Origin of the sequence: Armatimonas rosea, from assembly GCF_014202505.1 — a bacterium.
GTDB classification, from domain to species: domain Bacteria; phylum Armatimonadota; class Armatimonadia; order Armatimonadales; family Armatimonadaceae; genus Armatimonas; species Armatimonas rosea.
The window spans coordinates 1-109,572 of record NZ_JACHGW010000002.1; the positions used below are offsets into that span (position 1 = coordinate 1).

109 protein-coding genes, 1 tRNA gene and 1 rRNA gene (1 of these 111 only partly in view) are annotated in these 109,572 nt (G+C 62.7%); 34 read left to right on the forward strand and 77 right to left on the reverse strand.

All coding sequences use genetic code 11. The annotated features are described in order from the left end of the window. The first annotated feature begins 194 nt into the window (after positions 1-194). A 5S ribosomal RNA gene (gene rrf, locus HNQ39_RS07845) occupies positions 195-311 on the forward strand. A 64-nt stretch (positions 312-375) separates the two neighbouring features. Here rrf and HNQ39_RS07850 read toward each other — a convergent pair. The 5 genes from HNQ39_RS07850 to HNQ39_RS07870 all read right to left on the reverse strand — a co-directional run bounded on the left by HNQ39_RS07850 (position 376) and on the right by HNQ39_RS07870 (position 3,533). After that, on the reverse strand, positions 376-1,260 hold the full coding sequence (locus HNQ39_RS07850; protein ID WP_184193554.1) for an ADP-ribosylglycohydrolase family protein: 885 nt from the start codon (positions 1,258-1,260) through the stop codon (positions 376-378). A 37-nt stretch (positions 1,261-1,297) separates the two neighbouring features. Continuing rightward, complete coding sequence (gene ybiA, locus HNQ39_RS07855) at positions 1,298-1,738, reverse strand: riboflavin biosynthesis intermediates N-glycosidase (RefSeq protein WP_184193557.1); 441 nt, start codon at positions 1,736-1,738, stop codon at positions 1,298-1,300. Beyond that, on the reverse strand, positions 1,728-2,174 hold the full coding sequence (gene ybiA / locus HNQ39_RS07860) for a riboflavin biosynthesis intermediates N-glycosidase (protein ID WP_184193560.1): 447 nt from the start codon (positions 2,172-2,174) through the stop codon (positions 1,728-1,730). The genes ybiA (HNQ39_RS07855) and ybiA (HNQ39_RS07860) overlap by 11 nt, the downstream gene beginning before the upstream one ends. 78 nt (positions 2,175-2,252) lie before the next feature. Then, the gene (locus HNQ39_RS07865; RefSeq protein ID WP_184193563.1) at positions 2,253-2,951 is read right to left on the reverse strand and encodes an NUDIX hydrolase; all 699 of its coding nucleotides are present in this window, start codon (positions 2,949-2,951) and stop codon (positions 2,253-2,255) included. A 135-nt stretch (positions 2,952-3,086) separates the two neighbouring features. After that, positions 3,087-3,533 carry a hypothetical protein gene (locus HNQ39_RS07870; RefSeq protein WP_184193566.1) on the reverse strand — a complete coding sequence of 149 codons (447 nt, stop codon included), beginning with the start codon at positions 3,531-3,533 and terminating at the stop codon, positions 3,087-3,089. A gap of 114 nt (positions 3,534-3,647) precedes the next feature. Between HNQ39_RS07870 and tatA the strand changes: the two genes are divergently transcribed. Next, a complete protein-coding gene (gene tatA / locus HNQ39_RS07875; RefSeq protein ID WP_184193569.1) occupies positions 3,648-3,815 on the forward strand; it encodes a twin-arginine translocase TatA/TatE family subunit in 168 nt (55 codons plus the stop codon). Between the two features lie 15 nt (positions 3,816-3,830). Then, positions 3,831-5,036: a S1C family serine protease gene (locus HNQ39_RS07880; protein ID WP_184193572.1), complete on the forward strand. Its 1,206-nt coding sequence runs from the start codon at positions 3,831-3,833 to the stop codon at positions 5,034-5,036. On the opposite strand, the gene HNQ39_RS07885 is transcribed toward HNQ39_RS07880, so the two are convergent. The 5 genes from HNQ39_RS07885 to HNQ39_RS07905 all read right to left on the reverse strand — a co-directional run bounded on the left by HNQ39_RS07885 (position 5,017) and on the right by HNQ39_RS07905 (position 12,238). Continuing rightward, positions 5,017-6,291 (reverse strand): MFS transporter, encoded by a 1,275-nt coding sequence (locus HNQ39_RS07885; RefSeq protein WP_184193575.1) that lies wholly within the window; start codon positions 6,289-6,291, stop codon positions 5,017-5,019. The two genes, HNQ39_RS07880 and HNQ39_RS07885, sit on opposite strands and share 20 nt — an antisense overlap. A gap of 209 nt (positions 6,292-6,500) precedes the next feature. Then, positions 6,501-7,988 carry a sugar ABC transporter ATP-binding protein gene (locus HNQ39_RS07890; protein WP_221289917.1) on the reverse strand — a complete coding sequence of 496 codons (1,488 nt, stop codon included), beginning with the start codon at positions 7,986-7,988 and terminating at the stop codon, positions 6,501-6,503. Between the two features lie 195 nt (positions 7,989-8,183). Beyond that, positions 8,184-9,167, reverse strand: coding sequence for an ABC transporter permease (locus HNQ39_RS07895; RefSeq protein ID WP_184193577.1), 984 nt, complete (start codon positions 9,165-9,167; stop codon positions 8,184-8,186). A 149-nt stretch (positions 9,168-9,316) separates the two neighbouring features. After that, positions 9,317-10,438 carry a substrate-binding domain-containing protein gene (locus HNQ39_RS07900; protein WP_184193580.1) on the reverse strand — a complete coding sequence of 374 codons (1,122 nt, stop codon included), beginning with the start codon at positions 10,436-10,438 and terminating at the stop codon, positions 9,317-9,319. Positions 10,439-10,480: 42 nt separating this feature from the next. Then, on the reverse strand, positions 10,481-12,238 hold the full coding sequence (locus tag HNQ39_RS07905; protein WP_184193583.1) for a glycosyltransferase family 117 protein: 1,758 nt from the start codon (positions 12,236-12,238) through the stop codon (positions 10,481-10,483). A gap of 241 nt (positions 12,239-12,479) precedes the next feature. Between HNQ39_RS07905 and HNQ39_RS07910 the strand changes: the two genes are divergently transcribed. The 6 genes from HNQ39_RS07910 to HNQ39_RS07935 all read left to right on the forward strand — a co-directional run bounded on the left by HNQ39_RS07910 (position 12,480) and on the right by HNQ39_RS07935 (position 18,974). After that, positions 12,480-13,448, forward strand: a complete 969-nt coding sequence (locus HNQ39_RS07910; RefSeq protein ID WP_184193586.1) for a glycoside hydrolase family 43 protein — start codon at positions 12,480-12,482, stop codon at positions 13,446-13,448. Positions 13,449-13,959: 511 nt separating this feature from the next. Then, a complete protein-coding gene (locus tag HNQ39_RS07915; protein ID WP_184193589.1) occupies positions 13,960-15,111 on the forward strand; it encodes an acyltransferase family protein in 1,152 nt (383 codons plus the stop codon). 346 nt (positions 15,112-15,457) lie between these two features. Beyond that, positions 15,458-16,240 carry a sulfite exporter TauE/SafE family protein gene (locus HNQ39_RS07920; RefSeq protein WP_184193592.1) on the forward strand — a complete coding sequence of 261 codons (783 nt, stop codon included), beginning with the start codon at positions 15,458-15,460 and terminating at the stop codon, positions 16,238-16,240. A 70-nt stretch (positions 16,241-16,310) separates the two neighbouring features. Then, positions 16,311-16,859 (forward strand): rhodanese-like domain-containing protein, encoded by a 549-nt coding sequence (locus HNQ39_RS07925; RefSeq protein WP_184193595.1) that lies wholly within the window; start codon positions 16,311-16,313, stop codon positions 16,857-16,859. Between the two features lie 12 nt (positions 16,860-16,871). After that, positions 16,872-18,233, forward strand: coding sequence for an MBL fold metallo-hydrolase (locus tag HNQ39_RS07930; protein ID WP_184193598.1), 1,362 nt, complete (start codon positions 16,872-16,874; stop codon positions 18,231-18,233). Between the two features lie 231 nt (positions 18,234-18,464). Further along, complete coding sequence (locus HNQ39_RS07935; protein ID WP_184193602.1) at positions 18,465-18,974, forward strand: RNA polymerase sigma factor; 510 nt, start codon at positions 18,465-18,467, stop codon at positions 18,972-18,974. On the opposite strand, the gene HNQ39_RS07940 is transcribed toward HNQ39_RS07935, so the two are convergent. Further along, positions 18,971-19,129, reverse strand: coding sequence for a lmo0937 family membrane protein (locus HNQ39_RS07940; protein ID WP_184193605.1), 159 nt, complete (start codon positions 19,127-19,129; stop codon positions 18,971-18,973). The two genes, HNQ39_RS07935 and HNQ39_RS07940, sit on opposite strands and share 4 nt — an antisense overlap. Before the next feature lie 228 nt (positions 19,130-19,357). On the opposite strand from HNQ39_RS07940, the gene HNQ39_RS07945 reads away from it, so the two are divergent. Continuing rightward, positions 19,358-19,600, forward strand: coding sequence for a hypothetical protein (locus HNQ39_RS07945; protein WP_184193608.1), 243 nt, complete (start codon positions 19,358-19,360; stop codon positions 19,598-19,600). Here the strand turns inward: HNQ39_RS07945 and HNQ39_RS07950 are convergent. Next, complete coding sequence (locus tag HNQ39_RS07950) at positions 19,579-21,060, reverse strand: SDR family NAD(P)-dependent oxidoreductase (RefSeq protein ID WP_184193611.1); 1,482 nt, start codon at positions 21,058-21,060, stop codon at positions 19,579-19,581. The genes HNQ39_RS07945 and HNQ39_RS07950 overlap by 22 nt on opposite strands. A gap of 51 nt (positions 21,061-21,111) precedes the next feature. Between HNQ39_RS07950 and HNQ39_RS07955 the strand changes: the two genes are divergently transcribed. Further along, positions 21,112-21,735, forward strand: coding sequence for a hypothetical protein (locus HNQ39_RS07955; RefSeq protein ID WP_184193614.1), 624 nt, complete (start codon positions 21,112-21,114; stop codon positions 21,733-21,735). A gap of 395 nt (positions 21,736-22,130) precedes the next feature. On the opposite strand, the gene HNQ39_RS07960 is transcribed toward HNQ39_RS07955, so the two are convergent. Continuing rightward, entirely contained in the window at positions 22,131-22,550 is a 420-nt protein-coding gene (locus tag HNQ39_RS07960; RefSeq protein ID WP_184193617.1) for a nucleotide triphosphate diphosphatase NUDT15, read from the reverse strand. 329 nt (positions 22,551-22,879) lie between these two features. On the opposite strand from HNQ39_RS07960, the gene HNQ39_RS07965 reads away from it, so the two are divergent. The 4 genes from HNQ39_RS07965 to HNQ39_RS07980 all read left to right on the forward strand — a co-directional run bounded on the left by HNQ39_RS07965 (position 22,880) and on the right by HNQ39_RS07980 (position 25,503). Beyond that, positions 22,880-23,518, forward strand: coding sequence for a trimeric intracellular cation channel family protein (locus HNQ39_RS07965; protein WP_184193620.1), 639 nt, complete (start codon positions 22,880-22,882; stop codon positions 23,516-23,518). Positions 23,519-23,566: 48 nt separating this feature from the next. Then, entirely contained in the window at positions 23,567-23,836 is a 270-nt protein-coding gene (locus HNQ39_RS07970; protein ID WP_184193623.1) for a YiaA/YiaB family inner membrane protein, read from the forward strand. 377 nt (positions 23,837-24,213) lie between these two features. Then, a complete protein-coding gene (locus tag HNQ39_RS07975) occupies positions 24,214-24,597 on the forward strand; it encodes a VOC family protein (RefSeq protein ID WP_184193626.1) in 384 nt (127 codons plus the stop codon). A gap of 6 nt (positions 24,598-24,603) precedes the next feature. After that, the gene (locus HNQ39_RS07980) at positions 24,604-25,503 is read left to right on the forward strand and encodes an ATP-grasp domain-containing protein (RefSeq protein WP_184193629.1); all 900 of its coding nucleotides are present in this window, start codon (positions 24,604-24,606) and stop codon (positions 25,501-25,503) included. 152 nt (positions 25,504-25,655) lie between these two features. On the opposite strand, the gene HNQ39_RS07985 is transcribed toward HNQ39_RS07980, so the two are convergent. The 25 genes from HNQ39_RS07985 to dgoD form a co-directional block, all read right to left on the reverse strand. Beyond that, positions 25,656-28,181: a DUF1553 domain-containing protein gene (locus tag HNQ39_RS07985; protein ID WP_221289920.1), complete on the reverse strand. Its 2,526-nt coding sequence runs from the start codon at positions 28,179-28,181 to the stop codon at positions 25,656-25,658. Between the two features lie 174 nt (positions 28,182-28,355). Further along, on the reverse strand, positions 28,356-28,889 hold the full coding sequence (locus HNQ39_RS07990; RefSeq protein WP_184193635.1) for a hypothetical protein: 534 nt from the start codon (positions 28,887-28,889) through the stop codon (positions 28,356-28,358). A gap of 24 nt (positions 28,890-28,913) precedes the next feature. Further along, positions 28,914-30,674 (reverse strand): YncE family protein, encoded by a 1,761-nt coding sequence (locus HNQ39_RS07995; RefSeq protein WP_184193638.1) that lies wholly within the window; start codon positions 30,672-30,674, stop codon positions 28,914-28,916. Positions 30,675-30,935: 261 nt separating this feature from the next. Continuing rightward, a complete protein-coding gene (locus HNQ39_RS08000; RefSeq protein ID WP_184193641.1) occupies positions 30,936-32,327 on the reverse strand; it encodes a cytochrome ubiquinol oxidase subunit I in 1,392 nt (463 codons plus the stop codon). Beyond that, positions 32,324-33,412 carry a cytochrome b gene (locus HNQ39_RS08005; RefSeq protein WP_184193644.1) on the reverse strand — a complete coding sequence of 363 codons (1,089 nt, stop codon included), beginning with the start codon at positions 33,410-33,412 and terminating at the stop codon, positions 32,324-32,326. The genes HNQ39_RS08000 and HNQ39_RS08005 overlap by 4 nt, the downstream gene beginning before the upstream one ends. 100 nt (positions 33,413-33,512) lie before the next feature. Further along, positions 33,513-34,007, reverse strand: coding sequence for a QcrA and Rieske domain-containing protein (locus HNQ39_RS08010; protein ID WP_184193647.1), 495 nt, complete (start codon positions 34,005-34,007; stop codon positions 33,513-33,515). Then, the gene (locus HNQ39_RS08015; protein WP_184193650.1) at positions 34,004-35,104 is read right to left on the reverse strand and encodes a hypothetical protein; all 1,101 of its coding nucleotides are present in this window, start codon (positions 35,102-35,104) and stop codon (positions 34,004-34,006) included. The genes HNQ39_RS08010 and HNQ39_RS08015 overlap by 4 nt, the downstream gene beginning before the upstream one ends. 123 nt (positions 35,105-35,227) lie before the next feature. Continuing rightward, positions 35,228-36,562 carry a DUF1501 domain-containing protein gene (locus HNQ39_RS08020; RefSeq protein WP_221289922.1) on the reverse strand — a complete coding sequence of 445 codons (1,335 nt, stop codon included), beginning with the start codon at positions 36,560-36,562 and terminating at the stop codon, positions 35,228-35,230. A 116-nt stretch (positions 36,563-36,678) separates the two neighbouring features. Further along, positions 36,679-38,151, reverse strand: coding sequence for an FAD-dependent oxidoreductase (locus HNQ39_RS08025; protein WP_184193656.1), 1,473 nt, complete (start codon positions 38,149-38,151; stop codon positions 36,679-36,681). Beyond that, positions 38,151-38,822, reverse strand: coding sequence for a hypothetical protein (locus HNQ39_RS08030; protein ID WP_184193658.1), 672 nt, complete (start codon positions 38,820-38,822; stop codon positions 38,151-38,153). Before HNQ39_RS08030 ends, HNQ39_RS08025 begins: the two co-directional genes overlap by 1 nt. Positions 38,823-38,892: 70 nt before the next feature. Beyond that, on the reverse strand, positions 38,893-39,813 hold the full coding sequence (locus HNQ39_RS08035; protein ID WP_184193662.1) for a prepilin-type N-terminal cleavage/methylation domain-containing protein: 921 nt from the start codon (positions 39,811-39,813) through the stop codon (positions 38,893-38,895). Positions 39,814-40,017: 204 nt separating this feature from the next. After that, positions 40,018-41,544, reverse strand: a complete 1,527-nt coding sequence (locus HNQ39_RS08040; RefSeq protein WP_184193665.1) for a glycine--tRNA ligase — start codon at positions 41,542-41,544, stop codon at positions 40,018-40,020. Positions 41,545-41,558: 14 nt separating this feature from the next. Next, the gene (locus HNQ39_RS08045; RefSeq protein WP_184193668.1) at positions 41,559-41,876 is read right to left on the reverse strand and encodes a hypothetical protein; all 318 of its coding nucleotides are present in this window, start codon (positions 41,874-41,876) and stop codon (positions 41,559-41,561) included. Next, positions 41,866-42,375 (reverse strand): DinB family protein, encoded by a 510-nt coding sequence (locus HNQ39_RS08050; protein ID WP_184193671.1) that lies wholly within the window; start codon positions 42,373-42,375, stop codon positions 41,866-41,868. Before HNQ39_RS08050 ends, HNQ39_RS08045 begins: the two co-directional genes overlap by 11 nt. Before the next feature lie 188 nt (positions 42,376-42,563). Continuing rightward, a complete protein-coding gene (locus tag HNQ39_RS08055) occupies positions 42,564-43,067 on the reverse strand; it encodes a DinB family protein (RefSeq protein ID WP_184193674.1) in 504 nt (167 codons plus the stop codon). 105 nt (positions 43,068-43,172) lie between these two features. After that, on the reverse strand, positions 43,173-44,177 hold the full coding sequence (gene galE / locus HNQ39_RS08060) for a UDP-glucose 4-epimerase GalE (protein WP_221289924.1): 1,005 nt from the start codon (positions 44,175-44,177) through the stop codon (positions 43,173-43,175). Positions 44,178-44,216: 39 nt separating this feature from the next. Next, a complete protein-coding gene (locus HNQ39_RS08065) occupies positions 44,217-45,437 on the reverse strand; it encodes a GGDEF domain-containing protein (RefSeq protein WP_184193676.1) in 1,221 nt (406 codons plus the stop codon). A gap of 46 nt (positions 45,438-45,483) precedes the next feature. Beyond that, positions 45,484-47,277 carry a hypothetical protein gene (locus HNQ39_RS08070; protein ID WP_184193679.1) on the reverse strand — a complete coding sequence of 598 codons (1,794 nt, stop codon included), beginning with the start codon at positions 47,275-47,277 and terminating at the stop codon, positions 45,484-45,486. A gap of 68 nt (positions 47,278-47,345) precedes the next feature. After that, complete coding sequence (locus tag HNQ39_RS08075; protein ID WP_184193682.1) at positions 47,346-48,689, reverse strand: C1 family peptidase; 1,344 nt, start codon at positions 48,687-48,689, stop codon at positions 47,346-47,348. A gap of 13 nt (positions 48,690-48,702) precedes the next feature. After that, positions 48,703-49,158, reverse strand: coding sequence for a Jag family protein (locus tag HNQ39_RS08080; RefSeq protein WP_184193685.1), 456 nt, complete (start codon positions 49,156-49,158; stop codon positions 48,703-48,705). A gap of 9 nt (positions 49,159-49,167) precedes the next feature. Continuing rightward, a complete protein-coding gene (locus HNQ39_RS30515; RefSeq protein ID WP_184193688.1) occupies positions 49,168-50,406 on the reverse strand; it encodes a YidC/Oxa1 family membrane protein insertase in 1,239 nt (412 codons plus the stop codon). 7 nt (positions 50,407-50,413) lie between these two features. After that, the gene (gene yidD, locus HNQ39_RS08090; RefSeq protein ID WP_343075966.1) at positions 50,414-50,671 is read right to left on the reverse strand and encodes a membrane protein insertion efficiency factor YidD; all 258 of its coding nucleotides are present in this window, start codon (positions 50,669-50,671) and stop codon (positions 50,414-50,416) included. Between the two features lie 62 nt (positions 50,672-50,733). Beyond that, positions 50,734-51,105 carry a ribonuclease P protein component gene (gene rnpA / locus HNQ39_RS08095; protein ID WP_184193694.1) on the reverse strand — a complete coding sequence of 124 codons (372 nt, stop codon included), beginning with the start codon at positions 51,103-51,105 and terminating at the stop codon, positions 50,734-50,736. A 32-nt stretch (positions 51,106-51,137) separates the two neighbouring features. Continuing rightward, positions 51,138-51,287 carry a 50S ribosomal protein L34 gene (gene rpmH / locus HNQ39_RS08100; RefSeq protein WP_184193697.1) on the reverse strand — a complete coding sequence of 50 codons (150 nt, stop codon included), beginning with the start codon at positions 51,285-51,287 and terminating at the stop codon, positions 51,138-51,140. A 107-nt stretch (positions 51,288-51,394) separates the two neighbouring features. Next, a complete protein-coding gene (gene dgoD, locus HNQ39_RS08105) occupies positions 51,395-52,516 on the reverse strand; it encodes a galactonate dehydratase (RefSeq protein ID WP_184193700.1) in 1,122 nt (373 codons plus the stop codon). Between the two features lie 81 nt (positions 52,517-52,597). Here dgoD and HNQ39_RS08110 point away from each other — a divergent pair, with 81 nt between their 5' ends. The 5 genes from HNQ39_RS08110 to acpS are packed head-to-tail and all read left to right on the forward strand — an operon-like array spanning position 52,598 to position 56,216. After that, complete coding sequence (locus HNQ39_RS08110; protein ID WP_184193703.1) at positions 52,598-53,149, forward strand: tetratricopeptide repeat protein; 552 nt, start codon at positions 52,598-52,600, stop codon at positions 53,147-53,149. An 11-nt stretch (positions 53,150-53,160) separates the two neighbouring features. After that, the gene (locus tag HNQ39_RS30520) at positions 53,161-54,498 is read left to right on the forward strand and encodes a CPBP family glutamic-type intramembrane protease (RefSeq protein WP_184193706.1); all 1,338 of its coding nucleotides are present in this window, start codon (positions 53,161-53,163) and stop codon (positions 54,496-54,498) included. Positions 54,499-54,507: 9 nt separating this feature from the next. Beyond that, the gene (locus tag HNQ39_RS08120) at positions 54,508-54,783 is read left to right on the forward strand and encodes a DUF167 domain-containing protein (RefSeq protein WP_184193709.1); all 276 of its coding nucleotides are present in this window, start codon (positions 54,508-54,510) and stop codon (positions 54,781-54,783) included. Next, positions 54,780-55,724: a thioredoxin-disulfide reductase gene (gene trxB, locus HNQ39_RS08125; protein ID WP_184193712.1), complete on the forward strand. Its 945-nt coding sequence runs from the start codon at positions 54,780-54,782 to the stop codon at positions 55,722-55,724. The genes HNQ39_RS08120 and trxB overlap by 4 nt, the downstream gene beginning before the upstream one ends. Further along, entirely contained in the window at positions 55,725-56,216 is a 492-nt protein-coding gene (gene acpS, locus HNQ39_RS08130) for a holo-ACP synthase (protein ID WP_184193715.1), read from the forward strand. Here the strand turns inward: acpS and HNQ39_RS30785 are convergent. From HNQ39_RS30785 to HNQ39_RS08180, 11 genes are all read right to left on the reverse strand, one after another. Further along, a complete protein-coding gene (locus HNQ39_RS30785) occupies positions 56,190-56,768 on the reverse strand; it encodes a DUF6707 family protein (RefSeq protein WP_425503547.1) in 579 nt (192 codons plus the stop codon). The two genes, acpS and HNQ39_RS30785, sit on opposite strands and share 27 nt — an antisense overlap. A 5-nt stretch (positions 56,769-56,773) precedes the next feature. Then, a complete protein-coding gene (locus HNQ39_RS08135) occupies positions 56,774-57,166 on the reverse strand; it encodes a VOC family protein (RefSeq protein ID WP_184193718.1) in 393 nt (130 codons plus the stop codon). A 12-nt stretch (positions 57,167-57,178) separates the two neighbouring features. Further along, on the reverse strand, positions 57,179-57,631 hold the full coding sequence (locus HNQ39_RS08140) for a HEAT repeat domain-containing protein (RefSeq protein WP_184193722.1): 453 nt from the start codon (positions 57,629-57,631) through the stop codon (positions 57,179-57,181). Continuing rightward, a complete protein-coding gene (locus tag HNQ39_RS08145) occupies positions 57,613-58,002 on the reverse strand; it encodes a hypothetical protein (protein WP_184193725.1) in 390 nt (129 codons plus the stop codon). The genes HNQ39_RS08140 and HNQ39_RS08145 overlap by 19 nt, the downstream gene beginning before the upstream one ends. A gap of 64 nt (positions 58,003-58,066) precedes the next feature. Next, positions 58,067-58,585 (reverse strand): SMI1/KNR4 family protein, encoded by a 519-nt coding sequence (locus tag HNQ39_RS08150; protein ID WP_184193728.1) that lies wholly within the window; start codon positions 58,583-58,585, stop codon positions 58,067-58,069. Positions 58,586-58,588: 3 nt separating this feature from the next. Next, a complete protein-coding gene (locus HNQ39_RS08155) occupies positions 58,589-59,611 on the reverse strand; it encodes a hypothetical protein (RefSeq protein ID WP_184193731.1) in 1,023 nt (340 codons plus the stop codon). Then, complete coding sequence (locus HNQ39_RS08160; RefSeq protein WP_184193734.1) at positions 59,608-60,018, reverse strand: ester cyclase; 411 nt, start codon at positions 60,016-60,018, stop codon at positions 59,608-59,610. Before HNQ39_RS08160 ends, HNQ39_RS08155 begins: the two co-directional genes overlap by 4 nt. 64 nt (positions 60,019-60,082) lie before the next feature. Then, complete coding sequence (locus tag HNQ39_RS08165; protein WP_184193737.1) at positions 60,083-61,150, reverse strand: phage tail sheath family protein; 1,068 nt, start codon at positions 61,148-61,150, stop codon at positions 60,083-60,085. A 209-nt stretch (positions 61,151-61,359) separates the two neighbouring features. After that, on the reverse strand, positions 61,360-62,028 hold the full coding sequence (locus tag HNQ39_RS08170) for a YoaK family protein (RefSeq protein WP_184193741.1): 669 nt from the start codon (positions 62,026-62,028) through the stop codon (positions 61,360-61,362). Between the two features lie 48 nt (positions 62,029-62,076). Next, positions 62,077-62,658, reverse strand: coding sequence for a hypothetical protein (locus tag HNQ39_RS08175; protein ID WP_184193744.1), 582 nt, complete (start codon positions 62,656-62,658; stop codon positions 62,077-62,079). 15 nt (positions 62,659-62,673) lie between these two features. Continuing rightward, complete coding sequence (locus tag HNQ39_RS08180) at positions 62,674-64,578, reverse strand: DUF6785 family protein (protein WP_184193747.1); 1,905 nt, start codon at positions 64,576-64,578, stop codon at positions 62,674-62,676. Positions 64,579-64,726: 148 nt separating this feature from the next. Between HNQ39_RS08180 and HNQ39_RS08185 the strand changes: the two genes are divergently transcribed. Further along, on the forward strand, positions 64,727-65,770 hold the full coding sequence (locus tag HNQ39_RS08185; RefSeq protein ID WP_184193750.1) for a HemK family protein methyltransferase: 1,044 nt from the start codon (positions 64,727-64,729) through the stop codon (positions 65,768-65,770). A gap of 3 nt (positions 65,771-65,773) precedes the next feature. Here the strand turns inward: HNQ39_RS08185 and HNQ39_RS08190 are convergent, their stop codons facing one another. The 10 genes from HNQ39_RS08190 to HNQ39_RS08235 form a co-directional block, all read right to left on the reverse strand. Further along, a complete protein-coding gene (locus tag HNQ39_RS08190; protein WP_184193752.1) occupies positions 65,774-66,454 on the reverse strand; it encodes a TOBE domain-containing protein in 681 nt (226 codons plus the stop codon). A gap of 52 nt (positions 66,455-66,506) precedes the next feature. Next, positions 66,507-67,031 (reverse strand): DNA-3-methyladenine glycosylase I, encoded by a 525-nt coding sequence (locus HNQ39_RS08195; RefSeq protein WP_184193755.1) that lies wholly within the window; start codon positions 67,029-67,031, stop codon positions 66,507-66,509. 16 nt (positions 67,032-67,047) lie between these two features. After that, positions 67,048-68,562 (reverse strand): hypothetical protein, encoded by a 1,515-nt coding sequence (locus HNQ39_RS08200; protein ID WP_184193758.1) that lies wholly within the window; start codon positions 68,560-68,562, stop codon positions 67,048-67,050. A 53-nt stretch (positions 68,563-68,615) separates the two neighbouring features. After that, positions 68,616-68,939: a DUF2500 family protein gene (locus HNQ39_RS08205; RefSeq protein WP_184193761.1), complete on the reverse strand. Its 324-nt coding sequence runs from the start codon at positions 68,937-68,939 to the stop codon at positions 68,616-68,618. A 58-nt stretch (positions 68,940-68,997) separates the two neighbouring features. Further along, entirely contained in the window at positions 68,998-70,128 is a 1,131-nt protein-coding gene (locus HNQ39_RS08210; RefSeq protein ID WP_184193764.1) for a four-carbon acid sugar kinase family protein, read from the reverse strand. 66 nt (positions 70,129-70,194) lie between these two features. Continuing rightward, complete coding sequence (locus HNQ39_RS08215; RefSeq protein WP_184193767.1) at positions 70,195-70,428, reverse strand: hypothetical protein; 234 nt, start codon at positions 70,426-70,428, stop codon at positions 70,195-70,197. A 1-nt stretch (position 70,429) separates the two neighbouring features. Further along, the gene (locus HNQ39_RS29600; protein WP_221290021.1) at positions 70,430-71,350 is read right to left on the reverse strand and encodes a prepilin-type N-terminal cleavage/methylation domain-containing protein; all 921 of its coding nucleotides are present in this window, start codon (positions 71,348-71,350) and stop codon (positions 70,430-70,432) included. Between the two features lie 228 nt (positions 71,351-71,578). Then, positions 71,579-72,250 carry a hypothetical protein gene (locus tag HNQ39_RS08225; protein WP_184193770.1) on the reverse strand — a complete coding sequence of 224 codons (672 nt, stop codon included), beginning with the start codon at positions 72,248-72,250 and terminating at the stop codon, positions 71,579-71,581. Positions 72,251-72,420: 170 nt separating this feature from the next. After that, entirely contained in the window at positions 72,421-75,084 is a 2,664-nt protein-coding gene (locus HNQ39_RS08230) for a glycoside hydrolase family 2 protein (RefSeq protein ID WP_184193773.1), read from the reverse strand. A gap of 42 nt (positions 75,085-75,126) precedes the next feature. After that, positions 75,127-76,704 (reverse strand): right-handed parallel beta-helix repeat-containing protein, encoded by a 1,578-nt coding sequence (locus HNQ39_RS08235; protein WP_184193776.1) that lies wholly within the window; start codon positions 76,702-76,704, stop codon positions 75,127-75,129. A gap of 176 nt (positions 76,705-76,880) precedes the next feature. Here HNQ39_RS08235 and HNQ39_RS08240 point away from each other — a divergent pair, with 176 nt between their 5' ends. From HNQ39_RS08240 to HNQ39_RS08255, 4 genes are all read left to right on the forward strand, one after another. Beyond that, positions 76,881-77,345, forward strand: coding sequence for an STAS domain-containing protein (locus HNQ39_RS08240; RefSeq protein WP_184193779.1), 465 nt, complete (start codon positions 76,881-76,883; stop codon positions 77,343-77,345). 108 nt (positions 77,346-77,453) lie between these two features. Then, positions 77,454-79,079, forward strand: coding sequence for a DUF1800 domain-containing protein (locus tag HNQ39_RS08245; RefSeq protein ID WP_184193782.1), 1,626 nt, complete (start codon positions 77,454-77,456; stop codon positions 79,077-79,079). A gap of 36 nt (positions 79,080-79,115) precedes the next feature. Next, the gene (locus HNQ39_RS08250) at positions 79,116-81,065 is read left to right on the forward strand and encodes a DUF1800 domain-containing protein (protein WP_184193787.1); all 1,950 of its coding nucleotides are present in this window, start codon (positions 79,116-79,118) and stop codon (positions 81,063-81,065) included. Between the two features lie 103 nt (positions 81,066-81,168). Next, a complete protein-coding gene (locus HNQ39_RS08255; protein WP_184193790.1) occupies positions 81,169-82,503 on the forward strand; it encodes a DUF1501 domain-containing protein in 1,335 nt (444 codons plus the stop codon). 138 nt (positions 82,504-82,641) lie between these two features. On the opposite strand, the gene HNQ39_RS08260 is transcribed toward HNQ39_RS08255, so the two are convergent. Then, positions 82,642-84,228 (reverse strand): hypothetical protein, encoded by a 1,587-nt coding sequence (locus HNQ39_RS08260; protein ID WP_184193792.1) that lies wholly within the window; start codon positions 84,226-84,228, stop codon positions 82,642-82,644. A gap of 6 nt (positions 84,229-84,234) precedes the next feature. Between HNQ39_RS08260 and HNQ39_RS08265 the strand changes: the two genes are divergently transcribed. After that, positions 84,235-84,876, forward strand: coding sequence for a hypothetical protein (locus tag HNQ39_RS08265; RefSeq protein WP_184193795.1), 642 nt, complete (start codon positions 84,235-84,237; stop codon positions 84,874-84,876). Between the two features lie 6 nt (positions 84,877-84,882). Here HNQ39_RS08265 and HNQ39_RS08270 read toward each other — a convergent pair whose 3' ends face one another. Further along, positions 84,883-85,917, reverse strand: a complete 1,035-nt coding sequence (locus HNQ39_RS08270) for a TolB family protein (RefSeq protein ID WP_184193798.1) — start codon at positions 85,915-85,917, stop codon at positions 84,883-84,885. A 28-nt stretch (positions 85,918-85,945) separates the two neighbouring features. On the opposite strand from HNQ39_RS08270, the gene HNQ39_RS08275 reads away from it, so the two are divergent. Further along, a complete protein-coding gene (locus HNQ39_RS08275) occupies positions 85,946-86,974 on the forward strand; it encodes an aldo/keto reductase (protein WP_184193801.1) in 1,029 nt (342 codons plus the stop codon). A 55-nt stretch (positions 86,975-87,029) separates the two neighbouring features. Here the strand turns inward: HNQ39_RS08275 and HNQ39_RS08280 are convergent, their stop codons facing one another. The 6 genes from HNQ39_RS08280 to HNQ39_RS08305 form a co-directional block, all read right to left on the reverse strand. Beyond that, positions 87,030-87,425, reverse strand: a complete 396-nt coding sequence (locus HNQ39_RS08280) for a type II toxin-antitoxin system RelE/ParE family toxin (protein ID WP_184193804.1) — start codon at positions 87,423-87,425, stop codon at positions 87,030-87,032. After that, positions 87,422-87,736 (reverse strand): hypothetical protein, encoded by a 315-nt coding sequence (locus tag HNQ39_RS08285; RefSeq protein ID WP_184193807.1) that lies wholly within the window; start codon positions 87,734-87,736, stop codon positions 87,422-87,424. Before HNQ39_RS08285 ends, HNQ39_RS08280 begins: the two co-directional genes overlap by 4 nt. A 359-nt stretch (positions 87,737-88,095) precedes the next feature. Then, positions 88,096-88,992 carry a YDG/SRA domain-containing protein gene (locus HNQ39_RS30525; RefSeq protein ID WP_184193812.1) on the reverse strand — a complete coding sequence of 299 codons (897 nt, stop codon included), beginning with the start codon at positions 88,990-88,992 and terminating at the stop codon, positions 88,096-88,098. 3 nt (positions 88,993-88,995) lie between these two features. Beyond that, complete coding sequence (locus HNQ39_RS08295; protein ID WP_184193815.1) at positions 88,996-90,339, reverse strand: MFS transporter; 1,344 nt, start codon at positions 90,337-90,339, stop codon at positions 88,996-88,998. Next, positions 90,336-91,577: a DUF6807 domain-containing protein gene (locus tag HNQ39_RS08300; protein WP_184193818.1), complete on the reverse strand. Its 1,242-nt coding sequence runs from the start codon at positions 91,575-91,577 to the stop codon at positions 90,336-90,338. The genes HNQ39_RS08295 and HNQ39_RS08300 overlap by 4 nt, the downstream gene beginning before the upstream one ends. Positions 91,578-91,628: 51 nt before the next feature. Then, positions 91,629-93,068, reverse strand: a complete 1,440-nt coding sequence (locus HNQ39_RS08305; protein WP_184193821.1) for a Gfo/Idh/MocA family protein — start codon at positions 93,066-93,068, stop codon at positions 91,629-91,631. Between the two features lie 111 nt (positions 93,069-93,179). Here HNQ39_RS08305 and HNQ39_RS08310 point away from each other — a divergent pair. Together HNQ39_RS08310 and HNQ39_RS08315 are read left to right on the forward strand one after the other, a co-directional pair. Next, positions 93,180-93,250, forward strand: a tRNA-Gln gene (locus tag HNQ39_RS08310). Between the two features lie 80 nt (positions 93,251-93,330). Then, positions 93,331-94,497 (forward strand): ATP-grasp domain-containing protein, encoded by a 1,167-nt coding sequence (locus HNQ39_RS08315; RefSeq protein WP_184193825.1) that lies wholly within the window; start codon positions 93,331-93,333, stop codon positions 94,495-94,497. 25 nt (positions 94,498-94,522) lie between these two features. Here the strand turns inward: HNQ39_RS08315 and HNQ39_RS08320 are convergent, their stop codons facing one another. The 5 genes from HNQ39_RS08320 to HNQ39_RS08340 form a co-directional block, all read right to left on the reverse strand. After that, complete coding sequence (locus HNQ39_RS08320; RefSeq protein ID WP_184193829.1) at positions 94,523-95,374, reverse strand: hypothetical protein; 852 nt, start codon at positions 95,372-95,374, stop codon at positions 94,523-94,525. Beyond that, positions 95,364-95,942, reverse strand: coding sequence for an RNA polymerase sigma factor (locus HNQ39_RS08325; protein WP_184193832.1), 579 nt, complete (start codon positions 95,940-95,942; stop codon positions 95,364-95,366). Before HNQ39_RS08325 ends, HNQ39_RS08320 begins: the two co-directional genes overlap by 11 nt. A gap of 63 nt (positions 95,943-96,005) precedes the next feature. Then, positions 96,006-96,821, reverse strand: a complete 816-nt coding sequence (locus HNQ39_RS29605) for an adenylate/guanylate cyclase domain-containing protein (RefSeq protein ID WP_221289925.1) — start codon at positions 96,819-96,821, stop codon at positions 96,006-96,008. 595 nt (positions 96,822-97,416) lie between these two features. Next, positions 97,417-98,034 (reverse strand): ATP-binding cassette domain-containing protein, encoded by a 618-nt coding sequence (locus tag HNQ39_RS08335; RefSeq protein WP_184193838.1) that lies wholly within the window; start codon positions 98,032-98,034, stop codon positions 97,417-97,419. 10 nt (positions 98,035-98,044) lie between these two features. Then, on the reverse strand, positions 98,045-99,802 hold the full coding sequence (locus tag HNQ39_RS08340) for an ankyrin repeat domain-containing protein (protein ID WP_184193841.1): 1,758 nt from the start codon (positions 99,800-99,802) through the stop codon (positions 98,045-98,047). 99 nt (positions 99,803-99,901) lie between these two features. Here HNQ39_RS08340 and HNQ39_RS08345 point away from each other — a divergent pair, with 99 nt between their 5' ends. Genes HNQ39_RS08345 through HNQ39_RS08355 form a run of 3 tightly spaced genes read left to right on the forward strand, consistent with a single transcriptional unit; the run spans position 99,902 to position 102,111 of the window. Then, entirely contained in the window at positions 99,902-100,525 is a 624-nt protein-coding gene (locus HNQ39_RS08345) for a sigma-70 family RNA polymerase sigma factor (RefSeq protein WP_184193842.1), read from the forward strand. A gap of 21 nt (positions 100,526-100,546) precedes the next feature. After that, positions 100,547-101,071, forward strand: coding sequence for an anti-sigma factor family protein (locus tag HNQ39_RS08350; protein WP_184193845.1), 525 nt, complete (start codon positions 100,547-100,549; stop codon positions 101,069-101,071). 8 nt (positions 101,072-101,079) lie between these two features. Next, positions 101,080-102,111 (forward strand): sigma-E factor regulatory protein RseB domain-containing protein, encoded by a 1,032-nt coding sequence (locus tag HNQ39_RS08355; RefSeq protein ID WP_184193849.1) that lies wholly within the window; start codon positions 101,080-101,082, stop codon positions 102,109-102,111. A 21-nt stretch (positions 102,112-102,132) separates the two neighbouring features. Here HNQ39_RS08355 and HNQ39_RS08360 read toward each other — a convergent pair whose 3' ends face one another. Together HNQ39_RS08360 and HNQ39_RS08365 are read right to left on the reverse strand one after the other, a co-directional pair. Continuing rightward, positions 102,133-103,083, reverse strand: coding sequence for an AAA family ATPase (locus HNQ39_RS08360; protein ID WP_221289926.1), 951 nt, complete (start codon positions 103,081-103,083; stop codon positions 102,133-102,135). A gap of 88 nt (positions 103,084-103,171) precedes the next feature. Continuing rightward, positions 103,172-106,111: a PSD1 and planctomycete cytochrome C domain-containing protein gene (locus tag HNQ39_RS08365; RefSeq protein WP_184193852.1), complete on the reverse strand. Its 2,940-nt coding sequence runs from the start codon at positions 106,109-106,111 to the stop codon at positions 103,172-103,174. Positions 106,112-106,200: 89 nt separating this feature from the next. On the opposite strand from HNQ39_RS08365, the gene HNQ39_RS08370 reads away from it, so the two are divergent. Next, the gene (locus tag HNQ39_RS08370) at positions 106,201-106,554 is read left to right on the forward strand and encodes a hypothetical protein (protein WP_184193854.1); all 354 of its coding nucleotides are present in this window, start codon (positions 106,201-106,203) and stop codon (positions 106,552-106,554) included. A gap of 145 nt (positions 106,555-106,699) precedes the next feature. Further along, complete coding sequence (locus HNQ39_RS08375) at positions 106,700-107,284, forward strand: dihydrofolate reductase family protein (RefSeq protein ID WP_184193857.1); 585 nt, start codon at positions 106,700-106,702, stop codon at positions 107,282-107,284. A 10-nt stretch (positions 107,285-107,294) separates the two neighbouring features. Here HNQ39_RS08375 and HNQ39_RS08380 read toward each other — a convergent pair whose 3' ends face one another. The 3 genes from HNQ39_RS08380 to HNQ39_RS08390 all read right to left on the reverse strand — a co-directional run. Then, complete coding sequence (locus tag HNQ39_RS08380) at positions 107,295-108,215, reverse strand: NAD-dependent epimerase/dehydratase family protein (RefSeq protein WP_184193860.1); 921 nt, start codon at positions 108,213-108,215, stop codon at positions 107,295-107,297. A 3-nt stretch (positions 108,216-108,218) separates the two neighbouring features. Further along, positions 108,219-109,238, reverse strand: a complete 1,020-nt coding sequence (locus HNQ39_RS08385) for an alcohol dehydrogenase catalytic domain-containing protein (protein WP_184193862.1) — start codon at positions 109,236-109,238, stop codon at positions 108,219-108,221. A gap of 187 nt (positions 109,239-109,425) precedes the next feature. Then, on the reverse strand, positions 109,426-109,572 hold the 3' end of the coding sequence (locus tag HNQ39_RS08390) for an ATP-binding protein (RefSeq protein WP_184193865.1). Its footprint extends 2,583 nt past the window's final position; 147 of the gene's 2,730 nt are visible here — the last part of the coding sequence; its start codon lies beyond the right edge, outside the window; it ends in the stop codon at positions 109,426-109,428.

The window sequence follows — 109,572 nt, forward strand, 5'->3', positions numbered from 1 at the left end:
GTCTTGTCTCTCCTCTTTTCTGTAGTGTTTGTGAAAGTGAATCGCTTAGTTGCGATGATCTCGCTATGCAGACGCTTTGTAAAGATACCCGACTCTATAGCAGTGTCTATGGAGAGTTTGAACTAGTTGTTTCACTATTTGGTTTTAAAATTGTCTCCGGACTTCTACTTTTTGTGTAGTCTGGGGTACCGGTTTCTGGTGTTTCTAGCGTGGGGGATCCACCCGTTCCCATTCCGAACACGGCAGTTAAGACCCATTGCGGCGAAGATACTGGGGGCATAAGCCTTTGGGAAAATAGCGCGACGCCAGAATTTATGTGAGGGCCTTGTCTTTCTCTACGAATATCGTAGGGAGAGGCGAGGCCCTTTGCGTTTGTCAGTCCCAGTCGGTCATCTTTCCATTGAGAGGTTCCCGGGAAGCGAGCCACTCGGTGGGAATAGGTACGCGGACTGCGAGAATACCTCCGACAATGGCGCAGGTTGTGTCCCGGTCACCGAGGCCCGCGACGGTTAGCCAGAGGGCTTCTGCGTAGTTATCCAGCTGTCCTGCAGCGCACCAGAGACAGAAGGGCACGGTGTCTTGGCACGAGACCCCCGTTCCATTGCCCAGCGCTGCAACTGCTGTCACGACATGCCGCGCTTCAAGGCGTATTGCTTTCACGATTCCTGCGCGTACGAGGCTGTCGGGGACATGGGGGACGATCGCCTCTAGAAACTCAGCGCGCGAGACTTCCTTACCGCGCGTCTGCCAGGCAAGCGCCGTCGCCACGGCCACAGCGACCGCACCCGCTATTCCCTCTGGACTAGCGTGGGTCACGACCGCGCTCTTTGCTGCTTCGATCTTTACCTTCTCTAGATCATCGGCAAAGTAGGCCCCGAGTGGGGCAACTCGCATCGCCGAGCCGTTGCCAAAGCTACCTTGACCGTCGAACATGGCAGGGGCAAGCTTGTGCCACTTTCCCCCGACACGGTACTGGCGCATCAGGTCGTGCATCGCGGGGCCGTAGCCGCGCCCTGGCTCGTAACGCTCGCCAAACTGAAGGGCGAGAACGTCTTGGTTGATCTCGCCATATCTCTCCAGCACGTCCACAATACTGATCGCCATCTGGGTATCGTCGGTCCAGCGCCAGGGGGCACTGGGGAGCGCCCGCTGCGCGATTAGCCCCTCGACCACATTGGGATTGGAGAAGTAGCCCTCCCCAAACCCATCGCCGACCGAGAGGCCATCGAGTGAAAGTCGTGCGCGTTCGATTGGTGTCATATCTCTGTCTCCTGAGCTGCCGATTTCCAGTCGGCGGCTACTCGGTGGTATAGCCCTCGCGGGTCTCCATGAGAATTTCCCCGAGGCGGTTCTTGCCGGTCCCGGTGCGGCCGGCTCCCCAGTAGTAGTCCGTGGGAGCGTCCTCGATCAGGGTTTCCTGACCCGTCTCGATTAGCTCGGTCTTGAGCGTCGCGTGGGTATCGAACTTGGCTTGGACCGCGCGGCGCATGATGTCGTCTTTTACGGCGTCCCAGTCTGGGCGGAGCGGGATCGCGCGGCTCCGGCCGAGGGTTTTCGCCTGTGCGGGGGACTTTGCCTGGCGGATCTTCTCCTGGTAGTCCGGGTGGGTGGGGAACTTCATTGCCTGGAAGTAGTGCTCGACTGTCGGCCAGTAGAGGCCATCGAGTAAAAAGCCATGCGGGGAGAAGTTCGAGAGATAGGCGTTTTCTTGGGTTTTGCTATAGAACTTAATGGGCATCTTGTCGCTCTTTTCGTAGCTCCATGAGCAGCTCACCGAGGCGGTTCTTACCCGTGCCTTCGGTGCCACAGCCCCAGTAGTAGTCGTTGGTCGTCTTCTCGATCAAGATTTCATCGCCGGTGGAGAGCAGAAGCGCCGTGAGCTCAGGGTGGGCGGCAAACTTGGCGGCGAGTGCCCGGCGCATGACATCGTCGCGGACCACGTTCCAGTCTGGGCGGAGCGGGCGGTGGCGCTCACGGCCTTTTTCGGCAGCCTCCATCGGGCTAGCAGCGAGCCGGATCTCGTCTTGGTGCGCGGGATGGCCGACAAACTTCTGCGCCTGAAAGTAGTGCTCGCTCGTGGGCCAGAGGTGGCCATCGAGCGTGAACGGATGGGGCGAGAAGTTAGAAAAGGCTCCGTAGGGCACCTCATTGATTCGGTAGAACATGATGGGCATATTTTATATGTCGTTTATACACGAAGTTTTGCTAAAAGAAAACCCCCGGCCTGGTGGCAAGGGGCTGAGGAGGTTTTGTTAATCGAGAAAGACGGGCTCTCGCTTGGTGAAGCTAAAGAGCTGTGCGGGGCGGTGGGCACCCCCACGGCGCTGTTTTTCGAGGCCCTCAAGGAGCTCGGTGGAGAGCATCTTCTTGCGGAAGTTGCGCTTGTCGAGCTCACGGCCCAGGATCAGCTCGTAGACATTCTGTAGCTCGGTCAGGGTGAACTCTGCGGGGAGAAGCGCGTAGGCGACACTGGTGTAGCCGAGCTTGGCACGTAGGCGGTCAAGGGCGATCTCTAGGACATGGGCATGGTCGAAGGCAAGGGGCGGGAGCTCGTCGACGGGCCACCACTGCGCCTCCGAGGCATCGGTGCCTGCTCGTGGAGCGAGGCTCGGCTCGGGCAGGAGGGCGTAGTAGGCCACTGAGATCACGCGGGTTCGTGGGTCGCGGTCTACCTTGCCGAAGGTATAGAGCTGCTCGAGAAACTCCGCTCCGGCGACCCCGGTTTCCTCGTTGAGCTCACGGTGAGCAGCGGTGTCGAGGTCCTCGTCCATCTGAACAAAGCCACCTGGTAAGGCCCACTGTCCCTCAAAAGGCCAGACACCTCGGCGGATCAGGAGGACATGGAGCCTACGAGACTTTGCCGTGAACGCTACTACGTCTACCGTGACGGAAGGGCGCTCAAATGCGGCGGGGTCGTACGTTGCAAGGGAGTCGTTAGCTGTCACCGTCATGATTAAATTCTTTTAATATTGGCTGTTGAGATAAACAACCCCCGTAATTCTATCAGGGATTGTAGGGATTTTGCTAGGTGTTTAGAGTGTTTTTCTTCACAGATTGAGGGATTTTCCCGAGGCGTAGGAAGAACGTTAAGCCGCGAGGACTTGCCGGTAGGGCAGGGCCTGAGCGGGCGCGGCGGCGCGCGGGGCAAGCACACGCAGTAGGTAGGGGATGTCCTCACGATCAGGGACCAGGAGAACGACCCGCTGTGCGGAGAAGCGCACCGCACCACGAAGCCGCAGGCCCGTGATCATCCAGCCCGTCTCGACACTCTGGCAGGAGAGGTCACCCAGCGCAATGCTGCGCTCGCCCACGACGATGGTGGCCTGGCCGGTGGGAGCGACCTCGAAGCGAGCGGGGAGGTTGTCAAAGCCGGGGCCGCTGGCGCGCAGGTCTAGCCCCTGGGGAAGCCGGACCCGAGGATCGGCATGAGCGGGCACCTGTACCTGGTGCTGTGCCGTGAAGATGCCCCGGTTCTGGTGAGCAGCCAGGGAGTTCCAGAGTTGTTTGGCCGGAGCCTGAATCTTCGTCAACATTGCGTTCATGTATTTAATGATTGGTGGGTCTAGGATATACCCTTACTAGATTTTAGTTGAAAATTTTTAGGGGATGTGGAATCCGCGATACAATACTCCCGAAGAGGAAAGAAGATGCTATCGTTTGGGTATTGGACATCTCCCAGCATGTGGCTGGTCGTGGTTTTGGTGATCGTTTTGTTCTTTGGTGCTCCCAAGTTGCCGCAGCTTTTCAAGGGCCTCGGCCAGGCAACGCGTGAGTTCAAAGAAGGAATCGACGAGCCCGAGACCAAGAAAAAGTAGCCTGGAGCAAGGGCGATGAAGAGAGCGCTAAGCTATGGAGCGACCTTTGTAACGGGGTTTGCTGCCTGTGCGCTGATCCTCTCTCTGGCACAGAATCGCCTTGGAGTGCAGGGGGTACTGCCTCCGGGGCGACGTGCGCTCTCGCAGGCGCTGGCGCAGGCCCCGACCGGTGGGGCGGCGCGAGCGCTCAGTGGGCTCCCCTCGGTTGCGGATGCGGCGGCTCGTGTCTCTCCTGCAGTGGTCAATATCGAGGTCGAAGGCCATGAGCAGGTCAAGGGCGAGGGATTTTTTGGGCAGTTCTCCCGCCAGGATCGCCGCTTTGAGGGCTCTGGCTCCGGGGTACTTCTCTCGGCGGATGGCTATGTCCTCACCAATAGCCATGTGATCTCTCCCCTCGTGGGCCAGCAAGACTCCAAGTGCCAGGTGACCCTGGCCAATGGGCGGCGCTTCTCCGTGACCGTGATCGGCACCGATGCCGCCAGCGACCTCGCCGTGGTGAAGCTCCTGGGCGCGAAAAACCTCACCCCCGCTATTCTGGGCGACTCCGACTCTGTGCGCGTGGGCGACTGGGCGATCGCGGTGGGCAACCCGCTTGGCTTTAATTCGTCGGTGACCCTGGGGATTGTCTCCGCCCTCAACCGCCACTACCCGCGCCAAGACAGCTCCGCTCTCGACCGGGTGATTCAGACCGACGCATCGATCAATCCTGGCAACTCCGGGGGCGCCCTCGCCGATGCGGAGGGGCGGGTCATCGGGATCAATACCGCGATCGCCACCACGACGGGCGCATCGACGGGAATTGGCTTTGCGATCCCGATCAACACCGCCCGCAAGATCGCCGCGCAGCTGATCGAGAACGGGAAAGTGCTCCGGCCCTATCTCGGGGTGATCTACACCCCGCTCGCGGAGGTGGACCGCACCGCCCTGCCGAGCAACATTACCCTCCCCCCCGATAGCAAGGGGATGCTGGTGCACGCAGGGAGTGGCTCCGCCGCGGTCGTGCCGGGCTCACCGGCGCAGAAGGCAGGGATTGTGGAGTGGGATGTCCTGCGCACCGCCGATGGCAAGCCGCTCGACAACGACGATACCCTCCGCACGATCATTGCGAGCCACGCGGTGGGGGAGCCGCTGAAGCTGACTCTCTGGCGCAATGGCACGGAGCAGGCACTGACGATCTCACTGGAAGAGATGCCCGCCTGGTTTACGCAGCCGAATCGCTAGCGCTTCCCTCCGGCACGAGGGTCTGGCGCGCGCGGCGCAGGCCGGGGGAGAGAATCACCGCAAGGAGCGCACAGCTCGCGGCCAGCCCTGCTCCCAGAGCCATCGCGCTCGCCGTGCTTGTCCGCGAGGCGACCAGCCCCGCCCAGGCGCTGCCCAGAGGTGTGAGCCCCATCATTAAAAACGCATGGACTCCCATCACGCGGCCACGGAGCGCATCGGGCACCGACGCTTGCAAGAGACTATTGCTGGTGGCAAAGACACAGATCATGCAGAACGAGGAGAGTGGGGCAAAGAGAAAGGCCCACTGGAGGCTGTGGCAGAGCGCCGTCCCGAGCGAGAAGAGCGGAAAGAGTACTGCCCCCACCGTGACAAGCCGGCCTTTGTAGGGGGAGCTGGAGAGCAGCGTGCAGGTCAGCGCTCCCAGGAGCGCGCCAACACCGCGGGCGCTCATCAGCTGGCTGTAGCGGGTGGCGTCCGCCCCGAGGGCGTACTTGGCAAGCGTGGGCAGCAGGATCCAGTCGCCGGCCATGAAGATCGAGAAGCCCGCCAAGATCGCCATCATCGCGACAATCGGTTGGTGCTGGCGCAGATAACCAAGGGCCTCTTTGACTCCCTTAAGCGGCGCCTCTTTGCCCGTTGCACGGGCTGCAAAGCTCCCGCGCATCAGGCAGAGCCCTAGGATCACCGCGAGGTAGGAGAGCCCATTGGCCAGGAAGCACGGTGCCATCGCGCGCTCCTTGTCGGCGATCAGGAAGCCTGCCACCATCGGCCCGAGCACACGTGCGGCGTTGAACAGCGACGAGTTCAGCCCAATGGCGTTGTGCAGGTCCTCCTTGCCCACCAGCTCGACAATAAACGCCTGCCGCGCGGGGATATCAAAGACATTGGTGACACCCAGCAGGGTCGCAAACACCGCGACATGCCAGAGCTGCACCTGACCGGCGTAGACCAGTGCCGCCATCCCCAAGGCGAGGAGCCCCTGCGCCACCTGTGCCCATAGAACAATCTTGTGCTTGGAGAAACGGTCCGCGAACCAGCCGCCGTAGAACGCTCCTAAGAGCATGGGCAGCGAGCCGAGGGTGGTCACCCAGCCCTGCGCCGCACTCGCCTCTTTTTCACTTCCTGCCAGGAGCGTCACCAGCCACCCCTGCGCCGTCATCTGCATCCAGGAGCCGATCAGCGAGATGGCCTGCCCTGAGAAGAAAAGCTGGTAGTTACGGTGGCGGAGGGCGGAGAAGGCGGCAGGGGTTGACACGTCTCTATGCTACCACGGGGCGCTTCTTCGATCGCCCCCATTCGCGGGGGGCGTCTCGCTCCCATGAACGCACCCAGAGGGTACCCGGTCTTACTGTCCTCGTGCCTCGGACACAAAGGGCTCCGCCCATGAGTCGGTATGGGCGGGACGCCCTTCGTAGCCGTAGGCTCTCCAGTCCCCCCGTTCTGATCGGGGGGATCACCGAGGGGCTACTCTACCGCTAGGTGCAGGACATCTTCTTGCGTGGCCTTGGTGGCGTCTTCGATCTCGCCGGTGAGCTTGCCGCCGCGCATGACAAGAATGCGGTCGCTCATGCCCAGCACCTCGGGGAGCTCGGAGGAGATCATCAGGATGGCTTTTCCCTCCGTGGCGAGCTTGCGCATCAGGACATAGATCTCGTACTTGGCACCGACATCGACCCCGCGTGTGGGCTCGTCGAAGATGAGAATCTCGGAGTTTGCCTGGAGCCACTTGGCCAGCACGACTTTCTGCTGGTTGCCGCCCGAGAGGTTGCGTGCCAGCTGCTCCTGGTGGGGCGTCTTGATGAGCAGGCTCTGGACATAGCCGCCAAAGGCCTCGCGCTCCTTGTTGCCGTCCACAAAGCCCAGCTTGCCCAGGCTCTCTAGGTTCGGAAGGCCGAAGTTGCCCCGGAGCGCCAGATCGAGCACGAGCCCCTGGCGCTTGCGGTCCTCGGTGAGCAGGCAGATTCCGGCCTTGACCGCGTCCTGTGGCGAGCGCAGGGGGAGCGGCTTGCCGTCCAGGATCACCTCGCCACTGTCGCGCAGGTCGGCACCAAAGAGCAGGCGGGCGACCTCGGTGCGGCCCGCGCCCACCAGACCCGAGAGCCCGAGAATCTCCCCGCGTCGGAGCTCGAACGAGACATCCTGAACAAACTTGCCGCGGGTGAGGTTCTTGACCACCAGCCGCGCCTCGCCGATCTTCTGGGCGGGGTCGCGCGGGGGGAACTCGGCGGAGAGGGCGCGGCCGACCATCGACTCGATCAGCTTGGGGCGGGTCCACTCCGAGACCGGCTTGGTGGCGATCCACTGGCCATCGCGCATGACGGTCGCGGTGTCGCAGAGCTGGAAGATCTCATCGAGGCGGTGGGAGACATAGACAATCCCGATTCCCTGCGCCTTGAGATCGCGAACAATGGCAAAGAGCGCGTCCACCTCGCGGCCGGAGAGCGCCGCCGTGGGCTCGTCCATGACCAGGATCTTCGCGTTCTGGGAGAGAGCCTTGGCGATCTCGACTAGCTGCTGCTGCGCAACTGTCAGCTCGCCCACCGGAGTGGTGGCCTGAAACGGCGCGGCGAGCCGCGTGAGCAGTGCCTGCGCCGCCGCGTTTTCGTCGGCGCGGGTGATAAAGCCGCCCTTGGTCTTCTCACGGCCCAGGAACAGGTTCTCCGCCACCGAGAGCTGCGGGATGAGGTTGAACTCCTGGTAGATCACCGCGATCCCGCGCTCGGTGGCATCGCGCGGCCCGGCGATCGTGATCTGCTCCCCGTTGAGGTGGATCGTCCCCGCATCGGGCTGGTGCGCGCCCGAGAGCACCTTGAGTAGCGTGGACTTGCCCGCCCCGTTCTCCCCGAGGAGCGCGTGAATCTCGCCCGCCTCTAGCGCCAGCCGCCCCTCGCGGATCGCCAGGACACCAGGGAAGGACTTCTGGATTCCCTCCATGCGCAGTAGGCTACTCATGGTGCACCTCGCTTTACCTCTCCCCGCGCTTTAGCGCGCGACCCGGGTACCCTCTGGGTGCGGCTGATCGCTCGTTCCTCGCTGCGAAGAGGGTGAAAATCCACCGCTCGTCTGGCTACGGGAATCCCTTCCTTCGCGAAGCCGGAGGGAGTGGCTGAGTTCCACGAAGCCGAGGGAGGTGAAAAATGCAGTAGGCTACTCATGGCCGCCTTTCTGCTGGAGCGCGGTGACAAGGACGGCGAAGAGGAGAACGCAGCCGACCACGGTGCCGCGCCAGATATCCGGGTTGGAGAAGGTAAAGTTGATCGCCGAGAGAATCGTGATCACGAGGGTGGCCCCGAGGATGGTTCCCGGCACCGACCCGCGCCCGCCGGTCAGGCTCGCGCCTCCGACCACTGCGGCGGCGACTGCATCGAGCTCGTAGCCCTGGCCCAGCTGGGGGTTGCCCTGCCGGCCGTAGCCTGCCCAGAGGATTCCCGCCAGCCCGCCGAGCAGGGCGCTGATCCCGTAGGCAAAGAGCTTGATCTTAAAGATATTCACCCCCGAGAGTCGTGTCGCTTGCTCATTGCCGCCGAGGGCGTAGAGGTAGCGCCCGATCCGGGTGCGGGTGAGCAGGACATGCGCGACGACTGCCACCACGACAAGCATGGTCCAGAGCGGCCAGCCCTTGGAAAGATCGGTGATGAGCGGGTAGTCGTTGAGGGAGATCGGGAGCTGCTTGTTGACGATCAGCGACTGGCTCCGCAGGACCAAGAGCGCCGCGAGGGTCACGACAAAGGGCGGGAGCTTGAGCTTGTGGATTAGGGTCGCGTGGAGCAGGCCAATCGCCAGCGCGCAGAGCAAGGTCAGCAGGATCGCCAGAAACGCCGCCGGTCCTGCCATCAGTCCCACCGAGAACTTGGTCACAAAGAGCGCCACCAGCATCCCCGCAAAGGCGATGATCGAGCCCAGGGAGAGGTCGATGCCGCTGGTGATGATGACGATGGTCTCCCCGATGGCAAAGAGGGAGAGGAGCGCTACCTGCTGGAGGATGTTGGTGAGGTTGAGCGGGCCAAAGAAGTTGGCGCGCTGCTCGGTGAACGCCATACCCAGGCAGAGCAGAGCCAGCACGGCCACGACACTGAGCTCCCTTGACTTCAGCAGGCGCGCGACAATGCCCGGCCCTGCAGATCTATCCATTTCCTTTACCGCCACTCTTGTTGGTTCCTATCTGACGCAAAAATCAATACATAATACACTTTAGAAAATCAAAAGGCCATGCGTCCAGCGACGCACAGCCTTTGTGAAATATTCTCACCCGGCGGCACCGCCGCCGGGTGAGGCTAAATTTACGTGGACTTGAGGCCCAGCTTCTTCATGTTCTCCACAAACGGAGCGACATTCTCGGGGGTGACCGTGGTCACGCCGGTGTCGATCTTGTTGCCATCGACCTTCATGCCCGCCTTCTCCAGCTCGGGCTTGAGCTCGTCGATTGCGGCCTTGAGGCCCTTGCGGTTGATGAGGTAGAGCAGCTTGGCGGAGAGGCGCCCGAACTCGTAGGGCTTCTGGATCACGGCGGCGTCGACTTTCTTGGCTTCCAGACCGGCCAGGGTCTCGGGGGCACCGTCGAACGTGATGATCTTCACCTTGCCGAGGAGCTTGGCGCTCTCGACCGCGTTCAGGATCGCAGGACCGTCGTAGGCCCAGATTCCCAAGAAGCCGTTGATCTTATCCCCGTACTTGGTGATGGCGTCCTGGACATTGCGCTGTGCCTTGAGCGGGTCGGCCTGGTCCTGGAACGGCTCCTGGAGCATCTCGATCTTGCCCTTGGTGGCGTCCTGGAAGCCCTTGTAGCGGTCGATTGCGTTCTGTGCGGACATGTTCCCCACGAAGGCGACAAACTTCCCACCGTTGGGCAGGAGCTTGAGAGCGGCCTCACCGGCTGCCTTACCCGCTTCGTAGTTGTTGGTGCCCAGATACGCCAGGCGCTTGCTGGTCTCGCTATCGGAGTCGAAGCAGATCACGGGGATATTCTTCGCAATCGCATCGTCGATAACGGAGGCGAACTCCTTGCCATCGATCGGGGTCACGGCGATTCCATCGGGGTTCTTGGCGACCGCATCCTCGAAGGTCTTCTTCTGGTCTGCGTGGGTCGGGGATGAGCCGGCGGGGGTCATGCGCCCCGTATCGCAGTCCGTCAGCTCGGTCTTGGCCGCTTCCAGGCCCTTCTCTGCTGCGGTCCAGAAGTCGGCGCTGTTGTTGGTAATCAGGGTGACAGACAGCTTGCCCTCTGCCTTGCGCGGTGCATCAAAACCGCCCCCGCCGCCCTCCGGGGCCTTCGCCACGGGTGCTGGGGCGTCGCCGCCGCCAGGTGCAGGCGTCGCCGCCTGATCTTTACACGATGCCAGGGATAGTAGCGAGACCAGTGCGGTCAGCGCGAGGCCCTGGCGAAGAAACCGAGATCGTTTCATTCTTTGGGTAGTCCTCCGCCGCCAGTATAGCATATGCGCTGGCTACTGACTCGCCAGGCGCTTCTGGATCAGATCACCGTACTCCGCGTGGCCGGCCTCTTGGGCGAGCTTGTCGAGCGCCTGAAACGCCTCGGCGTAGCGCAGGAAGATATGGCGCTGGAGCGGGTCGCGCTCGCCCCAGCCGGTGAGCAGGCCCGGTGTCTGGAAGCTCTCCCAGAGCGGCTGGTTCGCCGCAAAGAGGCTCTGCGTGTCGGGGCGCGTGCCGGGGAGGTAGAGGCGCTCGGTCACGCCCCAAGGGACACTCTCAAACTCCGCCGCCACCTCGGCGAGGCTGGTGTTGAGCACCTTTCGCTGGGCGAAGCGCTTGTCGCGCACCAGCAGAAGCGGACGGCCCTCCGCGAGCGCTTGACGGAAGAGTGCCCGCTGGAAGTCGCCTTGGGCAAACTGTGCCGTGCTTAGGCTCGCGCCGCTGGTCACCGAGTCGAGAGCGGGGTACTGGGCGAGCAGGTGGCGGTAGTACCAGGCATCGTAGAGGAGCGCACTGCCCAGCGTGTTCCAGTCGATCACCACCACATCGGGGCGCTGGTGCTTGACCCACTTCTGGTACCAGAGCGTAAATGTCACGTTGGAGTCGCTGACAATCACCGCGTTTTGGGGGGCGGAGCGCAGGATGTTCTGGGAGAAGTCCGCCTCGATAGAGTTGCCGCTCTTATCGGCTGCGCTCCAGTGCGCTCCGAGGGCGATCAGGGGGACACCAACCGCGGCGAGAGCGGCGATGCTCGGCTTGAGCGTCACCCGCCGCGCCAGCGCCCACGCTCCCGCGGCGATCCATGCGGCGATCATCATAAACGACGGTAGATAATAGACATAGATATCAAGGATGTGGTAGTTGAGCGCGTAGACCAGGCTCACGCCCGCGACCCAGCCCGTGAGAGCTAAAAGCGTCTTGTGGGTCTTTGCCAGCGCCACGACTCCCACGGGAGCCAGCCAGAGGGTCCAGAGCCCAAACTCCGCCCCCAGCGCCTGGCCGTAGCGCACCGCGTTCTCCCCGACCACGCTCAGCGGCTGCGAGAACATGAGCTGGCGGTAGAGGTCGCCCGAGAGGTGCTTGTAGAAGAGCTCCGGCGTGGTTGGGCTTCCCCAGAGCACGGGGGACTTGCTCAGCCTTGCGGCAAGCGGGACATAGGCATAGAGGAGTAGCGGGAGCACAAAGAGTGGCACGCACGAGAAGAGCCGCTTGAAGCCCACACGACGCCACGCAAACACCAAGAAGCCCGGCAGGAACAGCGCCATCGTCAGGTTGTTGGTCAGCGCAAGACCGTAGACCAGCACCAGCGGACCCAGCACCTGCTCACCCCGCTCCAGCCGCACGCTCAGCCAGAGCACCGTGCACAGAAACAGCGCCGTGAGCGTGTAGACCTCGCACGAGAGCGACTGCTGCCAGAGCGTGGGAGCGAAGGCCAGCAGCAGGGCGGCACTGGCGGCGACCGTGCGCGCGGGAACCAGGCTGGCGACAAAGCGGTAGAACATCCCCACCGCGCCCGCGCCAAAGAGGGCGGTCATGAGGTTGATGCGCAGGGCGGGCTCTTCGATGACGGGCGCGAGTCCCAGGAGGAAGGCTCGTCCCAGGAGGGTGAAGAGGGGATAGCCCGTGGGGTGGCAGACTCCGAGTGTTGCCATGGCGGTCTCGAAGTCTCCGTCGTCTCCGGTGTAGATGGTTCTACAGAGGGTGAGCGCGTAGACCAGCGCGGCGACCGTGAAGAGTAGCCATGCGATTTTCTTATCGGAGAGACGAGCCATGCCCCTGATTGTCGGGAAAAACCCGTATTGTCTACAGGGAGTGCTCCCGCCTTGACCGCCCCCGTGGGAGGGGGGCGTCTTACTGTCCTCGTGCCTCGGACACAAAGGGCTGCGCCCATAATCCCGAGTTCACTCGGTATGGCCGGAGGCCTTCGTGTCGGAGCCTGCGACGACAGCAAGACGCCCCGGTTCATCGGGGCGATCTAAAAACCGATGCGATCCGACGCGATAAAATGCCTGCATGTCTGACCAGCCTCTGATCTCCCACGTCTACACCGCCGATCCTTCAGCGCATGTCTTTGAGGGAAAGCTCTACCTCTACCCCTCGCACGACATCGACTCGGGCTTGGAGTCCAACGACAACGGGGACCAGTACGCCATGCGGGACTACCATGTCTTCTCGATGGAGAGTGTTACCGGCCCGGTGACCGACCATGGGGTGGCGCTCGCACTTGAAGACATTCCCTGGGCGAGTGCGCAGCTCTGGGCTCCCGATGCGGCGGAGCGCGACGGCCGCTACTTCCTCTACTTTCCTGCCCGCGACAAAGACGGCATCTTCCGCATCGGGGTGGCGGTCTCGGACTCTCCCGCTGGTCCGTTCCTCCCCGATCCAGAGCCGATTGCCGGGACCTTCTCCATCGACCCGTGTAGCTTTGTCGAGGACGCGGCGAGCGGTGGCGCGGCCTATCTCTACTTTGGGGGCATCTGGGGCGGGCAGCTCCAGTGCTGGCAGAGTGGCACCTTCGATAAAGACGCTCGGGTCGAGCCAATGGGAAACGTCCCCGCCCTTGGTCCCCGTGTCGCCAAACTCTCCGATGACATGCGCTCGCTGGCGGGCCCCGTTATCGAGCTGACGATCCTAGATGAGCACGGCAACCCGCTCCAGGCCGATGACCACGACCGACGCTTCTTCGAGGGGGCGTGGGTGCACAAGCACAACGGGGTGTACTATCTCTCCTACTCCACGGGCGACACGCACTTTCTTGTCTACGCCACATCGGACAGTCCGCTGGGGCCGTTTACCTACCAGGGGCGAATCCTAGAGCCCGTTCTCGGCTGGACCACCCACCACTCGATTGTCCAGTACCAAGACAAGTGGTACCTCTTCCACCACGACGCCAGCCTCTCAGGCGGCGTCAACCACCTGCGCTGTGTCAAGGTCAAGGAGCTCACCTGTGACGAGGCGGGGAAGCTAGCACTCAAGCAGTAGAGCAAACACTCTCTTCGTTTCAGTCAGCACCGCAAGACCTTCGTCAAACGTTGGTGGTGAGGTTTTGCCGTGCGTTCCTTGAGGAGAAAACCAAGCCGCTCTTTAGAGGGAGCGCCATTACCCTCTTGTTTGCCAAAAAACTGTTTGAGTCCTTAAACTTGAATTTTGAGACACATTGATCTGGCTTGCGGCTCGCGCCCCAGAGGTGCTTTTAAGGGGTGGTGGCGATGCTTTGGTTGCGTGTCTGCCGCCCTTGACTATAGCGAAAATCGCCTTGTCGCCCCGAGGCGAAAATGCTACAATCGCGTAGTCTAAAAACTGTCCAGGCAAACGTCAGAATTACACCCAAGTGCTGGGTGACTCTCCCAAAAAAACCGTCGGTTTCGAAGAGCCAACTTGACCTACGAATGGGAGCTGAGAGTATGTGGAGATCAAGAAAACTATGTTATAATCTGACATCACTTTTACGAATAAGTAAGTTATCCCTAGGTGATCGAATCCAAGAGAGTTTATGGCCCCCACTAAATCTCGACTCACTTTTATAGATTCTCTACGAGGATTTGCGGCTCTATGGGTCGTTTGTTACCATCTTTGGAATCGCTTCTACCCTGCTTTAAGTAGTCAAGGGCATGTACTTTCAGCGGGTCCACCTTCCAACCTGGGAAGCGCGTTAACCTTCTTCACGTTTGGCTTTGGGTATTCGGGTGTGACATTGTTTTTTGTGCTTTCTGGTCTGTGCATTCATTTACCACAAGCCCGACGAGGTAATCTCTGGGTCCCACTAAGTGAATTTACTTCTCGTCGTTTCTGGCGGCTCTATCCAGCTTATATTGCGAGTATTGTGTTTTCCGTTATCGCTCTTGCAATCCCAAAGATCTTATTATTAGCAATTGGGAAGAACATTGGAACATTCAACTGGTGGGCAGAAGTACGTGGTACTGATGCTATTATCAGTGCCGTTTTCCTCCAGCAATTTTGGCCGAAGTCACTAGGTCTTAATGGAGTGTACTGGACACTCGTTTTTGAAGTTCAATTTTATATTGTCTATCCCATGCTATTGTGGTGTCTTCGAAAGGCTAGTTTGGTGTTAGTGGGGATAGTTTTGTTCCTCTGTGAAATCTACTTCGCACTTTTTCCTACACCAGTGCAATGTTTCTTCCCTGCAAGGTATTTTGAGTGGTTTCTCGGGGTGATCGCAGCGGAAGCACTCATCAAAAATCCAAAGTGGGCTTCAAGTACAGTTCTAAATCTCTGTGCAATGATTGGGGGTGTAGGAGGTGTGTTCTCAGTGTTTGAACCTCATCTCTATCCTTTTCGTGACCTCCTATTTGCCGTCGGCTACTTTGGTTTACTCTTGCTTGTTGCTAAGAGCAGTGGTTTGCTAATGAGGGTGTTTAATTGGCCGGTAATGGCGGGACTTGGAGTCTTTTCCTATAGTCTCTATCTTATCCATGTGCCCATTATCGATCTTGTCTGGGTGGCCAATGACCGTCTCCTAGCTACGCGAGGTTCAAACCAGCAACTGGTACATTTGTTGTCATTTGTTTCTATCCCAATAAGTATTTTGGTAGCCTATGCTTTCTACTGGCTATTCGAACGCCCGTTTCTTCGCACCAAGCAGACCAACCATGATAGAGTATCAGATCTCAAAATTGGTTCTTGAACTGAAATTTACCATACTCATTACAACTTCATGTTTGGACTAATCTTGCTATGAAAATAGCAGTTGGCATTGGTGTTGTAGAGGAGGGAGTTCAGTGTTCCGATTCCCGGAGTAATTTGTGCCATGTTGGTTCTGAACAAGCTGTTAATTTCGGCTACTTCTCCTCCTTCCCTTCCCTCGTCTGATAAGTTTTCTTATATTACCAAGTATCCGCAGGTGTTTTTGTAAGTTCGGTGGGTGCGCGAGGTAGCACGCTAATCGGGCTGGATTTCCTGCGAGGTGGCAAGGACACTCGGTGTGAATCCTTTTTGCCCTTGTGCTGCTCTGCCTTACCGGAGGTCCGTCTATGGAATTTTTCGGTTATCTGGAGGCGGTGGTCATTGGGGTGACTCTTGGGCTCATGGGGGGCGGGGGCTCGATCCTCACCGTGCCTGTTCTGGTCTATCTCTTTGGACAGCCCGCCTCCCTGGCGACAGGCTACTCGCTCTTTATTGTGGGGGCGACCGCCGCGATGGGGGCTGGCCTCATGGCACGACGCGGCCTTGTTGTGGGGCGCGCCGTGCTCGGCTTTGCCTTGCCGTCGTTTGTGACCGTCTGGCTGACACGGCACTTTCTTCTCCCTGCTATTCCTGATAGCCTGGGCCGAGTCTCTCGCGACACCCTCTTGCTGGTCTTCTTTGCCGCCTTGATGCTCGCCACCGCAGTCTCGATGCTACGAGGGCGAAGAGAGGCGCGTGAGGAGGAGGCGGAGCGAGCGGACCTGCGCCAGCTTGTGCCGCCGGCGCTCGTGGTAGGAGTCGTGACCGGCTTGGTGGGCGCGGGCGGCGGGTTTCTGATCGTCCCCGCGCTGACACTTGCGGTGAAGCTGCCGATCAAGCGAGCCGTGGGGACATCGCTGGCGATCATCGCGGCCAACTCGCTCTTTGGCTTCTTCTCCGATGCGAAAATTCGTGGGGAGGCGCACTGGGGATTTCTGCTGGCTCTGACCGCGCTCGCCGCACTGGGCATGGGGCTGGGGACACTCCTCTCCAAGCGCATCCCCGGCGAGCGCCTCCGTCCTAGCTTTGGTGTCTTCTTGCTCGTGATGGGCACCTACATGGTCGCACGAGAAATTTTTCTACACCGCTGAGTTTCTTGAATCCTTTTTTGATAACATTGCCTCTGTCATAATGAACCCTGAAACGGAAAAGATCACTTCTATGAGTACTGCCACCCTCGCCCCTAGCACCAACCCGACCGCTCCGACGGTCACTGCCCGTGAGCTAAGTGCCCGCCTGAGCCAAGGCGAGCGCTTCCAGCTGATCGATGTCCGTAGCCCGCAGGAGTACGCCGAGGGCCATGTCCCCGGCGCGATGAACCTTCCCATGGACCAGGCAGAGGCGCGCCTGAGCGACCTCCAGCACCGCGATCCGGTCGTGCTGATCTGCCAGAGCGGCACCCGCGCGACAGTGACCTGCAGTATTCTCAGGTCCCACCACGACAGTCTTATCGTCCTGGAGGGCGGGACAAAGGCATGGCGGGAGGCCGCGCTGCCGGTGGTGACAACCAGCACGACCCGGCTCTCGCTCATGCGGCAGGTGCAGATGATCGCCGGCACCGCGCTGATGATCTCGACAGCACTCGCGTTTTTTGTCCATACGGGCTGGCTTATTGTCTCCGCCCTCGTGGGAGTGGGGATCTTTGGGGCGGGAGCCACCGGGACGTGTGCGATGGCAACCCTCTTGGCGAAGATGCCCTGGAACCGCTGAAAGGAAACCCCCATGTTTTTCCAACCGTACTACCTGGGCTGCCTTGCCCACGCCTCCTACCTGATCGGTGGCTCGAACGGCGAGGCCGCCGTGATCGACCCGCGCCGTGATGTCGAAGAGTATATCCAGGACGCCAAGAACGCAGGCTTGACCATAAAGTATGTCATCGAGACCCACCTGCATGCGGACTTTGTGAGTGGCCATGTCGAGCTTGCCAAGCGCACCGGCGCGACCATCTTGCTCGGGGCGGGCTCCGGGGCGACTTTTGCCCACCGAGGGATAGAAGATGGTGAGACGATCGCGCTGGGCGACCTCACGCTGACGTTTCTCGCGACTCCGGGCCACACGCCCGAGGGCATCACCATAAAGGCCGAGGGGCTGGGGCAGCCCACCCGCCTCTTCACCGGCGATACGCTTTTTTTGGGGGATATTGGACGGCCCGATCTGGTCGGTGCAAAAGGGCTGACCAGCGAGCAGATGGCGCACCTGCTCTACCTATCGCTGCGGGAGAAGATCCTGCCCCTCGCCGATGACATCGAGCTCTGGCCGGCGCATGGGGCGGGGAGCGCCTGTGGCAAGAACCTCTCCGACGACCGCGTGAGCACGCTGGCGGTGCAAAAAGCTGTCAATCTGCCGCTGCAGCTTGCCATGAAGGGCGATGAGGCGGGCTTTATCGCCTACGCCATCGAGGGGCTTGGGGCACCGCCGGCCTACTTCTTCCACGATGCGGCGAAAAACAAAGAGGGCGGTGCGGATGTGGAGAGTGTTCTTGCCCTCGCCCAGCCCCTCACGCCAAGCACCGTGGAGGAGCAGAGCGAGGAGGGAGTCTTCGTCCTCGATACCCGAGCGACAGGGGCCTTCAAGGCGGGGCACATCCCCGGGGCGATTGAAGTCCCGCTCGATGGCAACTTCGCGCCCTATGTCGGAGCCGTCTTGCCCCCGACCGCGCCGGTGATCGTGGTCGCTGAGCTGGGGCGGGAGACCGAGGCCATGACCCGCCTGATCCGGGTGGGCTACGAGAACCTGGTGGGCTGGCTCGACGGTGGCATGGACGCCTGGAGAGCGGCGGGCGGGGAGTGGGCGAGACTGGGGGTGGTCGAGCCCGCAGACCTAAAGGCGCTCTTGAGTGTCGGTGCCGCCCCGACTGTCCTGGACGTGCGCACCCCCGGCGAGTGGGAGGCGGGCCATATCGAGGGGGCCGTGCACATTCCCATCGCGGAGCTCAACGCCCGCCTGAGTGAGGTGCCCCAAGGCCCGCTCGCGGTGATCTGCGGCTCGGGCTACCGCTCGGCGATTGCTTGCTCCCTGCTGCTGCGCAGTGGACGCCGCGATATTGTCGATGTCCCGGGCGGCTGGAAAGCCTACAACGCGTGAGCGTAGAGATGCAGCGCAATACCTCCTTGCTCCTCGTCCTGGGCGGCTTACTCGCCCTCTCCACTCTGGTGCCGGCCGGGGGCTCCAAGTCCTGCCCAAGCGGTATGTGCACGCTGGTCTATGTCCACCCTACCCCGGCTCCCAGGACAAAAAAGCCCACCGCGACAACCAGAAAGCCCGTATGGTTGCCGAGGAAATAGGGCGGCTCGGGTTTCAGGTAGTATAGAGGCTATGGACTTTGAGCGGCTCATGGCGCGGCACAAGGACGCGGTCTACCGCCAGATGGTGCGGATGTGTGGCAATGCCGATGACGCCGACGATGTGCTCTCGGAGTCGCTGCTGAGCGCCTACCGCGCGATGCACCAGCTCAGCGATGAGGCCGCGTTCCAGAGCTGGCTGGCGATTATCGCCCGGCGCACCTGTGGCCGTCTCAAGCGCCGCGAGGCCCTGGCACCCGTGCTCCGGCTGGCAGAGCTGAGCGAGCAGGGGATCGAGCCCGCCTCCGCGGAACCGTCGCTGGACAACCAGGTGATCGAGGCCGAGACCAAGGCGTGCCTTCTCCAGGTCCTGACCGACCTGCCCCCGCTCTACCGCGAGGTCTACGAGCTCCGCGACCTCCAAGGCCGCCCCGCCAGTGAGGTGGCCGAGCGCCTTGGAATCTCGGTCGCGGCGGTAAAGTCCCGCCTCCACCGCGCCCGCGCCCTAGTTCGGGCAGGGATCGATAGCGGCCTTAGTGCCTAGAGGGTCGCCTTCCCCTTGGTCAGGAAGTTGATGACGATGATGATCGCCATGACCACTAGGATCAGATGGATCAGTGGCCCTCCAAAGCTCATCACCTGCCCGAAAATCCAAAACGCAAACAGGACCGTGATAACGGTCCAAAGTAAACTGCTCATGGTAAGCCTCCGTGCTCCTTGTAGGATTTAACCTGCTGGTACCCAAAGGACTAAACCACAAACCAGGTTCCGTAAATCTTAGCGGCGTGTCCACGAAGACAGCGAGGCACGAGGGAGGCTGTTTGTATCTCGCGTGTAAAATTTATAAGAGTCAAATGTGCAGGGGAGTTCGAAACGGAGCGTCGCGATTTGAAGAAACCTTACACCCGCAAGGGGCATAGGCTCTTTATGACTGGCATCACTCCGCTCCATTGCGCGACCGTCTCTTACCCGCTCATTCCGAGTTTGCTCCTGGGGCTCTTTCTGTTCTCCCTGAGTGTCCAAGGCTCGGGGGCTATGGCGGGCCTGATCCTGCTGAGCCGGCGGCACAAGGCCAAGGCATCGTGGCTGCTTCTCGCGTGGGGAGTGAGCGTCCTTGTCGCTGCCTGGCTTGCTCTTCGGTTTGCGGGCTACCAGTCCGTGGGCAGGTAGTCTTTGAGAAACTTGCCCCAGACATGCTCGCCGGTGTTGATGCCCGCGATAATCGGATCGACAATGCGCGCCGCGCCATCGACAATATCCAGGGGCGGATGAAACCCATGCTGGGCCACCTTGCGCTCCGCGATCTGCACCGGGTCTTCGTCGGTGACCCAGCCCGTATCGACTGCGTTCATGTGGATTCCGCTGGCGTGGTAGTCCGCCGCCGAGGTGCGGGTCATCATGTTGAGCGCGGCCTTTGCCATGTTGGTGTGCGGGTGGCGGGTGGTCTTGAACTTGCGGTAGAACTGCCCCTCCACGGCCGACACATTGACAATATGCTTGTCGCGCTCCGGGGTGCGCAGCATCAGCGGCTTGAGGCGGGCATTGAGGATATACGGCGCGACCGCGTTGACTAGCTGGACCTCCAGCAGTTCCACCGCCGAGACCTCATCGAGCTGGAGACGCCAGGAGTTGCGGTCACGCAGGTCGATCTGCTGGAGGTCTTGGTCCAGCCGCCCTTCCGGGAAGAGATCCTGCTGGCCCGCGCCCTCGCCGGGGAGGAGTGCCATCTGGGAGAGCTTGGCCGAGGGGAGGAGCTCATAGCCGCGCAGCCCCTCGTAGCCCCCGAGCAGCTTGCGGGTCGCCTCGGGGAGCATGGAGAGCGGGGCTTGCTCGCCCTCCATCATGTGGGCATAGAACTCCGGGGGGCGGCGGACGGTCTGGCAGGCGTTGTTGATAATAAAATCGAGCCTTTCGCGGGTATTAAGAAGATGGGAGCAGAACGCCTCGACACTGGGGGTGTGGCGCAGGTCTAGCCCAAAGATCTCCAGGCGGTCCGCCCACTCGGCGAAATCGGGCTCGCGGGCGTAGCGCTCGGCGGAGTCGCGGGGGAAGCGCGTCACCACGATCAGGTGCGCCCCGGCGCGGAGCAGCTTGATCCCCGCCTGGTAGCCGATCTTCACGCGTCCGCCGGTCAGTAGCGCCACGCGGCCCCGCAGGTCCGCTAGCTCGGTGCGCTTGGCGTAGTTGAACGTGGCGCAGCTGGGGCAGAGCTGGTCGTAGAAGTGATGGAGCTGGGTGTAGTGGCGCTTGCAGATGTAGCAGTACTGCGGCTCGACCGCCTCCCGAAAGTCCGGGTCATCGACCTCTTGCTGGGTATCGTCGCTGGGTGGCGCGTAGTTGGGGGTCACAAAGACCGCCTCACGGCGCAGCTTACGAATCCCGGTCTCGTGCAGGACGCTCTCCACCTTCTCGCGCTTATCGGCCTTGCGCAGGCGCTTGGTGGCTTTCATTAAGTAGCGATGGCTCGCATCGTCGGGGGTGGCGACCTGCCCCGCCGCCTTCAGCAAGCGCGCCAGGTCGTCCTTGGTCAGGTGGGCTAAAAGCGCCCGATCCTCCACAATCGCCTCCAGGGTCTCCATCGCCGCCCGCACCTGCCGCGTCAGCTCTTCCGGGTTCTCACTTGTCAACATCACCGCCTATTGTACGGCACGTCAAAACGCACTCGGGCGGTAGAATGCGCCATGGCCCATGAGAAAGATAGCATCCCTCTGGAGGAGTTTGTCGCGATTGTCTCCGGAGCCGCCGAGGCGCAGCTCACAAAGCGCCAGTCCACCTTCTTGTGCGTGAAAGCAGGTGAGTATCACTTCCGGGTGACTTTTCGCAACAAGCGCGCGGTCCACTGGCCGCACAAGCGGTTTACGGGCGCGTCCTTTCATACCGAGCATCCCTTGCTCCTCGACTATACCGATCCGCAGGCGAGCCTCTACTTCAACGCGGTCTCAGCAGATATTCCCTCGTTGGTACAGGAGCTGGAGCAAGTCACCCAGGAAGTCTTTGGCGGCTGGCGACCTCTCTGGCAGTACCTAAACCACTACGGCACCGACTCCCAAAAGGGCCTTCCTATCGGGGGGATGTCTAGCATCCTGGAGCATCTCTTTCGGTTCCCTTCCGGGCTTTTTCTACGGGGACCGCTCTCACTGGCTGCACCCGCTCAAGAGATTTTGGACCGTCACGGAATGCAGAGCGCCCTCTTAGACGATTACACCCCGATCGTGCCGGTGCCACTAGGGGTTTTGCTATTGGGAAATAATGTGCTAATTGCGGAGAGCTTTGTGGTGGGCCCTGGGGGAAGAGGAGGGGGCTGACAAACAAAAACGACGATCACGCTTCGCTTTGAAGGGATCGTCGGAGTTCGCTTCCTGGGTTTTCCAGGTCACTATGCATATAGTATATCCCAAAATGGCCTCCCTTCGCCACTCATATAGGCCGTTATCATGATTATTAAGATTGGAATTGTAGAGGTATATTTTGTCAATAATGATGGTTTTAAGGGGATGATATTTCGAAATATCTTCCATATATGGATATATCTGTCTCGGAATTATCTCTAAATTGCCGCCGGTTGGAAACCGGCGTCTGCAGTAGCCTTCGGCTGCAAAGCCCGTTCCGGGCTGGGGAACCGACTCGGTAGCCCGGAACGGGCTTTGCAGCCGAAGGCTACTCAGACGCCTAATTTCATTGGGCGAATCAAATGCGGGCGCTATTTCGGCACAAAACCACTCTCTCGGAGCTGAGCTAGCGTGGCGAAGAGCGGCTCGGGGAAGTTGTCCCAGGCGTGCCAGCTCCAGCCGAGGCACTTGTCGGGCTCGCGGCGCTCGGGCGCGCCCAGCGACTCGGGGCAGTCGGCGAGGAGAAAGAGCGTGACGGAGTGCTTGCCCTCGCTGGGAAAGACTGTGTTGGTGTACGGGCCGGGGCGCACCGTGTCGATTACCAAGCCTGTCTCTTCGAGCACCTCGCGGCGGGCGCAGGTTTCGAGCGACTCACCAAACTCCAGGTAGCCCCCCGGCGGCGCCCACGTGCCGGCTCCGTGCGTGCCGACGCGCTGGCCGAGGAGGAGCTTCCCCGCACGCAGCAGCAAGACCGCCACACCGACACGGGGGATAGGAAGGGGAGTTTGCATAGAAATAGAAGGGGAGGGAGACAAACAAAAATGACGATCACACTTCGCTTTGAAGGGATCGTCGGGGTTCGTTTCCTGGGTTTTCCAGGTCACTATGGATATAGTATATCCCGAAATGGCCCCGTCGCGCCACTAAGAGATAAGGAAGAGAGCTCGGTATAAAGAGAGAAATGACGATAGATTTAGCTAGAGGATCTTCTTTTTAGCTAATACAATCTTGAGTTTTTCCTAAGTAATCCCTAGAAAGGTGTCTCTGATTTGTCTCTATCTATGAAGGCGGAAATTGAGGGTGCCGCCGCGGGTCCTGGGCGGCGAGTACAATAGAGGCAATGGCATGGACGGAGCTGGCGACACTGCTGGGAACGGCGCTCTTTGCGGCCTCGGGGGCGCGGGTGGGGGTCCGCAAGGGCTTTGACCTGCTGGGAGTCTTTGTGCTGGGCTGCGTGACGGCGGTGGGTGGGGGCTCCCTGCGCGATGTGCTCACCGGGCAGACCCCGCCGCAGTGGTTCCGCGACGAGCGCTTGCTCTGGGCGGCGCTGACGGGGAGCCTACTGGCATTTCTCTTCTTCCGGCGCCTCGATAAGCGCAAGAGCGAGCTCGATATCCTGGATGCGGCGGGCCTGGCGCTCTTCTCGGCATCGGCGGCGCTGCGGGGGCTTGAGCTGGGACTGGGGCCGCTCGGGGTGGTGTTTGTGGGGACGGTCTCCGGGGTCGGGGGCGGGGTGATTCGGGACATTCTGGCGCGGGAGATCCCCGGAATTTTCCTGCCAGGGGCGCTCTACGCCAGCGCCGCCATTCTCGGGAGCCTCGCGGTCTACGCCCTGCACTTTACACCACTGCCCAGCAACGTGCTTCTGAGTGTTGGGGCGCTGGTGACCTTTCTGGTGCGCCTGCTCTCCATGCGCTACCAGGTGCGCCTGCCCGCGCACAGTCCTAGAGAATCCGGGACGACGCCACCCTGGGAATGAGGCTTCTGGCTCAGGTGGGGGATGCGGCCCCTGCGCGACAATAGAGCCATGGAACCACGACTACAAGAAGACTCGGCGAGCTGGATTTTCTTTGTCCACGCCGCTTTTGCGATCGCGCTTTTGGCAATGACGGTGGGAATCTGGCTGCTGCCTGACCCGCTCTGGATCAAGGGGTATCTCGGGATGGGGCTCTTTTTCACGGTCAGCGCCACGATCACCCTCTCCAAGACCACCCGCGACAACCACGAGGCCCGCAAGCTCCACCATCGGCTGGTGGAGGCAAAGACGGAGAAGATCCTGACGGAGTACAGCAAATAAAAAAACGATCACGCTTCGCAGGGAAGGGATCGTTTTGAGGTTCGTTTCCTGGGTTTCTCAGGTCACTATGCATATAGTATATCCTGAAATGGACCTGTCTTGCCACTAAGATGGTGTTAATGGTATTTAATAGAATTGGTGATTTGTCTTGTGGAGATATTTATACTGAGGTCATAAATAGGAGTATGGGAGTTTTGTGGTCTTTATTTTGAAGTTTGCATGTTTCGCATTTGTCTCATAAGGAAGTGGGCTATACTTGGCGAATGTCAAAGAAACTCTTGCTGGGGCTGCTCGTTGCCTTTCTCGCGGTGGTGGTGGGTGGGATTTTCTTTTTGCGACAGTACTTCGGGCTGGTACAAGGGCTGTAGAATAGAGGCATGCGCATCGAACACTTTGCCCTCAATGTCGCCGAGCCGGTCGCGATGGCCGCCTGGTACGTGGAGAACCTCGGCTTTCGGATCGTCCGCCATGTGGACAACGCCACCCAGACCCACTTCCTCGCCGATGAGAGCGGCCTCAGCGTGGTGGAGATCTACAACAACCCGCCCGACCAAGTGCCCGACTACGCGAGCCTCGATCCGCTGATTGTCCATATCGCCCTGGTCTCCGAAAATCCTGATGCGGACCGGGCGCGGCTGGAGGCTGCGGGCGCTACTTACGCGTCGGAGGTGCGCCTCCCCGATGGCTCCCAGCTCACCATGCTCCGCGACCCCTGGGGCCTCGCGCTTCAGCTCTGCAAGCGCGGCACGCCGCTCCTGTAGAGCCCGATGATCGTCCTGAGCGAGGCCCTCCTCCACGAGACCGCCACGACCCCCGGTGCGCGCGACAACGTCGAGATGACCGAGGCCGCGAGGCTTGCCGGGTGCCGCATCTACACGATTCCCAAGGACTTTAGCCAGTGTGAGACCGCCGAAAACGCGCTCTGGCATGTCCCGGTGCAGAAGTCGCCGACACGGGGTATCTGGTGCGGCTTTATCCCGAGCTTGGAGCGCTACACCGCAATCTACGACGAGCTAGCGCGCAAAGATATCTGGCTGCCCAACACCCCCGACGAGCACGCGATTGCGCTGGAGTTTGACCGGGCCTACGAGCGCCTTGTGGGCATCACCCCCAAGAGTGTGACCCTCACCCGCGCGGAGGACTGGCAAGCCGCTGAAGAGGCGCTGGGCTACCCGGTCTTCGTGCGCGGCGCGACCCGCTCGCGCAAGGCCGAGGGCTGGAAGGCATGTGTGGCGACCAACCGGAGCGAGCTCCAGAGCCTGGTCACTGAGCTCTTTGCCCTGCCCTACCGCTCCCGAGGAAAAGTGATCGTCCGGCAGCTCGCCGCCCTGCGCCACACACGGGTCAGCGACGAAGGCTTTCCCCTGGGCCGCGAGTACCGTGTCTTTCTCTTTGGTGAGGTCGTGCTGGCGTTTGGGTACTACTGGGACGGCGACGATCCCTTGGCGGTACTCACCCCCGACGAAGAAGCGACGATGCTCTCTCTTGCCAAAGAGGCGGCTCGCCGCGGCGGGATTCCCTTTGTGATCGTCGATATCGGCCAGCAAGAGCGCGGCGCATGGACCGTGATTGAGGTGGGGGATGCCCAGTTTGCAGGCACGGGGCACATCGCGCTCCTTCCCCTCTGGAGCGCGATCTGCGAGCACTTGGCACTTCGCCACGGTTAGAGCGGGGCGTCAACGAGCCTCGTCCCTCGGCTGGGAAGGCCTTCGGCCATAAAAAAACTCAGAGGCTTTCTGATGGCCGAAGGCCTTTGCGGCTGAGCTTGCGACGCCCGCGGGTGCCCTCTGGGTGGCCTCCCTCTCACGGGGGCGAAACGCTAGTCCACGAAGACAAACTCGCTGGTGTTGAAGAGCAGGCGGCAGAGGTTCTCTAGGCCGTTTTTCTGGACAAAGGCGAGTGTCTGGGCGTGCTCGGTGGGGCGGGGAGAGCGGCCTAGCGCGAGCCGAAACGCCTCCGTCACTTGCTGGTTTTTGGGGAGCGTGGCGAGGCGTTTGGCGAAACGCTCCGATTGGTCAATGAGAAACGGATCGTTGAGGAGCGCGAGGCTCTGCAGGGCCGTGAGGGTGGTGTTGCGGACCGGCGTGTTGATGCTCGGGTCGGCGCAGTCCAGGCAGTCGAGGAGCGGGTTGGGGACACTGCGCACGGTAAAACGATAGACCGTCCGGCGGAAGGTCGCGGGGTCGGTGATATGGGCGAGGTCGGTGTGGTCGTAGATGGGTGAGTGGTCGTCTTTGAAGGCAAAGAGGGCAAAGCCGGGGCCGCCCGCTCTCCGGTCCAGTGCGCCGCTGACCGCCAGGACGCTGTCGCGCACCTCTTCTGCCTCAAGCCGCCGCCGGTTCTGCCGCCAGAGCAGGTGGTTGTCGGTGTCGAGCAGCTCGGCCTTGGGGTTGGTAGCGACACTCTGCTTGTAGGCACGGCTGGTGACAATCAGCCGATGGAGTTTTTTGAGGGATTGCCCATTGTCGCGGAACCAGAGGGCGAGGGCATCGAGCAGCTCCGGGTGCGTGGGCTCGGCGCCGTTCCTGCCAAAGTCGCTCAGGGTCTCGACAATCCCGCGCCCAAAGTGCCCCTGCCAGACCCGGTTGACAATACTGCGCCAGGTCAGCGCGTTGTCCTTGCTTGTCAGCCAGCGTGCCAGCGCCGCCCGGCGTGCGCCTTCGTCGGGCGTGTCGGGGAAGACCGTGCCAAAGAGTGCCCCTGGCCCGACCGCTTCCTTGGGGCTCTCGACCTCGCCCCGGTTGAGGAGGGAGATCGTCCGTGGCGCGTGGGGCAGGGCGGCGTAGGTGAGCTTGCCAAAGCCGCTGCGGCTATCGAAGCCATCGTTGAGGAAGGCAGTGCTCCACCGCCCGGCTTGGATACTGTCCCGCGCGCTGACCGTTGCCGTCCGCCCGAGATTCTTCCCCCCCGAGAGAAGCTGCACCTCGGCGAGGGCGAAGACAAAGTCACCCGTGCGCGGCCAGAGCTTGGTGGCGGTGATCCGAACCACCCGCCCTACCTTGCCCGCCAGCTTGATCTCGTAGGGCGCGTTGCCGGGGTTGGGAAAGTCCGCCGTGGTCTGATCGTCCACCACGACACCGTCGACCTCGATCTTGAAGCGCACCGGGAAGCCAAAGCCGGGGGTGTCTGCAAAGTCCGTGGGGCGTGCGGGCAGCAGGCGGAGCGTGTCGAGCGGCTGGGGCTTGGGCAGGCTGAGCTGCACCCACTTCTCGACCTCCGCTGTTTTCTCAATCGCGCTGTGGTAGCCGTTGCTGGGGCTCCCCGGAGTGGGCTGCTCGCCCTCCGCATAGGTCCGGTCACCCCGCTCTATCCCAGAAAAAACTGCCTGGAGCCTATAGTAGTCCTTCTGTGGGATCGGGTCGAACTTGTGGTCATGGCAGCGGGCGCAGTGGACCGTAACGCTGTTAAAGGTCGCCATGACATTGGTGACGATATCATCGCGGTCCAGAGCCCGTGTCTTCTCTTTATCGACGGTGCCTTCTCTTAATTCTGCCTGCCCGACAAAGTCCCACGGTCCCGCCACCAGAAAGCCGGTCGCCACAATCCCGCTGGGGTCGCTGGGCGTGAGCACATCGCCGGCCACTTGTTGCTGCACAAACTGCGAATAGGGCAGGTCTTTGTTGAGTGCTCCGATCACCCAGTCCCGGTAGGGCCAGGCATTGTCCCGGCGCTTGTCCTTGTCGTAGCCGTGGGTGTCGCCGTAGTGGACCAGATCGAGCCACTTGCGCCCCCAGCGCTCGCCATAGCCCGGCGATGCCAGCAAGCGATCCACGAGTTTTTCATACGCATCGGGGCGCTTGTCGCTCACAAACGCCGCGATCTCGGCAGGCGTGGGCGGCAGACCGGTCAGGTCAAAGCTCAGGCGGCGGATGAGTGTGCGACGGTCGGCCTCAGGCGAGAAGTGCAGGCCCTTGGCCTGGAGCTTGGCGAGGAGATAGTGGTCGACAAAGCCAGCCCCCCACCCCCCGCCGGGCGGGGGAGATATGCGGTTTGGGAGTTCCTTATTGTCCCCCCGCGGGGCGGGGGTTAGGGGGGAGAATGCCCAGTGGGGCTTTTCGGGCTGGGTGGTGCGTGCCCAGGCGGTGAGGGGCGCGAGCTCGTTTGGGGCGAGCTTGCCGCTCGGGGGCATCTTGATCGTGCTGTCGTAGGCGACGGCGGTAAGGACTTTCTTCGCTAGTGCTGCGGTGAGGGGCTTGTCAAAACGGACACCCGCCGCTGCCTGCTCAGGGCCGTGGCAGGAGAGGCAGCGCGCCTTGAGGATCGCCGCCGCTGTGGGCTGTGATGGGGGCTGGGCGTGGGCTACCGTGCCCAGGGCCAGCAAAACGCCGCAAAGAAAATGCCGCACCATGGGAGTTTATTCCCGATAGTGCGGCAGGTCTCCTGCTTTCTACCTCCCCCGGCGGCACCACCGCCGACCCCTCCGGCTTCGCGAAGGGGAATGGCCGGAGGCCTTTGTGTCCGAGGCACGAGGATAGCAAGACGCCCCCCTCTCACGGGGGCGATCAAAGACGGGGACGAGCTACTGGAGCATCGCGTCGGCGGCCTTGGCGACCTCGGCGACCTTGGCCGTGTCCACGTCCACGAAGTTGCTGCGGACACGGGAGGCGCGCCACAGGATCACGGTGTTGGTGGCCTCAGGGCTGATCTTGTAGGAGGCGATGTCCTGGGCCTGAGCACCCTGGGGAAGGAAGACCAGCGGGATGGTGATCTTCTTCTCAGCGGCGATCTTCTGGATAGCCACCTTGGCCTCGGGGCCGCTCATGAAGACCGCGAAGCTCTTGAGACCCTTCTCTTTGCGGGCATCGACCACTTTTTGCAGGTCGGTGAGGAGCTGGCCGGCCTTGGCAGGGTCGTTCTTGACAAATGCCGCGAGCACGGGCGAGCCGCCGTACTGGCAGCGGTAGCAGAGCTCCTTGCCCTTGTTGGGGCCGGTGACATCGACAACCTGGAACGGGCTGGGCTGGGCACCCGGCTTGAGGCCGGACTCGATTGCAGCGAAGGCTGCGACCGCCAGCAGGCTGGCGGCGGCGACTAGACCAAACTTCAGATTCATGCTTTTCAGTTCCTTAAGATAACGTTAGAGTTCTCGAACATAGTGCAACAGATCGACTCGCTCCTCTACAGAGAGAAGCTCTATCTTTCCATGAAGGTTGTTCGCATTTTGTTGCGAAAATACCTCCTCCAGGGTGGCGGCCTTCCCATTGTGCAGATAGGGTGCGGTGTCGTAGACCCCCTTGAGGCGCGGCACTTGAAGGAAGACTCCCTCGGGTGTCGTGCCGATCCAGGCCTGGCGCTGGCCCCCGAACCGTGGCCCCGCGTGGCACGTGGCGCAGGCGGCTTTTCCTTCAAAGAGTAGTTTACCCCGAAGTGCCGCAGGAGTGTGCGTCCCATCCGGATTCCGGTAGGGATTCGGGGGCTCGGGAATCGCGCCGACATAGTCGATCAAGGCGGCTTTCTCGGCTTCGGTGACCATGGGAGTCTGCAAGAGACCTTTTAGCTCGCCCTCAACAAAGTGCTGGATCGTCGGCTCATGGCCACTCCAGCGGTAGGGCGCGCTGCCGGCGAGGTTGCCGCGGAGCGCCTTGGCGTTGCGGTCGGTCTGCTTGCCGAGGGCATCGGGGACATGGACAAACTTCCAGGAGATGCCATCCGTGCCGCCATCAGGGTGGCAGGAGTTGCAGCTAAACTGCTCGCCCTTGACAATCTTCGCGCTGGCAAAGAGGTAGCGGCCCAGGAGCTGGGGGTCTTTGCGCGCGGTCGGGCCCAGCGAGACCCGGCGGAGGATCTGGAGTGTCACGGGGTCGAGGACGGCCAGGTCGTTGCCGAGTAAGTTCGCGACCCAGATCTCTTTCTTATTTGGGGTGAAGGCGAGGCCACGTGGGTGCGCCCCGATCTCCGAGACCGTGCGTGTCTCTCCCTCGCCATCGACGGGGACCACATTGACACTATTGCCGCCGCTACAGGTGACATAGGCGAGCTCTTGTCGCGCGTCGAGGACCACCGAGTCCGGGTCGGAGACATCGGTGCCCATGAGATCCAGCCAGAGGTTCTCGATCCCATTGCGTGGGCCGCCGGGTGCCTGCACAAACGCCTGGTTGGACCAGATTCCGATAGGGGTCTCCGTGGGCCGCTCGTTCTGGGCGCGCTGCCCGACCGCAAAGACCCGGCGACCGTCGGGGAAGGCCGCCACCCCACGCAGGTTCACCGACGGCACCTTGGCCGTGCCCCGCGCCGCGAGGCTCTCGGTGTCGAAGTAGCTCACGGTCCCTGCAGTGAGGTTGGCCGCGACCAGCGTGCTGCCATCGGGGGTGAGGGCGAGTGCTTGGGGGCGGTGCCCCGTGGGAAGAGTCGCCGTGATTTTCCGCGTCGCGAGCTCCAGCACCGCCACGTGGTCGAGCTGGCTCACGGAGACAAAAGCGCGCTTGCCGTCGGGGGTGATTACCACATCCCAGGGCATCCCGCGCAGGGGGAGCGTCTCGGTCTTGCCGGTCTTGAGATCGATAAAGGCGAGCGAGCCGCTGAAGCTATTGGTGACCAGCGCGAGCGCACCGTCGGGGGTGACCGCCACGCCCGTGGGCTGTGTTCCGCCGGTCGGAATGTGCCGGAGAACTCTCCCCGTCGCCCGCTCGATCACCGCGAGCGCGCCTTCGTCGTACTCCGTCACCAGCGCCAGCGTCCCATCCGGCGTGAAGGCCACTTCATAGGGGCCACGGTTGCCTGCGAGCGCGGGCCGCACGGCAGGCGCGGGGGGCGTGGTGTCCTGCGCCCGCAGGGGGAGCAGGGCTCCCCCGACCAGGCTTCCCAGCGCCCCGATTCCTAGGAGTACAGGTCGTCTCATGCGGCAATTGTACCTCTTTCCCACATGTCCGGAACCACGCGTTACCCGAGGAACGAGTCCTCGGGCTTAATAGGGCTACGGCTGCCTTCGCAGCCAACAAATACGAAACGCAGCCAACCGAATCTGTTGGGCACGAAGGTGCCCGTCGCCCTCTTAAGCCCGGACACTCGTTGTCTGGGCGCTCTTGACTTCTCGATCTCCGTGGCGGAAAAAAAACAGCCCCAGGCTCCGGGGGGAGCCTGGGGCGGGGGGGGGCGACAGCTACTTCGCCGCGACCTTTGTCTTGACCTCCGGCGGGGTCGCCAGGGTCGTGAGGTACTGCGCCAGCGCGTCTCGCTCGTCGTCGGTGCCTACCAGAGGCGGCATGTAGAAGCGATAGGGCGAGTCGGGCTTTTGCTCGTGGAGCGTCTTGAGGAGGTTGTTGATCCCCTTGAGGTCGCGCTCTCCCAGTAGCCGACGCATCGAGCGGTAGCCGCTCTCCGTGTGGCAGCTCATGCACTGCCCCCGGAAGACCAGCTTCCCAATCGCCTTCGGGTCGCCCGAGGCCTTCGCCTCTTGCGCCCAGATCGAGTGTGTCAGGTAGCCCTCGCTATTGAGCTTCGCGATCTCGGACTTGCGGATGCTATTGGAGTACATGTGCCCCCCGATCACAAAGGGCTTGCGCAGCGCCTCGCGGCCGTACTCCCCGGATGCCGTCGCGGCGAGCGCCAGGCAGAGCACCGAGATCGCGTGGCCAAACGAGAAGTCCTTGGGCGACTTGTAGGCAAAGAAGTAGACCACGCCGGCGATTGTCCCGCTGGTCATCACCATCAGCAGCCCGATGCGCGTGATCTGCGTAAACGCCCCCGAGCCGATCGTGGTCATTCCGAGCGAGAGCAGGGCGCGGTGGTCGCTGGGAACCATGGCGAGGTACCAGAGAAAGACCAGCGGCATCAGCACGAACATCGGCGTGATCCAGGTCGCGCTCCAGCGGGTGAGGGAGATGCGGATCTTCTGCTCGGCGGGCTCTTCGTCCTCCGGGTGCCGGGAGAGGGTCACCAGGGCCCAGACACCGGCCATCGACGCGCAAGACAGAACGCGCAAGACGGCGCTGGGCCAGTAGGTCGGGTTGAAGAAGGCAAACCAGAACTTGCTCGCCTCCTGCCCCGTGCCTGCCACCGAGAGCCAGGTCTGGCCGGGGGTGAGCATGAAGCTCAGGATGCCATTGATGATCACCAGGGTGCAGAACGATGCCGCAGCATAGAGGTAGCCCACTTTGAGGTGCAGCTGCTCCGGGATCTTGTTCCAGGTGTAGTAGTAGACCGCCGCCGCCGTCAGCTCGATAATAAAGAACACCCACTCAATCGCCCAGCCAAAGACAAAGTTGTGGATCAGCGTGCTGGTCGCCTCGGGGTGGACGAGGCCGATGGCAAACCAGATGCCGATCCCTGATGTCGTGCCAAAGACACCTGTCAGGATCAAAAAGAACTTCGAGTGCTTCTCGATCAGCGGCAGCCAGCCGCGCCGGTTCTCTTTCAGCGCCTTGTGCTCGGCGAGGGCGAGGTAGAGCCCGCCCCCGACCGCGAAGTGCGCGATCATGATATGGAAGATGGCGATCAGGCCGATCACCCACGCCCCGCCAAGATAGGGGACGTCCCAGAAAGGATAGTTCATAGCCCCACATACCCCCAGATAGTCGTGCCGATGTAGAGCCCCAGCGCCAGCAGCCCAAAGTAAGTCGCGTTGCGTGCTCGCTTCCCACCCGCACTTTTCGTGTCGTAGAGGGGGATCAGGCACCAGAGCGCCAGCCCCAGCGTGAAGACTCCCATCCCGACTCCCTCACCCAGCGCGCCGGGCATGAGGTTGCCCATGATCTTCAGGAGCTGGAAGGGGCTCATGAAGTACCACTCGGGGTGGATTCCGGGAGGAGCCGGGGCGAGCGGGTCGGCGGCCTTTCCCATCTGCCAGGGAAAGAGCGAGGCCATTAGCGCAATGACGTTCATCGCGATCAGCCACATCGCCAGGTCTTTCAGCAGGAAGTTGGGGAAGAAGGGGATGGTCTTGAGCTTGGCCACCGGCTTCTCTTGCTCGCTAGGCGGCAGCGACATCCCGTGCTTCTGCACCAGCCAGAGGTGGACAAAGAGCAACGGCAGGTAGAGCAGGGGCAGGACAACCGCGTGGAGCGCGAAGAAGCGCTGGACGGTCTGCTCGCCGACCTCGGAGCCGCCCCGGAAGAGGCTGGCGATGGTCGGGCCTACCACGGGGACGGAGTTCGGGATTTCCAGCCCCACTTTGGTCGCAAAGAACGCCAGGTCGTCCATGGGCAGCAGGTAGCCGCTGAAGCCAAAGAGCAGCCCGAGCATCAGGAGCGCCATGCCACTCCACCAGCCGAACTCGCGCGGCTTCTGGTAGCTCTTCATAAAGTACACCGAGAACATGTGCACAAACACTGAGAGCAGAAAGCCATTGGCGCTCCAGTTGTGCACCGAGCGGATCAGCCAGCCAAAGTGGATGTCGTAGGTGATCTGCCGCACGGACTCATGGGCATCGGGGCCGGGGCGGTAGTAGATGAGCAACAAGACACCCGTAAAGAGCTGGACTAAGAAGCAGAACAGCGAGATGCCGCCCCAGTAGTACCACGCCGAGTGCTTGTGCACGGGGACAGTCTTGTGCTGGGCAAAGGCCACGAGCTCGTCCAGCCCGAGCCGGTCGTTGAACCACTCGTAGAGCTTGGAGCCAGGTTTTAAGTTACCAACCATAATAATTTCTCCAGCCCCCTAACCCCCGCCCGGCGGGGGGATAAATCGGAAGGAGAATTTCCTTGTATCCCCCCCGTTGGACGGGGGATGGGGGGCTAATTTACGCCCTTGTCACCACCACGGAGCCGGGGCTGACTTTTGCGACAAACTTGGTGAGAGGCTTGGGCGGGGGGCCGCTGACATTCTCGCCGGTCTTGGAGTCGTAGCGCCCGCCGTGGCAGGCACAGACAATCGCATCCTCTTCGGGGTGGTACTGGACCGTGCAGGCTAGGTGCGTGCAGACCGCATCGAGGGCCACCCAGGAGCCGTCCTTGTGGTGGATCAGCATCGACGGGTGCGGGCCGAAACGAAACATCATCGCCGTGCCCAGCGGGAGCTTGTCGGCATCTTTGAGCGCGACCTCGGAGACCGCGGCCATGGCGGCGGACTTCTCCACGGGGGAGTTCAGGTAGCGGTAGATCGGGTAGCCGATAATCCCAGCGTAGCCCACACACATCCCGCCGATCGCCACCTTCACAAAGCTGCCACGGGTCAGCCCCTTTTCGTCGTTCTCGTCCTCGGACTCTGCCGGGTTCATCGGGAGCTCGACACTCATGCCACCACCTCCGCTTCTTTCGTCTCAATTGTCTTGGCCTGCGCCGCGACCAGCACCAGCCAGCCGACCAGCCCGAGGCCGATCACAAACAGCACTAGGAAAATCCCAATCACGCCCCAGTTGGGCACCACGGCCCGGTCCCAGACATCGAAGCCCTTCAGCCGCAGGGTCTGGTCGCGGATGCCATCGCGGTAGATCACCGCCCCGACATTGGCCAGAAAGCCTCCCACGGCGGCTCCGATTGTCAGCAACAGAGGCTTCTTGCCGCCGATATGCAGCGCGGCTAGCAGGAGCGCCAGGACGCCACCGAGCAGGAAGAGTCCCGCTCCCGTGAGATAGAGCGGCGAGTGGAGCGCTTGCTGGACACCCTCTGGCTGGCGGCTGTAGACCCAGAAGCCTGCCAGAACTTGGGGAACCAGCGCGGCGCTCGCCACCAGGCCGCCTTTTTGCCGAAGCAGGGCGCGGGTGTCGTCGTCGAGGCCACGCTGGAGCGCTACGACAAGCGCCCCGACCCCGCCGAAGGCAAGCCCGCCCAGCATCATGAAGGCAAAGCGGGGGAACATGGTCGGGTCGTGGGGGGCTACTTGGAGGCCGGTCGCGGTCTTGGCGTACATCCCCTGCCAGACCTCGGGGCGGAGCATCAGGGTCATGTTGAGCGAGTAGATCTGCCCTACACACATCGCCAGCACCAGCGCGACCAGAGTCGTGATTATAGGGGACTTTCCGTTTGCCAAGCGGTCGGCGGTGCGGTAGAGGTGCCAGTAGCAGCCCATCACCAGCGGGATCACGGCGATCCAGATCGCGGCCATGAGGACACTACTGGTGTAGAGGGCGCGGCCATAGAGCACCTGGGCAAAGAGCAGGGGCGGCACTCCCAGGTTGATGACATAGGTCATGGTGGTGGGCAGCTTCTTGGCGACTGCGAGTGCCGCTTTCTTCGCTGCCTCGGTCTTGCCTGCCGCCAGCAAGAGCACCATAAAGAGCCCGCCGACCAGGAGCATCAGGGCGGTGAAGTGGAGCGCGAGAGTCAGCAGGCTCAGCACCTTCATCAGCCAGACGGGGGCGGGGAGGGGAATCGGATCCGCGTTGGGGTACATATCTCTCTCCAGAACAATAGTCACCCCAGATATTAGGAGCTAGAGAGAGCGCACGAATCCACAAAATGGCATATTTGCAAAGCCAATAACTACGCTAGATTAAATAAGATAATATTATCTTATTTAGGCCAAGAGCTCGGTGATGACGTTCCCATGGACATCGGTGAGGCGTCGGTCGATGCCGTTGTGCCGGAATGAGAGGCGCTTGTGGTCGATTCCCAGCAGGTGGAGCACGGTGGCGTGCTGGTCGTAGCAGTAGGTCGGGTTCACGGCGGCGCGGAAGCTCCACTCATCGCTCTCGCCGTAGCTCGCGCCGCCTTTGATCCCGCCGCCGGCCATCCAGCTGGTAAACGCCGCCGGATTATGGTCGCGGCCCTTGCCCCCTTGGCTGCAGGGCATCCGCCCGAACTCCGTGGTCCAGATCACGATCGTATCGTCGAGCAGGCCGCGTGCCTTGAGGTCCTTGAGGAGCGCAGCGGCGGGCCTGTCGAGCTCCGCGCCGAGCATCCCGTGGTCGCGTGCGAGGTCCTCGTGTGAGTCCCAGTTGCGCCGGGGGAAGCCATTGTCCGCGCCGCTCCAGATCTGCACAAAGCGGACGCCGCGCTCCAGGAGCCGCCGCGCGGTCAGGCAGCGCCGCCCCAGATCGGCCGTGATGGGATCGTCGATGCCGTAGAGCCTGCGGGTCTCCGGCGACTCCCCGGCGATATCGAGCACCTCGGGCGCGGAGAGCTGGAGCCGTGCGGCGAGGGCGTAGGACTGCAGGCGGGCACTCAGGCGCGTGTCGCCAGGGCGCGTGGCCTGGTGTTCTTTGTTGAGCTTCTGCAGGAGCACCTGGCTCTCGCGCTCGCTCTGGGGCGTCAGATACGGCCGCTCCGGGGGAAACAGATCATAGATTGGGGTCTTCGCCCCGGCTTTTACCACGGTCCCCTGGTGCGTCGCCGGGAGAAACCCCGCGCCCCAGTTCGCCGGGCCGTTGGGCGGGACGCCACGGTTATCGGGGAGCACTACAAAGGTCGGCAGGTTCTCATTGAGCGAGCCGAGGCCATAGCTTAGCCACGCGCCCATGCTGGGAAAACCGGGTAGCACAAAGCCCGTGTTCTGCATAAAAGTCGCCGGGCCGTGGACATTGGACTTGGCGACCATCGCGTAGAGAAACGCCATGTCATCGACACAGTCCGCGAGGTGGGGAAAGAGCCCGCTCACCCAGCGCCCGCTCTTGCCGTAGCGCTTCCACTCCCACGGCGAGGGCATCACCACCCCTGGCGCGCTCTGGAACAGCTCCACTTTTCCGCCCGGATCGAACTTCTCGCCGCGGCGTTTTATGAGCTCCGGCTTGTAGTCGAACGTGTCGCACTGGCTGGCGGCACCGGACATAAACAGTTGCACCACCCGCTTTGCCTTGGGTTTATGGTGTAGTGTTTGGTTCTCCAAGATCGTCAGCGCCAGTGCATCCAGCATGGTTTTTCCTTCGGGGATTGGAAATCCCCGGCATAACATCAGGAGCGCCCCGTGGGCGCATAAACAAGATATTCTCCGCGTCCTCGGGACGCTCCCCAATTCGGAGACGGGGATTTTCAATCCCCGGCGACATCCCCGAGCCAAGCCCCTTGGGCGAGCAAGCGGCGCTGTAGCTCGGGTATGTTTACGGCACGGACGGCTCCATTTCCTGCAAGGCTGAGCGCGGCGGCGAGCCCGGCGGCCTCTCCGGTGGCGAAGGCGTAGGGCATGACACGGGTGGCACCCTGGACCGCGCGCTCAGCAGAGAGGCAACGGCCGGCCACAAGTAGGTTCTCGATGCCCTGGGGGATTAAACAGCGGTAGGGAATCCCGTGGCTCTGGCCAGCGGGGAGCGCGTAGGAGCGCTTCTCTCCGTCGGTGACTTGCTTGGCACGCGCGGCAGCCTCCGTGGTGACCGCGTGGAGGTCGATAAAGTAGGCACACCGTGCGATATCGTCGGGGAAGGTCCGGCACGCGAGGTAGTCGTCGAGGGTGAGCGTGTACTCTCCCACAATGCGTCGGGACTCGCGCACCCCGATGTGTGGCCCGCTGGAGATCAGCTCGACTGCCTCCTGGCCGGGGACATAGGCACGCAGAAAGCGCAGGAGCTTCTCGACCACGCGCCGTCCCTCGCGCTCGGCGATGCTCACCGAGAGCGGGTCGGTGGCATCGTGGCCGTAGACATGGCCCAGGTTGCACCCCGCCACACTCTCGCTCTTGAAGCTCATCCCCACCAGCGAGCTATCGGGTAGCTCCCAGGTGCCGTCTGACTTTGCCTGCTCAACCAGCTTTGCCAGATAGCCATCGCCGGTGGTGTAGACATGCTCCAGGTACTTGGTCCGCGAGCCGCCCGCCACCGTGAAGCAGAGCGTCATGCCTTGGGTCTTGCCGTTGTCGTCGCCCTGCTCGAAGGCACACCCCGCGCGGGCGGCCAGATCACCATCGCCGGTGGCATCGATAAAGACTTTCGCTCTTGCGAGGGACAGCCCGGCTTTGTTGGCGAGGGTGAGGGAAGTTAACCTGTCTAACCTCTCCCCCTGCCCCCTCCCCCAGACAGTCGTTCCTCCTTGGGGAAGGGGGTTCAGACTCGGGTTCCCCTTTCCCAGCGAGGAACGAGCGCCTGGGAGAGGGGCTAGGGGAGAGGTTTCCGCCACAAACGTATGGAAGAGCACGGTGACGCCCGCCGCTTCGCAGAGCTCGTCGTAGAGGCGCTTGAGGAGCTCGACATCCAGCGGCACCCAGTCCATGCGGCCCTTGTCTTGGGGGACGTTGTAGGAGTCGGGGGTAGGGAGGGGGCGACCTAGGCGCTTCTGGTGCTCCGTGAGGACCTCCCAGCCGATCCCGCGGACAATGGCGCGGGTGCGGTCGGAGAAGGGGGCGAAGGCGGGCACCTGCATCGCGGTGGCCGAGCCGCCCAGAAAGCCCATTCGCTCGATCAGCAAGACACGTGCGCCACTTCGGGCGGCACTCAGTGCTGCCGCGATCCCCGCCGGGCCGCCGCCCACGACACAGACATCGGTCTCAAAAGTTACCGGCCAGGTCTCCGGCATCACCGGGCCAGGACCCGGCGTTTTAGCGCGACCACAAAGGGCTCCCAGTCCACCCCGGTGTAGGAGAAGCGCAGGGTGCCCAGGGTCTTGCCGATCCGATCTTCGAGAGTGAGCACACCGCGCGTCAGCTTTCCGGTGACATCCTTCTCGCCGCGGAAGCGTACGCGGGCTAGCTCTGTCCAGGAGATATGTCGCTCTCGGCCCAGCTCGTAGAGGGTGACCCCCGTGGAATCCAGCCGTCCTCGTCGCTGGGGGACACGGCTCACGACAAACAAAAACGCCCCCAGCGCGACCAGAAAGCCTGCCAGGAGCTGGACCACATGGCCTCCTGGGGAGGTGCGTGCGGTCAGGAAGTAGATCGCGGCAAAGACAAAACAGACCGCGCCGGTGAGCTGGTAGACACGCGGGTGGATCGCAACCTCGACGACACCTGGTGACGGTAGGATGGGGCCGGCGGCCTCCCAGACCTCGTCGTAGAGCGCGGCCCGTGAGAGCCCCAGCCGGGCACAGACCCAGAGTGCCGTGTAGTGTCCCGCTCCGATCGCCAGGGAGAAGAGTGCGTGAAACAGGGTGCTAAACCACTTCTCTGTGAGGAGGAAGTAGCCTAGCACCAAGATCGCTCCGGTCACGAGGAGCACGACCACGGCGTAGATCAGCTTGGCTCTTGGCATCTTGCCAAGAGTATACCAAAGGCCCTACCCACACGGAGCAGGGCCTGTCGTAAGAGGAGCTAAAGGGGAGCTAGTTGAGGTGGAACGTGCCCTGGTAGTTGTACATCAGGCCACCGGGAACCGGCTCGTTGGTGTTGTCGAGCACGGGGCCGCCGTTTGTGTTTATCGCATTGGTACGTACCTGAGCCGCTAGCGGGAAGAAGACCCCCTGGGGAATCCCTGCGACATTGGTGTTGACCTTGGCCCACTTGGCGTGGCCGTCGGCGTAGAGGAAGTTCCCACCGCCCGAGTGGCGGTTGACATCGTCGAGGTCGGCCTGGTCAAACAGGACATTGGTAGGACGAGCCACGGTGGGGATGGTCACGAGGGGGCTTGCGATCGGGGCAGGGCCCTGGCCGGAGAGATTGTAGCTGGCGATTCGGTTGACCGCGTGCCCGACATTGAGGCGGAGCTGGTTGATGGGCTGTGTTCCCAGCAGCGAGCCGGTTGCGGTGCTACTCTCGGCGGTCAAGACAGTCTGGGCGGGCGCGGTAAAGACGGCCTGTGACTGTCCGACAACCAGGTCATTGAGCATGTAGCCCACGGCGGCGGTGTTCACGCCCGGGCGCTGCGCGGCAGAGGGGCAGTTGATGAGCTGGCCGTTCTTGATGTAGGGATTGAGGAGGCTGGGCACTGTCACCCCCGCCGGCACGATCGTGACAGGGACATTGACACCGCCGATCAGATCCGCGCCCCAGTGCTGCGGACGAACCACCGCACCGGTGACCAAGGTGCCCACCGCGAGGGGGTAGGCTTCGTCGTAGTCCTGGATGTACTGCATGAGGGCCAGCCCAAGCTGCTTCTGGTTGGAGAGGCAGCTCGCGCTCCGTGACTTCTCGCGTGCCTGTGCAAAGACGGGGAAGAGGATTGCGGCTAAGATAGCGATAATGGCAATCACGACAAGTAGCTCAATGAGCGTGAATCCACGGGGGCGAAGCTTGGTGTACGACATCGATCAAAAACCTTTCTGAAGAGGCCTACTCGTGAGTCTTCTTCTGAGAAGCTCTGACCTCTGCTTAATACATACTTAGTATCACGAATTTTAGTTCCTGATTATGGAGTCGTGTTTTTCATATTTTTTTCATAATTTTTCAGCCCTGCCAAAAAAAGCTGAGTGCCTCTCGGCAGCCCAGCTTTTTGGGGTTGATGTGGGAGGCTAGACCAGCCGCGCTCGCAGGTAGCCCAGCAGGTCGGCGATGGCGATCCGCTCCTGCGCCATGGTGTCGCGGTCGCGGACCGTGACCGTGTCCAACAGCTCCGTGCCACCGTCTTTGGACTGCCCCAGAGTGTCGTAGTCCACCGTGATACAGAACGGCGTCCCGGCCTCGTCCTGGCGGCGGTAGAGACGTCCAATCGCCGCGGTATCGTCGTAGACCACCCGCATCCCCAGCTGGTTCTGCAGGTCTTTCTTGATCGCCTTGGCCTTGGCGACGATCTCCGGCTTGTTCTTGGCGAGCGGTAGGACCGCCACCTTGATCGGGGCGAGGGCGGGCTTGAGGCGCAGCACCACCCGGATATCGCCCTTCTCCGCATTGACCACTTCTTCGTCGTAGGCCTCGCACAGCGCCGCGAGCACGCCCCGGTCCACGCCGGCGGCGGGCTCGATCACAAACGGGACAATGTGCTTATTGGTCTCGTGGTCGAAGTAGGTCAGCTTCTCCACCGAGTGCTCGTTGGGCGCGACCGCGCTGGTGAGCCCCAGCGTGTCGTTGGCGCGGGAGTGGGAGCCCAGGTCGAAGTCGCCGCGGTTGGCGATTCCTTCCAGCTCATCGAAGCCCAGGGTCGGGAAGTTGTAGAGGATATCGACCGTGCGGCTGGAGTAATGCGCCAGCTTGACATGCTCAAAGAGCTGGATCTTCTCACGGTCTAGCCCTACGACATTCACCCACCAGTCGATGTGGTCCTGGATCCACTCCTCGTGGAGCTGGGGGGCGTTCTCGGGCTTGACAAAGTACTCGATCTCCATCTGCTCCAGCTCGCGGACCCGGAAGATAAAGTTGCGGGGCGTGATCTCGTTGCGGAAGGACTTGCCCTGCTGCGCGATCCCAAAGGGTAGCTTGCGGTTGGTGGAGTCGAGCACATTCTTGAAGTTGACAAACATCCCCTGCGCGGTCTCGGGGCGAAGATAGGCGAAGTTCTCGTCATCCGCGACCGGCCCGACCTGGGTCTTGAACATCAGGTTGAAGGTCCGCGGCTCGGTCCAGTCGCCCGGCTTACCATCGGCGGCATCGACCACCTTGGCGGCCTTGAGCGCGGTCTGTGCCTTGGTTGGGTCGGTGAGGAGCGCATCGACAAAGATATCCATGTCCGGGTTGCGCTCGATCCCGAAGCTTGCCGCGATTGCATCCAGCGTCTCGGGCGTCTGCTCCTTGAGCAGGTGGTCGAACCGGTAGCGCTTCTTGGTGGTCTTGTTGTCGATCAGCGGGTCGGTAAAGCCGCGTTCGTGGCCGGAGTAGCGCAGGACATAGCGGTTGGTCAGCAGCGCCGTCTCGATCCCCTCCATGTCATCGCGCTCGTAGACATTGTGCTTCCACCAGAGCCGCTTGAGGTTGTTCTTCAGCTCGACACCGAGGGGGCCGTAGTCGTAGGTTCCCTGGAGGCCACCGTAGATCTCGGAGCCGGGGAAGATAAAACCGCGTCGTTTGCAGAGAGAGATGATCTGATCAAGGGAAGTAGCAGGCATAGCGGATTATTTTATCACTGGTTTTGCTCCGACTTGGCTCTCCTTTCGCGAATCCCGAGCACGACCATATTTCCCAGGGCTAAGGGGAGGCCTGTGATCAGTAAGAGCCAGTAGGACAGAAAGCGTGCACGTAACAGCAAGCTCACCGATGTCGCAAGCCAGAGGGCGGCTGTCGCTCCCGTCAGAAACGCAACCCACCCAAGCCCTGCGTGCCTGCGAAGAAGCGTGAGCCAGGACATTCCGACCGCTAAGAGCAAGAGGAGGGCTCCCACAAAAACCTCGCCCGAGCTGAGGCCAGGCTCGCTGTCCTCTACTGCGGAACTACGCCCCACCGAAGACTTCTTTGTAGATGGGATTGGGAAAAGGAGCCTCGTAGGGTGCCGTGCCATCCAGGCCAAAGGCATAGTACAGATAGGAAAACTGCCCCAGCTTGTAGAGGACATTCTGAAGCATGTGGTAGACCGCATCGCGCACACTCCAAGGGTAGCTCGTATCGTTGAACTGAGAGCGCGGCTCGGCCAGCTTCTCCTCCGTAAGCCCGGCCAGAAGTGCCTGCCAGCGGTCCAGCTCGGCCTCAAACTCGGCAAAGAGGGCTTCGGGATCGGCCGGGGCTTCGAGGATGAGCGCATGCTGTGAGGCATCGGGCTGCTCAATATGCTGGCGGTCGCAGGCAAGCCACTGCCAGGTATGGATCACCAGGTTGCGGGCCGTGGGCGCCGAGGGGGAGTAGGTAAAGTCGAGCTGCTCGGGCGATAGCTGGCGTGCCCAGCGCAGGATCTTACGGGCATTGCCAAGGAGGTTGTGGGAGACAAGTTCCAGTTCAGAGGACATGGCTCTAGCATACCAAACGACGCATCCCTGCGGCGAATCGGACATTGGAAATACCCGCCTCCGGAAAAAGAGCGCCCCGGGGACGCGCAGAGCACTTACTTCTCCGCGCGTCCTCGGGACGCTCCCAAACTCCGAGACGGGGATTTCAATCCCCGGATGGGGAAGATAAAACCACGCGGATTATTTTTTCACCCGAAAACTTCTTCATAGATCGGATTGGGAAACGGAGCGGCGTAGGGTTCGGTGCCATCGAGGCCAAACGAGAACGCCAGATACGAGAGCTGGCCGTGCTTGTAGATGACGTTCTGAAGCATGTGATACACACAGCCCCGGACACTCCAGTCCCAGCCCGTGCGGTTGAACTGATGGCGCTTCTCGTCGAGCTTCTCGGCAGGCATCGCCTGGAGCATTTCGTCCCAGCGCGCGATCTCGGCAGCGAGCTCCGCACAGAGTGCCTGCGGGTCTTGAGGCGCTTCGGGCACGCGCGGGTGCTTGCTGGCGTCGGGCTCCTCAATGTGCTGGCGGTCACAGACAAGCCACTGCCAGGCGTGCGTGACAAGCGTGCGTGCTGTAGGCGCGGCGGGGTGGTACGTGAAGTCGAACTGCTCGGGCGTCATCTGGCGCGCCCAGTTGTGCATCTTGAGCAAGTGCCCGGTGAGATTGCTGTGTGCTCGTTCCAAATCTGCTGTCATAGCTCACAGGATACCCGCTCCTGAAAAAAAGAGCCTCCCGAGGACGCGCGGAGCACTGACTTCTCCGCGCGTCCCCGGGACGCTCCCTTACTTCTGCCGGGGATTTTAATCCCCGGATTCAGTGTAGTAGCCCTTGGGGTGGGACTTGCGCCACTCGTAGGCGTGCTTGAGGATAGACTCGATATCGGGGTACTTGGGTGCCCAGCCCAGCTCGGCCTTGATCTTCTCGCACGACGCGCAGAGGCGGCCCGGATCGCCGGGGCGGCGGGGGGCGGCTTCCCAGTTGATCGTCACGCCCGTGACTTTCTCCGCGGCAGCAAGGGCCTCTAGAACCGTCGTGCCGTAGGTGTTGCCTAAGTTGTAGGCCGTGGTCTTGCCGCCGTCGCGCAGGTAGCTGAGGGCGCGGATATGGGCATCGGCGAGGTCTTCCACATGGATAAAGTCCCGCATGCAGCTGCCATCACGGGTGTCCCAGTCCGTGCCGTAGACAAAGAACTTCTCCCGGCGTCCGAGCGCGGTGTCTAGCAGGAGCGGCAGGGCGTGCTGCTCGGGGCTGTGGTCCTCGCCGAGGCGGCCCTGGGAGTCGGCACCGGCGGCGTTGAAGTAGCGCAGGCTGACACTGGTGAGGCCGAAGGCATGCTCGTAGTCTTTTAAGATGCGCTCGAACATGAGCTTGGTCTCGCCGTAGGGGTTGGTGGTCTTCTGGGGGTGGTCCTCGGGGATGGGGAGGATCTGCGGCTCGCCAAACGTGGCGGCACTCGACGAAAAGATCAGGTTCTTGACACCATTGTCCAGCATCGCCCCGAGGAGCGCGAGGCCCTTGCCGATATTTCCCTCGTAGTACTTGCGCGGGTCGGCCACGGAGTCCGGCACCGATGCATAGGCACCAAAGTGCATCACGGCATCGACCTTGTACTGACGGATCGCCTTGCCGACGGCAGCGCTATCGCCGTAGTCCGCGTAGACAAAGGGCACGTCTAGGATCTTGGTGACCTTGCGGTGCCCGAGCTCAAAGTTATCGAGAATGACTACCTCGTGGCCACTTTCCTTAAGATACAACGTGGTGTGCGAGCCGATATAGCCAGCGCCACCTACGACGAGAATTGACAAGAGAGGTTCCTCCAGTTTTTATTTAGAACATTTAGTATATCAGGCCGCAAGACGCTGCCGTGCTTGTTTTTCAGCATACATCGCCCGATCTGCCGCGTCCAGTAGCGCCTCTTCACTCGTCCCATCGCTCGGGAACAGCGCCACCCCCGCGGAGAAGCTCACCCGACGGAACCGGGGATCGTCGGCGATTGCGCTCTCGACCGCCTCGCGTAGGTGCCTGCGGGTTCGCTCCGCCTCGGCACGGTCTTGGATAGGGAGCACCAGGATAAACTCATCTCCCCCCCGCCGCGCAACCAGTGCCTCGGGGACGACACTGGCCTGCAGTGTCTTAGCCACCTGGACCAGAAGCTCATCGCCCACACCATGGCCGTAGGTATCGTTGACCTGCTTAAAGCGGTCCATATCCAGGTAGAGCAGGGCAAAGGGAGGGGCCTGAGGGCGCAGGCGTCTCGCCAGTCCTTCGCTAAGCCCGCGAGCACTTGCCAGTCCGGTCAGCACATCCAGGCTCGCCGCCTTGCGCGCCTCGATCCGGTGGACCTTCTCCCGCGCCGACACAAGAAGCGACTCCATCAGCACCAGGATAAACGGGAGCACCCCCCAGCCCCACGTGGTCCAGCACGCCAGCGCCAGTACCGCCCCGATATTCTCTAGGTGCTCAAATGTCCCCAGGGAGAAGTCTCCCAGGGATTGCCGGAGAGGCGTCCCGTGCCGGAGCCAGGCCACCATGGACTGGAAGCACCGATTCAGGAGCTCGGCCGTCACCAGCGACGCTCCCAGGAAGGGAAGAGCGACCCGCTCGGGGTCCTGGAAGAGGAGTGTGCAGTCCTCGGGCGTGCGGAGGCGCACCCCACCGAGTGCCTGGTAGACCCAGGCCCAGACAAAGGCGAGTAAGGGGAGCAAGAACATATTGCTGGTCGAGCCAATATAGTACGAAGGCTTGCTGTAGAACTGTCGCCAGCATAGGACACTTGCCAGGAAGTTGGTAAGAAAGCTCGTACAGACCGCCGCCTCGGCCCCGTGACGTAGGATCAGCAGCAGCAGCACCGACTCGCCGGGGACATGGGCGAGGATCACGTTGCCCTTGCTATCTTTGATCAGCGGAACCTGGCGCTGGCGCACGACGGTGGCGATCAGACTGAAAAAGACAATCTCGGTCCAAGGGAGCTTGCTGGCGTGGCCTAGGGCATGCACAAAGACAGCAAGCCCCAGTATTAGCACGCTGAGCCGCAACCCTGAGTCTCTCTGCCAGATCTCTGCCATATAGAGTTATTGTTGGCGAGACGTCGGAAGACTTTATAGGAAATTCTTAACGGTAGACCGGTTTCCAGTCCCGGCCACGCCCGTACTCATAGAGATCTTTCATGTACTGCCCGAGGCCCGGCGACGTGCTGGCAGGCTGTGGTTTGTAGACCCAGGAGGCACTCGATGGAGCGGTGTAGACATGCCCCGAGGGCCTCCCTGGGCTGTTGGGGTTGCCCTGCTTCTTCCACTCCTCCTGGCGCTTCTTGAACGCTGCGGCATCGAGCTCGGCCTGCTTCTTCCGGGCTTCTTCGACCGCGCGAAGGCTCGCTGCACGCTGCCGAAGCTCGGCGGCGAACTGGGGGTCACGGACACTTTTCGAGTAGCCCTCGACGACCTCCGCCGTGATGGCGTAGCGCTCTCCAAAGGCACTCTGCCCGCCGGAGAGGATGTAGCGTATCTGCCAGTCTACCGGGAGCTTGTTGATATCGTCTTGGTAGTCCTGGTAGAGGCGTAGATCGATATCCATACGAATGTGGCGCAGTGTCTCGGCGATCCTTTGGAGCTCGGCGGGCGACTCCGAGCCTTGGCCGGGCTTGTAGCCGTGCGCGATGAGCAAGGCGGTATTGTCCTTGCTTCGCTGCTCCCAGTACCGACGTGCCTCCTCCAGCTCTCTCTGACGTGCCTCCTCTCTGGGTTTGACGATCTTCTCCTGATAGAACGGAGGCAAGCGCCGCAGGGCTTCGTCGCGCGAGGGAGCAGACTCGGGAAGCATGGGCTCATGGAGCGGAAGCCCTGCATCACGCTGTTGCCACCGTGCTAGCCGATAGACCATCCAAGTACCATCAAGGAGCTCCCCGACCATGCACTCAGGATAAGGCGCGGGGAGGTTGTGCATAGAGCGCCAGACAGGCCCGGTCTCTCGTTTCAGATCCTCCGAGACCCAGCCATAGGCCACGCTTCCTTCGAGGTCGTATTCTTTGAGCCAGCCACCTACCAAGACGGTTCGGGCACCAATAAAGGGGCTATCGGCCGTACCAGGAGGAGGAAAGGCAATGCTGGGGTAGTAGCCACGGACTTTCAGCGCATCTGTGGGGAGCTGTCCTTGGTCGTTTATGGGAAGAAAGAGGTTCTTTCCCTTATCTACAGGAACCGTCAGGATGGGATACTCACTCCAGCCGCCGTCGGTCCGGGTCTTCGTGTAGATAAACTGCTTGACCTCGGGGAGCAGGGGGGAGACGAGCTGGCCCTTGCCGTCTATCATGGCCAGGACGGGGATTCCACTGGGGTCACGTAGCTCCACGCTGTAGACGGTGCCATAGTGACGGGGGGGGGTCAGGGCGTTATGCAGGGTGACAATCACCTCACCGTCGCTATCGAACCAGTCCATCGCGGACTCCTTCTGGATACCGCAGCAGGTCGAGCCTATCGAAATCGTCGTGTAGTTGGTTGCGACGGGCTTGCCGAGCTTGAGGTCCTTGCCCTTACGTGTGAGGGGAATCTCCCAGATGGTTTTATCCACCTCTTTCCCAAAGAGCCGCCCAAAGAGCCGTCTGCCCCCGACCACCCAGAGGTCCTGCCACTCGTCTTTGAGGAGGACGTTCTTGCCGACTGCGTAGCCCTGCTTCAGTCCGCGAAACCAGGTCCACTTGTCCGCGGGGGACTGCTTCCAGGTCACGGTGCAGAGCACCCCCAGGATCGGCAGCATTGCCCAGCGCGTCGTATCGTGCTTCTCGCCGGTCGGATCGTTCTCAAAGCCTCCGAAGGATCGGTGGGGTGTCGCCTGCCCCTGCGCCAGAGCGGGGCTCTGAAGTAGTCCAAAAGCGGCAAGCTGCAGCGCCTGCCGACGGCTGAGTGTCATGGTGGTTTTCCTCCTGTTGCCTAGGGTAGCGTCTTTGCGTTACGCCAGCGTTACAGGAGGATTTTAACCTAAACCGAGGCCGCGAGCGAGCCCATGGGGTCCCAGGGGTTGAGGGGGACAAGGGGGCCATCGAGGAGCGCGAGGAGCTCTTTGGGGAGGTACTTCTTCTCCACCGCCACCTCGTACATGTACTCATCGAACCAGGCATCGGTCATGGCCATGAAGCCCTTGTCGCCGCCCTGCTCGCCCCAGGAGTTCTCGACCCGCCACTTGCGCGGTGCGCCGCTGTCGTCGATATCCACGCCGGTGAGCACCATCGCGTGGGTCATCAGACTCTGGCCATAGTCGAGGCGCGCGGCCTTGTCCAGCTCCAGGCTCGTGCCGTAGAGCGGCTCGTACTCAAAGAGCTCCAGGTCCATCAGGCCCAGATCGCGGTCCATCTGCTTGCCCACATCACAGCCAAACCAGACCGACTTGCCGTCCTGGATCATCGCCTGAGTCGCGGCCTTGAGGGCGGGCATCTCGACATTCAGGTACTGGATCGGCTGCCCCCCGACCACATTGCCGAGATACGCGATCGTGTAGAGCGTGTTGTAAGACTTGGTGGCCTGCGGGCAGTGGATCAGGCAGACCAGCTCATCGAGGTCCAGCTTCACGTATTTTTTGAGGAACTGCTGCGGGGTCAAGGTGCCGTCGCGGTGGAACTTCTTGTCCTTATCGCGCCACTGCCAGAGAAACTCGGTGGGGGGCTCCCCGAGATGTGTCGCCAGCATGCGGTAGAGCACGGGCACAAGGGCGTCTTTTTGTACCCGAAGCTCCGTGAGGCTAGCGCCTGCCGCATGGGCGGCGCGGAGCTCACTTGCGGCCTGGCGCAGCTTGAGAGTCATCAGCGCGTTCATGTCGGCGGAGCGCGACGAGCTCTCGGTCTCGGGCATGGCCTCTTTGGGGACGACCCCGTACTTTTTCACCAGCGCGGCGAACATGTCCCACTGGCCGCCGTCTTGGAGCGGGCTGGCGCAGAGCCAGTCCAGTAGGCGGCTCCCCACGGGCTCATCGAGCGTAGCGAGAATATTTTCTAGGAAGTAGTTTGCCTTCTCCAGCTTGTCCCAGAACATCAGGTAGTTTTGGGAGAGCTCGAACTCCTCCACCTTCAGCTTCTCGGCGATCTGCGTGCGGAAGAGGTTCAGGCCCGCAAAGAGCCAGCAGCGCCCCGAGGCGTTCTGCGCAGTGGCCTTACCGGCCTTGACCGTGTGAGAGTAGGTGTGGGTGTGGCGCGTGACCGCATCCCGGTTGAGCGCGATCCCCTTGATGGGAGTCTTGGCGATTGCATTGCGGGCGATCCGCGCCACCGGGTCTGCGGCAAAGGTGGCGCGGCAGGAGGCCAGCACCTCGTCGTTGAGGGAAGTCTGCATCTTGTGGGTACTCTTACTGCTGCGGGGCGATCACGATATAGCGATCCGGCTCTTCGCCCTCGGAGTAGGTCTGGATATCGGTGCGCCCGGTGAGTGCTTGGTGGACAATGCGGCGCTCCAGGGGAGGCAACGGGTCCAAGACAGCCTCTTGACCGGTCGAGGCTACCTGATCGGCGAGCTCGTTGGCCATGTCGGTGAGCATCTTCTCTCGGCGCAGGCGGTAGCCATCGGCATCGAAGGTCACCCGCAGGCGTCCACGACCCTGGCCTACAATCGCATTGATCGCCACGAGCTGGAGGGCATCCAGAACCTGGCCACCCCGCCCAATTAAGAAGCGTGCATCGTCGCCGTGAAAGCCGATCAGCACCCCTTCGGGCTCATCTCGGTCCACTTGCGCGGAGAGATCCAGCCCCGTCGTTGCCGCAAACTCCTGTGCGAAGGTCAGCACCTGCGCCTTGATATCCTCCATTGTCTACTCCTATTTCTTCTTCTGATTTTTTGGCGAGATCAGCTTCTGGTTGGCTTTGAGATCCCCACCAGACGGGGCATTATCCCCTACCGAGGTTTTTGTTGCCAGTAGTACCGGGCTACTGTCATCGCCCTTGTTCATCCGGTTCATCAGCCACTGGCGTAGCATCCCCAGGAGGGTGGAGACAAAGTAGTACAGCACGAACGCCGACGATACCTGGCTCTGGAGCATGAACAGGAAGTAGGTCACGGGCATGAAGGTCGTCATGGCCTTCTGGACCTCGGCCTGTGTGGGGTCGGTCGGGGCGGGCAGGAGCTTGGACTGGAGGAACTGCGCGAGGGCGTAGAAGAACAGCAGCAGGATATCCAGCTCGCCGAGGTGGTGGGCCAGTGCGCCGGTCAGGGGGTAGGGCCACTTGAGGCTCGCGGCCCCCACCGCCTCGTTGATCCAGAGGAAGTGGGCGTGGGTAAAGTGGAACTGGTAGCCCTGGATCAGCTGGAACATCGAGAAGAAGATCAGCATCTGGGGGATCATCATCCCACAGCCTTGCATGGGGTTGATCCCGTGCTGCTTGTTGAACTCGCCCATCTTCTGCTGCATCAGCATGGGGTCGTCTTTGTAGCGCTCCTGGATCTTCTTGATCTCGGGCTGGTACTTGGCAAGCTCCTTGAAGGCCTTGTACTGCTTGAGCTGAAGCGGCCACATGATCACCGCGACAAAGATCGCGATCACAAACAGAGCGATGACCGGCGAGACCTCAGGGTTGCCGCCACAGAGGGTGACTAGCCCATCCATGATCTTGTAGGGAATGCCCTTGGAGTTGACCTCGTCCATCTTCTGAGAGAGCTCGTGCATCTTATTGATGACGGCGGTCTTCTCCGGGAGATCGGAGTTGATGATGCGGCGGGAGATCTGCTTGAGCTGTACCCAGGCGTTGTAGTTGTTGTTGAGCTTGTTGGCGGTCAGGTCGGCGGCGACCACGGCGGCCTTCATTCCCTCGGCCTGGGGGATGAACTTATTGGCGACCGCGGTGTAGAACCCGGCGGCTTCCTGCCAGAGTGCCTCGGTCTTGGTGGACTTGGCGACCTCGGCATCCTGAGCGACCTTCACCTTGGCCTCCGCCGCCGCAATGGCTGCGGTGGGGGTATCGGGGACACTGTAGTTCGGGCCACAGCCGGCTCCAAAGAGGAGGGCGAGCAGGAGCAAGAGTGAGGCCACAGAGGCGCGGATGCGTGGAGTAAGGGTCACGTGAGTCTTATCCTTCTTGGGTGCCGGGGACTTTGGGAGTGCCGGGGGCTTTTGCCCGACCAGGGACAGGATCGTGGCCGCCGGGGTGAAACGGATGGCAGCGACAGATCCGTCGCAGCCCGAGCCAGCCCCCCTGCAGTGGGCCGTATGCCTGGATTGCCTGAGCGGTGTACTCGGAGCAGGAGGGGGTGAAGCGACAGGTCGGGGGAGTGTAGCGGGAGACGCGCTGGTAGCCACGGATGAGGGCGATGAGCAGTGCGCCCACCCCCTGTCCGATCTGTCGGGCGATCGTTCTGAGATCGCGGGACCTCTGTCTTTGTCGTGTCTTCATCGCTCCCCACCGTCGTTTGTGTCTCCTGCCGTCTTCAAGACCCCGGCTTGCTGGAAAAGTTGCACCACGGTGGCGCGCAGACCGGCAAAATCCAGTGTGAGCGCTGGGGCGCGCACGACAACCACAAGATCGACGTGCTCCAGCTCGGGGAGAAGTGGCAGGCTGAGTGCCCGAAGGCGGCGCTTGACCAGGTTACGGTCGTGCGCCTTTCCCGCCACTTTCTTTGATACGACAAAACCCAGCCGCGGCGTTCCCTGACTCCTACGACCCACATAGAGCGTCAGTGCCGGGCTGTCCACCCGGCGCTTGCGCTGATAGGTCGCCTGAAAGTCCCGGTGACGGACAAGCCGTTGGGGGCGCGGCAGCATGTTTTAAGGACGACGAGAGCGTCTCGTGCTAACTAGTGCTTGTGGGCAAAGACCGTCAGGGCATGACGGCCCTGCTGGCGGCGGTTGCTCAGGACACGGCGACCCGTGGGGGTCTGCATACGGGCACGGAACCCATGGACGCGCAGGCGGCGTCGGTTCTTAGGCTGGAAGGTTCGCTTCATTTTTCTCTACTCGCTCCGAAATTTTTAGACGGCGTAAAAACGGCGCGGATCGCTCCGCGCCGCACACAGACGGTCACTCTACCACAATTTGCCCTCGGGCGCAAATGTCACCAGTCGCAGACCGAGCCGTCTTCGTCGTAGAGGTGCGGCGGTTTCCAGTCGTGGCCGAGCTTCTCGGCGATGGCGTCTTCGTCGAGCTCGATCCCCAGGCCCGGCTTGGTCGGGGTGGCGACATACCCATTGACGGGGACAAAGGGCTCTTTGAGGTAGCCCTCGCCCATATTGACCTGTTCTTGGATCAAGAAGTTGGGGATGCTGGCATCGAGCTGGAGGCTGGCGGCGAAGGCGATCGGACCCAGCGGACAGTGCGGGGCGATCCCGGCGTAGTAGGCCTCGGCCATTCCCGCGATTAAGCGTAGCTCGAAGATCCCGCCGGCGTGGGAGATATCGGGCTGGAGGATGGTCGCGGCGCGCTTTTCCAAGACCTCACGGAAGCCCCACTTGGTGAAGAGGCGCTCGCCAGTAGCGATGGGCAAGTGCGTTCGTCTCGCAATATCTACCAAGATATCCACGTTTTGGCAGTTGACCGGCTCCTCAATAAACATCGGCTGGTAGGGCTCCAGCGCCTTGATGAGCAGCATCGCCGTGGCGGGGGGAACTGCGCCGTGGAAGTCGATGGCGATATCGATATCGGGGCCGGCAGCCTCGCGCATGGCGGCGAACTTATCGCGGACGGTCTCCACAAAACCCGGCGTCTCGATCAGGCGCGGCGGGCGCCCGCCCGAAACTCCGGTCTTGATCGCCGTGTAGCCCTGCGCCAGCTTCGCCCGCACATTGGCCGCGCTCTGCTCGGGATCGTCGCCGAGGCCGCAGTGGGAGTAGACCCGAATCTTATCGCGGGTCGGGCCGCCCAGGAGCTCGTAGACGGGGACCCCCAGCGCCTTGCCCTTGATATCCCAGAGCGCCTGCTCGACCCCCGAGAGCGCGCTCGTGAGGATCTCGCCGCCTCGGTAGAACGCATGACGGTAGATCGCCTGCCAGTGGTGGATGATCTTGGTCGGGTCTTGGCCGATCAGCTCGCTCTCCAGCTCCTTGATCGCCATCGCACAGGTCTCCGCCCGGCCCTCTAAGAGTGGCTCCCCCAGCCCGACAATGCCTTCGTCGGTGTGAACCTTGAGAAACAGCCAGCGTGGCTGAACCAGAAATGTCTCCAGCTTGGTGATTTTCATGTGCATACAATACCTGAAATCGCCTGTGGATAACTCCGGGGTGCCTGTGGATAACCTGTGGATAACTGGTACAATGCCGCTATGCAAACTGCCGCAAAAAAGCCCACGAAAGCGACAAAAGGGTCATCGCCGCTTCAGGTATCGGGAATGATCAGCACCGTGGTGGATGGTCTCTGGGAGACGGGCGACCACTACTTCCACGATGGGGACTACACCCGCGTGGTGGCTCTTTTGCGCATCTGTGTCGAGGCCGACCAGAACTTCGACGAGGCCTACAGCTCCGCAGGCTATCTCCTCTGGAGCATGGGAGAGAGCAAGTCTGCCGAGGCCCTGCTTGAGTACGGCACCCGCCGCTCCAAGAAGCCGGGGGCACTCAATAGCGAGATGGGGCAGCAGCTCTACCGCACCAACAACTACGCTGCCGCGGTCTCCTACCTCCAGAAAGCGATCAAGCTGGGAGGTAGTGGGGTGGATGTGATCACCTACACCAGCCTCGGTCACTGCTACACCAAGCTCAAAAAATACGAAGACGCGGTGCAGGCATGGAAGCAAGTTGTTGCCAAGTTCCCGGACTTCCCCGCAGGGCCAAAGAACCTCCGGGACGCCGAGGAGCGCCTCAAGAGCGGTAAGTAGAGCAGGCTAGCGTGCAGGCGCTTCCTAAGACAATCTATCTCTGGCTGGCCGTGCTTGTCCTGAGCTTTGCGGTGCGGGCTCAGAGGCAGCCGCTCCCCGCGCGCGGGAGTGTCGGCTACGAGACCTATGTCACCGCGGAGCAGAATACCCGCCTCGCCTTCGCCCAGCCGTCCAAGGAGCGCCGCGCCTCCCTGGAAGAGGCCCTCAAGGGCTACCAGCAGGTCGCGCGCATCACAGACCAGCCCAATCCCACGCGAAAAGTGCTGATTGTTGGCAACCTCTTGGGCAAGTCCCTCGACGCTGCCGCGCTCAAGCGCCTCCCCGAGAAGGAGCGTCCCCTCTGGCAGGCGCTCTACGGCAAGCCGCCCACCCCGCCGCTCCCCGCCGATGCCGAGGCGCAGGTGCGGGCGATGCAGCTCCGTTTTTTAGACACGCAGGTGCTCGGGGAGGTCCTTCGCAAGCAGGGCAAGCGTGCCGAGGCGCTCGCACTGGAGAACCGGCGCGACGCGGGTGCCCAGCGGAGCAACCAGCGCTGGGAGTGGCTGACAGACATCCAGGCGGTCTTTGCCGTGGTCGGTTTCTGGTTGCTACTCTTTGTGCTCCAGCAAGCACACGCCCGGCGCTGGCAGCGGCTAGGGCGCATCCCCGAGCCGGCAGACAACAAGCTCGACTGGGGGACTCTCCTCGATGTCTTTGTCTTCTATCTTGCTCTCTACCGGGGCTTGGGAGTGCTCTCCAACACGGTTCTGCAGCAGCTCCACCTGAGCCCTGATCGCGTACTCTTCTCCGTCGGGCTACGGACGCTCTCCAGCACGGCGGCGATCGGCTATCTCTGGTGGCGCCTACGGCGGTGCAAGGCAACCTGGGCGGAGCTGGGGCTCACACGGGAGCGGCTGGGAGCCGATCTACTCTACGGGCTTGCGGGCTACGCGGCGCTCCAGCCAATCACCATCGTGCTCCATCTGCTGAACACGAGATTTTTAATTCCCCACCTGGAGAGCGCGAGCAACTCGGTGCTGCCCATGATCGCCAACCGGACGAGTATCTCCGATCAGGTCTTGCTCTTTGTGTCCACAAGCCTGCTAGCCCCGTTTTTTGAGGAGCTCTTCTTCCGGGGAGTGCTCTTCACGGGGCTTCGGCGGCGCTATGCGGGCGTGCCCAGCGTGCTGCTCTCGGCGGTGCTCTTTGCAATGGTCCATCCCCAGCGCGACTGGCTCCCGATCTTTGGGCTCGGGGTGGGGCTGGCGGTGTTGCGGCACCTGCGCCAGAGTGTCGTACCGGGGATGGTGGTCCACGCCCTCCAAAACGGGGGGACTTTCCTCATGCTCAATAGCGTTTTCGGACAGTGACGGAACTTCATGACAGAGCTGGTTGTAACTCTTGCGGTGCGCGTGACGCCACGGGCGGATCGCAACTCGGTTGCCGGGGTTCGGAGCGATGGCGCGGTGCTGGTCCGTGTCACCGCTGCGCCCACGGATGGCCAGGCCAATAAAGCCGTGGTCGAGACCCTCGCCGAGGCGCTAAAACTAAAGAAAAATCAGGTTTCCCTGGTGAGCGGCGAGACCAGCCGCGACAAACGAATCCAAATTTGTGGCCTGAGTGCCCAAGAGATCAAGAGCAGGTTAGAGTCATGAGCGAACTACGCGATATCGTCATTATCGGCAGCGGCCCCGCGGGCCTCACCGCCGCCATCTACGCCGCCCGCGCGGAGCTAAAACCGCTGGTCTTTGAAGGCCCCCAGCCCGGCGGCCAGCTCACGATCACGACCGAGGTGGAGAACTTCCCTGGCTTTGCCCATCCCATCGAGGGCCCGGAGCTCATGGACGCCATGCGCGAGCAAGCCATCCGTGTCGGCACCGAGGTGCGGATGGATTGGATTGGGAAGGTTGATCTCTCTCAGAGGCCCTTTGCCATTGAGACCACAACGGGCGAGGTGGTTCATGCTAAGACCCTGGTCATTGCAACAGGCGCATCGGCCAAGTGGCTCGGACTGGAGAGCGAGACGATCCTACGTAGCACTCCCAGTGGTGCTGTCTCCGCCTGTGCTACCTGTGATGGTTTCTTCCACAAGGGCAAGGATGTAATCGTGGTGGGAGGGGGCGACACGGCGATGGAAGAGGCGATGTACCTAACCCGCATCTGCAACTCTGTGACCGTCATTCATCGCCGGGATACGCTTCGTGCCAGCAAGATCATGGCAGACCGTGCTTTGAAGAACCCCAAGATCAAGTTTATTTGGGACAGTGGGATTGAGGAGATTCTGGGAGTTGAGGAGAAGAAGGCTCGTGGTGTGCGGGTGAAGAATCTCAAGACAGGTGAGATAAGTGAAATCGCTGCTGGAGCGGTCTTTATTGCCATTGGTCACCAGCCCAACACAAGCCTCTTCACAGGGCAGCTTCCTATGGACGAGACCGGCTACTTGGTCACCGATGGTGTCAAGACCCCGATTGAGGGCTGTTTTGCCGCGGGCGATGTCTACGACACGGTCTACCGGCAAGCAGTGACGGCGGCGGGGATGGGCTGCATGGCCGCGATTGAGGCCATTCGCTTTATCGAGGCCGAAGAGAGCCACTAGATGGATTCTTCCCCCCTAACCCCCGCCGGGCGGGGGGACAAAGAGGAAAAAGACTTTGTTTCCCCCCCGTTGCACGGGGGCTGGGGGGCAGGACAAAACGTTGTCGCAGTGGGTGTCGATCTGACCGATGTTCCGCGCATTCGCAAGGCGCTCGGGGAGTTCCCCGAGCGCTTTGTCAAGCGTATCCTCACCGAGAGCGAGGCGGCCTACTGTCTCTCCCGCCCCGACCCTGCGCCCCATATCGCTGCCCGCTTCGCCGCCAAAGAGGCGGTCATCAAGTGCCTCGGGGGCGGGGTGGCGTTTAAAGAGATCTGTGTCGAGCGGGCGCTGAGCGGCGCGCCCAGTATCGCGCTCACCGGAAAAGCCGCCGAGCTCGCCGCGGGCCGGAAGATCCTTATCTCCCTCACCCACCTCCCCGAGATCGCCTGCGCCTTTGCGGTGCTCGTCGAGGCAGGTGAGCACAACTTAAGTCACGCCGACACAGGCGCGTAGCCAGGATAAGTTCTCCTGCCATAGCTCCTCAAGCTGCGCAACGGGCAAAACAGAGGAACCACCGAGCTCAATCAGGACACAAAGCTCTGTGGCGTAGATGGCTCTCCAGTCCCGCTCGCTCGTTTTCCGTCCATCCGATTGAGTATGTGCAATATTTCTCTGGTAGCCGGAGGTTAGCCGCCCCTCAAGGCGTGCCTCCACGAAACCAGCCACCCGTATACGCTCAATACAAGCTCGGGCGAGTTCCGTTTCCCCAACCGAGTGTAGCAAGCGGGCTTGGAGAGCCAGCGTACGCTCCACCCACCCCCAGAGTTTATGGTTATCGGCAAAGGCATACTGAGTGAGAAATGTGCATGTCTCTAGGGCATCTTGGTCGCGCTGGAAGACATAAGACCAGTACGCTAAGTACATCGCGTCCTCCAGGGCGCGCGATGTACTCCAGCGGAAGTCCTTCGAGGCTCGGTGTTTCATACGTGCCATAAAGGGGCTTGTGTCGCCTACGGCATCGAATGAGTTAGGGAGGCAGATCGCCTCGACAATGCGCTCGGGCATGGAGGCTAGGGTGTCCCGAAGTTCAGCTCGACACGGTTGCCCGCCGGGTCCACGATAAAGAACTGGAGCTGGCCGGTGAGGGGGATCGTGGTCTTGTGAAACGGGACGCCTTTTTCATTGAGTAGCGCCTCGACCGCGACAAAATCGGTGCAGTCGAAGGCAAAGTGGTCGAAGTAGGTCGGGGTTTCTTTCTGGTGGATCTCGCCCTCCTCGGCCTCGTAGAGGTGCACGACTGCGGCGTCGGTGGCGCCCTCGGCGTAGAGCCAGTAGCCAAAGCCGGGGAACGGCGGGCGGAAGCCCTCGTGCAGCCCGACAATCTCGCAGTAGAAATCGCGGACGGAGTCGAGCAGGGGGCGTGGGGCGCGGATATTGATGTGGTTTAGGCCATGAGTTGCCATAGAAATTCTCCCTCAGTGAGGATTTGGTGCCGCATTGTAGCACGAATCGTCGGTGTCGATCCCAAACCGTGCCAGGCTCATGCAGGCCGCGCTGGCGACACAGGCGGGATCGTCCCAGTGGGTAGCGAGCTCTTTCAGTAGTGGAATCGCCCGTGGGTCTCCGAGATACCCCAGCGACATAACGGCATCGTAGCGCACCAAGTCATCGGGGTCGTGGACAAACGCGGCAACGACGGGAAATACCTCCGGTGCGCCGGTCTTGCCCAGAAGATAGGCCACCCGAAGCCGGACGCGCGGGTTCTCGTTACCAACCAGCTCCAGAAGCTGCCCGATAGCCTTTGTCCCAAAACGCAGGAGCCGCAGCTCTGCCTGAGTCGCCGTGGCGTCGTCGTCGCTGGCCAGGTTCACCAAATGCCCCGCAATCCGCCGCCGCGTGTCTGGCGAAGCTAGCTCTGGTAGTGCCATGCTCTCACCAGTTTCCCCTTGGTATCGAAGTGAACCGCGAGGCCGTCGCCGTCCATACGAAACCCACTCCACGCCCCAACCGAGTAGCACCAGATCGTGCCGGTGGTTTTCAAGGCGAAGTATTCTGGGGCTTGCTTGGAGCTTGGCACACCAAGGAGACGCTCAACAGCCGCCTCGGACATTCCCGGTTTCAGATAGTTTTCCAGGAGGTCTACCACCATCCGACCACGTGGGCTGTCTTGTGTCTCGGCGTTGGCCTGTGTCCAGATTTTTTGGTCGAACCTGCGGTCATCAAAGGGATAGGCAAAGGGAGGGCCAGCGGCATCGGCCAGCCATCCAAGGAGGGGAGGCCCACCGAACACTAGGGCCACACCGCCACCTAGCAGATAGCCTATTCTTAAAAACCTATTTTTTCTTTGCGTAGAACTCTTCATGCTATATCTCCCTCGGGTCACAAAGCTTGGCTAGAAGGGCGAGAAATGAGGGAGCGACTGTCTGGCAGGCGGGCTGGAGGGCCTCTCGGTTTTGCCAGGCATTGTGTGGGGCCTGGTCATGGTCGATGCAGACAATGGGATAGTCAGTGCTCTGTGTGGCTTGGGCTATATCGAAGCAGAGCGGGTCGCCACAAGGTCCGCATCCGAACTGTAGGTAGCCGAGTGGCCAGAGCTCGTTGCAGAGGAGAAAAGTCTCCGCCAGCGTGAGAGGATCGTCTTTGGGCACACCGGGCAACATATAGTCACCCGCCTCGATTGCCGCAAAGCTGCCGCAGGTCAGGTAGGTGCGAAACGTGGCCGGGAGTGCGACGGGAAGCCGCGACTCTAGTGCCTGGAGAGGCTTTGGGGGCTGGGGCGTCTCACGAAATGTAAACTCTGCGCGAATCTCAGGTGGCGCGTCGAGAAGCTGTGCGGCGCGCATGTCGAAGTAGCGCCGCACGTAGTCCTGCACGGTGAGCATGGGCTACTTTATCCGTGGCTCTTGCTGGCGCCAGGCGACATAATCGAAGCTCCAGCGGTAGTTTTGCGAGAACTGCTTGCCTCCCCAGACCTCCGGCCAGCCGTGGACCACGCCATCGGCGAAGATCTTGTCGCCCGCCTCTAGGAAGTACGGCGCACCGGTCTCGTGCCAGAGCCAGCCGTAGACGGGGACGATGAGTAGATTGATCGCGGGCCAGTAGGTGGTGGGGTTTCCGGTGTTGGAGATAAAGGCGTGGTGGGGGGCGCTGTAGCACTTGTCGTAGGTGAGGCGCGCGACGGCATCCAGCGACGTGCGGATTCTCTCCTTATCGGCCTGCGCGGTACCAGGCTGCTGGTAGACCTCGATCAAGGCCTCGGCGGTCAGGGCGAACATGAAGGGCTGGAACTTGGCACCGGAGTCACCGGGGTAGGGGCGGGCAGGGTAGGCTTGGAGGTAGGCGCGCCAGGTGTCGAGCTGGAAGTAGGCGATATCCAGGTACGGGTCGCGTCCGGCAAACTCCGGGTCCCCGAGCGCCTTGGCCGCGCTCCATGCCTCGATGGCGTAGGCGATCTCCCGGCTGGCGTCCACGAACGACGGCGTCTTAACCCAGCCCGCGATATCTGCCTTGTGCTGGGGCTGTGAGAACTTCCCACGCCGCGCGATCAGGAGCACCTCTTGCTTGGCGGTGGTGTCGTTGTCCTCAGTGGCATCGAGCAGGGAGCCCTTGGTGAAGTTGCGCCAGCCATCGACATAGTGCCCGACAGTCGGGCAGGTGGCATACGAGCGGTAGTAGAGGCGGCACTTCTTGGCGGCCTCCAGCCAGCTCCGGTCTTTGGTGTAGCGGGCGATCTGCCGAAAGACCCGGTTGCCGTCGTAGTACCACACCAGGTTTTCGTTGAGCACTTTGCAGCCGGAGCGTGTGCAGCCGCTATGGTCGATCGCGCCCGGTTGGGCGGCGATGATCTTGGCGCAGTCGGTCATGTGCGCCTCCCAAGTGGCGAGCTGGGGGATGGGCTTGAGTCTCATTGGAGCTGGGCTTGCATCGTGGCAAAGTCGAAGTTGTTCCAGCCCTCGACAATCTTGCCCTCGGAGATTCGGGCGAAGTTCATGCCCGTGAACTCCACTTTCTTGCCCGTGGCGGGAATGCCTAGCGAGTCGCCCAGGTGGGTGCCGCGCACCGTGCAGCGCACCGCGCAGATATCGCGCTGGGCGACCACTTCGTCGAGGGTGATGCACAGATCGGGGAAGGCGGTGCGGAACGTGTGGAAGACCTGCTTGAAGCTCGCCGGGCCACGCGCGGTGTTTCCCTCCGCATCGACAAGCCCATGGGCCTTGGCATCGTCGGCGAGGAGCTCGTCGATAGCCGCCTCCCGCCCTTGGTTCCAGACCTGTTCGTACCACGCACGTAAAACGCTCTCGGGGTCTTGCAACATTATCATCTCTCCTGAAACTTTTGCGACACTATACCACCCCACTTGCGATCGGTCTCTAGAGGAGCTAGGAAGTCTTGAGGGTGAGGCGCAGGATTATAAACTCGGCGGGACGAGCCGGGGCCAGCCCGACCTCAAGAACCAGCCGACCGGCGGCGACATCCTGCGCGGTCATGGTCGTCCCCAGCCCTACTTTCACAAAGAATGCCTGCTCCGGCTTGGTGCCCAGCAGTGCCCCCTGCCGCCAGAGACCCATTAAGAAACTCTCGACCAGGCTACGGGTCTGTGCCCAAGTCTTGGCATCGTTGGGCTCAAACGCTAGCCCCGCTAGCCCGCGGCGCAGGGACTCCTCCACCATCAAAGAGAGCCGTCGAACCGGGACATAGCGCCACTCGTTGTCGCTGGTGGCCAGGGTGCGCGAGCCCCAGACCAAGACGCCCTTGCCCGCAAACACGCGCAGGGCGTTGACCCGCTCTACCTCCCGCTCGGTGTAGGTCTCGGTGACGCCGGCGATCCCGCGCACCTCGGTGTTCGCCGGTGCTTTCCAGACCCCCCGCTCCCGATCGACCCGTGCACAGACACCCGCCACCGCGCCGCTGGCAGGGAGCGTCTCCCCACTGGCGAGCTTGAGCCAGGGCCCGTAGAGCGCCCCGTACGAGAGATTGTCGCCGGTGAGGGGGGCGCGGAGCGGCAGGCTTGTGGCGGCGGGGACATCGAGGAGGCAGAAGCGATTGCGCTGCTTGGCGCAGTGTGCCAGCGCGGCGAGCTGCACGCTCTCTAGCGGCGCGGTGTCCAGGAGCACGGCATCGGGGAAGGTGAGGAGGGTGGGCTCAGGGAGCCTCTCCAGCGCGGTGAGAGCCTCCAGAAACGGCGTTGCGCTCCCTACCTTGCGGGAGCCAAGCGAGTAGATATAGGCCGTCTCCCCGCCATTCAAAAAGAAGAGCGCCACGGACTCCGTGAGGTAACCCGGGAGCGTACTTGCCGCCAGCCGCGAGCCCAGGAGCCCCTTGCCAAACAGACTCTGGAACTCAGCGAGCGAGGTCACGCACTGAAAGCCCGTCGGGCCTTTGGCGGTGTGGCCAATAAACGCGGCAATTGCGGTGGGAACAGGGGAGATCGTCGGAGGAAAGGGCATGGGCTACTATACCCGTTAAGCCCGAACCCCGAGTTACCCGAGGAACGAGTTGACCCGAGGAACGAGTCCTCGGGCTTAAGAGGGCGACGCTCGCCTTCGCGAGCAGTAGATTCGGTTGGCTGCGAAGGCAGCCGTAGCCCTTTTAAGCCCGGCCCCTCGTGGTCCGGGCCGAAGAGAAATACTTTATGGTCGAGGCTCATGAGCGTAGTTTACGTGCTGCGACGCTGAAAGACGAAGTAGCCGCCGTAGACGAGGGCGGTGGTGGCGGTGAGGGTGGCGGGGATGAAGAGCGCGGCGTAGTGGAGCTGGTGAAAGGCGAGGGTGCCCGCGATTCCGCCGCAGAGGAAGCCGGAGATGACGATCAGGCAGAGCCGGAGGCGCTGGAGGTCCACAGGCAGGCCACGGAGGAAGTGCCCCAGAAAGATGCCTAGGTCGGTGAACATCCCGGAGACATGGGTGGTGCGGATGACCGCGCCGCTGTAGGTGCTCATCATCGCGTTCTGGAGGCCACACGCACACGATGCGGAGTAGATGCCCAGGAGGTTGCCCCGGTTGAGCAAGGGAACTGCTCCGGCGAGGAGCACCGACTCGAAGAAGAGGGCCACCCCATAGCGCCGCCCGAGCTTGAGCGTGCTATCTTGGATCAGAAAACCACTGAGCACGGTCCCGATAAAAAACGAGCCGATGATCGCGATAAAGTGCAGGGCGGCTGGTCCGTCCAGGGACGCCAAGGCCGTGGCCAGCAGCGAGGTCGTGCCCGTGAGGTGGGTCACCGCCTTGTGCTCAAAGCCCAGCAGCCCGACCACATTGACCATGCCCCCGACAAACGCCAGTGCCCAGGTCCCCGACCACACCCACTTTGGTAGCTTTGAAATCATGCTCCCTCAGTATAGGCAATTTTTGAGTACAGGGTTGGAGGAGCTTGCTCAGATGCCGGCACACTCGGGAGCGAAGCCGACTAGGACGGGGAGTGCCTCGGGGAGGTACTCGGGAGCAAGCAGGTAGGCCGTGAGGCGGACGTGGCCTTCCAAGACCGTCAGAGGCGAGCGGGGGGAGGCGGCGACAAGGATTAGCTCGGGAAAGTGCGCTCCGGCACGTAGGGCCTGTGCCGCCTTGAGGAAGCCCGCGTTACTGACACCAAATACCTCTTCACCCGATCGAATCGCCTCCGCCGCGACACGGGGAAGGCGTGTGTGGCGGGAGAGCTCGTTCCAGTAGGAGTAGTCCATGTAGCGCACCATGGCCACCTCAGTGGGGGGTAGCGTTGCTCGGTACCACTGCACGTGCTCCGGGAGATCGTCGAAGAGATAGGCGCGATAGCCTGCCAGGACCCGACGGCGGAGGGCACATTCGGTTGGGCTTGTGGTATCTGGGCTCTCGACCACCGACCGGCTCGCACCCTCGCGCTCGAGCTGGGCCTCGACCTGCGTGCCGAACCGCCCCGTCAGCTCCGCGCGGAGATAGAGCGCGATCATCTCGTCGAAGGAAGCGGTACTGACTAGCTGCATATTGTTGTGTACCGTTTAGTTCGGGAAAGTACGGTAGATCTCCGCGCCCAGCCCCAGCCCGACCAGGGACCAGAACGCGCCCGTGACAAAGTCGCCGAGGATGAGGCCGAGGAAGAAGGGGAGCGCGGTGCGGTAGAGCTTGATGCCGCCGTAGCGCAGGACGCTGGCTTTTAAGATCCAGGCGATGAACAAGTCCAGCCAGAAGAGCTCGTTGGCCCAGGTGAGGTTGAGGACATAGGCCGCGGGCGAGAGCGGGAAGCCGACAAAGCGCGTGCGCAAATAGCCTAAGAGCAGGGTCATGCCCGCGCCGAAGAGTGCGCCCAGCCAGGCGTGGGAGTCTGGGGGGCGCGGCTGCGAGACCCAGCCCGCGAGGCGCGCCCACGGGGAGCTGCTGGCGAGCAAGCGGTAGGGGTTGACATTGGCGGTGCCCGCGCCGTTGACATGGTAGAACTGCATGTCCCAGAGCAGGGCGCTGGTGATCGCAACCGCGAGCGCGAGCAGGCAGGCGAGGGCAAAGGGGCGCAGGCGGGCGGCGGAGCGCTGCATCCCCACAAAGCCTTGGAGCGCCTGCGGCAGGAGCCCCGCGCGGTAGTCCAGGTTGAACCAGGAGAGGGTCGCCAGGTGGGAGAGATCGGTGGGGGAGAGGGCTGCGGTCCCGGCGAGGGTGGTGATCATGCTCTGTGGGTCCACCCAGTTCAGCAGCGGCGAGAGCACCGCAGTCTCGGCGCTGAGGCGGGCGAGGGTGAGCTGGAGGAGAATGTAGATCGTCAGCAAGACCAGCGGGAGCCACCAGGGCGCACCGGCAAGCACGAGCATCACCCAGATCGCCAGGAAACCGACCACGGCTCCCGTCAGTGCGACCCGGGCGCCGGGCTGCTGGGGGAGAGTGGCGAAGTAGCGCCGGGCGGCGAAGAGCGCCGCGAGACACACCACGAGCCAGGCACCCCAGGCCTGAAACTGGATAAAGGGGAACTGGTCGGGGTGCTCGTTTTGGGTGTCCGTGCCCAAATCCCGCCAGTTTTGGGTGACACCCCAGAAGTTGAGGAGCTTCTTGCCCAGATGAAACACCCAGAGCGAGAAGAGCATGTCGGCGTTGATGAGGAACCCAAAGCCGATCCCCGACGGATGGATCAGGGCGACCACCATCCCAAACCCACTGTAGGGCGGGGCGTTGAGCGCCATGAGATCGACGGGCTTGTTGAACGGCAGCGACGGCAAGCTGGGGTACATGCCGGCCAAGGTGTTGAGGGTGTAGAAGAACGCTGGGATGCCAAACCCCGCCCAGAACAGCTTGTTCCGAAAGAGGGGAATACCCTCGCGGCAGAGCTCCAGCGGGAGCGCGACCACGGGAAACGTCAGGTGCTCCTGATCGGCCCAGCGCTGGCGCAAGAGATAGGCCAGGCATAGTAGGGTCGAGAAGAGCAAGAACAAAAACACGCCCCAGAACACCAGCGCCGGTGCCCAAGCGGTGAGCGTCTCGGGCGTGAAGAAGCTGGTGTGCCCCTCGTAGAAGGCCTTGAGCCGCGCCGGGTCGCGCGGGCCGAGGAGGTTTGCCGGTAGGTACGGGAAGAACTTCTCCCAGCCGCGCTCGGGGCCGTAGCGCCAGGCATTGACCAGAAAGGGCGTGAAAAAGCCCAGGTTGCCGATGCCCGCCACCGACGAGCTGAGCGAGAGGAGGACATAGACCGCAAAGAGCTCCGCCGGGCGCAGAGCCGCTCGGGGGGCGAGCCGTCGCACCAGCGCGTTGCCGAGACTCAGCAGAAAGAGCAGAAATGCCACCCCGATAAACAGAGTCGTGATCGTGATCTCGGTGACCTTGGTGCGCATCTCCGAGTTGGCGATCCAGCCCGTGTTGAGCACGATCAGCGGCAAGGCCAGCCCCAGTGTTCGCCCCCACCGCACCGCTGCCTTGTCTGTCATCGTGGCGTATTTTACCCCTAACCCCCGCTCGGCGGGGGCACATGGAGCGCATGGACGGTAAACGTCCTGCTATGGGGCGCGTTCGCGCCGCCTCCCTCGTCCCTCGGTCGGGATTTCATCGTGTGCTGTAGAGCGATACACTGCCGGTGTGACGCTCTCTCTCTTTCTTGCAAGTGCCACCCAGCGCCTCGCCGATGCGGGCATTCCCGCTGCGGAGGCCCGCACCGAGGCTCGGATTCTGGTGCAACACGCCCTCGGTCTCACCCGCGAGCAGCTGATCTTGCGCTCGGATTCCCCCGTGGATGGGGGCCAGGGGGCACTTCTGGAGCCGCTTCTAATCCGCCGTGCAAACCGCGAGCCGCTGGCCTATATCCTTGGGGAGCGCGGGTTCTACGGCCTGAGCTTTCAGGTCACCCCCGCCGTGCTCATCCCCCGCCCGGAGACGGAGCATTTGCTGGAAGCTGTGCTTGCGTTTTCGCCTCCCCCGGCCGCTCTACCTCCCCCGGCCGCTCTACCTCCCCCGGCCGCTCTACCTCCCCCGGCTCGCTTAGGCTCGCCACCCCCTCCGGCTTCGCGAAGGGGGGCGGCATCCCCTCCATCCCCCCCTTCGCAGCGAGGAACGAGCGATCAGCCGGAGGGGGGGACCGAGTGGTGCGAGGTCGGGGGAGGTAAAAAGCGCGGGGCTCTCCTGGATATCGGCACGGGCTCGGGGTGCATTGCGGTGACCCTCGCCAAGCTCTTGCCCGAGGTGCAGGTCTGGGCGACCGATATCTCCGAGGCGGCACTGGACGTAGCCCGGGAGAACGCGGTGCGGCACGGGGTATCGGTGGAGTTTCGGCGGGGGGACTTGCTTGCGCCCTTGCCACCGGAGCTCTGCTTTGAGGTGATTGTCAGCAACCCGCCCTATATCGCCCCTGCCGAGGCACCCACCCTGGAGCCCGAGGTGCGCGACTTCGAGCCGCACACCGCGCTCTTTGACCCGAGTTTGGGGGGCGATGGGCTAACGCTCTACCGCCGACTGGCGGCCGAGGCACCGGCGCGGCTTGTGGCGGGGGGGCTGCTCGCGGTGGAGGTGGGGCAGGGGCAGGCCGAGGCCGTGGCGCAGCTCTGGCGGGAGGCGGGGTTGGCAGAGGTCGCGATCACGCTGGATCTGGCGGGGATTGGGCGCGTCGTCTCGGGGAGAAAGCCCTAGCGCCTAGCTCTTGGCGAGCGAGACATCGAGCGCCTTGAAGAGCGCGGTCACCTCATCGCCCACCTTGAGCTCGATCTGCTCCGCGGCGGAGGGGATCATCGCGGAGACCACCTGGCCTGCGGGGGTGTCGATATAGATAATCACGAGGGTGGAGCTGGAGATGATATTGACCACCTTGCCCCGGATCTGGTTGGGAAAGCTTAGCTTCATAGGGTTCTCTTCTTGGTCGGTGCGTGCCAGCGAGATGCTGGTCGCCTTGCAGAGCGCCAGGACCTCCGCGCCGGGGACAATGCCCAGCGGCTCGCACTCATCGCTGTCGATCAGGGCGCAGATCGTGTCCCCCGAGCGGAGCCGCAGGGTGGCAAGCCCGACAACGCCATCGCTCTGGACCTGCTCGACAATTGCCTGGAGCTGGTTGGGGATGCCCATGCGTGCGGGGCGGATCACCCCGACATGGCCCTCCAGCTCCAGCTCGGTGACGCCATCCAGGGGCAGCCCGACTTTCTTGCACCACGCCACGACCGCCTCCTTGCTGGGGGCATCCAGGAGCCAGACAATGCGACCCTCTTGCAGGCTGTGGAAGCTGCGGTAGCCCCGCACGACCGGGTCCTGCTGGCCGAGGCGCGCGATCTGCTCAATCCGCTCAGGCGTGAAGGCACCCGGCGGCAGGGTGTGGATACTCATAAACAGCGGCACGTCCCATTGTACGCGCTGGCGGTGCGTGGGGTCCCTGCCTTCAGGCGCTCAGGGGGCGCGGGGGCTGAACGGGGCAGTCGGGGTCGTGGGCGCCGGGGAGGTAGCCACAGCTCATCAGAAACTCCCCCACAATCTCGCCGCCGGTGAAGGCAAAGGTCTTCTTAAAGAGCGCGACCCAGGCGGGCTTCTCTTGGGGATGGTGGGAGTCAAGCCAGCTCTTGAAGCTCCCGTAGCTTGCCTGAAGCTCCAAGATCTTGCGGGCGTTGGTGACCGCGGCGCGCACCTTGAGCCGGTTGCGGATAATGCCCGGGTCGGCCAGCAAGCGCGCGATGTCGTCGTCGCCGTAGGCCGCCACTCTCGCGATCTCGAAGCTATCGTAGGCTGCGCGGAAGCCCTCTTGTTTCTTGAGGATCGTCTCCCAGCTCAGCCCTGCCTGGTTGATCTCCAGCACCAGCCGCTCAAAGAGGGCATCGTCGCTCTCCACCGGGAAGCCGTAGACCTGGTCGTGGTAGTGGACATGGACCGGGTGCGCCTTGCCGGAGCGGACAAACTCGCAGTAGCTCATAGAGATTCCCCGTGGCTCATGCCGATTTTTTATCGGGCTCGGTGGTCTTCTTCTCGGGCTCGGTCGCTTTCTTTTCCGGCTCCGCGGCTTTTTTCTCTGGCTCGGGCTTGGGGAGCGGGGCGACCAGGGAGAGCTTGGTTGCCGCAAGGCGACCGTCGCCATCGAGCAGGCCCACGGCGCTGGCGGACTTCTCCTTGAGCGCGCTCAGGAACGCCTCGCGGGTGAGGGAGCCGCCCTTTTCATCGAGGTAGAGAGTCGCCTCGGTGGTGGTGAGGGGCAGGGGTTTCTCGCTGGGGGCGAAGCCATCCCACTCGGTGGGCTGGGCCAGGGTGAGCGCTCCGGTCTTGGGCTCCGCGGTTACCGTGCCCGTGGCCATTGCCTCGCGCAGGCTCTTGCCCAGTAGCCAGGCGCGGCGCACGGAGAGCGCGCCGGTGGCGGGCTCGTAGCTCCCCTCGATACGGACACGGGTGCCGGACTGGGAGAGTGCGGTCAGGAACGCCTCCGCGCTGATCGGAAGCCCGCCTCGTCCCCGGAGAACCGCCTTGTCGGCAAGTGTGGCGGAGACCGCCAGGTGGGTGGGCAAGATCCCCGTGGCGCGGCTCAGGCTCAGGGTGAAGGTGCCGAGCTTGCTGTCCACACTGCCCGGTGTCCCCTCCAGCGAGGCGTCCTCGGGGCGGCCCAGGGTCAGGCGGCTGGCGGTGAGAGTCTTACCATCGGCGGAGAGAGCTCCCTCGACCAAGGCTGGGGCACCGTCGCTGAGCTTGGGGCGGCCACTGCCATCGGCGTTGGCGAGCTGGGCGCTCTCCAGGGCGAGGGCAAGCCGTCCGCCGTTGGGCAGGAGGAGGGTTGTCCCCTTGAGCTGGCCCGCGACTGTCACCGGGAGCGCAGTCTTGGGAGCCTCCCCGAGGCTGAGCTCTAGCCCGGCCTTGCCCGCGTTCGGGACAAACTTGGTCAGATCGACCGCCAGCGCCAGGGCACCGCTCTCAAAGGGCTTGCCCAGGGTCAGGGTTGCGACCGCGCGGCCATCGGCATCTTTGGGTAGTGCGGGGAGCAGGGAGATGGTCTCCACCGCGCTCTGGTCGGGCTTGCTGGCCTGGACCGCGGGGCCCAGAGTCACCCGAATCCGGTTCAGGCCCGGCAGGGAGCTGAGCGCCGCTCCCGCACCGGGAAGCACGCCCGGCTGGGTCAGGTCCAGGAGAAAGCCTTCGCCGCTGGAGAAGAGAGTGATGGGCTTGTTGTCCAGCCCAACTCCCTCCACTTTGTAGACACTCGCCCAGACATGGCCCCAGGTGGGCTGCGCGGCATCGGTGCCGGTCACAAACACCCCGACCGGCGTGAAGGGCGCACTGGCCGCGGTGGGCTCGGCAGGATCGACCGCACTGGCGCTTCCGCTCCCGAGCCCGGCCGCGGCGCGGTTTGCCGCAGAGCCGCCCGCCGGGGAGCCGCTGTCCGTGGCCGTCCCGGAGCCACCACAGCCCGTGAGGGAGAGCAACAACGCGAGGGGCACGAGGGCCAGTGTAGGTCGTTTCATAACACTATTATTGACCGGCTGACCCAGATCTCCTTCATTTTGTTTTCGGGAGGCTAGCTGCTCTCTCGCTCAAAGCCGCAGAACCAGGAGCCGCGCGTGTGGAGCTGCCCCGACTGGCCCGCATGGACTTCCTTGTAGAGGCTCTCCGACACCGCGAAGTTACGGTGGGAGCCATCGGCGAGGGCGAAGACCAGCACGTGGCGCTGGTCGGGGTCCCAGCCACTCCCCGGCTCGTGGACCAGGGCTTTCTCGATAATCGTGGCGGGCTCGGTGTACTCGGTTTGGTGGCGGTTGAGAGACCAGAGGCGCAGGGCCTGCGCCGCCCAGAGCGCTAGGCTGCCCCCCAGAACCGCGATAACGATAAGCTCTGTGGACATGCTCTGATGGTGCCCGGACATCGGGCGGTGTACCTCCCCCAAATGGCGGATTCTGCCTCTAGGCGCGTGGGCTCTGGCGGAGGCGGCCCAAGAACGCGGGATCGGCGGGCGGTGTGGCGCTGACCACGACTTCTTTGCCTGCGAAGGGCCCCCCGATAAGCCGGCAGAGGGGCGCTCCCGGCTCCAGAGCCGCGACCCACTCCAGCCCCTCGACCGCGAGCTCCGTGGCGATAGCGCGCAGGAGCTCCTGGCCATAGACCACGAGGCGTGCGGTGCTCTGCTGCTCCAAGATGCCGCGCAGGGCATGTGCCAGCTCCTCGGGGATGGGGGCGGGGCTACCGGCGTAGAGAATCCCACTATGCCCGACCGAGAGGGCGCCTTGGAGCACCTTGACGGCGCGTGCTGCCTCACGGAACGTATGGCAGAAGAAGCCCTGGGTGCGTGCCCAGGTGAGCTGAGGGTCGAGCTCTCTCAGGTCTACGCCACTGACCACGAGGAGCTGGCGGGCAGGCTCGGAGTGGGGCGTGGTCACGTGCTCCGGGAGGAGCTTGGCTGCCCGCCAGCCCGCCAGGAGGGTGTGCTCCACCGCCACGGAGCCCGCCACGAGCGGCGGCTTCTGCTCCCAGAGCAGTGTCCCCAGCAGCGCGGTGTGTCTCTCCGTGAGGGAATCCATAAAGACGACACTGGGCTCGGGGTCGGCCTGGATAGTCCGAAGACGTGCCCGGACGGCATCCATACCGGTCTCCAAGTACAGACAGCTGAGGTCGTAGAGCGAGAAGCGCGGGGTCTGCTCGTGCAGGGCGACCGCGAGGTCGGGCTCCTGTCGGGCGATCGCCCAGAGCGCCTCGCGGTAGAGCTGGTGATGCAGGCCGCGAAATGCGACAAAGTGCCCCAGCGCGGGTGCGCCAAAGAGAATCGGGACGGCGCGGGGGCTGCCAAGCTGCTCTGTGGCATGCTCTAGGATCGCCCCGAGGGTGCGGGGGGAGGCGAGCGCATGGATAAGCGAGGGCCTAAGTGGCGGGAGCGCGGCGGGGGAGTCGGCCCAGAGCCCGAGAGCCTCTAGGTCTGCGGGAAGACTTGTGGGTGGGCTGAGGCAGAGCTGTGCTCTGACCCCAGCACGGGCGAGGAGCTCCAGAGTGGTCAGGAGCTCGGAAAGCTCAGAGGTATAGAACGCAAGTCGCAGGCTCATGTCCTATTGTAGCAAAGACGGCGCAGAGCACTGCTCTGCGCCGTCTTTGTGGAGACCAGAGACGCGCTACTTAGGAGCGCCGCCCTGAGCCCCTTTCTTCATGCCGCCGGGGCCTGCGACTCCCGCAGCCTCAAAGGGATTCTGAGGACGGGTTGCACTTGCTGCCTCGGCTGGCAGGGGCTTTCCATCGCTGGTCTTGATCTCACCCAGCTTGGGGCCCGGATCTTCTTCTTTACTGCAGCCTACGACAAGGCTTCCGAGAAGAAGCGTGGTCAGGCCGAAAAGAGCTAGTTTTCTCATCTTAGAATTGGGGGTTCCAGTACTGGTAGTAGTACGCGTTGCGGCTTGCATCGTAGGAGCAGCCCTCGAGGGTGTTGTACTTCATGCTCTTGGCATGGCCATCGCAGAAGCCGACATTCGCAAAGCCACGCTTGTTGGGGTTGACACTGGGATCAGACCGACCGCCGAAGTAGTTGGCGCTCTCACCCTTGTGGCGGTACCAGGTCCAGCCGTCACCCGAGCCACAGGGGCTTCCCGTGGGGCCTGCAGGCCAGACACCGCCGTTGCCGATCCCATTGGTCTGGGAACCGTCCCAGCCCCAAGCGCTCTCACCGACGAAGAGGAGGGTCTCCGCGGGGCGGGCGATTGCGGAGAGCTTGCCATTGGGGTGGCCGGAGATATTGACTCCCCAGTTGATGACATTGATGGAGATCGCCATCTGACCAACCATGGACTGGTAGACCTCTTCCACATCCTTGGCGTAGGTGCCCCAGGTGATTCCGTAGCCACCGGCGACAGCCTGCTGCCACTTGGTAGGTCCGATCTCAGGGCACTCCCCGATCTTGTAGTTCTTCAGGTAGGGCTGAATCACGCCGAAGAAGCCGATCTTGGAGTTGGCGATCTGCTCGGCGCGGGTGGCGCCGGGTGCCAGGGTCATGTTGTCCCAGTCCGGGCGGGCGCAGGGGTTCTCGCCGTAGAGGCAAGCGCCGTTGTTATCCATGCGCGGATAGGTCTCGTCGTAGTCCTGGGAGTACATCATGGCACCCAGACCCACCTGCTTGACGTTGGAGAGGCAGGAGATCTGACGTGCCGCGGCGCGTGCCTGGGCAAAGACGGGGAAGAGAATCGCCGCAAGAATCGCGATGATCGCGATCACGACGAGGAGCTCGATAAGTGTAAATGCCCGGCGCGTTTTGCCCAGGCTCTTGGTTTGATAAGACATGACTACCCTCTCAGAACGATAGAGATTCAAAAAATGAGTGTTTCTGGAGAGGAAGAGCGGTCAGGCACACAAAGACACCCAACTGCTGATCCCTTAGGGTCTCCAGCAAGAACCGCTGTGTGTCTCGTTATGGGGAGGTAAACCACCGGAAGGTGGCTTCCTTGATTGTTGGCGACAGTCTAGCGGAGAATCTTGGTTCTGTCAAGGCATCTTAGAGGATTGAAAAAATCACAGCGAGGAACAGGCAGTTCCTACAGGGGAGGACGGTCGTATCCGCCCCAAGCGCACCTCAATCTCGTCCTGGAGAGCCTTGGGATCGCTGAGCGACTCTCCCGTGGCACTGAGGCGCAGCGTCGTAAGCCAGGACTCGCGCTGGCGGTGGAAGATGGGGATCAGCCAGATGCCGCTACGGTGCTGGGGCTCACCGGGGAGAAAAGTCTCGCCCAGGTTAAGGCTTGTCCAGCGGTTAGCACAGGCACGCACGGCGTAGGCGGCGAGGGTCTTGCGGAGACGGCGTCTGGTCTCACGCCGCAGCTGGGCACCGATGAGCTCCTCGGCGATATGCTGGACCTTGCCTTCGAGAGGAAGATTAGGGCGTAGGCTCACCAGGGTCTCCTCCACGCGCTCCTCGATCCAACTGTCGAGCGCCTCTAGCTGGAGCTTGACCCAGCGGGCGAAGCCATTGCGGCGCTCACTGGCGCTCTCCGGGAGACGGATCGTGTCGCTGTAGAGCTGGAGCGCGAGCTCGTCCTGGATCATGTCGGCGGCGGCACGCACGAGCTGCCGCGACTCCGGGCGGCTCAGCCACGCGCGGAGCAGCATCAGGATCACCTGGGTCTCAGCATCGATGGGGGCCTGGGTGTCGAGGAGAGAGTCGGGGATATCAACGAGTGTTTTCATGGCGTTTCCCCGTAATTATCTGGGGATCGCGCGGAAATCTTTAGGATGCCGCCCAATCGAATTGGGCGTCTGCAGTGGCGTTCCGCCGCAAAGCCCGTTCCGGGCTGGGGATTCCGTAGCCCGGAACGGGCTTCGCGGCTGAGGAACGAAGCCACTGCAGACGTCGGTTTTCAACCGGCGGCAAAAAGCCCGTTGCCCGTCCGAAGAATTTTTGGCTCGCCCAGTAGCGCGGTGTCCCACGGGAGCGAGTACGGGACGCCCGGAAGCAGATCGAAGCAGTTATCCGCCACGGGCCGCTCACCGTCGGTATCCAAGCACACCCCCCACACAAAGACCTCCGAGCGCAGCGTGAGCACGCCCTCGTGCAGGGAAAGCACGAGGGTTGGGTTGGGGGCGAGTTTCAGCTCCTGAAAGCAGTGGAAGAAAACCCGGTGCTGGGCGACGGGCTGGTAGGTTTTATCGTAGAGCACCGCTTGGGCAAACTCGCCCGGTTTCCACGGACGGTGAGGGTCAAGTGTCGCAAGAAGAACCGTGCTGTTTGGGGGGATCACCACGGAGCGGCTATCCTGTCTGGGATCGCAGGGACAGCAATCGGTTACCGTATCTATTTGCTCCATCAAATAGCCATGCCATTCTTGATCGGTCTCATTGATGCCGAAGACGCCAACCCCGTCTGGAGGAAGCTCAGGGTTCTCAAGAGGAGCACAGACCACACTCACGGGCTGGAAGGCTCGGCGCACTGGGTGGTAGGCGAGCTTCTTTCTTCGGTAGTAGTCCACGATAGTCCAAGAGTGGGTCGTGGGCCAGGAGTCGTTGTACATCCAGAAGATCGCGGCGGAGCTGGAGAACATGCGGCGGCGGTAGTTGGTGATGTACTCGGTGAGGCCCTCGGCTTGGAGGAGCGCGGAGGCAAACGCGTAGGTCTCCCAGTCGAGCTGCTCGGCGTGCAGGCCGGTCCAGTGGGTGAGGGTCTGGTAGGCGCGTCCGGGCTGGCCGGGCGTCATGGGCTGCATGGCGTAGGGGTTGTCGTGGTGGTCCCAGGTGGGGGAGTTGAGCTGGCGCTGGCCCTCGGGGAGGAACTGGCGCAGGGTGGCGGGGCTCGATGCGCCCAAGACACCGCCTTCGTTGGGGAACCGATCCACATAGGTGCGATACTCCCACCAGTCGGTCGGGCCATTTTGGCGCAAGGAGACGCCCCAGGGGTGCTGGTCGCCCACGGTCGGGTCGGTGGGGTTCTCGTAGTCCGGCGAGTAGGGCGAGCTGATCCAGTAGAACGCGTAGGGGGCCTCGCGCTTGGCGATTTGGGGGAAATCATGATGAAACAGCGCGTAGTGCGGGTGCGTCCGAAACTGCCTATCGTAGCCCCAGTTCCAGTCGCCCTCCTCGATCTCGTTGTTGCCACACCAGACCACGAGGCTCGGGTGGTGCGCGAACTCCCGCATCCCCCACTGCACCTCGCGCCGCGCCTCCGCCGCCCACTCCGGGTAGTCGCCGGGGTACTTGGCGCAGGCAAAGAGCAGGTCGTGCCAGACCAGAATCCCACGCTTGTCGCATAGCTCCAGCAGGTCGTGCCCTGCCCATGTCCCCCCGCCCCAGATGCGGAGCAGGTTGAAGTTCGCCCCCACGGCCAGGTCCACCAGCTCCTCCAGCCGCTCGGGTGTCACGGTGGAGTACAGCATGTCCGGCGGCACCCAGTTGCCGCCCTTGCAGAAGATGGGCTTGTTGTTGATCTTGAGGATAAAGTGCCTCCCCTCCTCGGGATGCGCCGACTGATCCACCTCGACCTTGCGAATCCCCACCTTGCGCAGGAGCTCTGTGTTCTCATTATCAATGGCGAGGAAGATACAGGCAGTGTACTGAAATGGCTCTCCATGACCGATTGGCCACCAGAGTTTTGGATTCGTGATCGTGACTTCCAGAAAGTGAGTTGAAATGCCTTTGCCAAGAATAAGCTGATCTTCATAGTAAGACTCATCGCCCTCAATGATTGAGAATTGAACAAACCCAGCATGCTCTTCTGAGCTGTTAATAGTTAGTTGCGCATAAACTGTTGCTTCAGAAAAATCTGGGTTTGGAATGGCATAGACTTGCAACTGAGTAATCTGAAAGGTGCCATACTCCAGCCTGACATCGCCTAAGATACCGACATTCATTAAGCGTTGTTGCCAGTCCCAGCCACGTTGCCACTGGCCTTTTCGCATCCAGTGATTCTTGGTGAGGAGCGAGAGTTGAGTGGTTTGGTAGTCCGCGCCGGGCTTGTCGGCGACGGCGTAGAGCCCGGCATCGAGGCGCACGACCAGCGTGTTTTCCTCGCCTTCGGGACGCAGTTTACCGGTGACATCGAAGCGTGCCGGACGGTGGGCGTTGGCGTGGCACCCGATTTCTTGGCCGTTGAGGTAGATCACGGCATCGTATTCGAGCAGGTCGAAGGTGAGGAAGACTTTGGCATCCCTCCCCCCTGCCCCCTCCCTTCCCCTGAGAGCCTCCTTCGTCGGCGGGAAGGGAGGGGGGGAACCCACCCCTCTGACTCCCCTCCCTTCGTCCCGACGAAGTCGGGTTTCAAGCGAAGGGAGGGGCTGGGGGAGGGATGCCGGTGTCACAAACACCTTCCGGTACACCCAGAACTGCTCCTCGACCCAGCGGGCTTTGAGGGAGTTGAGGCCGATGCGGGGATCATCGAGGAGGCCGTGGCGCATCAGGGTGGTGTGAACGGGCTCGGGGACATGGGCGGTGAGCTGGGTGCGGAGCGGGGCGGTCTCGGCGGTGAGAAACTGCGGGAAGTCGTCGTGCCAGGCGAGCGACCAGTCGCCATTGAGGGAGAGCGTCTGCGGCATGGCCTAGGGTTCACCACACCACAGACGCTCTCCTGCGTGGGGTTAGTAGGCACCAGGACGGTCCGCCCCTGAGCGCGCCGAGCCATCGCGGCGGCGGGTGACCGTGTTGCTGAGGGTGCCTTGGGGGATGCTGGGGCGGCTGGGAAGGTTGGCCCAGTCGAAGTCGGGGAGCGCGACAGCGGCGCGGGGCGCGAGGCTGGCTGCTGCTCGGAAGTCGGCGCTGAGCTGGGGATTGAGGGTGTTGAAGGCATTGTCCGCCGCGAGCTGGCCGGGGTTGCAAGTCGGGTTGCTCTCGCGGCAGCCCTCGTCACCCCCGACCCCGAGCGGGGTCTCGACACCGCCGTTCCAGAAGATATTGCCGCGGATCTGGAGGTTGGTATCGGCGAGCGCGGGGTTGGGAGCGTTCACACCGCCCGTGTTGGCACGGGGGCCGTAGACCGCGAGAAACTGCTTGTCGCTATTGCCCGTGGAATTGGCAAAAATGTTATTGTACACAAAGACATTCCGGTTGCCAATCGCGATCTCCGGCTCCCGCGCCAGCGTGCCCCAGCCGCCCGCATCGAGGCGCTCCCGGCAGTTCTCCGTCTCCCCATCGCACTCGTGGAAGCCGTAGACCACCTCCAGCATGTGGCTCCGTGCGCCGCAACGGGTGGCCGTGTTGTAGGCCAGCAGGATGTTGTAGCCCCCATTGACCCCGAGCGCCGCGCCCTCGACATCGTGGATCACATTGTTGACCACCTTGATATCGTAGGCCTCGTAGTGCACCCAGGGGAGGGTCATGTACTCGATCCCCGTGCCCTGGCCCGCCGTAAAGCCGCCCGTGCCCGCGTCGTAGAGCTCATTGCCCTCCACCAGGAAGTAGGCCGAGCCGCCCTTGAGGTACATCGCCCAGTCCTCGGAGTCATGGAGCTTGTTGTTGAGGAAGTGGCCGTACTGCACCCCAACACAGTCCACGGCGTTGTCGCCCGCGCCGGAGATATCCGAGTTTTCGACAAAGAGGTTCTGGGTCTGGTTTGCCTTGAAGGCCTCCTGCGCGAGCCGCCGCCCGGCGCAGGAGATGCGGCACTGGCGCACGAGAACATGATCGCAGCGCTCTAGGTGAAAGGTATCGCCCCCCTCGACCGTCTTGGTGATATTGAGCCCGATAAAGTAGACATAGCGGCAGCTCGCCATGTTGATATCCGAGAGATTGGCGGTTCCTGGCCCATCGACGGCATTGAGGAGGATGGGGAACTGCGCCGTGCCGAAGCGCTCCTCCCAGTAGTTGGGAATCCCGGTGTGCGTTCCCGCCATCAGCTGAATCCGGTAGCCGCTCCCCGTGAGTGTCGAGCCGCGTGGGATACGGTTCCACGCCGCCGCGACCGTCCGCAGCGCCTGCCCCCGGCTCGCGCCGCTATTGCTGTCGTTGCCGCCGCTCGGGTCCACCCAGAGGTCGGTGACAGTCGGAGCGCCTAGGTCGTACTCGCGGCCCGTGGGGAGCATGCTACCGCCGCCGCTTGGGGGGGTAGGGAGAGTGGGCGTAGGGGTGGGAGTCGCGGTCCCACTGGGCTGGGGCGAGCCGCCCCCACAGCCCCAAAAGAGCCCGAGCGCGGCAAGGGAAAGAAAGAGACGCTGTAGCATGGTGTTGTTTTGTGTTCCTCCAGGGCCAGTATCGGGGCGGAGCGCAACACAAACGCAACACGTTTTGTTTTAGGGGAGGGTGTGATCTCTATATCACAGGTCTACTGTCGGGGATGCGGTATTTTCCTCGCCAAGACACGGTGTTTTCGGGTGAGATTTACCTTAAGGCATTAATCTTGCAGCGTCTTCAAGACATGAACGACTTTGTGCTTTGCAATGCAGAGACCGGGGAGTCCCGTCCTGTCTTTTCGACACCCCGGCGTGGGCGGCCCACGGCGCATGTCCCCGATCACCTACTCTGTGTGACCCAGAGCTGGACCAGTGATGGTTGCCTCATACTGACCGCCAACGGGCGTCTTGATCTCAATACCGTGCTCTCTTTTCGGGACAGTGTCTTCACCGGGCTGGGCGAGCGACCGAGCAAGCTGATTCTCGATCTGCGCCCGCTCCAAGTCGTGGAGGCGGCGGGGATCGCGACCCTGGTGACCCTCTCGCGGGTGGCGCAGCTGGTGGGGATTCCCTACGAGATTCGCTCGTCGCGCGAGCTGGAGTCGCTCTTTATCGAGACCGGGCTGGATCGCCTGATGAAGGCAGCGCCCCCCACCTCAGCAGAGATCGCCCAGAAGCTCCTGCTGTCGTAGGACGGGTTTGTATAGATTTCCTTTTCTCTAGACCTCCCAGCCGCCCGAAGCTCTTCGGGCGGCCTTTTTTTGCTGAACTTCTCGGTCGGGGAGGGCGTCCACAAGGGCATGAAGACTCTCCCTCTCTTGCTAGCGGTGTCGCTGAGCTTGGCGGCCCCCGCGCTCAGTGCGGACAAGGCTCTCACAGAAGAGCAGCGCATTGTCCACGTGCTCAACCGGCTTGGGTTTGGGCCCCGCCCCGGCGATCTTGAGCGGGTCAAGGCCCAGGGCCTCTCTGCCTATATCCAGCAGCAGCTCCATCCCGAGACCCTCCCCGATACCACGGTTGAGGCGAAAGCGGCGACCTTCGATGGCCTCGCGATCCCGCCCCGCACGCTGGATCGGCTGGAGGCACAGTCGCGCCAGAAGGGCAAGGCGCTCCGAAAGCAGCTCCAGCGCAAGGCTACCGAGGCGGGCCAGGAGTCCAGCAAGAAGGCCCTGCGCCAGCAGCTCACCGAGAAGCAGCGCCAGGAGCTGGAGCAGGCCGCGCAGGCCAAGAAGCAGGTGGCAGAGGCGACCCAGCAGGTCGTCGCCAATAAGTTTCTCCGTGCGATCGAGAGCGAGAAACAGCTCCAGGAAGTGCTCGTGGATTTCTGGAGCAACCACTTCAATATCGATGCCTCGAAGGTCCGAACCGCCAAGATCGCCGATGAGCAGCGGGTAATTCGCCCCCATGTGCTGGGCAAGTTCAGTGAGCTCTTGAACGCATCCGCGCACTCCGCGGCGATGATGCTCTATCTCGACAACGACCAGTCCACCGCCGCCACACCTGCCAAGGGGAAGGCCAAGACCAAGAAGAAGCCCGGTGGCCTGAACGAGAACTACGCGCGTGAGGTGATGGAGCTGCACACGCTCGGGGTGGACGGCGGCTATACCCAGAAAGATGTCACCGAGCTCGCCCGCTGCCTCACCGGCTGGGGCGTGGAGAAGGGCAAGTACAGCTCGGTCTTTGCCTACCACGACAACCTCCACGATAAAAAGCCTAAAGAAGTCCTTGGGCTGAGGCTACCGGCGGGCGGGGGGCAAGAAGACGGCCAAGCGGTGCTGGACCTGCTCGCCCGCCACCCCAGCACGATGCGCCATATCTCGACCCAGCTCTGCCAGCGCTTTGTTGCAGATAACCCGCCGGCGAGCCTGGTGGAGAAGTGTGTCGCGACCTGGAAGAGAACCGACGGGGATATCCGTGAGATCCTGACGACGATCTTCACGAGCCCTGAGTTCAACAGCGCGTCTGCGTTCAAGAGCAAGGTGAAGTCGCCCTTTGAGTATGTGGTCTCCGCCGCACGCGCCCTCGGGGCGAGCTACGAGGTGGGGCCCAAGCCGCAAGAGAGCTTTGGCAAGAAGACACCCACGGGGAAAGAGACCCTGACAAGCGGTCAAGTGGCGCTCCTGGGGCAGCCGCTGTTTCGCTACGCCTTCCCGACCGGCTACCCCGAGGAGTCGAGCAAGTGGGTCTCCAGCGGGGCGCTGATCGGGCGCATCAACTTCGCGCTACGCCTCACCGAGGGCAAGCTCGACGACCTCAAGGTGCCGTCGCTAGCCCCACTCTCCCCGGAGAAGCCCCAGACACTGGCACTGCGGCTCCTGGGGCAGCCACTCTCACCCGCCACGGCCGCGACCCTGCAAAAACAAGGCGTTACGGGCACCAAGGCGGTCGCGCTCCTCCTCGGCTCGCCCGAGTTCCAGCGCCGCTAGACTGAACTTCAGGAAGGGAAAATCGTCGAAAACGCTATGATCATCACCACCACACTCCTTGCACTGGCGCTGGGCGCGGCGGCCCCGGCACCCCCTGCGGACAAGGCTCTCACGGAGGAGCAGCGCATTGTCCATGTACTCAACCGGCTTGGGTTTGGGCCCCGCCCGGGTGATATCGAGCGGGTCAAGGCAATCGGGCTAAAGAACTACATCAACCAGCAGCTCCACCCCGAGACCCTCAAGGACCAAGCGGTCGCTGCCAAGACCGCGGGCTACGAGGCACTGAAGCTCACGGGCCTTGAGATCGCCGAGCTGGAGCGCGGGGTGCAGATGAACAATGCGCGCCTGCTTCAGCTCCAGAACCAGCTCGCCCAGCGCGGTGCCACGGGGGCATCCCAGGCCATCCAGAACGGAGTCGCCGCGGCCCAGACCGGCACCCCGCCGCCGCCACAACAGCAAGCCCAGGGCATCATGGAGGTCATGCGCAACGCCACCCCCGAGGAGCGCAAGCAGCTGGAAGAGGGGCGCATGGCGCGCCAGAGAGTCAACGACGCCGGCTCGCAGCTGGTGATGAACAAGCTTGTGCGTGCCGTGGAGAGCGAGAAACAGCTCCAGGAAGTGCTCGTGGACTTCTGGAGCAACCACTTCAATATCGATGCCACCAAGGTGCGCGCCGCCAAGGTCACCGACGAAGAGCAGGCGATTCGGCCCCATGTGCTGGGCAAGTTCAGCGAGCTCCTGAAGGCGAGCGCCCACTCGGCGGCGATGATGCTCTACCTGGACAACGCCCAGTCGGTCGCGGCCCAGCCTGAGCAACCACAGGGGCGCTTTGGGGCGCAGCGGCAGTTCTCCTTCGACCAGGTCAAGCAGGGGGCTCTGAATGGGATTCCCATGGCGAACCAGCTGATGGCGCGTGTGCGGGAGATTGCCAAGAATCAAAACCTCTCCGAGGAAGAGGCCTACAAGCGCCTCACGTCGCAGGGACTGCCCAACCGCTCCGCGCTGGCCCAGCGCCAGCGAGCGGGCCTGAACGAGAACTACGCGCGTGAGGTGATGGAGCTGCACACGCTCGGGGTGGACGGCGGCTACACGCAGAAAGATGTCACCGAGCTCGCCCGCTGCCTCACCGGCTGGGGGGTCCGCGGTGGGCGCTACGGCGGCGAGTTTGAGTTCCACGCCAACCTCCATGATAAGAACCCCAAAGAGGTGCTGGGTATCACATTCCCCGCCGGCGGGGGCCAGGAGGAGGGCGAGAAGATGCTCGATGTGCTCGCCAACCACCCCGCGACCATCAAGAATATCTCCACGAAGCTCTGCCGCCGCTTTGTCTCGGACACGCCGCCGGCGAGCTTGGTGAATAAGTGCGTCGCGACCTGGAAGAAGACCGACGGCGATATCCGTGAGATCCTGACGACGATCTTCGCGAGCCCTGAGTTCAACAGCGCGTCTGCGTTTAAGAGCAAGGTGAAGTCCCCCTTTGAGTATGTGGTCTCCGCCGCGCGCGCCCTCGGGGCCACGGTCGAGACCGCGCCACCCGCCGCGCCGGGGCCGTTTGGCGGAATGCGCCCTGCGGTGGGGATCAATATCTTCGCCCCCAACGGGGCCGGTCAGACCAACCAGCGCCTGCTCGCCGGGCAGGTGGGGCTCCTGGGCCAGCCGCTCTTCAACTACGCCTTCCCGACCGGCTACCCCGAGGAGTCGAGCAAGTGGGTCTCCAGCGGCGCGCTGATCGGGCGCATCAACTTCGCGCTCGCTCTGGTCAATGGCCGCATCAGCGATGCCGACCTGAGCAAGGCACTGCCCTTCTCGGAGACCCCCAACAAGCCCACCCCGGCCATGATCGAGCTGCTCGGGGAGCAGCTCACGGGGACGCCGCTCTCTGCCGCAACCCGCAAGACCCTGCAAAAACAGACCGAGGGCGATGAGTTCTCGGCCAAGCGCCTCGCGGCACTGATCCTGGGCTCGCCCGAGTTCCAGAGGAGATAAGCCCACCCCCTAACCCCCGCCCGGCGGGGGGAAAAGAAGGAATCCGATTCCCGATATCCCCCCCGTTGCACGGGGGATGGGGGGCAGGCAGGAGATAAAACCCATGAACGTATCACGACGATTGTTTCTGAAAAATGGTGGCGTGGCGCTGGCCTCCGTGGGGCTCGTCCCGGCGCTGGGGCCGTCGTTCTTGCAGCGTGCCGCGCTGGCGCAGACCGCGGGCAAGAAAAAGAAGACCCTGGTCTGTGTCTTCATGCGCGGTGCCGCCGATGGGCTCTCGGTGGTGGTGCCGCACGGGGAGGCAGAGCTCTACCGCGCCCGGCCCAATATCGCCATCCCGCGCAACCAGGTGATCGACCTCGACGGCTTCTTTGGCCTGCACCCGGCGCTGGAGCCGCTGGCCAAGATCTACAAAGACGGCCACCTCGCCGCGGTGCATGCCTGCGGCTCGCCTAGTAGCACGCGCTCGCACTTCGATGCCATGGACTACATGGAGAGTGGAACCCCTGGCAGCAAGGCGGTCCAAGACGGCTGGCTGGCCCGCGCGGCGCTACTCTGCCCCGAGGACCGCGCCAAGGCAAAATCAGGCAAGTCGCCGTTTCGTGCCGTGGCGCTCGGGGGCGGCCTGCCCACCGCGCTCAAGGGTGATGCCGGCGCTCTCGCCATCCCCGACCTGCGCACCTTTGGGATCAACGACCCCGCCGCCAGCCGCCGCCCGGGGCGCCGCACCGATACCAACGACACCATGATGGCGGGCGCGTTTGCCGCCGGGAGCACCGCCGGCGGCTTCGAGGCGCTCTACGACCAGGCGGTTGGCGATGTCCTTCATGGCACGGGCAAGGAGAGCTTCGAGGCGCTGAAGATGCTCCAGGGAATCAACCCGGCCCGCTACACGCCGGCCAGCGGTGCCAACTACCCGACCGGCAAGCTCGGGGAGTCGCTCAAGCAGATCGCGCAGCTCATCAAGGCCGATGTGGGAGTCGAGGTCGCCTTCGCCGATATCGGGGGCTGGGACACGCACGCCAACCAGATCCAGAACGGCGCTCCCGCGCAGGGAAACCTGGCCAACAAGCTCCGGGAGGTCGGCCAAGCGCTCGCCGCGCTCTACACCGACTTGGGCGACAAGATGGACGATGTGGTGGTGCTGACGATGAGCGAGTTCGGGCGCACGGTCAAGCAAAACGGCACGGGCGGCACCGACCACGGCCACGCGACCTGCTTCTTCGCCCTTGGAGGAGGCATCAAGGGCGGCAAGGTCTACGGCGACTGGCCCGGCCTCGCCCCCGAGAAGCTCTACGAAAACCGCGACCTGGCGCTCACCACGGACTTCCGCGCGGTCTTTGGCGAGGTCGCTATGAAGCACCTAGGCGTTCCCAGACTAGAGAAGCTCTTCCCCGGCTACGACGGCGGCACCAAGTCCTTCCGCGGCCTCCTGTAGCGGCCTCATGGACGAGGCGATTCCGCTTCGCTGCTGGCCTACGGCCACAATGTCGCGTCCGCGACGAGGGAGCGAACTCCCAGCCCGGCACGGGCTTTGTGGCCGAAGGTCATTGCAGACGCCGGTTTCAACCGGTGACTAGAACCCTGTGAGGGCGGGGAGCTTGAGGGTGAAGCCGATCTGCTGGTTCTGGCTGCGCCAGGTCAGGCGTGGCTCGACGGTCTTGCCGCGCCAGCCGAGGGCCACTTCTCGGTCGAAGAGCTGGCCGCTCTGCAGGTCCCAGCGACCCAGCAGGGAGATCGTCATGCTCCCGAGCTGGGTCTGGCCGCGGAGCTGCGCCTCGTTGTTGGCCTCCAGCGTGTCGAAGCGAAACGGGGACTGGCCCTGCGCACGCCGGAGCGCGAGGCCGCCGGAGAGGCCGGTCTGGGGTGTGAAGCCATAGTCCGTGGCGAGACGTAGCTCGGAGATGCTGTAGTGCGAGTGGGGGTAGCGCTGCTCCGTCTGGCCCACAAAGGCGTGGAGCTGGCCCTGGGCACCGAGCGGCACCCGCGGCGCCTCCCAGCCGAGCGAGGCGACAAAGCGGTCGGACTGAATCAGCTCCCCGGTATCGTCGAGGCGCTTCTCCCGCGCAGGCCCGCCCGAGAGGGTCGCCAGCCAGCCGCCCTGACCACCTCTGCCCGGGACACGCCCCGTGAGCTTGGCCTCGGGCAGGCGCGAGCGGAGCAAGACGCCGTCGCGGCGGACAAACTCCCGGTTGGACTCCACGGCGGCATCCAGGGTCAGGCTGGGACGTGCCTGGCGTGAGAGCGGCTCCAGGGTCGCAGGCGCACTCAGCCCCGTGGCGTAGCGCTGGTTCGAGAGATCGTCTTTTGCTGAGGGAGGCGCGGTGAGCAAGGGGCGCAGGCGCTCCTGGAAGCTCAGCTCCTTCTTGGTGAGGTTGTTGAAGCGGCCAAAGAGCGAGAGGCTCTCGGTAGGCGGGGCGGTCGGCTGGCCCAGGAGCTGGCTTCGGACCGTGATGAGAGTGTTGGTGCCTTGGCGGCTGGTGGACTCGGCCAGAAAGACGCCTTGGGCACCGTGAATCGGGGAGAAGGGCAGCCGCACCCCCGCCGCGACCCCCGAGACCCGCGAGGTGCGGTAGAGAATGGGGATGTCCAGGCTCTGCTGCGGGCCTTGCTTGTTGTAGCGCGGGGTGACGGTCAGCCGGCGAAGCGTGATCAGGCGGTTGCCCAGCAGGCGCACGGTCGCGTTCTCAAAATAGAGCCGCCCACTGCCGGGTTGGGAGCGCACCCGGTCCGCCGCGAGCTCGATCTCCCCACGTGGCGCTGGCCCCGGTACAAAGCGCAATCGCCGCGCCTCCGCGCCCGTCTCACTGGAGAAGGTCAGCTCGTCGCTCTGGATGTAGAGCACCGACGAGAACAGCTGGGCCTCCGAGAAGCGAAAGCTATAGCCGGACTTGTCCAGGGTCCGGGTGAGCATGTCCAGCCCCGTGAGGGTCAGCGCCTTCCCCTCGATCCGCTCCGGCCCCAGGCTCACCCGGACATCGTCCTCCGCGGCCAGGGTCTTGGTCTTGACCGTGTAGCTCGCCTTCTGCGCCACGAGCGAGAGCGCCCCCCAGTCGATCCGCAGACCCTTCAAGAGAAGCGAGCCCGCAAGGGAGCCACTCATCCCCCCCGATGCGGAGTAGTTGAGCGGGGGCAGAGGCGGCTGCGGCGGCTGGTCGATCATAGTCCTATGATAGCATGCCCTATGCAGACCATGAGCTTCGACGACTGGGTGCGTGCCTGGTTCGACCACCCCGACGACTGGGACTGGGTATGCGATTTCCCGCTTGTCGAGCTCTCCCCCGACACGACTCTGGCCTACACGACGCAGCTCTTCCAGAACGCGGGAGCACTTCTTGCCGCTTACTCCGACACGCAGGTAGGGAAGGGGCTCCATGCGCTCATCTGGGAGGGAGACTCGCCGCTGACGATCCTACAAGACACGAGCCTACCGCGCGCCGAGTGCCGTGCCTGCCTTAAGAGCATCTACCGTGTCTACAAAGAGATCTTTGCCGTGCGCTGCCCTGAGGTCTGCAGCGCGAGGGCAAGGGGCGAGCTCAGTCATGTTTGCTTCATGTGGTGGGATATCTTTCCACTCTATTACAGCTATCACCCGGCGCTCAATGAGACGGTACTCACGACACTAGAGCGCACACTAGGACTGCCGCATCTTGCTTGTCAGGAAGCCGCTCTGCATGGTCTGGGGCACTGGCACTACGCTAACCCAGCGCGGGTGGAGGGGATTATTGATGCATTTCTTGCCACCCAAAAACGGTGCCGCCCGGAGCTGGTTTCCTATGCTCGGGCGGCGCGTGCGGGGCGGGTTCTGTAGCCTCGGCTAGAGCCAGGCGATAGGCTCGTTGTTGCGGGCGAAGGAGTAGGTGCCCACCGCCCCCCGTAGCTCCAGGTGCTCCGACGGCGGGGTGTCGCTGACATTGGTCCAGTGGTAGGCGATACTCTGGAAGTCCGGCGACCAGACCACGCTCGGGGCCGCGAGGAGCGTCCCCGTGGTGGGCAGAGCGATTGTCGCCTCGACGGCGAGCGTGCTGGCGGCGATACGGACCGCGACATAGCCGGAGCTCTGGACCGCGGTCACCAGAATGAAGCGACCGTCGCGGGAGTACCGCGCCTCCGTGGCACCGTTGAGGCCAGAGAGGAGGGGGACCTTGGCGTTGGTGGCGACACTCTGCCGGACCACCTGGAACGAGGCCCCCGCCGGCTCGACCGCCAGCAGGTAGTTGCCGTCGGGGGAGAGCGCCTGGATGGCGTTGTTGTCGCTCAGGAGCTGCGTGCCGCCCGCGTTTAGGTCCAGCCGGAACGTGCCTGTCAGGTCCAGCCACGCGACTGTCGTGGGGCCGATCCAGCCGTAGCGCCAGCTGTTTGTCTTGGCGACCGAGCGCACCACCTCCCCCTTGCGGTTGAGCACCGTGAGCTGGAACGGCGGGGGAACCGGGAAGAGGATCTGGCTGAAGTAGAGCAGCTGCTGGCCATCGGGCGACCAGGCACTGGGGAGGGCATTGAGGGTCGGGGACTCGGCGAGGGCGGGCAGGAGCGCCTGACGCTCCCCGGCGGTGTTGAAGAGCAGACGATTGCGGGTCCCCGTCGCCTCTTGCACCTCCAGGAGGGCACCGTCGGGCGAGACCGAGAGCAGGCGGTGCTGGTCGAGGACCACCTTGCGGTCGCTGCCATCGGGGCGCGCGGCGATGATCCGCGCCGAGGCGGTGGCACCCTCGCCGTAGGGCTCGTTGAAGAGCACGTAGCCTGCCAGCGATGGTGGCTCGCTCCCGGACCCGCCCGAACCACACCCCGCCCCGAGACCCAGCAGCGTGCTGGCGCTGCCAACCAGAAAGTGCCGACGATTGAGTAAGGCCATATCCCATTTTACAGGTATATTGAGAGGCATGGAATACCGATTTTTAGGGGCCTCGGGCCTCAAGGTCCCGGTCCTCAGCTTTGGCACCGGCACGTTCGGCGGCAGCGGCGCGTTCTTTGAGGCATGGGGCGCGAGCGATGTGGCGGAGGCGACCCGCCTGGTGGATATCTGCCTCGATGCCGGGCTGACGATGTTCGACTCCGCGGATGTCTACTCCGGGGGCAAGGCGGAGGAGATTCTGGGTCAAGCGATCAAAGGCCGCCGCGATAAGGTGCTGATCTCGACCAAGGGCGGCTTTCGCACCGGCCCCGGCCCCAACGAGACCGGCTCGTCGCGCTTTCACCTCACGGAGACGATCCACAACAGCCTGCGGCGCCTGGGCACGGACTACATCGATCTCTTCCAGCTCCATAGCTTCGATGCCTTCACGCCCGTGGAGGAGGTGCTCCAGACCCTCGACGATTTTGTACGCGCGGGCAAGATTCGCTATGTCGGCTGCTCGAACTTCTCGGGCTGGCACCTGATGAAGTCGCTGGCCGCGGCGGAGAAGTACGGCCTGCCGCGTTATGTGGCGCACCAGGCCTACTATTCCCTCATTGGCCGCGACTACGAGTGGGAGCTGATGCCCCTGGGCCTCGACCAGAAAGTCGGGGCCGTGGTCTGGAGCCCGCTGGGCTGGGGCCGCCTGACCGGGAAGATTCGCCGCGGCCAGCCGCTCCCGGAGAGCAGCCGCCTCCAGTCCAAAGTGGTGGTCGACAATGGCCCGCCCGTGGACGATGAGTACCTCTATGGCGTGGTGGATGTCCTCGATCAGCTCGCCGAGGAGACCGGCAAGACCGTCCCGCAGCTCGCGCTCAACTGGCTCCTGCAACGCCCGACGGTCGCGACTCTGGTGGTTGGGGCGCGCAACGAGGAGCAGCTCAAGCAGAACCTCGGGGCGGTCGGCTGGAACCTGACTGCGGAGCAAGTGGCGCGCCTGGATGCGGCGAGCAACAAGACCAAGACCTATCCCTACTGGCACCAGGACGGGTTTGATCGGAACCCGTTCCCGACGTAACCTCTCCCCCTAGCCCCCTCTCCCGGTCGTTCGTGCCTCACTGGGAAAGGGGGAACTAAGGCTCGTCGTTGGACGAATCCGTACCCTTGAGCACATCACTTGCGGCTTGTGTTCGGGTTCCGATCACGCGCAAGACTAGCACGCGGCCTGTCTCTTCTCCCTGCGTGGGATCGTAGAGTGCAAAGAAGATATGGCAGGCCACCGAGGTGGCTGGCTTCTTGTCCGGGCCGTTGTAGAGCCTCACACGCACCTCAGCACGCCGCCGCTCGCTCTCTTCAATGTTCCGTGGAAAGGAGCGTGGGCCGGGGAAATCTGCCAGCGAATCAATCGCCACGCTCAGACCCTCGTCCCATCTGCCGACATACTCAGGCCCACGCAGACGGGCAACACGAGAGGCGAGTTGGTCAATATCAATCTCCGCTCTCTCTGTCCTTAAAACCACCCAGGTCATGCGGCAGCTTTCTCTATATCTTTGGTGGCAGAAGGTGCTTCATATCCGAACTCTCGCTTGAGTAGCTCGGCAGTACGCTTTCGTCTCGCTTCGGAGTCCCAGGGGGCAACCTTGATCGTGCCTGCTTCGATCCCCTCGCACATGGCTTGCAGCTCGTCGGCAAACTCCTGGGTAATCACTGGTTCGGGGATAGCGTTCTCTTCCACCTCATCGAGTAGCTCATCGAGGGCCTCCAGGGGAGAGATTCCTCGCGACGCGGCAAAGCGAATCAGTCGGGCTTTTGTCTCTGGTTTCTCAATCGTCAGTGTCATGATATTTCCATCATATCTACAACGAAACAGCGGTGCCATAGAGCCATCTCCCTGCCGCCCATCTCCCTGCCACCCATCTCCCTGCCGCTGAGACGGCTTCCCTCTTCCCCGGATCGCTCGTCCCTCGCTAGGAAGAGGGACGAGCCTACCACGATAGGGGAGCCTCTCTTCCCGACGAGCTTGCGAGTACCACCCAGAGGGTACCGGGGGAAGAGAGGTGGGTGAGTTCTGCGAACCCGGAGAGATGCCCCGAAACCTACAGCCTGCCGAGCAAGTCGGGGCGGGCGCGGAGGGCGACCTTGGTGATGCGGTGGAGGGCCTGCATCCAGTCCCGCAGGGCCTTCGTGTATGGGCAGAGTTTATGTTTCCGTATCTGGGGAACTATACTCTTCTGGCCGCAAGTAACACTGCCGGTGGTATTGTAAGAAATCCGCTCGGATGTGATGCCCTAGCACTGTTCTCAGACGTTGTTGTGTTCCTGTTACTGTCAGGTCATCGTCGATCGTGATCGCTCCTGTGTCAAACAAGAGATGACAGTTTGCGCACAGACATAAGATATTGGTTATTATGTCTGGGCCATGATGGGGGCGGCCGAGAGGACGAATATGTGCTGCTTCTGCATAGGGGCCTCCTGGAGTTTCAAGACGGACTCCGCATACTTGGCACGTGTAGTTATGCATCTGCTTAACTCGATTCGCCAGAGCTGTTGTCCGTACAATGCGTGAGACTATTGCTGCTACGCGCTTGGTTGGACCGTACTCTTCTTTTGGCTCGCGAATCTGAAACGCGCCTTTTAAGCCAACCTTACTCAGACGGAAACGCCAGATCAGAAATCCTGACTTACCCCTATCCTGCCAATACCTCTCGACGCGGTAGAGACCAGCATAGACGTAACCGGAGGAGGGAGATAGCTCATGGCGATGACTGGCTCCACGGACAACTCGGATGGGCACTCCCTCCAATAGATTTTTTACTAAGGCTGCATTACCCCGAATAAGCTGTTGATCGAAGACTTGCTTCTTTGTTTGGGGATCGTTTCCCCCCTCACCCGTGTAGATCAGCTCATTGCCAAGGTCCTCATCGTCCTCGTAGCCACCCGAGAGAACGATTGATTCTGCGGGCTCACTCGCACTACCACAAATACCATTCATCGGGGGACGATGAACTCCTGCTTGGCTGAGAGCTGCACGATTTTCAAACCAGTGCCCCTCAGGATAACCCGGTATTTCACCATACTGGCGTTTACTGAGGGACATGGTTTACTCGGGCAGGGGCTTCCCTTTGGTCTCCGGGGCGAAGGCGAGCCCGACAAAGCCGAAGATATAGATGCTGGCGACGATGGCGGCGGCGATTCGGAAGCCGTAGGCGGGGTCGGTGGGGCTGTTGAAGGCCTTGGCGAGCCCTCCCAGCGCGAACGGTGCGGCGGCGGCCAGCAGGCGGGCGCAGTTGTAGCAGAACCCGATCCCCGTGGCGCGGAGCCGGGTGGGGTAGAGCTCGGGGAAGTAGACCGCAAACGCCGAGAAGGGGGCCAGGGCGCAGAAGCCCAGCACGAACGAGAGGACGTAGGCGGTGTTGAGGTCGCGGACGCCCCAGAAGGCAAGCTGGATCGAGCCGTAGGCCAGGAGCAGGAAGAGCGCCAGCGCAGGCTTGCGGCCCACCCGCTCACTCAGGGCGGCGTAGCCAAACATCCCCAGAAACGCCCCGACATTCTGGAAGATAAACGCGATACTCACCCACTGCCCGAGCTGCTTCTTGCCCGCGACAGCGTCCATCGCCGCGACATTGGGCCCCAGCACCGTGCGGATCAGGTCGGGGAGGAAGAAGCCCACGCCCCAGAGCCCACCCACACCGGCGAGAGCGATCAGGGTTCCGGCGATCGTGTTCTTGCGAAGAGTCGGATCGCTGAAGAGTGAGGCGATATTGCCGATCTCTCCGGTAGTTGCCGCCTTCTCCTTGGCCTCGTGCCACGCCTCGGGCTCCTTCACCGACGAGCGAATCCAGAGCACCATCAGGGCTGGGGCGGCTCCCACGAAGTAGACCACGCGCCAGTCGGCACCGGCCAGGAGGTTCACCACGGCCGCGCCCATGTTCCCGATTGCGGAGAGGGCTTGCAGGGTTCCCAGGGCCATCGGGCGGGAGCGGTTGGGCCAGACCTCCGCGACCAGCGCGGCACCGGCGGCAAACTCCCCGCCCACCCCGAGGGCGGTGATGAAGCGACAGATAAAGTACTGCGGCAGGTTCTGCACCAGCCCATTGAGCCCGGTGAAGACCGCGTAGATCAGGATCGTCAGCATCATCGTCCGGGTACGCCCCAGCTTGTCGCCGATCATCCCAAAGATAAAGCCCCCGAAGGCCCAGCCCACCAGAAAGGTCGCGGTCAGCTGCGCCCCCACCAGCTTGGCGGCATCGTCCAGCTCTTTCCCTGCGAGGCCGGTCAGCTCCAGGAGCGCCTTGACCGAGGGAGCCCGGACCATATTGAAGAGATTCTGGTCCATCGCATCAAAGAGCCAGCCCAGTGCCGCGATAATCAGCACCATCCAGGAGTACTTCGGGATTCCCTGGTACCACTTCAGGTTCTTGTCGTCGTGAGAGGCAACACTCATTTGGCGAGCTCGACTTTCGGGGGAGTGGCCCAGGCATTGAAGCTCTCGGCAATCTTAGCGGCGCGGGTATCGCCCTTGTGGAAGAGAACCCGGTAGGCAAAGGTCACGGACTTGCCCTCGGGCGTGATGAGCTGCCCGGCGTGGCGGTCGGTCTTCTTAGTGGTGTCGAAGTCATGGAGGCCGAAGGGGTTGGCGGCGTAGAGGCCGTAGGTGCGCGAGTGCCAGGTGGTCGGGTAGCGCGGGTTGCTCGGGGAGTCGAAGATCGCGATCCCGAAGGTCTCCCCGCCTGCCTCGACTGGGCCCCAGTAGTCGTGCCACGGCGATGGCTTCCCCCAGACCGCGGCGTTCTTCACGCCCTCGGCGCTCTCCAGGGTGCCCTTGCCCTCTTTCTCCGCCTTCATGATCTCGGGGACGCGTAGCGCAAAAGTCCCTTCCTTGGTATCGCCCCAAGTGAGCGGGCCACCGACTGCGGTGACCGTCACCGAGAAGTCCAGCACGATACTCTCCCCGACCGGCGTCACCACGATCTCGCGGGTGTCGCGGGCGATGGTCTTGCCCTGCTCGGTGATCCAGTCGGTCTTGGTGCCGAGCCTGCCGGAGACCGCGCCGCTCTCCAGGGCGGAGTAGCCGGTATTGACCGTCTTGCCGATCGGATGCCCCGCCTTGGCGACCTCGGTCCAGAAATCGACATCGTTCATCTCGCCGTGGGTGAACCAGAGCCCGCGGTGGTGCGGGTGGTCTTTCTCCTCGTGGCCCACTTCTTCCAGCGGCCAGCGACGCGTGAAGTGCTTGCCGCCAAAGGCCTGGATGGGGTAGAGGTAGGGCTTGTTCGGGCCGGTCGTGGTGTCGTAGCGGGTGAAGAGCTGCCCCCCGATCCGGATCTCCGCGTTCTTGCCCGCCTCCTTCACCTCGACAGTCGCTGCCTTGCCGGGCGTGAGCACAAAGAGCTTGGACTCGCCTTTCTTGAGGGCAGGGGCCACAAAGACCAGGGTGGCCTTGTCGGCACCGGCGGCCCGGATCTGGCAGACCAGCGGGGTCGCGCCCTTGGGGAGCGTGTGTTTTTTCTTGAGCTCGGCCTGGGAGAGGGTCAGGGAGACCGGAGCGGCGGCGCTATCGGCTTTCTCAGCGGTGACACGGACGGGGATGCTCTGCGCATCGGCAGCCCCTGCGGCGAGGGCGACACCGGCAACGGCGGCTCCCGCGACAGCACTGCGGCGGAGAAATTCAGGTTTCGGCATGAACCGGTTTTCGACAGGGGAGGAAGCGATTCCTCCCCTGTCGGTGACAAACTACGCCTTGGGGAGCGTGAAGCCCTTGCGGTACTCGCGGGTGAGCAGGGGAAGCGCGGCCTTGTCCTTGAACTGCTCCTTGGCCGCATCAATCTCCAGCAGGCGCCCGAGCTTGAGCTTGGTGTTGGTCAGAGCCACCCCGTTTTTCTCCAGGTGCTCCTTCATGCGGCCAAACGCCTCGGTGCCATTGCGGCTCTTGCTCCACTCGCGCTCGGCATCGCTGAAGCTGGTCTCCCGCCCGAGCTGGTAGGAGTTGTTGCCCAGGTGACAGAGCGCGCTGGAGAGGTGCCCCTCCAGAACCGGCGCGGCCAGGTCGGACTGCTGGCGGCTCTTGACGGCGCGGATAAAGGCGGCAAAGTGATCCCCGCCGCCGTTAAAGGTCGCCAGCGGCTGGCCGTCGTTGGTGAAGGCCGCCGCCTTGCCGTAGCTCGACGTAAACACGACATAGCCGCTCTCGCCGTAGATAATATCGCCGATATCGGCGCCCTTGAGCTTCTCGGTGGGCAGGCCGCGCACCTCGAAGACCAGCTGTGAGTCCGCGTAGTCGTAGACCGAGACCACGGTGTTGGGGGTCGTGCCCTGATCGACATAGCCAAAGCGCCCGCCCAGGGTCATCACCGAGCTGGGGAGCTGGTTCTTGCCCAGGGCCCAGCGCGCGATATCCATCTGGTGGATTCCCTGGTTGCCCAGATCGCCGGCGCCGTAGTCGAAGTTCCAGTGCCAGTTGTAGTGGAAGCGGTTCTTGTTGAAGGGGCGCTTGGGAGCGGCCCCCAGCCAGATATCGTAGTCCACGCCCGCGGGAACCTCGCTATCGGGGAAGATTCCGATACTGTTGCGGGGCTTGTAGCACAGCCCCCGCGCCACACTGACCTTGCCGATCTTGCCGTCGTGGATGAACTTGATCCCCTGCTGGACCGCCTTGGCCGAGCGGCTCTGGGTACCGACCTGGCAGATACGGCCCGTGCGCTGCTGCACCTGGACAATCCGGCGGCCCTCACTGACATTGTGGGAGCAGGGCTTCTCGACATAGACATCTTTTCCCGCCTCCATCGCCCAGGTCGCCGCCAGCGCGTGCCAGTGGATGGGCAGGGCGCACGAGACCGCGTCGATCTCCTTGTCCTCAAAGAGCTTGCGCAGGTCCTGGTAGACCTTGGGCTTCTTGCCGGTCTTCTTCTCTATCGCCGCCGCCGCCTTCTCCCCAACCCCGGAGTCGACATCGCAGATCGCCACCACCTCGGCATCCGGCAGCCCGAGATAGCCGTCGATATGCGCCTTGCCGCGCCCATTGACCCCGATCACCGCGACGCGCACCTTGTCCGCCGCGCCGTAGCGCCGCCGGGGGCGCGCCGGTGTGGGCTCTGCCGCAAACGCGCCCGCTGCTGTGAGCGATGCGATCGCGGTGGCAAAGAATGCCTCGTCTAGAAAACCTCGTCGTGTCATTGCTTTTTTCTCCCTAAGAAAATCTACCCAAACCAGTTCGGTTTTATTCTCTTCTTTTCCTCCTCTTGCAAGCCGCCCGAAGATACGATATAGTAGCTGGCGCCGAAATGATCCCGGATCGTTCAACGGCAGGACGACAGGTTCTGGCCCTGTTAATCGAGGTTCGAATCCTTGTCCGGGAATCTAAACCCCGCTACAATCGTAGCGGGGTTTTTTAATTGCTCCCCGCCCGTTGGAGGGGCGGGGCTGGAGTCTATATTTCATGATCGAGAGCTACCGCGCCGCGTACAACGCCGCCTTCACACCGAGCCGCTACGAGGCGTTCCTGCGCCGCCTGACCGAGCTCTGCGGGGAGCCCGTGCCCTTTCGCTGCGCGGAGACCCCGTGCTTCTTTGCTGCCGAGACCCTGGCGAGCATGGTGGACGTGGGCCAGGCGCTGATCGGGCAGCTGATTGCGAACGAGAGCTACTTAGCCCGTGCTGCGGCGGCCATCCCCGAGGCGTTTCGTGTCCCCAACACCGACTCTGCCCCGCTCTTTGTGCAGGCCGACTTCGGGCTCGACCAGAACCTTGCGCCCAAGCTGGTCGAGATCCAGGGCTTTCCCTCGCTCTATGCCTTCCAACCAACCCTCGCCGAGGCCTACCGTGATGCCTTTGAGATCGCCCCCCGCCTGAGCCCGTTTTTCGACAGCGGCACGCGAGAGAGCTACGATGCGGCCCTCTCACAGGTGCTCTGCAACGGCCACGATCCCCGTGAGGTCTTCCTGCTGGAGCTCGCGCCCCATGCCCAGAAAACACGCCCAGACTTTTTCCTCACCGAGAAGCGCTACGGTGTCCGAACCCTGGATGTGCAGAGCGTGGTCAAGCGTGGCAAGCAGCTCTTCGCCCCCGATGGCACCCCGATCAAGCGCCTCTACAACCGGGTGATTGTCGATGAGGTGGTGCGAAAAAGTGTTCCGCTGCCCTTCGACTTCCGCGACGAGCTTGAGGTGGAGTGGGCGGGGCACCCGAACTGGTATTTTTTAGTGAGCAAGTTCTCTCTGCCGTTTCTGAATCATCCGAGTGTCCCAAAGACGCAGTTTCTCTCGGATGTCACCGCGCTCCCGGAGGATCTAGAGAACTATGTCCTCAAGCCGCTCTTCTCGTTTGCGGGGCTAGGGGTGAGTGTCGGGCCGACCAAGGAAGAGCTCGCGGCGGTGGCGGATCCGCCCCAGTGGATTCTGCAGGAGCGTGTGAACTTTATCCCGACCATCGAGACCCCCGAGGGGCCAACCAAGGTCGAGGTGCGGATCATGTTTGTCCGGGTGGGGGGCACCTACCAGGCCATGACCTCGCTCCTGCGGCTAGGGCGCGGCAAGATGCTCGGGGTGGATCACAACCGCGACTCCACCTGGATCGGGGCCAGCGCCGCATTTATTGTGGAGAATTAACGGGACGTATCTCTCTAGAGTGGCACTACCATGTCCCCGAGCGGACAGTAATTGTCCCCAGGTCGAGGAACTTCCCTTCGTCCACACGGAGATTTTTTATGTGGATAGGATTGCCTGGCCCCGTGTGGTGGTAGAGAAGAGTATAGTCCGTCTTGGGCACTACCCAGGCAATAAAGCGACCGTCGGGGTAGGTGTGGAGCTTGGAGAAGAGCTGTGATCCCACATACAGCTCGGGCTGGGCATCGGTAAGGGGAGTGCCCTGCTCGTCCACAAGCTGCCCTGTGACACTATGCACCGGATGCTCCGAGAGCGCGACCACTTGCTGGCCCTCGCTCACTGTGATCTGCCCCGCTGCAAACAGGCGCTTCGTCGGGCCGAGGCTCCCACTGCCTGCAACGGGGCCAAGAGTGCCGAATATGGGCTCCTGCTCAAACGAGGCATAGAAGTTCGTGATCCCTTGTGGGGGTAGCAGCAGGTCACCGCTCTGATTGCTTGTCCCCACCGGCATATCGCTGACCCTCTGAGCAGGAGCCGCACCGGTTCGTGGATTGCTCTTCTCATAGCGCGACAAGCTGACGGACACGCCAGAGACAGGCTTGCCTGCGTCATCGACAAAGTGGAGCGTAATCGGCCCGGTCTGCACAGGAGTGCGCTGCGCGACCCGCGCTGTCTGGATAGACTGGACAACGAGCAGGCCTCCGCCGCCGCCAAAGGCGAGCGCGAGTGCGGGAATCAGTACGGTTTTCATGGTGACGTGACCTTTCTTTCGGGAGTATAGGGAGGGAAGCTGCGCGAGGATGTGCCCGTGGAGCTCGGAGGGAACCTCACACTCGGGGAGCGTCTTAGCCAGACGGCGGAGCTTGGGCTCAAAGGACATGGCGTTTCGTTCCTTTCTGGGGGAGTCCGTCGATGGATGGGGAGAGCGCATGCTGGAGAAGGACGGTGGCTTGGGCGAGGCGGGACTGGACCGTTCCCAGGGGAATCTCCAGCAGCTCGGCGACCTCCCGGTAGCGCAGCTCTTGCACCCGCACCAGCACGAAGACCTCACGATAGGGGAGAGGAAGTGCTGAGATTGCGGTATTGAGAGCTTGCTTTGCCTCGTGCTGGGTGTAGCGGGCTAGAGGGTCGCTGGTCAGATCGGCGGCGAGCTCCTCGTGGGCATCCAGTGTCTCGGTAAAGTGGCTCTTGCGGCGCGCCGCCAAGTGGTGTTTGACCGCGATCCCACAGAGCCAGGTGGAGAGCGCCCCCGTGCCGCGCCAGTCGGCGAGGCGCTGGTAGGCTGTGAGGAAGGTCTCCTGTGTGAGGTCCTCGGCAAGAGCGGGACTGCCCGTGAGCCGCAAAAGTAGGTTGTACACCCGGCGCGAGTGGCGCGTCAGAAGCGCACCAAACGCGGCCGTGTCTCCATTTTTCGCTCGTCGGACCAGCCAGAGGTCAGGAACTTGCATCGCCTTTTTCGTCCTTCGCAGTTAAGTGTCGAAAAAAACGGCGTTTGTTCGGATTCTTGGTGCTTAATTTTCGTGGGGGCCAAGCAGGCTATAGACAAGCATCTGTCCTTTGCCCTTGACTTCGATCTCACGTGGGGGGCTAAACATAAACTCAGTGCCTAACAACATTTGGGTTGCCTCTGTGACCTGGATCTGACCCGGGATACCATGAGACTCCATGCGGCTGGCCGTATTGACCGTATCACCCCAGAGATCGTAGATAAACTTCTTTGTCCCGATCACCCCCGCGATCACTGGTCCCGAGTGCAGGCCAATGCGCAGGCACAGCGGCTCACCATTCTCGCGCTTAAAACCAGTGATGACCGTGCGTAGCTCCAGAGCCATTCGTGCGGCGGATTGGGCGTGGTGGGTGTCGGGCTTGGGGACTCCGGCCACGGCCATATAGGCATCGCCAATCGTCTTGATCTTCTCCAACCCATGCTTCTCGGCGAGGGCATCAAAGGTGGAGAAGATCGCATTGAGTAGGGTGACAAGTTCCTCCGATGAGAGCGTTGCCGCGAGCTGTGTGAAGTCCACGATATCGGCAAAGAGCACCGTAGCGGACTCAAAACTATCGGCAATGGTGGTCGGCTCGTCCTTCAGGCGGTGTGCGACCATCTCTGGCAGAACATTGGCAAGGAGCCGCTCGGACTTGGCACGCTCAATATCCAACAGATAGTTCGCGAGAAACGCTTCGCGTGCGAGGCGCTCTTGGACAAGGGCAACGGAATAGGCGGCAACGATGGAGGTGCAGCTCACCTGGATCGTTACCCCAATAAACTCTGTGGAAAAACCGACTTGGAGAGGCTTGATGACGCACCAGACCGCGATTGCTGCCATTGCAAACATTGCAGAGACTGCCCAACGGAACTGAAGGCGGAAGGCAGCGAGAAACACCATTCCGATGGGGATCATTCGTATGAGAAAGTAAGTGTTGCTTCCGTTTAATTCATTTCTAAAAATAAGCAATAAATCGTCATTATTAAATAAGATCTCGTATTGTTTTAAAAAAAGAAAGCTCCTTAAATTTCTTGCGTAAGATATGGATAGGCATAAGAAAAGAAATAGTAATATTAATAATAATGTAGATAAGGGCTGAAAATATTTTTCGAATGATTTTAAAAATGTGATTCTGCGAAAAAGCAAAAGTACTGGTATGGATGAAATAGTCCCTGCTAATCCTTTAGCCGTGTTGTTGACAGCATTTGGATCTTTGCTTGAAAAATAGGCATGTGTCATCTCTCTAAGGACGATGAATGCTATCAGGACGACGAGAGCGAGCAAGATCTTTCTCAGCGAAGGGAGAAACTTTTGGTAGTAGTCCTGCTGAAAAACAGCCTCAATCTCGTCGGGGAAGCGGAGGCGGCGCAGGTAGCGTGCACGGTCGGCGGCTTGCATAAGATAGTGTTCTCTGGGCGAATTATACCAGAGCGGCTTAGAGAGCGATGACCCGCTGGGCCAGCGCCGCCTCACGGCTGTCGTTGGTGGCGATCAGGGTGAGACCCCCGCGTGTTTTTTGCTGGGCGACTAGGCTCTCGACCACGGCGACTCCTTTTTCATCGAGCGCGAGGCCGGCCTCGTCGAGGAGCAAGATGGGGGGCTCAAAGAGCGCCGCGAGTGCCAGCTTCACGCGCTGGCGCAGGCCCGATGAGTACTGCCCAATGGGGTCGTCCTCGCGCCCCCCCAGCCCGACCCACTCCAGGGTGGCGGCGATTCCCTCGGGGGAGGCACCGCGCACATCGCAGAAGAAGCGCAGGTTCTCGCGTGCCGTGAGCTCGGGGTAGAGCGTGAGGTCCGGCGAGACATAGCCGCAGAGCTGTCGCCGCCGCTCGGGCTCGCTCTCATCGACCGTGCCCACGGTGAGCGCGATCTTTCCCTTACTCGCCCGCAAGAGCCCCGCGACGAGCTTGACCACGGTGCTCTTGCCGCTCCCATTGGCCCCGGTGATCGCGACCACTTCGCCGCCCTCCGCCACCAGCGCAAAGTCCCGCAAGACACGCCGCATGCCGTAGCGCTTCTCGATTCCTGTCAGCTCCAGCCGGATCGTTTCCACGGAGTTGATTCTACCGCTTCAGCCCCGCTTTTTGGAGCCGCTCCACCACGGCAGGGAGCTTGAAGTAGCGGGCGTAGGCCAGCGCCGTGCCCCCTTTCCAGTCCTGCTCGGGGGGGAGGGTCACGCTCAGGTCGGGTTTATGCGCAAGGAGCTGCTCCAAAAAAACAAGAGCCTCCGGGGCGGTCGGGGCGACTATCGGTTGTTGCTTGTGCATCTCCGAGAGGCTGTAGCGGGTCAGGCCCAGGTAATGGATCAGGCTAAAGAGAGGCGTTTTTTCATCGCGCCCCCGCACATTGACATCGGCCCCTCGTTTGAGCAGGTCCTCCGCAAGCCCCAGCTCCCCCATGTCGAGAGCCGTGCACAGCGCCTTGCCCTGGGACTCAGCGTCCTTGGTTTGGGCCATCAGCAGGGTGTAGATCTGCTCTTGCTGCTCCTGGATAACGTCTTTGGAACGGCGCTTTGTTGGCGACTCTCCTCGGCGGCGCAGGGGCATCTGTCCCTTGCTTTGAACACAGCGCTCCAGCGCATCGCCGACCTTGGCCCCGTGCTCCAGCAGGAGCTTAACCGCCGCGGCCTCGTTGGCTTGAACGGCCTTTGTCAGTGCTGTCTCTGGGCTGTCCGCACGGCCTGCGAGGGCATCGAGGTCGGCCTTGTGCGCGATGAGGAGCTGCATCACGGCGACAAAGCCATGTGCCGCGGCGGTATGCAGCGGGGTAGATCCCCGTGTGCCCGGCTCGGGAGGGAACCCCTCAAAGTGCGGGGGCTGTGTCGCCGCGCTCGGATCGGCGCCACGCTCCAGCAAGAGCTGGACTGCCTCGGCACTCCCCGACTGCGCCGCCAGAAAGAGCAGGGGCGAGCCGTTCTTATCACGGCTATTGGGGGAGGTGCCCGAGTCGAGGTGTTTTTTGAGGACCGTGGGAGCTCCCGAGACAGCGGCCTCGAACGCGGTCATGTTGGGGTGAGTGGCACGCAGAAGCCGCACGACCTCCTCACTCCCCGCACTCTGGGCCAGCTCTAGCGCCGTGAACGTTCGGCTCGTTCGAGAGCGGCTGCTTTGGTTGACGAGCGCGGGATCGGCGCCATGTTCGAGGAGGAGCGCGACTGTCTTGGGATGGTTCATGAGCGCAGCTTGCATCAAGGGGGTGGTCCCATTGGCTGGGCTGATACTATTGGGGTTGGCTCCGCTCTCCAATAAAAACTGAATCAGAGGAACCTCCGGGCCTTCTTTATCCCGTAGGGTCGGCATCATCGCAATCTGTAGCGGGGTCCCCCCGAGCTGCGAGGGGGCATTGATATCGGCTCCGCGTGCAAGAACCTCTTTGACGAGGTCTAGATCGCCCAGCCGGGTGGCGATATGCAGGGCACAGATTCCTTCGGCACTGGTCGCATGGATATCGAGGTGGTGTGCCAGAAACTCACGGAAGATCGCGATGGCCTGTGGCTTGTCCGACTCATCGGATTGTTGGGGCTGTACCAGCAGGATAAAGGGGCTTGGGGCCTGCTGCTGTTCCGGGGGGACTCCCTCCATTTTCCAGGAGAGCGTCGCATTGGCACTGGCTCCGTTTGCAAAGGCGTGCTGTACCCCGACGACATCGCTTTGGGAGACGGCAGTGTAGAGAGCGTGATTGGCGGGGGTGTCCGGGGAAATGAGCACTTGAGTCTCGAAGGCACCGGAGAGCCGCGAGGGACGAGAGCGCGAGCGCCGGGCAAGGAGGAGTGCTGTCAGCCCAATGGGAAGAATCATGGCAAGAAACCAGCGTCGCTTCATGGCACAGTCTACCTCTGTCGCGTTTTCCACACCAGGGCTGGGGTGAACAAAAAATAGGGTGGTGCGTCCGAGAATGTACTATAGGATGAAGGGCAGCAAATGGCACTGGCAACTTTCTGGAATCGGGGCGTGGCGACAATGAACTCAGATACGGTTCTGATCGCGCGCTGTCAAAAAGCCGACGTCGCCGCCTTCAATGAGATCGTCGGGCGCTACAAGTCCAAGATCTACAACTATCTCTACCGCATGACGGGCAATGCGGAAGACGCCGAGGACCTCACGCAGGAGGTGTTTGTGCGGATGTACTCCCACATCCACAGCTTCCGCGCGGAGGCGAGCCTCTCGACCTGGCTCTTTCGGATCGCGGGTAATCTCTGCGTGGACGCGTTCCGGCGCAAGAAAAAAGAGCGCGGTGTGGTCTCGTCGCTGGATGCTCCGGCCTACCACGACGACGAAGACTCCTACGCGACCCGCGATGTCCCCGACCTAAAGGCCGCGCCCGAGACCCTCTTCTCGCGCAAGGAGCTGGGGGGGCAGATTGAGGCCGCCTTGGCGAAGCTCCCGCCCAAGCTGCGCTCCGCCGTGGTGCTCCACGATATTGAGGGGCTGGCCTACGAAGAGATCGCGGCGGTGGAGGGAATCCCGCTGGGGACGGTAAAATCCCGTATCTTCAATGCCCGTGTGGCCCTGCGAGAGCACCTGCGGCCTTATCTGGAATCGTGAGTCGTAAATAAAATGGCAAGCATGTTAGACTGTAGAAATATTCAAGCGGGGCTCTCGGAGTACATCGACGGTGTGCTGACCGTGGAGCAGGCCGAGGCGACACAGGCACACCTGCGGTCCTGTGCGGTCTGCGCAAAGGTGGCCGACGAGCTGGCCCAGACCACGCGCCTGCTGGCGTTTCTGCCCCGTCCCGAGCCGAGCCAAGACTTCGAGCAGAAGCTAGCGGCGCGCCTCGCGGGGCAGGCGCTCCGCCCCAAGCCCATCACTTTAGGCGAGAAGCTCTCCGCTTGGTGGAGCCGTCCCCGGGTTCGTCCGATCGTGGCCTCGGGGCTCGCGGTGGCCTGCCTCGTGCCCGTGGTGGTCCTCTTCCCCCGAGCGACGCCCCCAACCGTTGTCGCGACACCTGCGGTCGAGGCCGTGGCTGAGAACGCCGAGGTGGACCAGGCCATGCAGGAGCACCTCTCGGCCAAGGCGGGTGAGGTCTTGGGCGACTCCTCCGGCCTCTTGCTTGCGTCGGCCCCGGCGGAGCGTGAGACGGGATCGTAGGTAGAGGGATGTCGCGTGTTGCTCTCGGGGTGGGACTGGCGCTGGTGGCGCTCTCGGCGCAGGCACAGCCGCCCTCGCTACCCAAGGGGGTGCTGAAGAATCAAGAGGCGCTCGCCAAGGCAAGGGCGGCGCTGGCCCATAAGATCCTGCGCCGCATGGTCCAGGCTGAGGTTGGGCTGGCGTTCCAGGCTCGCGAGGTCACCGTGGGCTCCGAGGGGCGCACCACGGAGCAGTGGGTCAAGCGCGATCCCAAGCAAGGGATTCGGCGCGAGTCGATCAAGCCCGAGGGAATCCTCCTGATCGACAACCAGCGTCGGCAGTTTCTGATCCACCAGCGGGAGAAGCGCTACCAAGAGGGCAAGTCTCAGCTCGCGGAGGTGAAAAAACGCTTCCAGGAGGCGCTGCAGGCGGGGCAGGGAGCACTGCTGCTGGAGCTCCAGGGCACCGACACCATCGCGGGGCGTCCTACGGATGTGGTCTTTGTCCATCCCGGCGATGGCCTCGTGGGGCCGTCGCGCCGCTTCTGGGTAGACCGCGAGACCGGGCTACGGCTCCGCACCGAGGAGCGTGCCCCCGATGGCCGCATCCTCTCCAATACCTACTACCTCTCTCTGGAGCTCAACCCCAGCTTCAAGCCCGATGACTTCCAGCCACCGCCGCTCCCGCCGGGGTTCAAGCGGATCTTGGACAACCAGAAGCGCTATAAGTCGCTGGAGGAGGCGGGCAAAGACGGGGTGGTGGTACGGCAGCCGGGCTGGCTCCCCATGGGCTACACGCTGCGCACGATCACTGTCACGCGGGAGGCGCGTCCTCGCACCACCCTGCTCTGGGGCAATGGGCTGACCACGATCTCGCTGGTGAGTGTTCCCAACCCCATGCCCCCGATGCTCCACAAGCTCCTCAATGGTGCCGACTCTGGGATTGTCCAGCCCGCGCGCGGCGAGCGCTCCTACGCCTGGAAGACCGCGGAGGGCTACGCACTGGTGATCGGGAACCTCCCCGACGACCAGCTCAAGCGGATCTCTGATTCCGTGCACTAGCGCTTCTCTGTGCGCTAGCGCTTAGGCACCAGGAACAGGGACCTGGGCGAGGAGCTCTCGGATCACGGCGGCATCTTCCAGCCCCCGCACCCGTGCCTCGGCGGAGAGGATCAGGCGGTGGGCAAGCACAAAGGGAGCCAAGCGCTTGACATCGTCGGGCGTCGCGAACGTGCGGCCTTGGAGCGCGGCGTGAGCCTGCGCGGCGTGCATCAGCGCCAGAGAGCCGCGTGGGCTCGCTCCAATCTCCACATGGTCGCTCGTGCGGGTGGCGGCCACGACTTGGGCGATATAGCGCTGGAGCGGCTCGGAGACCACGACCTGGCGTACTTTGTCTTGGAGCCGCACGAGCGTGGTGGCGTCCATCACCGGCTGGACATTGACCAGCGGGTGGCTCTGCACCTGGGAGTTGAGGATCCCGATCTCCTGGTTGAGGTCCGGGTAGCCCAGGCGCACCCGCATCAGGAAGCGGTCCATCTGTGCCTCGGGGAGCTGGTAGGTTCCGGCGTGCTCGATATTGTTCTGGGTGGCGATCACAAAGAACGGGCGCGGCAGGGTGTGGGTCGTGCCCCCCTCGGAGACCTGGAGCTCCTCCATACACTCCAGGAGTGCGGCCTGGGTCTTGGGCGTGGCGCGGTTGATCTCATCGGCGAGCACCACCTGCGCGAAGACCGGCCCCGGCATGAAGTAGAACTCCTGGGTCTTCTGGTTGTAGATCGATGTCCCGGTGATATCGGCGGGGAGGAGGTCGGGGGTGAACTGAATGCGCTTAAAGGCACACCCCAGCGACTGCGCCAAGGTCTTGGCCAGCGTCGTCTTCCCGACTCCAGGGATATCCTCGATTAAGAGATGCCCCCCCACCAGGAGGGTCACCAGCGCCATCTCCACCGTCTCATGTTTTCCAATGATGACGGTCTCGACCTGCGCCATCACACGTTGAATCTCCGCTGCGACATCGGTTTCCAGATCGTTCACGGCGGCAGTGTAGCCCATCCCTATCTTACTTGTCAATGTTGGCCCTCTAGCCTATATCGCAGGAAAGGGCCAAATTGTTGGTGGCTGGTTATTCCCGTGTGATGGCCTCATCGAGGTTGAGCAGGATACTGGCGGTCATCGCATAGGCGGCGAGCTCGCTGGGGTCGCACTTGGGATCGGGCTTTGTCTCCCCGATCGCCAGGAGCTTTTGTGCCTCAGCGGGGGTGGCCTTGTAGCGGGCGAGGCGCTTTTCGAGCCCGGCTTTATGCAGGGCGAGCTCCTGCGTGCTGGGGCGGCGCGAGAGCAGGGTGCGGTAGGCCCAGGTGATGCGGGAGTCGGCAGTGGCGCCGCCCTCCAAGATCATCCGCTGCCCGATCAGGCGCGCCGCCTCCACAAACGTCACTTCATTGAGGAGCGCCAGCGCCTGGAGCGGCGTGTTGGTGCGGCTGCGCTTGACACGGCAGGTGTCGCGGCCCGGCACATCGAAGAGCCCCATGGTCGGCGGCCCGGCGCTGCGCTTCCAGATCGTGTAGAGACTGCGGCGGTAGAGTCCGTCGGGCGTCTTATCGTTCTTGTAGTTTCGGAGGTTCCCGTAGACATTGAGCTCGTCCCAGAACCCCTCGGGCTGGTAGGGGCGGACACTGCGGCCCCCGAGCTTCTCCACGAGGAGGCCCGCCGCGCAGAGCGCCTGGTCGCGGATCACCTCGCCGGGGAGGCGCAGGCGCGGGCCACGGGCGAGCAGCCGGTTCTCTGGGTCTCTTTTGAGGAGCGTCGGTGTGGTCTTGGAGCTCTGCTTGTAGGTGGCGCTGAGGACGATAGTCTTCTGGATCGCCTTCATGTCCCACTTGAGCCGGATAAACTCCGATGCCAGCCAGTCGAGGAGCTCGGGGTGGCTGGGGTAGTCGGCGCGGGTGCCAAAGTCCTCGGTGGTGGCGACCAGGCCCATACCAAAGAACTTCTCCCAGAGCCGGTTGACAAAGACGCGCGCCGTGAGCGGGTTCTTCTCGCTGGCGATCCACTTGGCAAGCCCCAGGCGGTTGTTCGCCACGCCTGCGGGAAGTGTCCCAAAGGCGGTGGGCAGGCCGGGCTTGACTTCGTCGCCGAGCTGGTCGTACTGGCCGCGCTTGAGAACATAGCACTTACGCGGCGTCTCCAGCTCGGCCATGACCATCGTCGCTGGGATGGTGGCATCGAAGTCCGCGAGGGTCTTCTTGGCCGTGGCGAGTGTCTTATCTGCCTCGCGGGCCGCGCTATCCACATTGGCCCGGAACCAGGCGAGGCGCTCGGGTGTCCCGGCGGGCGGGATTCCCTCCGATGACGGCGTCTCCGAGTCCGTGAGGGCGACCTTGAAGCGGGCGAACTGGTGCTGGCCGTACTGTGAGCCAAAGCGCAGGGTCAGGGTGACACTCTCGCCCGTGAGCGGCTTGTCGAGCGTGAAGGTCGCGGTGTGGGGCTTGTCGGTCTGACCATAGATTCCCCAGCCGGTGGCGGGATCACTGTCGATGGCATCGGCGATCGGGTTGCCGTTCTGCGCAAAATCCGCGACCGCCTTGCTCGGATGCGCCGCGTTGACTGTCACATCGGTCAGGACAAAGTTGCCATTGGACGAGCGCCCGACCTTGCCTTTCTCGGGGAAGACTTCGAGCCGGATACCGCGCACGGGCTTGCCGCCGGTGGGGAGGGTAAGCGTGTAGGTCTCGGTGTCGCCGTTCTTTCCCGTGGCAAAGAGCTGGTTGTCGGGGAGGACCATGAGCTTGGCGCTCTGGGCGGTCGCCTGGCTGGGGCGCACCCCCACCCACGACGTCACCGGGTACTTCGCCGCCGCGCCGCTCGCCTCCCACGCCGCCAGCAGGCCGGGTAGCTTGGCCTCCGCCGCCTTGACAACGCTCTCTGCGCTGGTTACTTTCTCGCCTAGCTCCGCGAGCCGCTTTTGCTCGTCGGGGATGGGTGCCTTGAGGGTCGGGGGCGTGTTGATATTGATCCCCTCGGTGCCCGCGCCGCTCTCAGGGACATTGTTGAAGTAGGAAAAGAGCGCGTAGAACTCTTTCTGGCTGATGGGGTCGTACTTGTGGTCGTGGCAGCGGGCGCAGCCCACCGAGAGCCCGAGCCAGACCGCGCCGGTGGTCTCCAGGCGGTCGATCACGCCCTCCACCCGCCACTCCTCGGCGATCAGCCCGCCCTCGGTGTTGATGCGGTGGTTGCGGTTAAAGCCGGTCGCCAGCTTCTGGCTGACCGTGGCACCCGGGAGCATGTCGCCGGCGAGCTGCTCGATGGTGAACTGGTTGAAGGGCATGTTCTTGTTGAATGCCTCGATCACCCAGTCCCGCCAGCGCCACTGGTAGCGCTCGTGGTCGTTCTGGAAGCCATTGGAGTCGGCGTAGCGCGCCATGTCCATCCACTGCTGCGCCATCTTCTCCCCGTAGCGCGGCGAGGCCAGCAACCGATCGACCACTCTCTCATACGCCCCCGGCGACTTGTCGGCCAGAAACGCATCCACTTCTTGCGGTGTCGGCGGCAGGCCCGTCAGGTCCAGCGCCACCCGCCGGATCAGAGTCGTCTTATCCGCCTCGGGCGAGAGCGCCAGCTTCTCCTTGGCGAGGCGCTGACGAATAAAAAAGTCCACTCCTCCGGCTCGCTGTGGGGGAAGCGGGCTAAACGCCCAGTGCTGCTCGTACTTACCGCCCTGCCCGATCCAGCGCCGTAGGAGGGTCTTCTCGCCCTCCGTGAGTGTCTTGCCCGAGTCCGCCGGCGGCATCTGCAGCGCATCGGTCGCCCCGATCCGGTGGCTGAGCGCACTGGCCAGGATATCCCCCCCGACCACCGCGCGGTTAGGACCATCCAGCCGCAGACCCGCCGCCCGCTTGCTCTCGTCCTGGCCGTGGCAGGCAAAGCACTTCCCCGAGAGGATCGGGCGGATATCGCGGTTGTAGTCCACGGCAGGCGGCGGCGCACTGACTTGTGGCTTCTGTGCCAGCGCCAGCCCGCTCAGACAGACAGTGATTGCAAGGAGACTCCAGTGAGACTTCATAGCACCACAGTTCGGTAGAGACCTGTGACTCTCCTGCCAAGCCGGTACGTTTTTCGTTTTCGTAGTATGCTAAGAGAGGCTGACAGACGATGACACAGGAACTGGAAGAGAAACACAATGAGGTAATGGCGCTGGTAGACCAAGCGGACACCGCACGCCGCCGCCGCGACACGGTGCGCGAGAGCCAGCTACGGCGAGAGGCTTTCCTAAAAGAAAAAGCGGTGGCGCTTGCCTACGCAGACCTCAAGGATGCTCCTGCGGCCACAGTCGCCATTCTTCTTTGTAGCGCCGCCTCACTCGCCCACGAAACCGGCGAGCCCCGCGAAGCCGAGCGCCTCATCGCCCGTGCCCTCTCTGGCGAGCCTCCACATGCCCTTGCTGAGGAGCTACGAGAGTTATGGGATCAGGTGCGGCCCCAGCTTCGCGCCCAACAAGCTGCCTAATTTTATGTAACTTGGGAGTTTCATGATGGCAGTTTCGGAAGGCAAAGTATCGGTTTCGGAGGAGGGTAGCACTAAGCGCTAGAGCCGCATGTTTATCGTGCAGGCTTACTTTCCGGGTAAAGGCAGTTGAAGGCAGTACCGCCTCATGAGAAAAATTGTGGTCGGTTCTTTTGTGACGCTAGATGGAGTGATGCAAGCGGCGGGTGGTCCGGAGGAGGGCTTCCCCTACGGCGGCTGGAGCGCTCCCTACTACGACGAGGCCCTGGATAAGATCGCGGAGAGCCAAAAACAGCCCGCGCGAGAGCTCCTGCTAGGCCGAAAGACCTTTGAGCTGTTTGCGTCGTTTTTCCCCGAGCATGAGGACATCTGGCCCGGCGTGAACGCGGTCACCAAGTACGTCGTGAGCAGCACTCTGGAGACGCCCGAGTGGAGCAACTCCGTGGTTCTGCGAGGCGTGGACGATATCAAAGCGCTCAAGCAATCGGAGGGCGGGGAGCTTCAGGTTCATGGGAGCGGCAAGCTGGCCCAGGCACTGCTCCAACACGATCTGGTCGATGAGCTCTGGCTGCTTATCCATCCCGTGGTGCTTGGCACGGGAACCAGGCTCTTTGCCGACGGCACGATCCCCGCGGCCTTTCGTCTCATCGAGAGCACCGCGACCCCAAGTGGCGTGATTGCGGCTCACTACCAGCGCGCCGGCGACCTTCAGATCGGGACGATGGGGGCGTAGCGGGGGAGCGCTAGACCCCCCACCAGGGCAGGCCGACATAGGGATAGTAGCTCGTGTCGTTGGATCTGAGGGCGCTCAAAAAGCCGTCGAAGTTGTACTGTGGCTGGTAGCCCAGGAGCGCCTTCGCCTTCTCGACCGACCAGGCCGTGCGGCCCCAGAGGAGCGGCAGGGGGTCGAGCTGTCTTTCGGCCAGAAGCGCGCCGAGGCCGGGGTAGTGTGTCTCCAATACTTCCAGCGGGCTCTGGCGCAGGGCCGTGAGCTCGCTCTCCGAGAAGGGAACCTCGGACATGATATTGAAGGCAGCGAAGCCGTTTTCGGGCGCGTGGTTGAGGGCGCGCTCGGCGGCTTGGGCCACATCGCGGTCATCGACTCCCCCAAAGAGCAGGCGGAAGCCGTAGCGCTCCAGGCTACCTTCGGGGACAAACATCCCCAGGCGCAGCGCGACTGTTGTCACGCCCCACCGGCGGCCGTAGGTCGCGCCCAGCTCCTCACAGAGCTTCTTGGAGAGCCCGTAGACATCGCCGGGGAGCAGGGGAAGCGCCTCGGTGACCAGGTTCCAGGAGTCCTCAGGCGCGCGGGCGCTCTCGCCGTAGACCCCCATGGTCGAGCACAGGACAACCCGCTTGATTCCCGCCTCCCGTGCGGCCTCGAAGACATGGAAGGTCCCCGTGACATTGATCGCCCAGAAGTCTTCGGGCTTCCACTTGGAGAGATGAATCCCATGGAGCGCTGCGGCGTGGACGATTGCATCGACACCCGCGACGGCACGCCGGACATCCTCCAGGTTGCGGACATCGCCTTGGACTGTCTCAAACGGCGACGATTCCAGAGGGCGAAAATCGAAGAGGCGTAGCTCGTGGCCGGTGGCGGCGAGGGCGGGGGCGAGGACTCGGCCGAGGTTGCCGCCCGCGCCGGTGAGAAGGATCTTCATTGGTTAGTGCGCCTCGGGGTTGACACGGATCAGGGGCTTGATGAGCTCCCGCCGCTCGATGGCATCGAGCGCGTTGTGGAACGTGCTGAGGGTAAAGAGCGCCTCGCCGGTCCACCAGGTGCGCTGGTAGTCGCCGTTGCGGAAGCCCTCGACAATCTGGTCGTGCGTCTCCGGCTCGTCGTAGCTGCCCTGGTAGATCGTAAAGGTCGCGGTTGTCCGGGCGGGGCGCAGGATGAGCTTCTCCCAGTCGTCGAGGCCGTAGATTCCCAGGGTTGCGCCATCGGCCAAGAAGGGCAGGACATCGTCGCTGGAGCTCTCCTTGCCCACCGTGTCGATCACCTTGTCGAACTTCTCCGTAATCTCCGAGAGCGCCTTGTAGTTCACGTAGCCGGTCGCGCCCGCCTCGCGGAAGACCCCCTCGCGCGCCGCGCTCCCGATCACGACGATCTGTGCCGCTCCGAGCCGCCGTGCATGCGCGACAAAGGCCAGCGCGTTGCCCCCGGAGCCGACAATCAGTAGCTTGGTGCCCTCCCCGATCCCCAGGCGCTGGGTGTAGCTCAGGGTCTCGCGGAGCGTGATAAAGAGTGGCCCCGCCTCGGCCGGGATATCGTCGGGGATGACCTGGTTGATCCGGTAGGTGTCCCAGAGCGCCTTGTCCAGGCCGTCCTCCTGCATCGCCTTCCAGTCCCGGCAGAACCCAAACTCGGCAAAGCCACCCCAGCCGATATTCCAGCTCCCATCGGCGGCGGGGCCGGTACCCACACGCGCCACCAAGTCCCCGATCTTAAAGTGCCGCACCTTGGGGCCCACACTCACCACCCGCCCGACACTCTCATGGCCCAGCACCAGCGGGTAGGGCATCTCCCAGGGCAGGCGGTCGTGGAGGATGTGTCCATCGGTTCCCGCACAGATCGTCCCATAGGGAATCGCCACCCGGCAGTCGTAGTCCGTCGCCAGCGGCGGCTCCTCCACCTCACGCACCGAGACGGTCCCATTGGGCGTCTCCACATAGATTGCTTTCATGGCCTCAGGATTCGCGCCCGTGGTTGGGAAATCCTCTTCCCCCCGATTGGAACGGGGGGGCTGGAGAGCCTTCGGCTGGAAAGGCCGTGCCGGCCATACCGAATTATGGCCGGAGGCCTTCGTGTCGGAGCTCGCGACGATAGCAAGACGCCCCCCTCCCACGGGGGCGGTCTTAAACGGGGGCGATCTACGCAGGAAATACTCGCTTGAGCACCTGGTTCTCCTCGGGATCGCACACGACTCCCAGGCGCTCATGGATCGCCAGCGCCTCCGTGCAGAGCGCCCGTGCTTGGTCAAGTGCGCCGCGCTCGTAGGCGAGCTCGGCGAGGGCGTA

What these genes read in the sequence shown, in the direction of transcription:
- HNQ39_RS07900 (WP_184193580.1), bottom strand. Translation starts at nt 10,438, where the DNA reads ATGAAACGATCTCGGTTTCTTCGCCAGGGCCTCGCGCTGACCGCACTG.
- HNQ39_RS08370 (WP_184193854.1), top strand. Translation starts at nt 106,201, where the DNA reads ATGACACAGGAACTGGAAGAGAAACACAATGAGGTAATGGCGCTGGTA.
- HNQ39_RS08385 (WP_184193862.1), bottom strand. Translation starts at nt 109,238, where the DNA reads ATGAAAGCAATCTATGTGGAGACGCCCAATGGGACCGTCTCGGTGCGT.
- HNQ39_RS08355 (WP_184193849.1), top strand. Translation starts at nt 101,080, where the DNA reads ATGTCGCGTGTTGCTCTCGGGGTGGGACTGGCGCTGGTGGCGCTCTCG.
- HNQ39_RS08235 (WP_184193776.1), bottom strand. Translation starts at nt 76,704, where the DNA reads ATGCTACAGCGTCTCTTTCTTTCCCTTGCCGCGCTCGGGCTCTTTTGG.
- HNQ39_RS08025 (WP_184193656.1), bottom strand. Translation starts at nt 38,151, where the DNA reads ATGCCGGAGACCTGGCCGGTAACTTTTGAGACCGATGTCTGTGTCGTG.
- HNQ39_RS08075 (WP_184193682.1), bottom strand. Translation starts at nt 48,689, where the DNA reads ATGCAGACTTCCCTCAACGACGAGGTGCTGGCCTCCTGCCGCGCCACC.
- HNQ39_RS07910 (WP_184193586.1), top strand. Translation starts at nt 12,480, where the DNA reads ATGTCTGACCAGCCTCTGATCTCCCACGTCTACACCGCCGATCCTTCA.
- HNQ39_RS08320 (WP_184193829.1), bottom strand. Translation starts at nt 95,374, where the DNA reads ATGTCCTTTGAGCCCAAGCTCCGCCGTCTGGCTAAGACGCTCCCCGAG.
- HNQ39_RS08270 (WP_184193798.1), bottom strand. Translation starts at nt 85,917, where the DNA reads ATGGCCTTACTCAATCGTCGGCACTTTCTGGTTGGCAGCGCCAGCACG.
- HNQ39_RS08285 (WP_184193807.1), bottom strand. Translation starts at nt 87,736, where the DNA reads ATGACACTGACGATTGAGAAACCAGAGACAAAAGCCCGACTGATTCGC.
- HNQ39_RS08200 (WP_184193758.1), bottom strand. Translation starts at nt 68,562, where the DNA reads ATGAAACGACCTACACTGGCCCTCGTGCCCCTCGCGTTGTTGCTCTCC.
- HNQ39_RS08070 (WP_184193679.1), bottom strand. Translation starts at nt 47,277, where the DNA reads ATGACACTCAGCCGTCGGCAGGCGCTGCAGCTTGCCGCTTTTGGACTA.
- HNQ39_RS07870 (WP_184193566.1), bottom strand. Translation starts at nt 3,533, where the DNA reads ATGTTGACGAAGATTCAGGCTCCGGCCAAACAACTCTGGAACTCCCTG.
- HNQ39_RS07940 (WP_184193605.1), bottom strand. Translation starts at nt 19,129, where the DNA reads ATGAGCAGTTTACTTTGGACCGTTATCACGGTCCTGTTTGCGTTTTGG.
- HNQ39_RS08340 (WP_184193841.1), bottom strand. Translation starts at nt 99,802, where the DNA reads ATGAAGCGACGCTGGTTTCTTGCCATGATTCTTCCCATTGGGCTGACA.
- HNQ39_RS08255 (WP_184193790.1), top strand. Translation starts at nt 81,169, where the DNA reads ATGAACGTATCACGACGATTGTTTCTGAAAAATGGTGGCGTGGCGCTG.
- HNQ39_RS08165 (WP_184193737.1), bottom strand. Translation starts at nt 61,150, where the DNA reads ATGCCCTTTCCTCCGACGATCTCCCCTGTTCCCACCGCAATTGCCGCG.
- rpmH (WP_184193697.1), bottom strand. Translation starts at nt 51,287, where the DNA reads ATGAAGCGAACCTTCCAGCCTAAGAACCGACGCCGCCTGCGCGTCCAT.
- HNQ39_RS08020 (WP_221289922.1), bottom strand. Translation starts at nt 36,562, where the DNA reads ATGCTGGATGCACTGGCGCTGACGATCTTGGAGAACCAAACACTACAC.
- HNQ39_RS08315 (WP_184193825.1), top strand. Translation starts at nt 93,331, where the DNA reads ATGATCGAGAGCTACCGCGCCGCGTACAACGCCGCCTTCACACCGAGC.
- HNQ39_RS07980 (WP_184193629.1), top strand. Translation starts at nt 24,604, where the DNA reads ATGATCGTCCTGAGCGAGGCCCTCCTCCACGAGACCGCCACGACCCCC.
- HNQ39_RS07915 (WP_184193589.1), top strand. Translation starts at nt 13,960, where the DNA reads ATGGCCCCCACTAAATCTCGACTCACTTTTATAGATTCTCTACGAGGA.
- trxB (WP_184193712.1), top strand. Translation starts at nt 54,780, where the DNA reads ATGAGCGAACTACGCGATATCGTCATTATCGGCAGCGGCCCCGCGGGC.
- HNQ39_RS07970 (WP_184193623.1), top strand. Translation starts at nt 23,567, where the DNA reads ATGGAACCACGACTACAAGAAGACTCGGCGAGCTGGATTTTCTTTGTC.
- HNQ39_RS29600 (WP_221290021.1), bottom strand. Translation starts at nt 71,350, where the DNA reads ATGTCTTATCAAACCAAGAGCCTGGGCAAAACGCGCCGGGCATTTACA.
- HNQ39_RS07945 (WP_184193608.1), top strand. Translation starts at nt 19,358, where the DNA reads ATGACTGGCATCACTCCGCTCCATTGCGCGACCGTCTCTTACCCGCTC.
- HNQ39_RS07890 (WP_221289917.1), bottom strand. Translation starts at nt 7,988, where the DNA reads ATGAGTAGCCTACTGCGCATGGAGGGAATCCAGAAGTCCTTCCCTGGT.
- HNQ39_RS08180 (WP_184193747.1), bottom strand. Translation starts at nt 64,578, where the DNA reads ATGACAGACAAGGCAGCGGTGCGGTGGGGGCGAACACTGGGGCTGGCC.
- HNQ39_RS08345 (WP_184193842.1), top strand. Translation starts at nt 99,902, where the DNA reads ATGGCACTGGCAACTTTCTGGAATCGGGGCGTGGCGACAATGAACTCA.
- HNQ39_RS07880 (WP_184193572.1), top strand. Translation starts at nt 3,831, where the DNA reads ATGAAGAGAGCGCTAAGCTATGGAGCGACCTTTGTAACGGGGTTTGCT.
- HNQ39_RS30785 (WP_425503547.1), bottom strand. Translation starts at nt 56,768, where the DNA reads ATGCCCGAGCGCATTGTCGAGGCGATCTGCCTCCCTAACTCATTCGAT.
- HNQ39_RS08135 (WP_184193718.1), bottom strand. Translation starts at nt 57,166, where the DNA reads ATGGCAACTCATGGCCTAAACCACATCAATATCCGCGCCCCACGCCCC.
- ybiA (WP_184193557.1), bottom strand. Translation starts at nt 1,738, where the DNA reads ATGCCCATTAAGTTCTATAGCAAAACCCAAGAAAACGCCTATCTCTCG.
- HNQ39_RS07920 (WP_184193592.1), top strand. Translation starts at nt 15,458, where the DNA reads ATGGAATTTTTCGGTTATCTGGAGGCGGTGGTCATTGGGGTGACTCTT.
- HNQ39_RS08120 (WP_184193709.1), top strand. Translation starts at nt 54,508, where the DNA reads ATGACAGAGCTGGTTGTAACTCTTGCGGTGCGCGTGACGCCACGGGCG.
- HNQ39_RS08210 (WP_184193764.1), bottom strand. Translation starts at nt 70,128, where the DNA reads ATGAGCCTGCGACTTGCGTTCTATACCTCTGAGCTTTCCGAGCTCCTG.
- HNQ39_RS08040 (WP_184193665.1), bottom strand. Translation starts at nt 41,544, where the DNA reads ATGCCTGCTACTTCCCTTGATCAGATCATCTCTCTCTGCAAACGACGC.
- rnpA (WP_184193694.1), bottom strand. Translation starts at nt 51,105, where the DNA reads ATGCTGCCGCGCCCCCAACGGCTTGTCCGTCACCGGGACTTTCAGGCG.
- HNQ39_RS30525 (WP_184193812.1), bottom strand. Translation starts at nt 88,992, where the DNA reads ATGTCCCTCAGTAAACGCCAGTATGGTGAAATACCGGGTTATCCTGAG.
- HNQ39_RS08260 (WP_184193792.1), bottom strand. Translation starts at nt 84,228, where the DNA reads ATGATCGACCAGCCGCCGCAGCCGCCTCTGCCCCCGCTCAACTACTCC.
- HNQ39_RS07850 (WP_184193554.1), bottom strand. Translation starts at nt 1,260, where the DNA reads ATGACACCAATCGAACGCGCACGACTTTCACTCGATGGCCTCTCGGTC.
- HNQ39_RS08230 (WP_184193773.1), bottom strand. Translation starts at nt 75,084, where the DNA reads ATGCCGCAGACGCTCTCCCTCAATGGCGACTGGTCGCTCGCCTGGCAC.
- HNQ39_RS07965 (WP_184193620.1), top strand. Translation starts at nt 22,880, where the DNA reads ATGGCATGGACGGAGCTGGCGACACTGCTGGGAACGGCGCTCTTTGCG.
- ybiA (WP_184193560.1), bottom strand. Translation starts at nt 2,174, where the DNA reads ATGCCCATCATGTTCTACCGAATCAATGAGGTGCCCTACGGAGCCTTT.
- HNQ39_RS08155 (WP_184193731.1), bottom strand. Translation starts at nt 59,611, where the DNA reads ATGAGACTCAAGCCCATCCCCCAGCTCGCCACTTGGGAGGCGCACATG.
- HNQ39_RS08300 (WP_184193818.1), bottom strand. Translation starts at nt 91,577, where the DNA reads ATGCCGAAACCTGAATTTCTCCGCCGCAGTGCTGTCGCGGGAGCCGCC.
- HNQ39_RS07865 (WP_184193563.1), bottom strand. Translation starts at nt 2,951, where the DNA reads ATGACGGTGACAGCTAACGACTCCCTTGCAACGTACGACCCCGCCGCA.
- HNQ39_RS07935 (WP_184193602.1), top strand. Translation starts at nt 18,465, where the DNA reads ATGGACTTTGAGCGGCTCATGGCGCGGCACAAGGACGCGGTCTACCGC.
- HNQ39_RS08280 (WP_184193804.1), bottom strand. Translation starts at nt 87,425, where the DNA reads ATGACCTGGGTGGTTTTAAGGACAGAGAGAGCGGAGATTGATATTGAC.
- HNQ39_RS07960 (WP_184193617.1), bottom strand. Translation starts at nt 22,550, where the DNA reads ATGCAAACTCCCCTTCCTATCCCCCGTGTCGGTGTGGCGGTCTTGCTG.
- HNQ39_RS08250 (WP_184193787.1), top strand. Translation starts at nt 79,116, where the DNA reads ATGATCATCACCACCACACTCCTTGCACTGGCGCTGGGCGCGGCGGCC.
- HNQ39_RS08365 (WP_184193852.1), bottom strand. Translation starts at nt 106,111, where the DNA reads ATGAAGTCTCACTGGAGTCTCCTTGCAATCACTGTCTGTCTGAGCGGG.
- HNQ39_RS08010 (WP_184193647.1), bottom strand. Translation starts at nt 34,007, where the DNA reads ATGAGTGTCGAGCTCCCGATGAACCCGGCAGAGTCCGAGGACGAGAAC.
- HNQ39_RS08215 (WP_184193767.1), bottom strand. Translation starts at nt 70,428, where the DNA reads ATGAGAAAACTAGCTCTTTTCGGCCTGACCACGCTTCTTCTCGGAAGC.
- HNQ39_RS07950 (WP_184193611.1), bottom strand. Translation starts at nt 21,060, where the DNA reads ATGTTGACAAGTGAGAACCCGGAAGAGCTGACGCGGCAGGTGCGGGCG.
- HNQ39_RS08030 (WP_184193658.1), bottom strand. Translation starts at nt 38,822, where the DNA reads ATGCCAAGAGCCAAGCTGATCTACGCCGTGGTCGTGCTCCTCGTGACC.
- HNQ39_RS08350 (WP_184193845.1), top strand. Translation starts at nt 100,547, where the DNA reads ATGTTAGACTGTAGAAATATTCAAGCGGGGCTCTCGGAGTACATCGAC.
- HNQ39_RS08160 (WP_184193734.1), bottom strand. Translation starts at nt 60,018, where the DNA reads ATGTTGCAAGACCCCGAGAGCGTTTTACGTGCGTGGTACGAACAGGTC.
- HNQ39_RS08190 (WP_184193752.1), bottom strand. Translation starts at nt 66,454, where the DNA reads ATGAGTATCCACACCCTGCCGCCGGGTGCCTTCACGCCTGAGCGGATT.
- HNQ39_RS08245 (WP_184193782.1), top strand. Translation starts at nt 77,454, where the DNA reads ATGAAGACTCTCCCTCTCTTGCTAGCGGTGTCGCTGAGCTTGGCGGCC.
- tatA (WP_184193569.1), top strand. Translation starts at nt 3,648, where the DNA reads ATGCTATCGTTTGGGTATTGGACATCTCCCAGCATGTGGCTGGTCGTG.
- HNQ39_RS07895 (WP_184193577.1), bottom strand. Translation starts at nt 9,167, where the DNA reads ATGGATAGATCTGCAGGGCCGGGCATTGTCGCGCGCCTGCTGAAGTCA.
- HNQ39_RS07955 (WP_184193614.1), top strand. Translation starts at nt 21,112, where the DNA reads ATGGCCCATGAGAAAGATAGCATCCCTCTGGAGGAGTTTGTCGCGATT.
- dgoD (WP_184193700.1), bottom strand. Translation starts at nt 52,516, where the DNA reads ATGAAAATCACCAAGCTGGAGACATTTCTGGTTCAGCCACGCTGGCTG.
- HNQ39_RS08275 (WP_184193801.1), top strand. Translation starts at nt 85,946, where the DNA reads ATGGAATACCGATTTTTAGGGGCCTCGGGCCTCAAGGTCCCGGTCCTC.
- HNQ39_RS08080 (WP_184193685.1), bottom strand. Translation starts at nt 49,158, where the DNA reads ATGGAGGATATCAAGGCGCAGGTGCTGACCTTCGCACAGGAGTTTGCG.
- HNQ39_RS07990 (WP_184193635.1), bottom strand. Translation starts at nt 28,889, where the DNA reads ATGAATCTGAAGTTTGGTCTAGTCGCCGCCGCCAGCCTGCTGGCGGTC.
- HNQ39_RS08305 (WP_184193821.1), bottom strand. Translation starts at nt 93,068, where the DNA reads ATGACACGACGAGGTTTTCTAGACGAGGCATTCTTTGCCACCGCGATC.
- HNQ39_RS08225 (WP_184193770.1), bottom strand. Translation starts at nt 72,250, where the DNA reads ATGAAAACACTCGTTGATATCCCCGACTCTCTCCTCGACACCCAGGCC.
- HNQ39_RS08050 (WP_184193671.1), bottom strand. Translation starts at nt 42,375, where the DNA reads ATGTCCTCTGAACTGGAACTTGTCTCCCACAACCTCCTTGGCAATGCC.
- HNQ39_RS08380 (WP_184193860.1), bottom strand. Translation starts at nt 108,215, where the DNA reads ATGAAGATCCTTCTCACCGGCGCGGGCGGCAACCTCGGCCGAGTCCTC.
- HNQ39_RS08295 (WP_184193815.1), bottom strand. Translation starts at nt 90,339, where the DNA reads ATGAGTGTTGCCTCTCACGACGACAAGAACCTGAAGTGGTACCAGGGA.
- HNQ39_RS08000 (WP_184193641.1), bottom strand. Translation starts at nt 32,327, where the DNA reads ATGAACTATCCTTTCTGGGACGTCCCCTATCTTGGCGGGGCGTGGGTG.
- HNQ39_RS29605 (WP_221289925.1), bottom strand. Translation starts at nt 96,821, where the DNA reads ATGGCAGCAATCGCGGTCTGGTGCGTCATCAAGCCTCTCCAAGTCGGT.
- HNQ39_RS08170 (WP_184193741.1), bottom strand. Translation starts at nt 62,028, where the DNA reads ATGATTTCAAAGCTACCAAAGTGGGTGTGGTCGGGGACCTGGGCACTG.
- HNQ39_RS08055 (WP_184193674.1), bottom strand. Translation starts at nt 43,067, where the DNA reads ATGACAGCAGATTTGGAACGAGCACACAGCAATCTCACCGGGCACTTG.
- HNQ39_RS08035 (WP_184193662.1), bottom strand. Translation starts at nt 39,813, where the DNA reads ATGTCGTACACCAAGCTTCGCCCCCGTGGATTCACGCTCATTGAGCTA.
- HNQ39_RS08325 (WP_184193832.1), bottom strand. Translation starts at nt 95,942, where the DNA reads ATGCAAGTTCCTGACCTCTGGCTGGTCCGACGAGCGAAAAATGGAGAC.
- HNQ39_RS08150 (WP_184193728.1), bottom strand. Translation starts at nt 58,585, where the DNA reads ATGCTCACCGTGCAGGACTACGTGCGGCGCTACTTCGACATGCGCGCC.
- HNQ39_RS08175 (WP_184193744.1), bottom strand. Translation starts at nt 62,658, where the DNA reads ATGCAGCTAGTCAGTACCGCTTCCTTCGACGAGATGATCGCGCTCTAT.
- HNQ39_RS08065 (WP_184193676.1), bottom strand. Translation starts at nt 45,437, where the DNA reads ATGGCAGAGATCTGGCAGAGAGACTCAGGGTTGCGGCTCAGCGTGCTA.
- HNQ39_RS07905 (WP_184193583.1), bottom strand. Translation starts at nt 12,238, where the DNA reads ATGGCTCGTCTCTCCGATAAGAAAATCGCATGGCTACTCTTCACGGTC.
- HNQ39_RS08375 (WP_184193857.1), top strand. Translation starts at nt 106,700, where the DNA reads ATGAGAAAAATTGTGGTCGGTTCTTTTGTGACGCTAGATGGAGTGATG.
- HNQ39_RS08005 (WP_184193644.1), bottom strand. Translation starts at nt 33,412, where the DNA reads ATGGTTGGTAACTTAAAACCTGGCTCCAAGCTCTACGAGTGGTTCAAC.
- HNQ39_RS07930 (WP_184193598.1), top strand. Translation starts at nt 16,872, where the DNA reads ATGTTTTTCCAACCGTACTACCTGGGCTGCCTTGCCCACGCCTCCTAC.
- HNQ39_RS07925 (WP_184193595.1), top strand. Translation starts at nt 16,311, where the DNA reads ATGAGTACTGCCACCCTCGCCCCTAGCACCAACCCGACCGCTCCGACG.
- HNQ39_RS08205 (WP_184193761.1), bottom strand. Translation starts at nt 68,939, where the DNA reads ATGTCCACAGAGCTTATCGTTATCGCGGTTCTGGGGGGCAGCCTAGCG.
- HNQ39_RS08140 (WP_184193722.1), bottom strand. Translation starts at nt 57,631, where the DNA reads ATGGCACTACCAGAGCTAGCTTCGCCAGACACGCGGCGGCGGATTGCG.
- HNQ39_RS07995 (WP_184193638.1), bottom strand. Translation starts at nt 30,674, where the DNA reads ATGAGACGACCTGTACTCCTAGGAATCGGGGCGCTGGGAAGCCTGGTC.
- HNQ39_RS08265 (WP_184193795.1), top strand. Translation starts at nt 84,235, where the DNA reads ATGATAGCATGCCCTATGCAGACCATGAGCTTCGACGACTGGGTGCGT.
- HNQ39_RS08110 (WP_184193703.1), top strand. Translation starts at nt 52,598, where the DNA reads ATGCAAACTGCCGCAAAAAAGCCCACGAAAGCGACAAAAGGGTCATCG.
- HNQ39_RS08015 (WP_184193650.1), bottom strand. Translation starts at nt 35,104, where the DNA reads ATGTACCCCAACGCGGATCCGATTCCCCTCCCCGCCCCCGTCTGGCTG.
- acpS (WP_184193715.1), top strand. Translation starts at nt 55,725, where the DNA reads ATGGATTCTTCCCCCCTAACCCCCGCCGGGCGGGGGGACAAAGAGGAA.
- HNQ39_RS07975 (WP_184193626.1), top strand. Translation starts at nt 24,214, where the DNA reads ATGCGCATCGAACACTTTGCCCTCAATGTCGCCGAGCCGGTCGCGATG.
- HNQ39_RS08195 (WP_184193755.1), bottom strand. Translation starts at nt 67,031, where the DNA reads ATGAGCTACTGCGAGTTTGTCCGCTCCGGCAAGGCGCACCCGGTCCAT.